This window comes from Planomonospora sp. ID67723 (assembly GCF_015711605.1).
In the GTDB taxonomy this organism is placed as follows: Bacteria; Actinomycetota; Actinomycetes; order Streptosporangiales; family Streptosporangiaceae; genus Planomonospora_A.
The window spans coordinates 456,506-568,840 of record NZ_JABTEZ010000001.1 but is presented as its reverse complement, the minus strand read 5'-3'; the positions used below and the strand labels follow the sequence as shown (position 1 = coordinate 568,840).

Sequence of the window (112,335 nt, the reverse complement as noted above, 5' to 3'; positions counted from 1 at the left end):
ACAACAACGCCGCGGCCCTCATCCTGGCGGCCACGGCACTCGCCTCGGGGCGGGAGGTCGTCATCAGCCGGGGCGAGCTCATCGAAATCGGTGACGGCTTCCGGCTCCCCGAGCTGCTGGTCTCCACCGGGGCGCGGCTGCGGGAGGTCGGCACGACCAACCGCAGCGTCACCCGCGACTACGCGGCGGCGATCGGTCCCGAGACCGGGATGGTGCTGAAGGTCCACCCGTCCAACTACCAGGTCCGGGGATTCACCTCGGCCGTTCCGGTCACCGAGCTGGCGGTGTTGTGCCGGGAGCGCGGCGTCCCTCTCGTGGCCGACGCCGGATCCGGGCTGTTGCGTCCCGAGCCGCTGCTGCCCGAGGAGCCCGACGTGACCACATGGCTGCGACAGGGCGCCGACCTGGTCACCACCAGCGGGGACAAGCTGCTCGGCGGCCCGCAGAGCGGGCTGCTCTTCGGCCGCGCGGATCTCGTCGAGCGGTTGCGCCGCCACCCGCTGGCGCGGGCGCTGCGTGTGGACAAGACCACCCTGGCCGCGCTGGAGGCCACGGTCGGCGGACCCGACACGCCCACCCGGGAGGCGCTGCACGCCGACCCGGCGGCATTGCGCGGGCGGGCCGAGAAGCTGGCGGCACGGCTGTGCGACAGGGGGATCGACGCCACGGCGGTCGACAGCCTGGGCGTGGTCGGCGGCGGGGGAGCGCCGGAGGTCTCCCTGCGGAGCGCCGCCGTCGCCCTCGACGAGGGCTTGGCCGCGCCCCTCCGCCGGGGGGAACCTCCGGTCCTCGGCCGGGTCGAGCGCGGCCGTTGCCTGCTCGACCTGCGGGCCGTCCCGGAAGCCGACGACGAGAGGTTGCTGGAGGCCGTCATCGGAGTGGCGGAGTCCGCGGGGGAACGGCCGCGGAGCGCCCCGACCGGCGGGTGAGTCGCGCCCCGGTCGGCGGACCGTCTCCGCCGCGTCAGCGGCTCACGTCGTCGGGTCCGATGCCGCGGTCTTTGAGCAGGGCGTCGAGTTTCGCCTCGATGCGCTCGTCGCTCTCCTTCGACTGGGACGATCCCCAGTAATACAGCATGGCGAGTCCGGCCGCCTGCCAGATCAGCTGCAGGAACTCCGACTGCCAGTTTTCGAAGCTGGAGGCGAGGAACTGGGGAAGGTATTCCGACCAGGCGAAGGGCCGGCCGTGCTCGGACTGCTCGTTCTGGAACGAGATCAACTGGAAGACGAATTGCCCAATCCAGGAGAACGCGAAGAACGCCCCCGTCACCAGGGCGAACGAATAGGCTCGCGCGAAGCGCGGTTTGTGAAATGGCGGGCCGGGCCGGTTCTTCTCCCGTCGTGCTTCCTGCAGCATGGCTCTCCTTCCCACGGGCACAACGGGCACCAGCTTCCCGGCGGCTCCCATTCGAAACGGCGGGGACGGCCTCCCGGCCTCTCCGGTGGTGAGCGTTCGAGTGCCGGGCGGAGCGGCGAACGGCTGTTCAGCCGCGAGGCGAGGACGCGGGTCCCTGCGTGACGGCGGGCCGTACGGCGGCCATGACGAAGCCGCTCGCCGGGCGGGCCACGGCGGTTCCTTCCTCGCCGGTCGGCGCGGGTTTGCCTGACCGGGGACGGGGCAGCGTCCGCGGTATGGAAGACGTCGGGCGTGAAGAGCCGCCGGGGATCTGGCGGGCGCGGGCGCACGGGGTGTTCAACGTGCTGTCGGGCCTGTGGCCGCTGGTGCACCTGCCCAGCTTCGAGAAGGTCTTCGGTCCCAAGGAGGACGACTGGCTGGTCCGTACGGTGGCCGGGTTGCTGGTCGGGGTGGGCTGGGCCCAGCTGCGCGCCGCGGCCACCCCCGAGGGCGTCGGGCACGCCCGGCGGATCGGGGTCGCCACCGCGGCGACCCTGCTCGCCATCGACATGATCTACGTGCCCCGGGGACGGATCAGGGCCACCTACCTGCTCGACGCGGCGGCGGAGGCCGCGTGGCTCGCGGTGTGGCGCCGGCGCACCGGTCACGACTCGGCCTGCGGCCGGTCCTGACCTCGGCCGGTCGATCGTCGCGGGTGCGGAGCCCCGCGGGGCGACGGCGGCATCGTGCCGGCCCGCCTGTACGGCCTCACCGGTGACTCCCGCTTCCTGGAGGCAGAGCGCCGCGGGGCCGGTTTCATCCGCGCGGTCAGCGCCGTCACCGGCAGGCGCGCCGTCCCCCCGCGCCGCCTCCGTCCCGTTCGTCTCCGAGGACCGCCCCGGCGGCCGGAACCGCCGCCCGTCCCGACCGGCCGGCCGCCCGTCCCGACCGGCCGGCCGCCCGTCCCGACCGGCCGGCCGCCCTCAGTCGTACGCCTCGGCCGCCGCGCGCAGGGCGGTCAGCACCTCCTTCGGGTCGTAGCCGGCGGGCTCACCCGGCAGGTAGGTGACCGAGATCAGGTCGCCGCCGTAGGGGAAGGCGCCGTGGCGCTCGTAGACGGACCAGGAGACGGGGGAACGGCGGTCGATCCCGACGTCGATCCCCTCCATCGGGGCCAGGCCGATCAGCATCTGCACGCTGTCCAGCCGGGCGGTCCGCACGCCGTCCTGCTCGATCGCGAGGTCCCACCGGTAGCCGGGCAGGGCCTGCGCCGTGAGCGAGACGACGCGGGCGCCGGGCCGTACGAACTCGCCCGCCACCTCCCACAGCACGCCGTACTCGTTGTAGGCCAGGCGGACCCGGCCGTCCTCGATGTAGAGGCAGTAACCGCCGCCCTGGTCGCCGTGAGCCACCAGCACGCCCTGGTCGCCGGGGCCGTGCGTGAGCCGGATGTCCACCCGGAAGTCACGGAACGCGACGAGCTGGGCGGCGCGGTAGCGCTCCAGGGTGGGCGTGCCGGGCAGCAGGACGACCGGTTCGGCGAAAGCCGCCTCTGACGGCGGGCGGGCGGTCCACAGGTAGCCGGTGCCGTCGTCGAGGGGGAACACCTGGTTCTCCCCGGCCGCCCGTTCCCAGGCCGCGGCCAGCTCCTCCACCAGGTCGGGCCGTTCGGCGGCGAGGTCGCGGGTCTCGGTCGGGTCTGCGCGCAGGTCGTACAGCTCCCAGGGATCCTCGTCGTGGGGGCGTCCGGGCCGGTGCAGGGTGACCAGCTTCCAGCCGTCGCGGTAGAAGGCGCGGTTGCCGGTCATCTCGGCGTACTGCTCGGGGTGGGTGCTCGGCGCGGCCGGGTCGCCGAGCGCGTCGGCGAACGTGCGGCCGTCGAGTGAGGCGACGGGCTCGCCACGGTGCCGGTCCGGCCGGGAGATCCCGGCCAGGTCCAGGAGGGTGGGCAGGACGTCGGTGACGTACTGGTAGCGGGTACGCGTGCCCCCGCGGCCCTCGATCGGGCCCGCGGGCCAGGACAGCACGAACGGCACGCGCACGCCGCCCGCGTGGGTGGTGCCCTTGTAGAGCCGGAACGGCGTGTTGGAGGCCATGCCCCAGCCGCGGGTAGTGGACCATCGTCCGCGGTCCGCCGATCAGCCCCGGATCGCGGGGCACGTCGGGAGTCCAGTCGGCGGGCAGGGCCGCCCGCTGGACGAACTGCTTGAAGTAGGAGCGGGTGCCGCGCACCCCGCCCTCGCCGGTGCCGCCGTTGTCGGAGGTGAAGATCACTACGGTGTCGTCGAGCTCGCCGTACTGCTCGATCACCGTCAGCAGGCGGCCGAGGTTCTGGTCGACGTTGTCGACCATCGCGGCGTAGACCTCCTGGTAGCGGGCGAACAGTTCGCGCTCCTCCTCCGGCAGGGAGCCCCAGGCGGGTACGTCGTGGAACTGCTCGGAGGCGCGCGGCGGCAGCACCGCGCCCTCGGGGAAGAGACCGCTCGCGAGCTGGCGGGCGAAGCGCTCCTCGCGGAGCATGTCCCATCCCTTGGCATATTTTCCGCGATATTTGACGATGTCGGCGGGCTTCGCCTGGAGCGGGCCGTGCACCGCCGGATGGGCGAGGTAGAGGAAGTACGGCTTGCGCGCGTCGTGCGCCCGCAGCGATTTGATCATCCCGATGGCCTGGTCGGTCAGGTCGTCGGTGAGGTAGTAGCCCTCGGGGTAGGCGTCGACCTCGACGGGGGAGTTGTCGCGGACCAGCCGGTGCGGGTGGTGCAGGGAGGTCAGCCCCTCCAGGATGCCGTAGAAGCGGTCGAAGCCCTTCTGCGTCGGCCACGACGAGCGGGGCGCGCCGTCGTTCATGGTGGCGTCCTTGGTGAGGTGCCACTTGCCGACCGCGAAGGTGGCGTAGCCGGCCCCGCGCAGGATCTCCGGGAGCGTCGGCACGTCGTCGGCGATCTCGAAGGTGTAGCCCGGGAAGCCCGGGTCGGCGTTGGCGACGAACGCGTACCCCGCCCGGTGGTGGTTGAGCCCGGTCAGCAGCGAGGCGCGGGAGGGCGAGCACAGCGGGGTGGTGTGGTAGTTGGTGAATCGCAGACCGCCGGCGGCCAGCCGGTCCAGCGTCGGAGTCTCGATCTCCGCGCCGAACGGCCCGATGTCGGCGAAGCCCATGTCGTCGAGGAGGACCACGACGATGTTCGGCGCGCCCTCGGGGGCGCGGACCGGCTCGGGCCAGTGCGAGGTGGAGTCGGCCACCGTACGGCCGACGCGTTCGGGGAAACTCATGACGGCGTCCCTCTTGCAGGGGAAAGCCCCGGCCGCCTCAGGCGGCCGGGGCGGGGCGGGGTGGAGCGGAGCGGGTCAGGCGGCGACGGGTGAGTAGGCGGCGGCGTCGCCGGTCAGCACGGTGCTGGGCCGGCCGTCCACGCCGACGGGGACGTCCCCGGCGATGGTGACGCGGTGCAGGCGGCGCGGCCGGTCGCCGAAGTCGTGCACGACCCGGTGCTGGGTGGCCCGGTTGTCCCAGACGGCGACGTCGCCCGGGGCCCACCGCCAGCGCACGGTGTTCTCCACCGCCGTGACCTGGTCCTGGATCAGCCGGATGACCGAGGCCGAGGCCGAGGCCGACAGCCCGGACAGCCGCCTGGCGAAGTCGCCCAGCAGGATCGACCGCTCCCCGGTCTCGGGATGCACCCGCACGACCGGATGCTCGGTCTCGAAGACCGTGGAGGCGAAGACCTCCGCGTACGCCCGGGCCCGTTCGGGGTCCTCCGAGGCGGCTATCCGCGCGTAGTCGAACTGGTTGGTGTGCACGGCGCGCAGCCGCTCCACCAGCTCGCGCAGCTCGGCGGGCAGGTACTCGTAGGCGGTGACGGCGTTGGCCCACAGCGTGTCGCCGCCCGCCGCGGGCACGGTCACCGCGCGCAGCACGGAAGCCGCGGGCGGGCGGTCGACGAAGGTGACGTCGGTGTGCCACCGGTCGACCTTCTGGCCGCCGCTGTAGTCGAGGTCGAGGATGTGCGCGTTGCCGCCGAAGGCGGGCACGGTCGGGTGGGCGGTGGTCAGCTCGCCGAGCAGCCGGGCGAAGGCCGTCTGGCCGCGCTCGTCGAGGTGCTCCTGGCCGCGGAAGAAGATCACCTTGTGGGTGAGCAGGGCCAGGCGGATCTCGGCGACCACGTCGGCGGGCAGGTCGCCGGCGAGTCGCACGCCGGTGACCTCGGCGCCGATCCGGCCGGCGACGGGGGTGACGGACAGGGTGGACATGGGTGTGAGGTCCTTCCAGGAAAGGGATGGGCTATGGCTGGAAGGAACGACAGAGCGCGCTGGCCACGCGGCAGAAGTCCACGTGGCCGCGGGTGGTCAGCGGAACGGGGGTCGTCATGCCGCCAACCGTAGATCCGGCACGGAGAGAAGTCAACTGAATTGGTAGGAAATTAGGGTTTTTCTGGGCGGCGGCGCCGGGTGCGGCCGAGCCGGCCGCAGCGCGGACCGGGCCCGTCCCGCCTCCCGCCGGCTCCATGACGGCGCCCCGCCGCCGTCATGGCCGGTTCTTTACCCGCCGAACTCGCCACCCGCCGTCTTCCGGACCCTAGTGTGGAGAGAGTCGACGTTCACTATCGATGCGGATCACAGCGGGAGTGGGGAGCGATGACGCACAGGCCGCTGCCGCGCGACGAAGTTGAACGGCTGTACGAACTCGACGAGCTGGAGGCGTTGGAGCCCACCGCCGAGCCGCGCTTCGACGCCATCGCCGAGCTGGCCGCCCAGCTGTGTCAGACCCCGGTCGCGCTGGTCAACCTCGTGGGCGCCGACGGGCAGTACGTCAAAGGCCGTGCCGACCACGGCGGGATCGGCATCGACGCGCCGATCCCGTTCTGCCCGCACGTCATCATGGGCCGCGAGGTGCTGGAAGTGCCCGACGCGCCGACGGACCCGCGGTTCTGCGACGATCCCGTCGTCACGGGGAAGGCGGGGCTGCGCTTCTACGCCGGCGCACCGGTGATCAGCAGCCGCGGTCACGCTCTGGGCACGCTGTGCGTGCTGGACGTCCGGCCCCGCCGTCTGACGGCCGCACATCACCAGAGCCTGGTCACGCTGGCCGGCTACGTCGCCGATCTGCTGCGGCTGCGTTACTACAGCCGCCGCTTCGGCCAGGTCATCCGGCAACTGCACGAGGCCGAGGAGCTCAAGCATCAGTTCCTGCGCACCGTCAACCACGAGCTGCGCACCCCGCTGACCGCGATCAGCAGCTACCTCGAGCTGATCCACGACAGTGATCTGGACGCCGATGCGGAGCGTGGGTTCCTGGGCGTGATCGAGCGCAACAGCGACCGCCTGCTGGAGCTGATCGACGAACTCCTGCTGCTGGCCAGCCTCACCGCCCGCACCGTCCCCTTCCAGCCCGAGCGCGTCGATCTGGCCGCGGTGGTGCGCGAGACGGTCGTCGAGACCGTCGGCAAGGCCTGGATCAACGACGTGACGCTCACCGCGCACGCCCGGACCGAGGTGCCGGTCTGGGCCGACGCCCGGAAGCTGCGCCAGGCGCTGGGCCAGGTGCTGGACAACGCCGTCAAGTTCACCGCGGCCGGCGGGCAGGTCGAGGTGAGCGTCTCAGGGGATCCGGTGCCGACGGTGGAGGTCCGCGACACCGGCATGGGCATCCCCGAAGAGGACCTGCCGTATGTCGTCGAGGACTTCTACCGCGCCCGCGAGGCCGAGCAGCGGGCGATCGGCGGCAGCGGGGTGGGCCTGGCCATCGTGCGGAAGGTCATGCGGATGCACGACGGCGGCATGCACATCACCAGTGAACCGGGCGCCGGCACGTGTGTGCGCCTGGTGCTGCCCAGCCCGTCGGCGCAGCACTCCTGACCCCTGCACCGGCCTGACGGGCCGCATGGAGACAGAGGGCGATCATCGACGCCTAACCGTCGGCGCACCGGTAAGAAGGACGGCAAGAGGATGAGGGAGCGGGCCGGTGGACGATGAGCACGAGCAGATGCTGGGCGGTCTGATCGCCGCCCACCACCTGGCGGCCATGGAGGACCTGCCGGCTCTGGTCACCGGATACGCCAGCCTGGTCGGTTTCTACCAGCCGGTGCTGTACGTGGCCGATCTGCAGCACCAGTTCCTGGTGCCGCTGCCCGGCCAGCACGACGCCGACGGCAAAGCGCTCAAGCGCCTCCGCATCGACGCCACCATGGCGGGGAGGGCCTTCCGCAATCTGGAGATCGTCCAGGCACGGCTCGCCGACGACTCCTCAGAGGCCGAACCCGCCCCGATCCTCACCGATCAGGGCCCGCGGCGGTTGTGGCTGCCGATGCTGGACGGCACCGAACACATCGGCGTGCTGGGCCTGACCGCGCCCGGCGACGACGGGGCCGTCCGATGGCAGGCCGCCCAGCTGGCCTCTCTGACGGCGTTGCTGGTCTCCAGCAAACGCTCCACCAGCGACACCTACGCCCGCCTGGTGCGCGCGCAGCCGATGCAGCTGTCGGCCGAGGTGCTCTGGACGCTGCTGCCGGTGCGGACCTTCGCCACCGAGCGGGTGGTGGTCAGCGCCGCTCTGGAGCCGGCCTACGTCGTGGGCGGGGACGCCTTCGACTATGCCCTGGCGGGCGACACCCTGCACCTGTCGATCTTCGACGCCATGGGGCACGACACCGCCGCCGGGCTGACGGCCACCATCGCGATGGGCGCCTGCCGCAACAACCGCCGCCAGGGCGCCGATCTCCTGGCCACCAGCGAGGCCATCGACGCGGCCATCGCCGAACAGTTCGGCGCAGTGCGCTTCGCCACCGGGATCCTGGCCAGCCTCGACACCCGCACCGGCCTGCTGAGCTGGATCAACCGGGGCCACCACCCGCCGCTGGTGATCCGCGGCGGGCACGTCGTGGCCACGCTGGAGGCGGAACCCGATCCGCCGATGGGGCTCGGCATGGGCGCCTTCACCTCGCCCTCCCGCTACCAGCTGGAGCCGGGTGACCGGCTGCTGTTCTACACCGACGGGGTCATCGAGGCCAAGAACCCCGACGGCGAGGAGTTCGGCCTGGAGCGCTTCGCCGACTTCGTCATCCGCCGCGAGGCCGACGGCGCGTCGGCCCCCGAAACGCTGCGCCGGCTGATCCAGACCCTGCTGGAGCACCAGCAAGACCACCTCGACGACGACGCCACCGTACTGCTGGTCGAATGGCACAGCCAACGGCAGCATCAGTTCCTGCTGTGAGGCCGGACCGCCGGTGGAGTCGTCCATCGAACGGCGCGAGAGCAAGGAGCCCGACCGCATGCCGCCCCTTGCCCAGGGTGACCCGGCGTCTCCGTGATCCCGCCACGGAGACGGATCGACGCGGGACTGGAAGAGCCGGGCTTCGCGGCGCCGACCGTCAGATGCGCCCCAGGTGCAGGCGGACCTGGGTGCCGTCCTGACCGGTGCGGATCTCCAGCAGGTCGCAGAGCTGGCGCACCACCCACAGGCCGTGGCCGTGCTCGGCGCGCGGGTCCGGCGGCAGGTAGCCGGGGAACGGCGTGTCCATCCGGCCGGGGTCGACGACGTCGCAGCCGACGGCGGCGTGGTCGGCCCAGATCCGGATCCGGCCGGACCCGCCGCCGTGCTGTACGGCGTTGGCGGCGACCTCGTTGACGGCCAGCAGCAGCCGGCCGGTCAGCTCGGCGGACAGGCCGAGCGCGGTCGCCCGGGCGCTCACCTGCTGCCGCATCCGGCCGAGGTCGGCGTCGAAGCGGATCTCCGCGTCGGCCCCGGCGGGCGGGGGCGGCAGCGGCAGACGGTCGGCGGCGTGAGTGAAAGCGGCCGGGTCGGCGTAGACGTGGCTGATCTGCGCGGCGGAGCCGGCCAACAGGTTCGGGTGGGTGCGGCGGGCGTCGGCCACGACGCGCTCGGGCAGGACCCGGGTGTCGTAGGGGCACACGATCCAGGCCGGGCTGTCGGCGAAAGCGGCGTTGATCACCGATTCGTATCGTGTCCACTCGGCTTCTTCCGCCGGGGTGCGGCCGTGCCAGACCGGCTCGCCGATGATGCGGATACGCCGGTGGCGCACCTTGTGCTCATCGACATACCGGTTGTAGGCGGCCAGGGTCCGGCCCGGGGCGTCGTACCAGTCCTCGGCGGTGACGAACTCCACGGCGCCGGAGTCCCGGCCGAGGCTATCTCTGAGCAGGCCGGTGTTGACCGGGGTGGTCACGGCCAGCACCTTGTCGCCTGCGGTCAGCCCGTCCAGGCAGAAACCGGTGGTGGCCGCCAGGAAGGACTCGTCGCTGCCGTAGATCAGCGCGTGGTGGACCAGTTTCGGTGCCGCACCGGCGTCCTGGGCAGTGATGGCGCTCATGCGGGGACGACCTCCGTACCGACGATCAGGCCGGCTGTCCGGTCCCATCCCACGAGGCGAATGACCTTGTCCAGGGCCGGGGCCAGGTTCAGCACGTGCAGGCGGCGCCCGTCCGGCAGGGCGGCGGCCACGCGTACCAGCTCCCGCAAACCCGCCACGTCGATGAACTCCAGCCCCGCCATGTCCACCTGGACGTCTCCGTCTCCGCCGGTCGCGTTCTGCAGTATGGCGCTCCAGGCCGGGGCCGTGGTGGAGTCGATCGCGCCGGTGACGCGCAGCACCTGGTTTCCGGCGGCGTCGAAACCCGGCATGACGCGCAGCGAACCGTTCTGGAGCAGCGCGTTCATCTGGACCCGTTCCGGATGGCAGCCGGTCAGCGCACCCAGCCGCTCGGCGGGGAACAAGCGCGAGTCGTACTGGCAGATCGCCGCCGACATGCCCTCGGCGAACAGCGCGGTGACGCGCCGTTCGTACTCTTCCAGGCGCTCGACGCCGGTCGTCCCCCGAAGGGCCCAGCTCATCTCCCCGCTGATCCGGAACCCGGTGAACCCCGCCGCCAGGCTGTCGCCGACCTCGCCGCGCAACGCGGCGATCATCACGTCGGGGTCGAACCGGCCCGCGGCCAGGTAGCCTTCCTCCGCCGGCCGCACGTCCAGTTGCCCGGACGCCGTCGCCGCCGTGACGTCGACGCCGGCCTGCCGCAGCCAGCGGTGCACCCGGTCACCTGAGGGGTCGTCGGCGAAGTACAGAACCCGCTCGCCGCGAGTCAGCCCGGCAGCGACGAAGGCGGAGGCCACCTCGCGTTGTTCGGCCTCATGCGTGAACGCCAGGCACAGATGATCACCTAGCTGGACGTCCTTGACTTGGCGCACCATTTCACCCAATACCAGCTCGCCGGAAAACGTTCGGGATGTCTCGCCGACCTCACATCCGCCGGCCTCCAGACTACCTCCATCCATTCGACCCGCACGTGATCAAAGGTTGCTCCGCCCGGGACGCCGGAGGGCGCCGCCGTTCCACTCATGGGAGTGAGCTGCGACGACGCCCTGCCCCGCCGGTCGCCGCAGTGACGGGAATCGGCCCGCTCGCGCTGTTGCGTCCTGTCCGCGTGATCTCCAGCCGGGTCGCCGGCCCGGGTCCCGGGCGCGGGGCGGACGGCGTGAGCGCGGCCGGTTTCCGGCCGCACCGGACCCGGGGCCGCCACGGAGCCCTGCGGGCGACCGGGCCGATGCCGCAGAGACGCGGAATCACTCAGATGATGCCAACATCGGGATGTTGGGAGTATTCTTCATCCATGAGGGCGACGGAGGGGCGGGGATGGTGAGGCTGACCCGCGCACAGCAGCAGGAACGCACCCGGGCGGCCGTGCTGGCCGCGGCGAGGGAGGAGTTCGCCGAGCGCGGATACACCGACGCCAAGATCGACCGGATCGCGGAGCGGGCCGAGCTGACCCGCGGGGCGGTGTACTCCAACTTCCCGGGCAAGCGAGCGCTCTACCTGGCGGTCCTGGTCGACTCGATCGAGCACGCAGGTATGGCGGAGGCGTCGCCGCCGGACCTGGCCGAGGCGACGGGCGCGTTCGCCCGCATCTGGCTGGAACGGCTGCCGCTGACCGGTGACACGCCCGCCGGGGGGAGGCTGCAGTTGCGCTCGCCGGCCGGGTTGTTCGACGACGAACCCGGCCGCACCGCGCTGGCGCAGGTCACCAGGCTGGAGGCGCTGTTGCTGGCTCTGGCGCTGGAATCATGTGCACCGCACCGCACGCGGCTGGTGCGGCTGGCGGAGCTGGCCCTCACGCTGCTGAACGGGGCCGTCCACCTGGCTGACACGGCGCCCGGTTTCGGCGATCCCTTCGACGTGGTACGCGCCTGCCGGCATCTGGCCGGTCTCGACCTCGCCGACACGTGGGATCCGCCGCACCTGCCCTACGTCACTCCCGCACGCCGTGTCCGGGACGACTGGGAGCCGCTTGCGGAGCTGACGGACCAGATCACCGGCCGCCGGGTCGGGTTCGACGCCGACGGGGTGATCGCGGTCCTGGGGACCGGCCGGCTGGAGGCGGCCGAGGAAGCCGTCCGTGCCGCCCGCCCGGGCGACCAGGTCACCGTGGCCGTGGTGACGGGCGATCCGGACGAGGTCGGACGTCTTGTGCGGCTGAGGATCGGAGACCTCGCCGGATGCCTGCGAGGCGTGTTCGCACCGGAGGCCTGGCCTGACCTCCGCCTCGTCCTCGACGACCGCGCCGCCGTGGCGTCGGCCGTCGGAATCCCGGACCCGGACGACGCCACCGAGGCCGCGGTGCGCATCCAGGGGGGCAGGATCTTCTCCCGAGCCTGCGGACGGGGCGCCGCCCACGCCGTGGCGGCTTCGGGCGGCTCGACCACCACGCGGTCGGGCGGAGCCGGTTGACGACCCGCGCCGCCCGACGCCCCCGACGGAGAGACGACACCTGAGGAAGGCCTGCGGACATGCCGGAATCGCCTTATCCGACCAGCACCGACGTGCTGGTGCTCCACGCCCTTCGCTGTATCGGGTTCGCCGGCCTCGCCCGCGTGGCCGAGGCGACGGGACTGCCCGAGTCCGACGCCGAGTCCGAGCTGATCGATCTGGCGGTGGCCGGCCTCGTCACCTGCGTCCCGGGTGACTTCGGCGGGTGGGGTCTCACCGAGGCCGGCCGCGCCGCGGACGCCGAGTGGATCCGCGGCGAACTGGAGGCGGCCGGCACCCGAACCGCGGTGGCCGGGGCGTACGACGACTTTCTCGTGCTCAACCCGGAGCTGCTCGATCTCTGCACGGCATGGCAGATGCGATCCGCCGACGGTGCCGCGGTGCCCAACGACCACACCGATCCCGCCTACGACGCCCGGGTCCTGGACCTTTTCACGGATTTCCACCGGCGTGCCGACGCCGTCTGCGCAGACCTGTCCGCGGCGATGCTGCGGTTCCAGCGGTACCGGGTCCGGTTCGCCACCGCGCTCGCCCGTGCCAGGTCCGGTGCGGTGGAGTACGTGACGGACAACCTGGATTCCTACCACATCGTGTGGTTCCAGCTTCACGAAGACCTGCTGGCCACCCTCGGCATCCCGCGAGACTGAGCCGCTGCCGATGACCTGGATTCACCCGCTCTCGGCGGAGACCGAGGAGACCCCGAGCGTTCTGGGCGGCAAGGGGTACGGCCTCGTCGTACTGCGGCGCCTCGGACTGCCCGTTCCCCCGGGGTTCGTCATCAGCACCGGGGCATGCCGCGCCTTCCTGCGCGACGGGCGCTTTCCCGACGGCCTCGACGCCGAGCTGGCGGCTGCCGTCTCCGATCTGGAAACCGCCACACGACGGCGCTTCGGCGGACCCGGGCGGCCGCTGGCGCTGTCCGTCCGCTCGGGCGGCAGCGTGTCGATGCCCGGGATGATGAACACCGTCCTCGATCTCGGTCTGACCGCCGAGGCCACGGCGGAACTGGCGGCCGAGACGGGTGACGTGCGGTTCGCGCTCGACTCGCGCCTGCGGTTCTTGTCCAGCTTCGCCTCCGCGGTCATCGGGCTGGCCCCGGAAAGCCTGGAGGCCGTCGCGGGCGAGACGGCCGAACGCGGCTCCGGCGGCGAGGAGGCACATCTCGCCGGTGCGATCCGGGGCGTCGAGGCCCTCATCCGCGAACGGACCGGCGGACCGGTCCCGGACGACGCGATGCGGCAGCTGGAACTGGCCGTCAGGGCCGTGTTCTCGTCATGGAACACGCCGCGCGCCACGACCTACCGCGCGTTGCACGCCATCCCGCACGACCTCGGCACGGCCGTCACCGTGCAGGCCATGGTGTTCGGGAATCGCGACGAGCACAGCGGCGCCGGGGTCGCGTTCAGCCGCAATCCTGACACCGGTGAGAGGATCCCGTTCGGCGACGTCCTGTTCGGCCGCCAGGGCGAAGACGTCGTCTCCGGCAGGTCGACGACCCGGCCGCTGGCCGAACTGGCCGAACGGGAGCCGGCGGTGTGGGCCGGCCTCCTGGACGCCATGGGCCGGATCGAGGAACACCACCGCGACGCCTGCTACGTGGAGTTCACCTTCGAAGCGGGCCGGCTGTGGCTCCTGCAGACGCGGCCCGGCGGCCTCGTCGGACGCGCCGCCGTCCGCGTCGCGGTCGACCTGGCCGACGAGGGCGTCATCAGCCGTCGCGAGGCACTGCTCCGGGTCTCCCCCCGGCACCTCCGATACGCCGGCACGTCCCGGATAGAGGCCGCCGGCACGCTCGACATCCTCACCCGAGGGCTGGGCGCCTGCCCGGGGGTCGCGACCGGCAGGGTGGCGACCACCGCCGACAGGGCGGTGCGAATGGCAGCCGGCGGCCCGGTCATCCTGGTGCGTCCGCAGACCTCCCCGCTCGACATGCACGGCCTGGCCGCCGCCGCGGGAGTCGTCACCGCCCGCGGCGGGCCGGCCAGCCACGCCGCCGTCGTCGCCAGAGCGATGGGGAAACCCGCCGTCGTGGGAGCCGCGGACCTCACCGTCGACGCCGCCTCCGTGCGAGCCGCCGGACGCGTCTTCCCGGAAGGCACATTCATCACCATCGACGGGACCGGCGGAGAGGTCGTCGTCGGCAGCCCCCGCATCACTACGGCGCCGGCCGACTCCCTCCTGCACCGCCTGCTCGGCTGGGCCGACGAGATCTCGGGCGGCGGCTCGAACCGCGACGACGCGGAACGCCTCGCGGCAGCCCACGCGGTCCTTGTGAAGCAGCCGGGCACCCGGCAGGGCCCCTGACCGCCGCCGGCCGTCGGCGGCGGGGGTGACCCGACCGGCCAAGCACCGGGCCGGACCACGTGCGACGAGTGCTGAAGCGGTGCAGGCGTCCTTCGCCCGCCGGCTGGATGTCAGTACATCTTCGTGGTGGTGCGCTGGATGACGGCGGGAGCCAGGCGGACGCGCCCGGCCGTGACCCGGTGGCCGCGGGTGTCGGTGACCCGCACGGCGAAGGGACCCCGGCCCATGCCGGAATCGGCGATCCAGTAGTTGTAGTCGGCCCGGGCCAGCCTGCGCCACGCGCCGCCGGCGGCCTTCACCTCGATCGAGGCGAGCGGGTTGCCGTGGTCGATGACCAGCAGGGCCAGCCACCACCGCGACGAGCCCTCCTTGACCCGGAAGGAGAGCGGTCTGCCGATTCGCGGGTGGCGGACCGCACGGTAGGAGACCCCCACCATGCCCTTGCCCGGGTCCGCGACACGGGCGAAGGCCGTTCGGCTCAGGTCGATGTGCCCTGCCGGGCACTCCGGGCACTGGTCGACGACCTTGACCCGGACGCTGCCCTTGGGCCCGGTGACGTTCAGGTAGCCGCCGCAGGCGGCCGCGGCGGCGTACTCGGCGGGGGAGAGCGCGACGTAGAGGTTGTCGGCCGGGGGCGACGGATACGAGCAGTTGCCGCCCCCGGACCGCAGTTCGTAGAAAGTCGCCTTCCCCCTGATCGCTTTCTCTCCGGCCGCCTTCACCGGCACGCGGACGACCGCGGCGCCCTCCCCGCTCCGGGCGGACTGCGCCAGGGCATGGGACGGGAGGAGTGAACTCGCGGCGAGCGCGGCTGCGAGAACGGAGGGCAGGCGTCGCATCCAGGGGTTCCTCTCGTGCGGGGTGGATGCGACAGTAGCGAAATCGATCTATCTCGGTACGAAAAAGCACCAAAGTCCCCGTGAGACGAGTCGAAACAGGTGGGGGACCCGTCTCCCGGGGAGCGCGAGGGCCTCGGTCAGGCGCCGACGTAAGCCGCGAGATGCTCGCCGGTGAGGGTGGAGCGGGCGGCGACGAGGTCGGCGGGTGTGCCCTCGAAGACGATCCGGCCGCCGTCGTGGCCGGCGCCGGGGCCGAGGTCGATGATCCAGTCGGCGTGCGCCATGACCGCCTGGTGATGCTCGATGACGATGACCGACTTGCCGGAGTCGACGAGCCGGTCGAGCAGGCCGAGCAACTGCTCGACGTCGGCGAGGTGCAGGCCGGTGGTCGGCTCGTCCAGGACGTAGACGCGATTGAGCCGAGAGGAGCGCGCGCTTACTCGCGTTCCCGAGCCGATCGAGCGTGTCGAAGCCGGCGAATGGGCGCCGCCCTTCTCGGCCATGTGGGTGGCCAGCTTGAGCCGCTGCCGTTCGCCGCCGGACAGCGTGGTGAGCGGCTGGCCGATGCTGAGGTAGCCGAGCCCGACGTCGGCGAGCCGGCCGAGGACGGCGTGCGCCGCCGGCGTGCGAGCCTCGCCGGCGCCGAAGAACTCCTCGGCCTCGGTCACCGACATCGCGAGCACCTCGCTGATGTCGCGGCCGCCGAGACGGTGGTCCAGCACCGACGCCTCGAACCGCTTCCCCTCGCACTCCTCGCAGACGGTGGCGACGCCGGCCATCATCGCCAGGTCGGTGTAGATGACGCCGGCGCCGTTGCAGTTGGGGCAGGCACCCTCGGAGTTGGCGCTGAACAGCGCCGGCTTCACACCGTTGGCCTTCGCGAACGCCTTGCGGATCGGGTCGAGCAGGCCGGTGTAGGTCGCCGGGTTGCTCCGTCGCGAGCCGCGGATGGGCGCCTGGTCGATCGACACCACACCCGCGCCGGCGGGGATCGATCCGTGGATCAGCGAGCTCTTCCCGGAGCCGGCGACGCCGGTGACGACGCAGAGGACGCCGAGCGGGATGTCGACGTCGACGCCCTGGAGGTTGTGGCGGGTGGCGCCGCGGATCTCCAGCGCGCCGGTGGGTTTCCGCACCGTCTCCTTGAGCGACGCCCGGTCGTCGAGGTGGCGGCCGGTGATGGTGCCGCCGGCCCGCAGCTCCTCGACGGTGCCCTCGAAGCAGACGGTGCCGCCCGCCGTACCGGCGCCGGGGCCGAGGTCGACGACGTGGTCGGCGATCGCGATCGTCTCCGGCTTGTGCTCCACGACGAGCACGGTGTTGCCCTTGTCCCGCAGCCGCAGCAGCAGGTTGTTCATCCGCTGGATGTCATGGGAGTGCAGGCCCGCGGTGGGCTCGTCGAAGACGTAGGTGGTGTCGGTGAGCGCGGAACCGAGGTGGCGGATCATCTTGACGCGCTGCGCCTCACCGCCCGACAGCGTGCCCGCCGGCCGTTCGAGCGACAGGTAGCCCAGCCCGATCTCCACGAACGAGTCGAGGGTGTGCAGCAGCTTGCCGAGCAACGGCGCCACCGACGGTTCGTCGAGGCCGCGGACCCAATCGGCCAGGTCGCTGATCTGCATCGCACAGGCGTCGGCGATGTCGACGCCCTTGATCTTCGAGGAGCGGGCCTCCTCGCTCAGCCGGGTGCCGTCGCACCCTGGGCAGGTGGCGAAGGTGACCGCCCGGTCCACGAACTCCCGGATGTGCGGCTGCATCGCCTCCCGGTCCTTGGAGAGGAACGACTTGCGGATCTTCGGGATCAGCCCCTCGTAGGTGAGGTTGACGCCGTCGAGCTTGACCTTGGTCGGCTCCTTGTAGAGGAAGTCCTGGAGCTCCTTCCCGGTGTACTCGCGGATCGGCTTGTCCGGGTCGACGAAGCCCGATCCGGCGTAGACCCGCACCGTCCAGAAGCTGTCCGACTTCCAGCCGGGGATGGTGAACGCGCCCTCGGCGAGCGACTTGGAGTCGTCGTAGAGCTGGGTGAGGTCGATGTCGGAGACCGTGCCCCGGCCTTCGCAGTGCGTGCACATGCCGCCGACGCGGGTGAAGGTCGCTCTCTCGGTCGTGCGGTTGCCGCGTTCGACCGTGATCGCACCGCTCGCCCGGACGGTGGGGACGTTGAAGGAGAAGGCTTGGGGCGAGCCGATGTGCGGCTCCCCGCGCCGGCTGAAGAGGATGCGCAGCATCGCGTTGGCGTCGGTGGCGGTGCCGACGGTGGAGCGGGGATCGGCGCCCATCCGCTGCTGGTCGACGATGATCGCGGTCGTCAGCCCGTCGAGCACGTCGACCTCGGGCCGTGCCAGCGTCGGCATGAAGCCCTGAACGAAGGCGCTGTAGGTCTCGTTGATCAACCGCTGCGACTCCGCGGCGATCGTGCTGAACACCAGCGAGCTCTTGCCCGAGCCGGAGACGCCGGTGAACACCGTCAGCCGGCGCTTCGGGATCGCGACGCTGATGTCCTTGAGGTTGTTCACGCGCGCCCCGTGCACGCGGATCCAGTCGTGGCTGTCGGCGGCGTGCAGCGCAGGCGACGGCGTGTCCGTCCTCGCGGCCTTGCTCATCGTGTCTCCATCTGTCGGGCGGATCTGCCGGGCGGAGCCGCCTTCGCGGTCTCCGCCGGTGTCGCCTGGCTCGATCTGACTGGCTTCGAGTGGTACGTCTGGTCCTTCTCCGCCGGAGTGATCGGGAATCTCGTCACCTCGGCTCCGACACGCCGGCTCAGCGCTCGTCGACGACTTGGCCGTTCAGGGCGGTGCCGTCCTTGGTCAGGGCCATGGTCAGCGGCGCCTCCGGGAAGGTGGGGAGAGCGGCGAGAGCGGCGCCCAGCTGCTCGGCGGTCTCCCAGTGCCAGGTGTCGGTGTAGGTGCCGTCCTCGAGCCGGATCAGCACGGCGTGGGTGAGCCCGGGGTGCCCCTCCCGGACGGTCGCGATCAGCGAGCTCCGGCGGGCCAGGAACTCCTCCAGGTCGGAGTCGGCGACGGAGTAGCGGTGCGAGCGGGCGACGGACATGTCGGTGTCTCCTGTGCGTGGGGGTCGGGGTCTACCAGCTGCCGGCGATCTGCCGGATCGGGGCGTTCAGGCGGTTGAAGAGGTTGGTGACGGCGGTCATCAGCAGGATCGAGGCCAGCTGCTGCTCGTCGAAGTGGTCGGCGGCGTTGTTCCAGACCTCGTCGGAGACGGCGTCGGCGCGGTCGGCCAGCCGGGTCGAGGCCTCCGCCAGTTCCAGCGCGGCCCGCTCGGCGTCGGTGTAGTACGGAGCCTCCCGCCATGCGGTGACCAGGCCGATGCGCTCGTCGCTCTCGCCGAGCTTGCGCAGGTTCTTCAGGCCGGTGTCGACGCAGAAGCTGCAGCCGTTGATCTGGCTGACCCGCAGGTGGATCATCTCCATGAGCTCCTGGGGGAGACCCTGCGACTGGGCGGCCTGCATCAACGCCATGATCGGCTTCATCGCGGCGGGGATGATCGTGGCGGGGTTCTTCATCCGGGCTTCCATGGTGTCTCCTCTGTCTCGGTTCGTGTGAGATCAGATTGGCTGCCCGGGTTGATACATTCGCTATGCGCGCACGATGCGATGGTGATGGAGGGACGATGCTGCGCTTCACCCTTCTCGGCCCCGTCCAGATGATCGTCGACGGCGCGCCCCTGACGGGCATCGCCCCACGTCACCGGGCTGTGCTGGCCTACCTCCTGCTCAATGCCGGCCGGGTGATCAGCATCGAGCGGCTGATCGACGCGATGTGGGGATACGACCGGCCCGACACCGCCCGATCGCAGATCCACGCCTCGATCACCGCGATCCGCAAGGTGCTGCGCGGTGCGGGAGCCGTACGGCTGCTCGAGACGCGTGCCGGCGGTTACGTCGCGCAGCCCGAGCCCGGACAGGTCGACGCGCAGGAGTTCACCGAGCTGGTGGCCGCAGGCGAGCTGCGCGGAGCCCTGGACCTGTGGAGCGGCGAGGCGCTGGAGGACGTGCACGCGCATTACGTCGGCGGCGTCCGGGAGCTCTGGAACGACCGGCGGCTGTCGGCATACGAGCGCCTGGTGGAGGGCGAGCTCGCCGCCGGGCGGCACGGCGATCTGCTCGACGAGCTCGCCGCCCAGGCGACCGCCAACCCGCTCCGCGAGAAGATCAACGGCCACCTCGTCCTGGCCCTGCACCGGGCGGGGCGGCAGGCCGACGCCCTGGCCGCGGCGCGTTCCTACCGTACGGCTCTCGCGGACGAACAGGGCCTGGACCCCGGGCACGCCTTCACCGAGCTGGAGCGGGCGGTCCTGGCGGATGATCCTGCCCTGCGCCTGGCCGACGCGGCACCGGTCGTTGCCGGCCCGCCGCGTCGCTCCACTTACCTGCCCTACGACATTCCCGATTTCTCCGGACGGACCGCCGAGCTGGAGCGACTCGTGGGCGAGTACCACGGGCCGACGGTCGTCACGATCGACGGCATGGCCGGGATCGGCAAGACCGCGCTCGCCGTCCACGTGGCCCACCGGCTGGCCGCGCGCCATCCGGACGGCCGGCTCTTCGTCGACCTGCAGGCCCACACCGCAGGCCGGGAGCCGGTCGACTCCTCCGCCGCGCTGGAGGCCCTCCTCCGCCAGCTCGGGGTGCCCGCCGACCGCATCCCGGTCACCCTGGTCGAGCGCAGCGCCCTCTGGCGGGCCGAGCTGTCCGGCCGCCGCGTGCTCGCCGTGCTGGACAACGCCCTCGACGCCGACCACGTGCGCCCCCTGCTGCCGGGCGCGTCCGACACCCTCGTCCTGATCACCAGCAGGCGGCGGCTGGTCGACCTGGCCGGTGCCCGCGCCCTCTCGGTCGACGTCCTGGCAGAGGAGGACGGCGTCGAGTTGTTCGGCCGGATCGTGGGCGAACGCGCTCACGACGAACCCGACGCCGTGCGCGAGGTGCTGCAGTTGTGCGGGCACCTCCCGCTCGCCATCCGGATCTCGGCCGCCCGCCTCCAGCACCGCCCGCGCTGGACGGTGTCCTACCTGGCCGGTCGGCTGCGGGACCATCGCCGGCTCCTGGACGGGGTGTCGGCCGCGTTCACCGTCTCCTACGAGCAGCTCAGCGCCGAGGAGCAGCGCATGTTCCGCCTGCTCGGGCTGGCGCCCGGCCGCGACATCGACGCCCGCGGCGCGGCCGCGCTGGCCGGGATCCCGGAAGACGAGGCCGAGGACCTCCTGGAAGGCCTCCTGGACGCCCACATGCTCCTGCAGTACGAACCGGGCAGATACACCTTCCACGACCTGCTCCGCGAGCACGCCCGCTCGATCGCCGAGGACGACGGCGCGGTCCTGCGGCTGCTCACCTACTACCTGCACCGCTCCCGCGCGGCGGTGGACCGGCTCTTCCCGGACAGTCTCAGCCAGCGGGAGGGCATCCCCCAGCCATCCGCCCCGATCGCGCCCATCCGCGACGCCGCGGAGGCGATCGCCTGGCTCGACGCCGAGCGCTCCAACATCATCGCGACCGCCGTCCACGGACCCGACATCTGCCTGGGCATGCTGGCCCTGGCGATGCGCCCCTACCTCGACCGGCAGGCGCACCACGACGACGCGATCACCCTCCACACCCTGTCGCTCCAGCGCAGCCGCAAGCTCGACCGCCGCGAGTTCGAGGCGCGAGCGCTCACCGACCTGGCGTGGACCTACTGGCGGCTCGGCGAGTACGAACGAGCAGAGGAACACGCCCACCAGGCCCTCGACGTGTGCGAGGAGGCCTACGAACGGGCTCGGGCGCTGCTCACGCTGGGCAACGTGGCCCTGCGCCGGCGGCGGGACACTCAGGCGGAGCAGTACCTCAAGCAGGCACTCGACCTCACCCGGATCGGCGCCGACGCCTGGGGCGAGGCCCACGTGCTCGGCATCCTCGCCCTGGTCCTCGACCGGGCCGGCCGGCCGGAGGAGGCCAGGCGCCATCTCGATCTGGCGCTGGCGCTCCACCGCAAGACCGGCAACCCCGCTGGAGAGGCGGTGGTCCTCAACCACCTCGGCGTCGTCCTCCGCCGCCAGGGCCTCCTCGCTCAGGCGCGCACCCGCCACGAGCAGGCCGCGGCCCTCTACCGCAAGCTCGGCAACACCGCCGACGAGGCGACCGCACTCAACGGGCTCGCCGAGGCGGCGGACGACCCCGGCCGGGCGGTCGAGGAGCACACCGCCGCGCTCGCGCTCGCCGACGCGTCCCGCAACCGGCCCGAACAGGCCCGCGCCCACGACGGTCTGGCCCGCGCGCATCTCGCCCTCGGGCACTCCGGCCGGGCCCGTGAGCACGGGCGGACGGCCCTGGGCCTCTACGGGGAGCTCGGCGTGCCCGAGGCCGACGAGGTCCGGGCCTTCCTCGAACACGCCGGTTAGGGGCGCACCGCGTCGATGACGAGCGATTCCGCTCATCGCGCGTCTTAAGGTGATCTCATGCCTGCCACGCTGAGCTCCACGAAGACCCGGGCGGCGTTGCGTGCCTCGGCCCGCATCTCCCTGGAACTGCTCCTGGTCCTGCTGATGAGCGCCGTGGCGCTGTGGATGCTGGGCCGGATGTGGTCGGTCACGTGGCCGGTGATCGTCGCGCTGCTGCTGACCACGCTGACATGGCCGCCCACGCGCTTCCTGCGTCGGCGCGGATGGCACCCGGCCCTGGCCGCGTCGGTGGTGACCGCGTTGTTCCTCATAGTGGCGGCGGGCACCATCGTGCTGATCGCCGTGCCGGTCGCCTCCCAATCGGGCGAACTCGCCAACGGCGTGGTCGACGGCATCGAGAAGATGCGGGAATGGGCCGCCGGTCCGCCGTTGAACATCGGCGACGACCAGTTCGCCCAGGCGCTCGACGCAGCGGTGGTCCGTATCAAGGAGAGCGTCGGCAGCATCGTCAACGCCACCGTCACCGGTGTGGGCACGGTGGTCAGCGGCATCGTCACCACCGTCCTGGCCCTCTTCCTGATGTTCTTCTTCCTGAAAGACGGTCCTCGGTTCCTGCCCTGGCTGACTCGCCAGCTGCCCGGCCGGCTCGCGGTCGACCTCCCGGCCATCGCCGCGCGCAGCTGGGACACCTTGGGGGCGTTCGTTCGCTCCCAGGCCTTCGTCGGCCTGCTGGACGCCGTCTTCATCGGGCTGGGCCTGTGGATCATCGGCGTACCGCTGGTGCTTCCCCTGGCCGTGCTGACGTTCGTGTCGGCGTTCGTGCCGATCGTCGGCGCCCTTTTCGCAGGCTTCGTGGCCGTGCTCATCGCCCTGGTGTCCAACGGCCTGACCGACGCGCTCATCGTGCTGGCCCTCATCGTCGTGGTCCAGCAGCTCGAAGGCAACGTCTTCCAGCCCATGCTGCAGAGCCGTGGCCTGGGCCTTCACGCGGCGGTGGTCCTGCTCGCGGTCACGCTCGGCGGCAGCCTGGCGGGCATCGTCGGCAGCCTGCTCGCGGTGCCGGCGGCTGCGCTGGTCGCCGTGCTCTGGAACTATCTGCGCGAGCAGCTCGGTGAACCGAGCCGGGAGCCGGCGACGGGCGAACCCGATGGCGGTTCAACGCCGGCATAGGCGCACCCGGCTTCGTTCTCCACCCGGTGGCGGGCGGTTCCCGGCGAACCAGGGGCCGGGCTCCACCACCGGCCGCGATCCGTGATGAGTTCATCTGCGATTGCTCGTTTCCATTCCTGAGATGCCGCCGAATGCTCGGATCACCGCTGCAATCAGCCAGGCACCGCCGCAACGCCTGCCGGACTTCACGGTCATCGTGTCGACGCGCCCTTGGAGGAATAGGCATGAGCAGCATGGAAAATGCCGATGTTCCACACGCCTTCGCCCTCGAACCGGTCGTAGACCACGATCGCCGGCTGCGCGTCACCTGTTTTCCCAGCCCGCCGGGACTGCAGGTCGAGGGAGATCTCGACCGCCTCTCGCTGCCCGCCCTGGTCCGGTCGCTGGACTCGATCCCGGGCGACAGCGACGCATACGTCAATCTGGCCGGTCTGAGGTTCATCGATGTCGGTGGCCTGCGCGCCCTGGTCGTCACCGCGGCTCAGTTCCGAGACGGCCACGTGCTGGCGTTGCGGTCGGCCCCGCCGCGGGTGCGCCGCCTGCTCGACCTCACCGGCTGGCGCGAGGCACCCGGGCTCCGCCTGGACGCCACGACTCCCCGGGGCTCCACCGACGACATGCCCCGGCCGGTCGCGGATCTCCGGCAGTCGCTGAAGGGCTGCGGTGATACGCATAACTCTGTTGATCTACCAAAAGATATATAATGGTAATTGTCGAGAATGTTCCGTACGCCGGCAATCATGCCGATGCCGTCCGAGGCGTTCCACCAGTACGGCCCAGCTGGGCCGGGGCAGTCGGTCGATCATGACGACAACGCACGCCACCTTCCCTCCGGCGATTCCTGCCGCTCACGTCCCGCCCGCGTCTCCGGTGGAGGCATCCGCCGTACGGCTGAGCCTCGCGCCCGTCCGTGATCGACGAGGGCCGGTGGACGGGGCATGGTGGCCCCGGTCAACCGACGCGGCGGCGGAACTTCCGGGCCTCATCGCGGCCGTCGACCAGCGCCTCGGGGAGATGACCCTCCGGGTGGGACTGCACGTGGAGGCCTGGGACAACATCCCGCACCGGATTCCGGCCCCCGGCCGGGCGGTCAGGGTCGGATGGTTCCGATCCATGGACACCCGGCTGGTCACCCTGAGCCTCAGGGGAAGGCCGGGCATCACCCTTCAGCTGATCCCCCCGCAGGCCACGGAAGCATCGGCGAAAGCCGTGTTCGCGCCGGATGCCGTGGATGCGGACGGGGAAATCTCCGCAGGTCTTCCCGTCGCCGGTCGGAGCACCACCCAGGATCGATCCGGGACGTCTCGCCCCCGCCGGGAAGGCGACGCGGGGCAGGCCGACTGGGAGAACGAGGGCGGGACGGGAGACATCCGCGAGGGCGGACCGGCCGTGACGGCCGGGCCCGGAGCGGATCAGGCCGTCCCGGCCACCGGCTCGGCCTGCTCCGCGGCCGCCATGTCGAGGCTCACGGGGAACTGACCGGCCAGGCCGCCGGCCTTCAGCAGCCGGCGGACTGCGGCAGAGGGGGCGAGCAGGCGGAGTGTCCCCTCCTGCGCTTCGAGCATGCGTTTGACGAAGACGAGAACCCCCAGCCCGCTGGCGTCCATGAATGTGACGGCGGACAGGTCGAGGAGAACTCCCCGCCCCGGTTTGCCCAGGGCAGCCAGCAGATGCGCGCGAAGCGCGGGCGCGGTGAAGACGTCGACCTCCCCGGTGACGCGGCAGACGGTCCACGGAGGGTGGGTGTGGGTCGACAGGTCCATGCGGACTCCCTCTCGATGAACGCGGTCGGCCGTCCGCAGGTGCCTGCCGGCCATGGGATCCGCGAACGGAGGCCTCCCGAAAGACGGTCGCTCCCGCCACGGCACCGATCTCAGTGAAGCCGTGGTTCGGCTCCGGGGAAACGGCCGATGTCAGGCAGGCTCATCACCGTCGCTGATGACCGACGGCACGCTCCGGCCGGGTCTCAGGCCGGCGGACGGGAAAGCGGTCTGCAACCAGCCGAACCGGTGGGCGAGCCGCCTGGCGCTGTCGATGACGGCGGCGACGTGGGCGGACCGGTCGCCGGAACGCCACAGGAGTGACCAGGGGTAGTGCGCCGTGGGTTCGACCAAGGGCCGCCACACGGTGCCCGGCTGGCCGGAAGTACGCGAGGAGGAGGGGACGCAGAGCACGCAGCGGCGCTGGAGCACGAGGTCGGCGGCGGCGCGGGTGCTCTCGACGGTCCCCTCGTAGACGGTGGGCGCGAATCCGGCCGCGCGGCACAGCTCGATGACGAACTGGTTGAACTCCGGCGACCGGGTGTCCTCACCGAAAAGAAGCGGTTCGTCGGACAGGGCGGCGACGGGCACGCCGTCCTGGGCGGCGAAACGGTGATCGTCGGGGATCAGTACGCCGAGCGGGTCGAGCCGGATCAGCTCGGAGGCCACGTCGGAGGGTGTCTGGGAGGCCCGCCCGATCCCGATGTCCAGGCGTCCGTCGGCCAGTTGCCGGTACTGGTCGGGGGTGCTGGCCTCGACCTGGTGGATCGTCAGCCCCGGAAGGCGCTGCTGGACGTCACGCAGGATCTGCGGCATGGAGTCGTAGCTGGCGTCGATGATGCCGACCCGGAGCGTGCGCGGGGCGGCGACGGCATTGCGCGCGGCCTGCGCCGCCCGGCCCACGTGGTCGAGGATCTGACGCGCCTCGACGAGGAAGGCGGTGCCGGCCGGGGTGAGCTCGACATGGTGGGTGCTGCGATTCAGCAGCCGCACTCCGAGGTCGCGCTCAAGTCGCTGTATCTGCTGGCTCAGTGCGGACTGCACGATGTGTTCGCGGGCCGCCGCCCGGCCGAAGTGCAACTCCTCGGCCAGGGTCACGAAGTAGCGGAGTTGGCGCAGTTCCATGTCCGCCGCCCCTTCCCAACCGGGTGGTGTTCACGCGGACCGTCTTGTCTCACCATAGGTCCTCGCGTCGGCCGCAGCGATACGGCGAGCGAACCGGCCTGAAAGGGTCGTCGCCGGACGGTGACGACCCTGGTGAGCGGGCGGCGGCAGCAGGTTCCGCGACACCTCCGGGAGGAGGTCCGCACGGCCTGGGTGATCAGTCTTCCGCCGGCGCGCGGGGGCGTTCGGAGCTGCCGGCACGGCGGCTTTCCAGTCGGCCGGGATCGGGCCAGCGCACGTCCGCGACCCAGCCGAGTCGTTCGAGGAGGCGGATGAACCCGGCGGAGGGGTCGATCTGACGGCGCTCCATGCCGTGGCGGGCGCATGTGGGCTCGCTGTGGTGGCCGTTGTGCCAGCTCTCCCCGAACGACAGCAGGGCCAGCGGCCACAGGTTCGTCGCCCGGTCGTGGCGGCGGGTTCTGAACGGCCGGCTGCCCATGACGTGGCACAGAGAATTGACGCTCCAGGTGACGTGCTGCAGCAGGGCGACGCGGACCAGCCCGGCCCACAGGAACGCGGTCAGCCCGCCGTACAGGCTTCCGCCGATCACCCAGCCGGCCAGGAACGGCAGGGCCAGCGACACGGCGGACAAGGCGGGAAAGGCGCGCGCCACCTTGACCATGGCCGGATCGGCGAGCAGGTCGGGAGCGTAACGGGTGGCCGGAGTCGGATCACCGGTGAACATCCAGCCGAGATGTGCGTGGGCAAGCCCCCGAAGCTGCCCGCGCAGGCTGGTGCCGTACCGGTAAGGGGAATGCGGATCACCTGGGCGATCGGTGAAGGCGTGATGACGGCGGTGGGTCGCCACCCAGTCGATGACGTTGCCCTGGAAGCTCATCGATCCGGCGACCGCCAGCGCCACCCGCAGCCACGGCCGGGCGGTGAAGGAACCATGGGTGAGCAGCCGGTGGAACCCGACGGTCACTCCCAGGCCGGTGACCACGTAGAAGACTCCGGCCAGCAGCAGATCGCGGAGCGCGAGCCCGTTGCCCCAGGCGAGCCAGACGCCTGCCCCCAGTGCGGCCAGCGGTATGACGACGATGGCCGCTGTCAGCCCCATCTGGGACGTGCTCGCCGTGAAATGCTGCGCGGCCCCGGGGAAGGAGGATTCGCCGTCGTAGTCATCGCGACGTCTCACCGCTCCTGTAGAGAGGGTCATGAGTCTCTTTCCGTCTCGGTCATGCGATCGGCCCGTGTACGTAACACCAGCGCCGGGTCATATCCGGTTCCAGTGAGGTGACCACCGGGTGGTCGGTCTCCTCGTAGTGCCTTCTCGCATGGCCACCCGGTGACTCGTCGGAACAGGCCACCCAGCCGCAGGTCAGGCAGGCCCGCAGACTCGTCCAGGCCAAGCCCAGGGCCAGGCACTGCGCGCATTCCGCCGGTCCGTGCGCGGCGGCCGGAACCAGGTCCAGATGGTCGCAGGCCGGGGCCTGACCGTTCGGGCTTCCGCGTGCTGTGATGTTGGCACCTTGAATGTTCAAGGCCATCGGACTCCCTTGATACCGGCGGCGCGGGGTGCGTCGACTGGCTTCCTCTCGAGTCAACGCGGCGGGCGGTCCGGTGGAAACATGCAATCCGAGCAAGCCTCATCATCGATCGTGATCGATCACGAGCCCGGCGTCCGGTCCGTGGCTCGCGCTCCTGCCGCGTCGAGCCGGTCCGGAGGCGGTCGGCGGGCCTACGGCTTCCCAGGGGCCGCCGGCGGAGCCGGCAGCGTGAGGCGCACACAGGTGCCTTCGCCCGGAGTGCTGGCGATGTGCACCTCGCCGCCGTGCAGATGGGCGATCTTCTCCATGATGGGCAGGCCCAGCCCGGTGCCGCCGATCGCCCGGTCCTCGGCCTCGGCCGCGCGGTAGAAGTCGTCGAAGACATGGGGCAGGTCCTCGGCGCTGATGCCGATGCCCGTGTCGCACACCTCCACCACCGGGCCGGGGTCGGCGGTGACGGTGACGCTGCCGCCGGACGGGGTGAACTTGATGGCGTTGTCCAGTGCTTGGTCCAGCGCATGGCACAGCCGGCCGGTGTCGCCCCAGGCCGTCACCTGGGCGTCGGGGCGGAAGGCAAGGGTCAGGCTGTTGGCCCAGGCTTTGGCGGCGGCCTGGGTGCAGGCGCGGCGGGCCAGGTCGGTCAGGTCGATGAGGGCTGGGCTGTAGCTGGCGGTGCGGGCGCTGAGGCTGGCCAGCAGCAGCAGTTCGTCGATCAGGCCCCGGATGCGGTCGCTGTTGCGTTCGATCACGTCCAGGAACTGGTGCTCGGTGTCGGCGTCCAGGCCGCCTTCCTGGATGAGCTGCAGGTAACTGCCGATCGAGGTCAGGGGGGTGCGCAGCTCGTGGCTGACGGTGCGCAGGAAGCCGTGCTTGAGCTCTTCGATCTCGGCCAGGCGGGTGATGACCTGTTGCGACTGGCGGGCGTAGTGGTGCAGCTGCAGCAGATCGGCCGCGCACGTGGCCAGGGAGTCCAGCGCCTGGTGCTGCTCGGTGTTCAGGCGGCGTGGCGTGCGGTCCATCACGCACACCGTGCCCAGCACGTACCCGCGGGTGCTGGTGACCGGGGCGCCGGCGTAGAAGCGCACGTACGGTTCCCCTGTCACCGCCGGGTCGTCGCGAAAGCGCGGATCGGCCAGCGTGTCGGGCACCTCCAGCAGTCGGCGGCCGATGATGACGTGGGAGCAGAACCCCAGCCACCGGTCCATGCCGGTCTCGGTGACGCCGACGCGGCCTTTGAAGTGCTGCCGCTCGGCGCCGATGATGCTGACCAGCGCCATCGGCGCCTGGCAGATCAACGCGGCCAGCTCGGCGATCGCCGAGAACCGGGGCTCGTCCACCCGTTCCAGCGCGCCCAGCGTCTCGATCTCCCGCATCCGCCCGGCCTCATCGGGCGGCACTGGTCGCTGCGTCATCACACCCCTGCTCCACCCGATCCGCCACGCGGCCGCCCGGTGGCAGGGATGTACCCGGTATGGGCGGCCGCCTGCGGGGCGACAGGTAAAAAAGCACGCCCCAACAAAACTCTCAATACGGGCAAAATCCTTGAGTTTTCATTATTCGCCTCACGGGGAAGCGGTCGCGGGAAGGGCCGGGCGCCCGGCATGCCGGCGGGTCTCCCGGCATCCGCGGCGGGCCCGTTGTCCGAGATTCGGCAACCGCCGGGAACCCTCCGGGCGACGTATCGCCGCCTGCGCACGGCATGACCCGCTGCTGTCGAGGTCAGGCACGCGGAACCCGGCGGCCGGACCGACACCGCCATGGCCGCCGGGTGCGAACGGGACCCCGGAACCGGCTCGATCACAGCGGTCTGCTGCGTCCGCGAGGCCGGGTGGCGCGTCGAACGGTGAAGGGCCCCATCGCGGCGGCGGCCGATTCGCGCCGCGCGATCTAGGATCGGGCCATGCCCCTGACCGCGGACGACGTCGACCGGTTCGAGGCCTCCAGGCCGCGCCTGGAGGCCATCGCCTACCGCCTCCTCGGCTCCGCCGGGGATGCCGAGGACGCCGTACAGGAGACGTTCCTGCGCTGGCAGGCCGCCGGCGTCGACCGCATCGAGGTCCCCGAGGCCTGGCTGACGAAGGTTCTCACCAACCTGTGCCTCAACCAGCTCACCTCCGCGCGGGCGCGCCGCGAGACCTATGTGGGCCAGTGGCTCCCCGAGCCGCTGCTCGCCGGGGACCCGATGCTCGGCCCGGCCGACACCGCCGAGCAGCGCGAATCGGTCTCCTACGCGGTCCTCACCCTCATGGAGCGCCTTTCCCCCAACGAGCGGGCGGTTTACGTGCTGCGGGAGGCCTTCGCCTACCCGCACCGGGAGATCGCCGAGATCCTCGACATCACCGAGGCCGCCAGCCAGCAGATCTTCCACCGGGCCAAGAAGCACGTCGCGGACGGCAAGGCCCGCACCGAGATCGACGAGGCCGCCGCCCGGCGGATCGTCGAGGAGTTCTTGGCGGCCGCCACCAGCGGCCAGATCGAACCGCTCGTGCGCCTGCTCACCAAGGACGCCGTCTCGATCGGCGACGGCGGCGGGAAGCTCCCGGCCCGGGCCAAGGCGTTCGAGGGCGCCGTCGCGGTCGCGACGTTCCTGCGGGGACTGTTCAAACCCGGCGAGGCCAAGCGCGCCATGGTCGGCGGCGCGCCCGGGGTCTACGCCTGGACCGCCAACGGCGACCCCGCCGTCGTGGCCGTCGTGGACGGCCGGGTCGTCGGTGTCATGTGCCTGGAGGTCACCGCCGGGGGCATCGCCGCGTTCCGCAGCCAGGTCAACCCCGACAAGCTCGAACGCGCGACCGCGCACTGGGCGGCCGCCGACCACGGGGAGCCCTTGTTCAACGCCTTCTGACCGCGGATGTGAGGTGCTTCACATCGCGTTCCTGTCAGGAAACGGCGGGCCTCCCGGTTCAAGGGGCAAACCCGCGAAGACAGGAGCAAGGAAATGCAGCACCGCATCCTCGTCCTCGGAGCCGGATACACCGGAGCCGTCGCCGCCGGTCGCCTCGCCAGGCGGCTCCACCGCGAGGACGTCGCCATCACCCTCGTCAACGCCGAGCCCGACTTCGTCGAACGCGTCCGCATGCACCAGCTGGCGGCCGGTCAGGACCTCAAGACCCGGCCGTTCAGTGAGATGTTCGCGGGCACCGGCGTCGAACTGAGGCTCGCGAAGGTCACCGGCGTCGACGTCGACCGCAACACCGTCGCCGTCGTCGACGCGAACGGCGCCGACGAGCTCGTCTACGACACGCTCGTCTACGCCCTCGGCAGCGGCTGGGACGCCCAAGGCGTCCCCGGGACCGCCGAGCACGCCTATGAGATCGCCGGCCGCCCCGGAGCACTCCGGCTGCGCGAGCGCCTGGCCCGCCTCGACGCCGGGCAGGCCGTGGTCGTCGTCGGCGGCGGCCTCACCGGCCTGGAGGCCGCGACCGAGATCGCCGAGGCCCGCCCGGACCTCGACGTCGCCCTCGCCGCCCGCGGCGGCCTCGGCGACTGGCTCTCGCCCAGGGGCCGCGGGCACCTGCGGAAGGTCTTCGGAAAGCTCGGGATCACCGTGCACGAGCACGCCGTCGTCACCGGCGTCGAAGCCGACCGCGTCACCACCGCCGACGGCGAGGCCATCCCGGCCGCGGTCACGGTGTGGACGACCGGCTTCGCGGTCCACCCGATCGCGAAGGCGACCGCCCTGGAGGTCACCGACGCCGGCCAGATCGTGGTCGACGGGACCATGCGCTCGGTCTCGCACCCGGACGTGTACGCCGTCGGCGACGCGGCCATGGTGATGGGCCCCGGGAACAAGCCGCTGCGGATGTCGTGCGCCTCGGGAACTCCTGCCGCGTGGCAGGCCGCCGACGCGATCGCGGCACGTCTGACCGGCGCGAAGCTCCCGAACGCGTCGATCCGCTACTTCAACCAGTGCATCTCACTGGGCCGCACGGAGGGCTTGATCCAGTACGTCACCGCCGACGACCGCGCCGTGCGGGCGGTCTTGACCGGACGGCTCGCCGCCGTCTACAAGGAACTGATCTGCAAGGGCGCGGCCTGGGGCGTCGCCAACCCGACACTCGGGCTGCCGACCCGGCGCCGCCGCGTCACGCGGGAGCGGGCCGCGGTGGGATCGGCCGTCAAGGGATCGGCCGTCAAGGGATCGGCATAGAGCGCGAAGCGAGCGCCGTCGCCCGGCCCATCTCGCTGTCACGAAGACCTTCGCCGCGCTGCGGTCGCCGCCGGGTGCGATCAGGGCGTGTTCCGCCGCAGGAGGACGGCGACCGCTCAGCCGGTGACGTCTGCGGGCATTCCTTGCCCAAGAAGGAGGAGGCTTTCGGCGGAACCTGCTCGGTGAACCATGATCCACATGTGTGATCTATGACACATCCGAACATCCGACGATTTGGACATAATGTCATTCGGCGGGCCTTCGATGGATATTTCACAACCCCGAATCTCGTTCAGTTAACGCAGTGTTTCCCTTCTCTCCGTTGGCCTTTTGCGCGGTACTGATAAGTTTGTTTACAGTTGGAAGCGAATCGTTCAGCGCATCTGGAAATCGGGGTCCTCCACATGCTCGCCTTGATCGACGCGCCCTCCCATGAGGCCGGGAAGTATCTCCCGCAGCCTCCGGGCGACGACGAACTGAAGCTTTATTTCGGTCCACAAAGACGCTGGGTATTACTCAGCGTGCCGCTTTCCCTGTCATTCACGGCGGGGACTCTCTTCCTTTTCTCGCTGCGCCATCCGGCGCTGTGGCCGTTTTTCGCCGCGCTGACGCTGAACCTCGCCGGGTGGGCGATGTCCTTCGTCGACGGGCAGCGGCAGCGCCTGACCACCTGGGAGTCGCACGAACTGCTGGTCCGCTCCTGGCGGCCGGTACGGGTGCCCTCGGTCGACGTGTTCGTCCCCACCCGCGGCGAGCCGCTGGACATCCTGGGCAACACCTTCCGGCACGTCGCCGCCCTGGAATGGAACGCTCCGGTGAGCGTGTGGGTGCTCGACGACGCCGCCCGCGCCGAGGTCGCCACCCTGGCCGGGCGGTACGGCTTCCGCTACAGCTCCCGCCCCGACCTCGGACACCTGAAGAAGGCCGGGAACCTCAACCACGGCCTGTCGATCAGCGACGGCGAGGTCGTCGCCGTGTTCGACGCCGACTTCTGCCCGCGCCCGGACTTCCTGGCCCACCTGGTGCCCTATCTGGAGGACCCGGGGATCGCCGTCGCGCAGTCCCCGCAGTACTTCGACACCTTCCCGGACATGCCCTGGCTGCAGCGCGCCGCCGGGGCCGCCCAGGAGCTGTTCTACCGGTGGCTCCAGCCGTCCAGGGACGCCGACGGAGGCGCGATCTGCGTCGGCACCAACGTCGTCTACCGCCGGTCCACGCTGGAGGAGATCGGCGGCTTCCCGAAGATCGACCACAGTGAGGACATCTACACCAGCGTCGAGCTGATGAAGCACGGTTACCGCACCAAGTACGTCCCGGTGCTGCTGGCCAAGGGCACCTCCCCGGACAACGTGGCCTCCTACGTCGCCCAGCAGTACCGGTGGGCGATGGGCTGCATGAGCCTGCTGTTCGACGGCGCGTTCCACCGCACGCCGATGCCGTGGCGGGTCCGGCTGTCCTACTACAGCGGGTTCCTCAGCTACTTCGTCTCAGCGATCAACATCGCGGCCGTGCCGCTGCCCGGGCTCGTCATGATCGCCTTCTACCCGGAGGACGTCCGGGCCTGGCACATGATCCCGTTCATCGGGCCACTGTGGGTGGCGCTGGTGCTGCTCCCGGCCGTCTCGGTGAGCCGCTACCGCTTCGAGGTGGTCCGGGCGCAGACGCTCTACGCGTACTGCCACCTGGTCGCCATCGTGCACGCCGTACGAAACCAGGCGGCGGCCTGGGTGCCCAGCGGTGCCGCGGCGGGCAAGACGACGCTGGTCTCGTCGATCGGCCGGATGGCGCTGGTGTGGCTGACCGTCACCACGGCCGCCACCTGGGCCGGCATCGCGTTGCGCGCCCCGGAGTACGGCTGGGACCGCTACTGGGCGCTGACCCTGTTCGCCGCCGCCAGCACCTACGTCTCGCTCCCCCTGATCCGCGACCTGTGGCGGACCCTGCGATGACCGCCCCTCCACCACCTTCGAGGAGACCCGATGAACCACCGCCTGAGCTGGCCGGAGGCCCTGGCCATCACCGCCCTGCTGCTGCTGGGGGCCCTGCTCGCCTCCGGTCTGACCGCCTTCCCGCCGCTGTTGCCCTGAAGCGGCCTTCCACCCCATCGCCTAAGGAGTCCCCGCCGTGACCGCCAGGTACCGCCTCGGCTTCCGGCCCGACATCGAAGGTCTGCGCGCGGTCGCCGTGCTGGCCGTGCTCGCCTTCCACGCGGGCGTTCCCGGCCTGGCCGGAGGGTTCATCGGAGTGGACGTGTTCTTCGTCGTCTCCGGCTTCCTGATCACCGGTCTGCTGCTCCGCGACATCTCCGCCTCCGGAAGCTTCTCCCTGCCGGAGTTCTACGCCCGGCGGGCCCGGCGCATCCTGCCCGCCGCCGGGCTCGTGCTGCTGGCCACCGCCGCCGGGGCGTGGCTGCTGCTGCCCCCGCTGCGCGGCACCGACGTCGCCGGTGACGTGGTCGCCGCCGCGCTGTCCATCGCCAACTGGCGTTTCGCCGCCGGGCAGACCGACTACCTGGCCGCCGAACGGGATCCCAGCCCGCTGCTGCACTACTGGTCGCTTGCCGTCGAGGAGCAGTTCTACCTGCTGTGGGCGCCGCTGCTGCTGGTGCTCGCCCTGGCCGCGCGCCGCCTGCGCCGCGACCCGGTGCCCGCGGTCACGGCGGCCGTGGTCGTCCTGACCGGCGGCTCGCTCGCCCTGTCCCTGTGGTGGACCGAGATCAGTGAACCCCTGGCCTACCTGGCCTCCCCGTCGCGTGCCTGGCAGTTCGGCGCCGGGGCGCTGGCCGCGGTGCTGCTGCCGTACGGGCAGCGGCCGCGGTCGGCGTCCTCGGCGGTACTCGGCCTGGCGGGCGCGGTGGCCGTGCTCTGGCCGGTCCTGGTGTACGACGCGGCCACGCCGTACCCGGGGACGGCGGCGCTGGTGCCGACGCTCGGCGCGGTCGCGGTCATCGCGTTCCGCTCCCCGTTCTCGGCGCTGCTGTCCCTGGCCCCGGTGCGTGCGGTCGGGCGGCTGTCGTTCTCCTGGTACCTGTGGCACTGGCCGGTCCTGGTACTGACCGAGGCCGCCGCCGGGCCGCAGCCGTGGTCGGTGAAACTGGCGCTGGTCCTCGGCTCCGCGATCCCCGCGGGGCTGACCATGAAGCTGGTGGAGAACCCGCTGCGGACCTCACGGGTGGTCGCCGCCCTGCCCCGGCGCGGCCTGGCCCTGGGCACCAGCGCCGTCGTCGTCCCGGTCGCCGCCGCTCTCCTGCTGAACGGCGGCGCCGTGCACGGCGCGACCGTCACCCCCCGGGTCACCGTCGCCGAAACCCCACCGGGTGGCGCGCTCCAGCCGCCGCCCGCGCAGGCCCGCGTCGACTACCCGGCGTCGGCGGGCTGCGAGATCGGGTTGACCGCCGTCACCAGCCCGCCGTGCCTGTTCGGGAACACCGCGAGCAAGAACCGGGTGGTGCTGATCGGTGACTCCCACGCGGGCCAGTGGTTCGCCGCGGCCGAGCGCATCGCGCTGCGGCGCGGCTGGGCACTGGAGGTGCTGGTCAAACCGGGCTGCCCGCTTCCCCGGCTCACGGTCGTCGATCCGCGCCTGGACCGGGAGTACCGGGAGTGCGACGCCTGGCGCGAGTACGCGCTCGACCGGCTCGACGCGAGTTCCCCGCCCCGGCTGGTGCTGCTGGCCTCGCTCAACGCCTACACCCGCGACCGGGCGGTGCTGACCCGTGCCTGGGACACCACCCTCGCCCGGCTGGAGCGGCTCGGCGCGTCGCTGGTCTACCTGCGCGACACCCCGCTGCCCGGCACGGACGTACCCGCGTGCCTGTCCGGCTCCCCCGTCCCGGAGTGCGCCTTCCCCCGGGCGGCGGGCCTGCGCCCCGACCCGCTCGCGGAGCAGGTCGCCGCCGGTGAACGGCCCGGCATGAGGGTGCTGGACATGTCGCCCTTGCTGTGCCCCGGCACCGGGAGGACCTGCCCGGCGGCGCTGGACGGGATCGTGCTGTACCGCGACGACTCGCACATCACCGACACGCTGGCCCGGCGGCTCGCCCCCCGGATCGAACGCGACCTGGAGGATCTCGACGTGATCCCCACGGTCCTGTGAACGGCGCCGTGAGACGCGTGCTCGCGGTGGCGCTGGCGTCGCTCCTCCTCCTGGCCGGGTGCTCGGGGCCGGGCCGGGAGGGGGAGACGGCCGGAGCGGGCCGGGACGGGTGGAGCGAGGTGTTCCGCGACGACTTCACCGGCCCGGCCGGGACGCCGCTGCCCGGAACCTGGCTGCACGACGTCGGCACCTGCTATCCCGGCTGCCCCGCCCCCCAGTGGGGCACCGGCGAGATCGAGACGATGACCGCCTCCACCGACAACGTCGCCCTCGACGGCCGGGGCAGCCTGGCCATCACCCCGCTGCTGCGCGACGGCTCCTGGACGTCCGGCCGGGTCGAGACCCGCCGCGCCGACTTCCGGCCGCCGCCCGGCGGCACGCTCCGGGTCGAGGCACGGATCATGCTGCCCGACGTGGGCCCGGACGACGGCGCCGGTTACTGGCCGGCGTTCTGGATGCTGGGCGCCCCGCTGCGCGACGGCTACACCGGCTGGCCCGGCGTGGGCGAGATCGACATCATGGAGGCCGTCAACGGGCGCCCCTCGGTGCTGGCCGCCATGCACTGCGGCGTCATGCCGGGCGGGCCCTGCGCCGAACCGTCCGGCCTGTCGTCCGGCGAGCGCCCCTGCCCGGACTGCCACGGCTCCTTCCACCGCTACACCGTCGAGATCACCGAGACCGCCGTCCGCTGGTACCTCGACGACACGCCGGTGTTCACCGTCGAGGCCACCCGCATGGACCCCGTCACCTGGAAGAAGGCCACCGGCCACGGGTTCTTCCTGATCCTCAACGTCGCCGTGGGCGGCGGCCTGCCCGGGGCCTTCGGCGGGGGCCCCACCCCGGCCACCGTCTCCGGGCGCCCGATGCTGGTCGACTACGTCTCCGTCGCCACGCGGCCCGCCGCCTGACCACCGTGCCGGAGGAAGAGCGCTGCAAGGTGCTCCCCCGGGTGCGGGACAACCCACGCCGGACGGCGCCTCAGCTCACCGCCTGCTTCACCAGCGCGGTGATCCGCTCCTCCGCCTCGGCCGTCACCTCGGTCAGGGCGAAAGCGGTCGGCCACATCGTGCCCTCGTCCAGCTTCGCCAGGTCGTTGAACCCGAGTGTCGCGTAGCGCGCCTTGAACTTCTCCGCGCTCTGGAAGAAGCAGACGACCTTGCCGTCCAGCGCGTAGGCGGGCATCCCGTACCAGAGCTTCGGTGCGAGGACCGGGGCGTTGGCCGTGACGATGGCGTGGACGCGCTCGGCCAGGATCCGGTCGGGGCCCTGCATCTCGGCGATCTTCGCGAGCACGTCCCGCTCCGCCTCCGCCGCCTTGTCCGCCCGCGAGCCGCGGCGCGCCGCCTTCTTCTGCTCCTGGGCGTGCTCCTTCATCGCGGCCCGCTCCTCGGCCGTGAACCCCTCGTACGTGTTGCTTTCGGTGCCGCTCATCGTGCTCTCCTCCGTCGTTTTCGGTGTGAGACAAGAGTGGCAGTTCGGATTGATACGTTCGCTATGCGATGACGATGCGATGGTGTTGAGGGAGGCCGCTGCTTCCTCGCGCCGTCTCCTCGGGCGGACGCACGCCGTACCACTTCTTCGACCCGATCGCGGGGCGGTGCTCGGCCTGTGCAGGGCCGGTAGGGCCTGGATCGCTGGTCGGGAGTGGTAGGGCGCCTGGACCCGGACCCAGGGCCTACGGGCTCATTCACCCGCTACCGGTGTCATGGAGATTCCCCAGAAGTCGGAGTAGCGGCCGCCGCGGCGCAGCAGCTCGTCGTGGCGGCCCTCCTCCACGATCCGGCCGCCGTCCAGGAAGACGACGCGGTCGGCGCGTCGGACGGTCCGCATCCGATGCGCCACCATCACCACCGTCCGGCCCGCCATCAGGCGCTCGATGCCCTCGTGGACGGCCGCCTCGTTCACCGGGTCCAGGGCGGAGGTCACCTCGTCCAGCAGCACGACGGGCGCATTCTTCAGCAGCGCTCGCGCGATCGAGACACGCTGGCGCTCACCACCCGACAGCAGGGCACCGCCCTCGCCGACGTTCGCCGCCCATCCGCCGGGCAGCCGCTCGATCACCTCGTCCAACCGCGCCGCGGCCGCGGCCGCCCGCACCTCGGCTTCGCCGGCGTCGGAACGGCCGAGGCGCACGTTCTCCTCGATCGTGCCGTCGAAGAGATAGACATCCTGGAAGACGATGGCGATCTGCGCCATCAACGTCTCCGTGGTGATGGCGCGCACGTCCACGCCCCCCACACGCACCCCACCCGAGTCCACGTCGTAGAACCGCGCGAGCAACTGCAGCAATGTGCTCTTGCCCGCGCCCGACGGTCCGACGACGGCGAGCCGCTGTCCCTGCGGCACGGACAACGAGAGGTCGTCGATCACCGTGCGGTCGCCATGCCGGAAGGTGACGGAGGCGAACTCCAGGTCATGGCGTTCCGGCTGGATCGGTTCGCGAGGCTCCGGCAACGGTCCGGTGCGCAATACCTCGTCGAGCCTGGCCAGCTCGGAGCGTGCACCGCGGAGTTTGCCGCCGATGTCCGACAGCGACAGCAGCGGATCGGCGCAGCGGGCGGCGAGGACCAGGATTGTCAGAACTTCTGCCGCGCCGATGTTCCCGCCGAGCGCGAGGTAGGCGCCCAACACCAGCACCGCGGTGAAGATCGCCTGCACCGTGAGCGTCAGGCCCACGGCGCCGGGCAGCGCCGACAGCACGGTACGGCGGGAGGCGCGCTGGAGCTCCTGCAGCGAGTCGTCGAGCAGCGTGAAGCGTTCGCCGGTCCGGCCGCCGGCTCGCAGCACCGGCTGGGCCTGGAGAAATTCGATGACTCGCCCGGTCGCCTCCTTGTCGCGTTCGTGGCGCTCCGCATCGGTGGCGGCCATCGAGCGTGCCGTCCAGCGCTGGATCACCGCCACGACGGGCGCGGCGGCCAACGCGGCCAGCCCCAGCCGCCAGTTGAAGGCGAGTATCACGGCGACGATCGTCAGGGGAGTCACAAGGGCGGAGACGAACGGCGCCAGCAGATGCGCCGCCACCCCCATCGTCTGCAGGAGGCCGCGGCTGGCCATGACGGACACCTCGCCGACCCGGTCGGCGCTGTACCAGCCGATGGGCAATCGGGCCAGATGCTCGCCGAGCCGGTGATACATGCCACGTAACAGCGTGGTCCCGACGCGCATACCGGACAGATCGCTGGTGTAGCGCAGCGCGGCGTAGACCGCGACCGCGGCCCCGAACGCGATCAGCCACGGCCCGGCGTCTGCGGGCGCGCCCCCGAGCAGTGCCCGCAGCACCGGAACCAGCAGGGCGTAGGACAGACCCTCGGCTATCGCGGTTACCGTCATGAGGATCACGGTGCGACGCATCGCCTGGGCGTACTGGTGGCCCAGCACGCGCAGCAGCATTCGGATCATCGGGGTTCGTCTCCTTGCAGGACGCCTGCGCGGGTCTCGGTCTCGTCGGCGGCCGCCGATCGGTGGGATCGCCAGAACGCGGCGAACTCTCCGTTCTGTGCCAGCAGCTCGGCGGGTCTGCCACGCTCGACGATCTTCCCGTTCTCCAGCACCACGACGGTGTCGGCGTCGGCGACCGTCTCCAGCCGATGGGCGATGACCAGAATGCTCCGATCGCCACCCGGCGTCGCCAGGGCCCGGCGCACCGCCTGCTCGGTCTGCGGGTCGGCGAAGGCGGTCGCCTCGTCGAGCACCAGAACGGGCGCGTCGGCGAGCAGCGCGCGTGCGATCGAGATCCGCTGCGCCTCGCCGCCCGACAGGCGGACGTCTTCACCGATCACCGTTTCGTATCCGCGCGGCAGCTCAACGATCCGATCGTGAATGTTCGCCAGACGGGCGGCGCGAATCACCTCATCGCGGTCGGCATCCGGTATCGCCAGCGCGATGTTGTCCGCGACCGACGCGCGCAGCAGGCGAACGTCCTGGAAGACGAAGGAGACCATCCGGTAGAGCTCCCGGCTGTCGATCTCGCGCAGGTCGGCACCACCCAGGACGACCGAACCGTGGGTCGGGTCGAAGAACCGCGGCAACAGCTGAACCAGCGTGGACTTTCCGCTTCCCGACGGTCCCACGATCGCGGTGACCGTCCCCGGCTCGAGCACCAGGTCGATCCCGCGCAGCACCTCGTGGTCGTCGTCGTAACCGAATCGAACGTCGCGCAGTTCCACCCGGTGTCCCCGTGGCGCGACCGGCTGCTCGGGTTCCGGTAGCGACCGCACCTCGAGCACTTCCTTGATCCGGCCGACCGCGCGCCGGGCGGCCTGCATGTCGTCGAAGCCGTGGCCGAGGGCCGCCACCGGAGCGGTCAGGCCCAGCCCGAGCAGCAGGAAAGGCAGCAGGTCGGCCGGGGCCATGCCACCGGACGTGATCAGAGCCGCACCGCCGATCAGCACGACCAGCAGCACGAACGGCGGCGACAGCGCCAGCTGCATCCCGGCGGCGACCACGGACATACCGCGCACCCACCGGGAGAAGACGCTGACGAAATCGTCCGCGGCTGTGAGGAAGGTGCGGTGGGCGCGCTCGGATCCGCCGAACGCCTTGACCACCGCGATGCCCTGCACGAACTCGACGACGGAACTCGCGATCCGTCCCATGGCCGCATCGAACTCCTCCTGCTCGCGCAACCGGGCGGGGAGCATCAGCAGGGGGACCAGCGACACCGCCAGCACCACCGGTATCAGCGTGATCAGCGTGAGCCGCCAGTCGATGGTGAACAAGTAGATCAGCGACACCAGCGGCACCGCGAATGCGGAGACGAGTTCGCCGGGGGTGTGGGCGACGAACGGGTGCACGGCGCTGACGTCCTCTCCCACCACCTTCGCCAGCTCGCCGGTTCGGCGCCGGGAGAACCAGCCGACCGGGACGCGCCCCAGCCGCGCGGCCAGCTGCCGGCGGAACGTCAGTTGCACCTGGCCGTCGAGAACATGGCCGAGCCCGGACGACGCGGCCGTGAACAGCAGCCGGACGAACAAGCCGACCGCACCCGCGATCACGACGGTCCAGACATGACCGTGATCGATCGGGCCGGGCGCCAACAGGGCGCGACCCAGTTCGACGACCGCCAGCAGCGGCGCCAGACCCGCGACGGCGCCGATGACCTGCAGGAGAACAACGGCGGCGAAACTCCATCCGTAGGGGCGCAGCAATCCTGCCAGGCTCTGCCCCGCCGCGGAGCCGGCATCCGGTGGTGTGGACTTCTCCCTCGCCTCGGCAAGGTCGGTGGCGTTCATCGCTCTCCCGTCTTCGTCAGCTTCGTCGCGACCAGGCACGTGACCGAGCCCCATGGCGGTCGAGGACAGGGGCCGAGGGCTCCGGCCTAGGCTTCGGCCCGTTTCTCCAGCCGGCTGCCGCGCGGCAGGGTGACGGCCATGATGGTGCTGGGTATGTCCAGCTCGATGCGGTGCCATCGCCCGCGCGGGACGATGGCAGCGGTTCCGGCCGTCAGCCGGATCTCTTCCTCCTCTTGCCCCGGCCGCTCCGGACGGAGGTAGAGGCGCATCTTCCCGATGAGGCAGGACACGACCTCCTCGGCTTCGGGATGGACCTCCCAGTGGTCGGCGTGCACGTCGGCGTCGGTCTTCGCATGGAAGGCCCTCAGCTGCCAGCCGTCCCGGTCGGCGTCCACCGGTCTTCTCCCCGCGTGGATCCTGCCGCCTCGGTGAAGGTGGATAGAGGACGCGAAGAGATCGAGCGGGGTGACCGTCATGCCGAGACGTCCTTCCTGCGGTGGTTGTTCATCTGACGGGTCGTGGCATCGGGCCGGCCTGGCCTGCCGCGACGACCTCACCCGGCCAGGGCACGGCGCAGGGTGGCGCCGAGCTCGGCGATCTGCCGCTGCGACACCTCGGCGGACAGGATCGCCTGCGAGCCGTGGAAGGTGCCGGGCCACTGGTGCAGCTCGACCGACACGCCCGCCTGCAGCAGGCGCAGCGCGTAGCCGATGCCTTCGTCGCGGTTCGGACAGAACTCCGCGGTGGCGATGTAGGCGGGTGGCAGGTTGGACAGATCGGCCGCCCGAGCCGGGGCGGCGTACGGCGTTGCAGGCGCGGAACCCAGGTAGTGCCTCCACAGTTGGGCTGCCTTGTCGCGATTCATCCAGGGCGTATCGGTGAAGTGCCGCGCCGACCACGTCTCCTGCCGGTCGTCGAGGCCGGGCTGGTTGAGAAGCTGGAAACGGATCGGCGGCCCCTGCTGGTCGCGCGCCCGCAACGCCACCGCGGCCGCGAGGTTCGCGCCGGCACTGTGGCCTCCGATCGCGATCCGCCCCGGGTCGATGTCGAGCTCGGCCGCGTGCTGAGCCGTCCAGGCCAGCACGGCGTAGACGTCGTCCAGGGCGGCCGGGAACGGATGCTCGGGGGCCAGGCGGTAGCCCACCGAGATCACCACCGCACCGGAGCCGTCCGCCAGCCGTGCGGCCCACGGATGCTCGGTGTCCAGGTCGCCCATGACGAATCCGCCGCCGTGCAGCCAGATGACGGTGCCTTGTGCGAGGTGCGGGCGGTAGATCCGCACCGCCACATCCGGATCGGCGGGCACCGTGCGGTCCTCGATCTCCATTCCCGAGGTGTCCGGTGCCGACACCGCGGCGGCCAACTCGGCGAGGTTCTTGCGCGCGGTGACCGGGTCGGTCAGATCGGCCCGGGGGAACAACGGGATGAATGCTTCCAGTTCGGGATCCATGCCGACCATCCTCAAGGTCGTCACCCCTGAGATCATCCGCCATCCGTCGGGCATCCGGCCCCGATCACGCATCGATCGGCGCTCATCCTCCTGCCGGAGAGGACCTATCCTCCTGCCATGGAGGCACTGGCCGAACGGCTGTCGCACCTGGACTCACAAGCCGGGGGCGTGATCCGGGTCGTCATGTTCTACGACACGCTGATGCGCCGGCGGGTGGATCTTCCGGCGCTCGCCCGAGCCTCGGCGGGCCTGGCCGAGTGCGTGGCAGGGATCCGGCTCCACGGCACGGGGCGGTCGATCCGCTTCTCACCCGACGGCAGGCAGACGTCCGCCCCGCCGTCCCCCGCGTCCAGCACGGCGCCGATCACGCTCGACGAGGAGGAGATCGGCACGGTGTGGCTGGAACGCCCCGGCCCGCCGAGCCCGCTCGACGAAGTGCTGCTGGACCGGCTCGCCATCGCCGCCGGGGCGGTCGTCGAACGGTACGGCCCGGCCCGCACCACCATGGCCGATCCCGCCCTGATCGAACTGGTGATCAGCTCCGACAGCGACGAGGCGGCCAGAGCCCGGGCGCTACAGCTTCTGGGCTTCGCCGCCGACCTGCCGGTCCGCGTCGTCGCCGTGCGGTCGCGGCTTCCACTCGACCAGATCGGCGGCCTGGTCTGCCCGGCTCGCCTGGTGAAGGCGGCACCGATCGCCGACGCGGGCGTCATCCTGGCCACCACCGTGGACCCGGCCCGGTTTCCGGCAGGCGTACGCGCGGGCATCGGCGCCGCCGACAGCCCCGACCGGTCGTGGCGGGAAGCCCGCACCGCCCTCCGCTTCACCACCCCACGCCAGCCGGTCGTCCACTACGACAGCCTGGGCGCGATAGCGCTGCTCGCACAGATCCCCCAGGACGCCGCACGCGACAACACCGACGTGGCCGCGATCACCCGGATGGCCGGCAACCCGGAAGACCTGGAGACCCTGGACGCCTACTGCGTCACCGGCTCCCTACGCCGCGCCGCCGACCTCCTCCACCTGCACCACAGCAGCGTCGCCCGCCGCATCGAACAGCTCGGAAGGACCCTGGGCATCGATCTCACCGAGCCCACCGGACTGACACGGGCCAGGCTCGCCCTCACCGCATGGCGGCTGCTCGACGGCTGAGGAGGATCCGCCGCGCGGGGTCACCTCACCTCGGCGGGGACCCGTTCATCGCCCAGAGACTCCTCCGACCTCTTGTTCCGGGTCAGGTGGACGTAGGCCACCGCGCCCAGGAACAGAACGATCGACGTCCACTGGTTCAGCCGCATCCCGAGGATCTCGTTGGCCGGGTCGACGCGCAGGCCCTCGATCCAGAACCGGCCCGCGGTGTAGCCCGCCACATACAGGGCGAAGAGCCGGCCGTGCCGCAGCGCGAAACGACTGCCGATCCAGATCAGTGCCAGCGCCAGGCCCAGGTTCCACAGCGACTCGTAGAGGAACGTGGGGTGATAGGTGGTGACGCCCGGCACGGTCCCCGGGCGGCCCGCATCGATGACCAGGCCCCAGGGCAGGTCGGTCGGACCGCCGAACAGCTCCTGGTTGAAATAGTTGCACCACCGGCCGATGGCCTGACCGATGGCGACGGCCGGGGCCACGGTGTCGGCGACCGCGCTCAAGGAGATGCCCCGGCGGCGGCAGGCGATCCACACGCCCACCCCGCCCAGGGCGATGGCACCCCAGACGCCCAGACCGCGCCAGCCCGGTCCGGAGTCGCTCCAGATCAGGACCGCGTCGATCGGCCGGTGGGGGGCGTCAGGCCCGAAGTACAGCTGCCAGTCGGTGATGACGTGGTACAGCCGCGCACCCACGATGCCGAACGGGAGCCCCCACGTCACCAGGTCCAGCATGGTTCCCGGCGCCCCGCCGCGATTCCGCCAGCGGCGCTCGGCGATGACGACGGCCACCACGACACCGAGCATGATGCAGACCGTGTAGCCGCGGATGGGCAACGGCCCCAAATACCAGACCCCTTCGGAGGGACTGGGAATGCTGGCAAGTGACATGGCAGGAAATCTAGTGCAGCCCGTCACGGTCACACATCCCACCGAAGTTCATACTTCACACGCCTCCGCCGCCCCGTACATACGCTGAGGAGAGTCCTCCGCGAGCACTCCCATGCCGCTTGGGCCGCATGGACGTGATTTCCGGCAGGCGCACAGGAGGGTCCCGCCGAGGGCGGGTGCGGACGGGCCGTGGTCAGCCCCTGAGGTAGGTCAGGACAGCGAGCACCCGACGGTGCCGGGCGTCGTCGGGCGGCAGGCCGAGCTTGGCGAAGACATTGCCGATGTGCTTTTCCACCGTGCTGGCGGAGACCACCAGGCGCTCGGCGATGGCCGTGTTGGAATGACCCTCGGCCATCAGCGCCAGGAGCTGCCGTTCACGCGTGGTCAGCGCATCCAGGGCGTTGTCCCGGCGCTGGCCGGCCAGCAACTGCGCAACGACCTGCGGGTCGAGCACCGTCGCGCCCCGGGCGACCCGATCCAGGGCATCCAGGAACTCCTCGACCCTGGCGACCCGGTTCTTCAGCAGGTAGCCGACCGCACCGGCGCCGTCCATGAGCAGATCACCGGCGTAGGACGCCTCCACATACTGACTGAGCACCAGCATGGGGGCCCCAGGCAGTTGCGAGCGGGCCGTGATCGCCGCGCGCAAGCCCTCGTCCGTGTAGGTCGGCGGCATCCGCACATCGACGATCGACACGTCCGGGCGGTGTCTGAGCACCGCCTCGACCAGGGCCGGGCCGTCACCGACCGCGGCCACCACGTGGTGACCGTCCTCGGAGAGCAGACGGACCAGACCCTCGCGCAGCAGTACCGCATCGTCGGCCAGGACGATGCGCAGCGGACCGCGCACCGCGCGCTCCGGTGGCGGTTCGGGCACTGCTTCGTGCGGGTTCAGCAGCACGGCAGTTCCGCGGTGATCGTCGTCGGGCCGCCGTAGGGACTGGTGAGCCGCAGCCGGCCGCCGGCCGCGTGCAGCCGGTCTTCCAGCCCACGCAACCCGTGTCCCTTGTCCAGCGCGGCGCCGCCCACTCCGTCGTCCGCCACCCAGACTCGCAAGCTTCCCCCACCGTGGCGCAGTCCGATCGCACACCGGTCGGCGCGACTGTGCTTGGCCACGTTGGTCAGCGCCTCGGCGATCACGAAGTACGCGGCCGTCTCGACGGCAGCGTCCAGCCGGCGACTCAGGGGGTCGGCGTCGATCTCAACGGGCACGGTCGAGCGCGCGGCCAGGGCGGTGAACGCCGCGCGCAGGCCGCGGTCGACGAGGATCGGCGGGGCGATGCCACGCGACAGGGCCCGTAGCTCGTCCAGCGCCTCCTCGGTTTGGACGAGCGCGTCGGCGAGCGCCGCGCGGACGACCTCCGGCCTGCTGTCGAAGTGGTGCTGGGCGCGGCCCAGTTCCATCGCCAGGCGGACCAGCCGCTGCTGGGGCCCGTCGTGGATGTCGCGCTCGAGCCGGCGCAGCGCGGTCGCCTCGGCCGTCACCGCGGCGACGGTCTGCGCGCGGGCGGTGTCCCGCTCCTGCTCCAGTCCGCTGATCCTGCGGTGCAACGCGGACGCGTCAGACAGCAGCGTCTGCCCCAGTCCGGCCTGGGCGGCGACGCACGCCCGGGTCATCAGCGGCAAGGTGAGCAACAGCAGCAGGCCGACCGCGGTCCCGAAGGCGAGCCGCTCGGTCGGCGACATCAGCCCCAGGCTCAAGGCGATGTGGGACTCGGCGCTGCCCACGGTCAGGGTCATGGGCCGCATCTGCTCAGCGGACGAGTAAAGGTTGCGCAGGGCGGACGTGCTGCCGCCGAGGCCGACGAACCACCACAGCACCGTCACCACCGAAGTGACCAGAGCGACGGGGAGCACCACCACCGCGTGCGCCACGCCGAGCCACAACCCCGGGTCGGACGCGGCGGCCGTCTCCTTCGGTCTCCGCCACCGGCCCACGCCCCCCGCCCCGGCGGCCGACGCACGCACCTTGGCGATCCGCCACCGTTCCACATCGGCGAACCACCGCACCGGCGTCAAACCGCCGGCCACGACCGGCGACCCGCCCGGCACCAGCGAGCCGACCGCTGCGATGCACAGACCGGCGAATACCAGCAGCAGGCCGGCGGCGGCGGTCAACGGCGCGGTGAGCAGGTACAGCGACTCCACGATCGTGCGGCATCCCGTGCGGAAGGCGAGCCTGACGCCCGGCCGCCACCGGTGCCAGACCGCGGAGGGGAACGATCCGGTCATGGCCCCAGCCTAATTCGGAGCCCCGGGGCGAGCCCGGACAGCCGAACCGTGGACATCGACCGCCACGGGACCGGGCCGGCGACGGCCTGGGACCAGATCCACCCTCGGCTCACCACCGCTCGGCTGGATCGACCACGACGGAGAATCCCCATCGAGGCCCGCCCGCTCCGCCCCGAGAGGTGGGGCAGGCCCCACCCCCGAGTGTCGGGCGTACCCCGGTGACCGGGCGCCCGCCGGTGCGGAATGGTGATCGGGATGCCAACGGCGTCACAACCCGTCGGCGCGCGCGGACAATCCCCGGCACGGCCTGCCGCACCGGTCCCTCGACCGGCGAACCCGCAGGTCGGCGCGCCGTCTCCGCATTCGATCGAACCGAAGGAACCTCCTTGCACAGTCCCACAGCCCCATCGCGATCCGCAGGTGTCTCCGGTCGTGTGCCCGCCGTGCTCGTCGGCCTCGCCGCCGCCCTCGCCGCCGCCTTCGTCGTCGCCCCGCGCACGCTGGCGGCGAGCGGGCCGGGCGGCGGCTTCGCCGATCAGCGCGACCTCATCGAGGCCCTCCGCGAGGCGTTCGTCGAGTATTGGAATTCCGGCGGTCGGGATCTCTCTCCGAGCTTGAAGAAGGTCGTCGACTACTGGGTCCGTTACCACGTGGCCAAGGCCGTGATCGCCGCGATCCTGCTGACCGTGCTCGTCGCACTCGGCGTCCTTGTCTGGAAGGCATTCCTGAGGGTCGGCGGTCTCGGCGCGGGACGGAGGGCCGCCCTCGCGTCGGCCGGCGTTCTCGTCACGGTGCTCGCGTTGTGCTCGTTGCTGCTGGTGATGGCCAACGTTCAGGGCACGGTAGCGCCCTTCGCCTCGCTGCTGTCGCTGCTGACGGTCGGCGCGGCCGACGGAGAGCTCGCCGATACGCTCGACCAGATCAGGCAGCGACTGGCTGCGTCTCTGAGCGCGGGAGACCAGACCCCGCCCGCCCTCGAGATGATGATCGGCGACTTCGCCCGGTATCACGTGGTGCTGGCCGGGGCCGCTGCGGTCGTGTCGGTCGTCCTCATCGGCGTGAGCGCCGTGTCGTGGAAGAAGTTCGCGAGAACGGGGTCGTCCGACAGGCGGACGAGGCGCGTGCTGGGATCGTTCGGTGTTCTCTCGGCGTTGTCGTCGCTGTTCATGATCGTTATCGGTGTGGCGAACACGAGCAGCGCGGCAGACTCGGCGCCGGCGCTCCTGGCCTTCTTCGAAGGCGGATGGTGACGCACCTCGTGGGCGATCGGCTTCACGCTCTCCAGCGAGAACGCCTGCACCGATCCGGAAGCCATCGTAGGGCGCTTGACCCGGTCGATTCCACGACTGCGACGGCGACGCTTTCAGGGAACGGCCCCGCAGGCCGACTGTCGGGGCTGAAGGCATTCAGGACGGTCGGCTCGGGTGACGGACGGGCCCAGCGCGATGCCGACGGGCTGGCCGGCAGACGCAATCCGCTCCTGACGCCGGGCGTCGCTCTCGGCGGAACCGGGGGACGGCTTCGTCAAGCCGTCAGGCCGCCCGGCCGGCCAGGTCCAGAACCGCGTCCACCAGTTCGGGGCCGTCCAGGAAGACGCGGTCGTTGTGGCCCGCGCCCGCGATCTCGACGCTGCTGACCGGCCCCTGTGCCGCCTCGGCCACCGCCCGGCTCAGGCGGGCGGGCACGATCGTGTCGCGGGAGCCGAAGACGACCGTCGTGGGCACGCGCACGTTCGCCAGATGCCCGGTCACCGGGAAGCGGTCCCACAGCAGGGGGCGCACCGGCAGGAAGGGATAGTTCACCTGACCGGCGTCGGCCAGGTCGGTGAAAGGAGAGCGCAGCAGCAGCGCCGCGGGAGGGTGCTCGGTGGCCAGTTCCGTGACCACGGCCGCGCCCAGGCTCTCCCCGAAGTAGATCAGGGCGTCGCCGGAGCGGGCCAGGTGCTCTCGCGCGGCCCGGACGTCCAGGGCCAGCCCGGCCTCGCTGGGCCGGCCGGGGTTGCCGCCGTATCCCCGGTAGTCCATGAGCAGCACCGGCAACCCTCGGGCGGCCAGGGCGCGGGCGAGCGGCGCCCGGTGCGCGCGGTTGCCCGCGTTGCCGCCCGCGACGAGCACCGACACGCCTCGCGCGGGCCCGGTGGCGGGGACGTACCAGGCGCCCAGGCGCAGGCCGTCGGCGGTGGTGAGGGTGACGTCGCGCGCCCCGGGCAGGACCGTGGCGGCGGGCGGAACCGGGGAGCGGTCGGGCAGGTAGATCAGACTGCGCTGGAACAGCCAGGCCAGGCCGACCACCAGGAGCGCGAGCACGAGCAGGGCCAGCGCGCCCCGCGTGATCCAGACGAGCATCATCGACCTCCCCGCCGCCCACGGTACGGGGCGTCCCCCGCCGCATCCACAGCCTGCCCGTCATGCCGCAGACATCGACGGGGGATCGCAACCGGATCGCCGGGATGGGCCTCGCGGGTGTCGACGAGCACGGAGCGGAGGCGGTCGCCGGAGCGGCCTCCGTCGAGGGTGGGCAGGGGCGGCGGGTGGGGAAACCGTCGTTCCTCTCCTCCTGGCGCACGGCGGTTGACTCAACGGTCAGATCGTCGGGCATGCGAAGCGCCCCGCTTGGCGAGGAGCGGCTCAGCGGGCCGGGCTCAGCAGCACGGGCAGATCGTCTTTGAGGCTCAGCACGAGGTCCGGGTCGTCATGGGCCTTGGCCAGCAGCGCGAGTCCTTGCAGATGGGCGAGCACGCGCGTGGCCGCCGCGTTCGGGTCGACCGTTGGTTCGATCTCGCCACGACCTCTGGCCTCACTGATCGCATCGGCGAAATAGCGCGTCCACGCCTGCAGGATGCGCACGAGACGGGCACGGATGTCACCTTGGCGGGCAGCCAGTTCGGCGGTGAGGTTTCCCAGCGGGCAGCCGGGAGTGATGTCCATCTGCCGGCGCGTCAGCGTCAGCATCCGCACGAAGCCGTCGACGAACCGGTCGATGCGCGTCAGCGGGGCCACGTCGTCGGCGAACGCCTCGTCCAGCACCGTGCTCATCATCGCCCAGTTGAGTTCCAGCACGGCGGCGCCGAGGGCGTCCTTGGAGGGGAAGAAGTGGTACAGGCTGCCCTTGTGGACGCCGGCGGCCCGGCAGACGTCGTCGATGCTGACCGCCGACAGCGACGCGCCGTGGACGAGGTCGCGGGCCACCGCGACGATGCGTTCTCGGGTGTCGCCCGGCATGACCGCTCTCCTCACTTGACCGAACGGTCAAAAGTTAGCCCTGCTTGACCGTTCAGTCAAGTGAGGGATAGCGTGCGCGACCATGATGCGCAGGTGGACGGTGCCGATGGTGCTCGCCGTTTCCGGTCTGGTCGTGGCGGCCCGGCAGATCGCCGGCGGGTCACCGGGCGCGGCCGCCGTCTGGTCGCTGGCTTTCCTGCTGCTGGCCGGGGCGCTCTCGCCGTGGGCGTTCCCGGCATCGGTCACCGACGCGGAGGCGCGGCGCCGCAGCGCGGCCGACGGCCGCCCGATCGTCTACTGGCGGCCGGGCTGCCGGTACTGCCTGCGGCTGCGGATCCGGCTGGGCCGGGACGCCCGCCGGGTGCACTGGGTCGACATCTGGCGCGACCCGGACGGCGCCGCGGCGGTGCGGGCCGCCACCGGAGGTGATGAGACGGTGCCGACCGTGCTGCTCGCCGGTGTGCCGCACGTCAACCCCGACCCCGCGTGGCTGCGTCGGCAGCTGCCGTGACGCGTGGCCGCGTGACTCAAGCCCTGTGTGATGGGTTTCGAAGCGGCACAGGACCCTGTGCGGATCAGAGGACGGTCTGCGTCCGCTGCACCAGGGCCTGGCGCAGACCTCGGAGCGGGTGCGGCTGGCCGCACGCGGTAAGACCGGCACGCTCCGGGTGAGGCTGTTCCCGGCCAACATCCAGGAGCTGCGCCGCTACTGGGAGACCTTCCGCGCCCGGCTGCTGGTTCGACCGCTGCGTCCCGGAGCTCACCCCCGAAGGCCGGTTGATCGATCGCACCGCCACCGTGAACAACATCGAGGAAATCTTCATGCACACGGTCCCGGGCGAGGCCGTCACCCTCTTCCCGGTCCACGTGAGCTGGTACTTTCCCCGTCCTGACATCGTCTATCCGCCCGTCAAGGACATGGACGCGTTGCCGTACGGGCTGGTGCGGGAGCCGTACGGCTCGGCTGGTGCGCCCGAAGAGGGAGCGCCGGCGTTGCGTTCCCGCTGCTTGGTCGTCTGGCCGGCGCGCGCCACGGGTGGCGATCCCGCCCTCCGGGACGGCCGGCGAGATCATCGGGGCCCTCTGCCTGGCCGGCCGTCGAGCCGACCATGCGGTGCCGCGTCAGCGGCCACGTCAGGACGGCAACGGCCCGGTATCAGAGCGGTCGGCGATGGTGGAGGCCATGAACGGTTCAGCCATCGCGGCCTCAAGGCCGGGTGAGATCTCCTCGGGCGACCCGGCCCGAGCAATCTCGATAACTCGGGCACCAACGGGACCGCGGTCCGCCATCCGTCCGTTCACCTGGATTTCGTAACAGATTCGAAGGAGCACGCCACCATGTCCACCCTTGCCGACCAGGACACGACCACCCCGCAGACCGGGCAGGCTCGCCCGGAGCTGCAGAAGGCCATCCAGGAGATCGTCGATTCCGGTTTCGCCGGGGTGCAGCTCCGCGTGCACGATGAGCGGGGCGAGTGGGCCGGCAGCGCCGGGGTGCGCAAGCTGGGCGAGACCGCCGAGCCGGCGACGAACGGCCACTTCCGGATCGGCAGCAACACCAAGACCTTCGTCGCGACCCTGGTGCTGCAACTGGTGGCCGACGGCGAGGTCGGGCTGGACGCCCCGGCGGACGACTACCTGCCCGAGTTCGGCCTGGACCGGCGGATCACGGTGCGGATGCTGCTGCAGCACACGAGCGGGTTGTTCAACTTCACCGGCGAGTACTACCCCGACGGGACGTCCGCGCCGGGGATCCCCTGGCAGGGCCAGGAATACGTGGACAGTCTGTCCCACACCTACCAGCCGGAGGAGCTGGTACGGCTGGCGTTGTCCAAGCCGGTGCGGTTCGAGCCGGGGACCGACTGGAGCTACTCCAACACCAACTACGTGCTGGCCAAGTTGCTGATCGAGAAGGTCACCGGCCGCCCGCTCGCCGAGGAGATGCAGCGGCGGATCTTGGGCCCGCTCGGGCTGTCGGGCACCGTGGTGCCGGGCGCCTCGCCGGAGATCCCCGAGCCCCACGCCCACGGCTACTACCGGTACGAGGACGCCGGCCAGTGGAAGGTGGTCGACGTCACCCGCATGAGCCCCTCCTGGATCTCCGCCGCCGGTGACATGATCTCGACCACCGAGGATCTCCACACGTTCATCGCCGCGCTGGTGGGTGGCGAGCTCATTCCGGCCCCGCTGCTGGCGGAGATGTGCACGCCGTACCCCAGGATCGGCTACGGCCTGGGGGTGTTCGTGCAGGAGACGGACTGCGGCGGCACCGTCATCACCCACAACGGCGGCTTCTTCGGCTGGGGGGCGCTGATGTACAGCACGCCCGACGGCAGTAGGACCCTGACCGCCTCGCTGACCACCGGGGACGCCGCGCTCGACTTCGCCGCCACGGCCGAGGCGTTCCAGAAGGCCCAGCAGAGGCTCGTCGACATGGTGTTCTGCGGCGGGCGGGCCGGATCGGCTGACGAGGCGGCCGAACCGACCCGGCCGACGGGCTGAGCACCCCGGACCCGTACGCCTTGAAGACGGACCCCTTGCGGTCGTGCCTCAGGCGGAGCGCGAACCGGGCCGGGCAGACGCAACCGTTCGACGAACCCGGCATCGGGCCCGCGAAGGAGCGTCCAACCGCGAACGCCTCCGCCGCGCTCCTGACGCCGATGTCACGTGAGGTTCTGCGCCGGTTACGGCTGCTCGTCGGGCCGGATGCCGTCCCCCGGCCGAACCGCCCGGGGCCTTCAGCGGAAGGAGCGGCGGTAGGCGGCCGGGGTGGTGCGCAGGGCGGTGTGGAAGCGGCGGCGGAGGTTGACCGCCGAGGAGAGACCGACGCGGGTGGCGATGGTCTCGATGGGCAGATCGGTCTCCTCCAGCAGGGCGCGGCTGGCGGCCAGGCGGCGTTCCAGCAGCCAGCGGGCGGGCGGGACGCCGAGCTGGTCGGTGAACTGGCGGGTGAGGGTGCGGGGGGAGACGCCCGCGTAGGCGGCCATGTCCTCGACGGTGGTCTGGTCGGGCAGGCGCGAGAGGAGCCATTCGAGCAGGGGGGCCAGGGAGTCTGGCATGGGGCCGGCGGTGGGGAGGGGAGGGTACTGGCGCTGGCAGCCCTCGCGGTGCGGACCGGCGGCGAGCTGGCGGCCGATGCGCATGGCGTGGGCCGCGCCGTACTCCTGGAGGACCTGGTGAAGGCAGAGGTCGAGGGTGGCGGCCGAGGCTCCGGCGGTGGCGACGTCGCCGTGATCGACGTAGATGACGGTGTTGTCGGGGATGACGCGGGGGTGGCGGGCGGCGAGTTCGCCGGAGAGTTCCCAGTGGACGGAGGTGCGGCGGCCGTCCAGGAGGCCCAGGGCGGCGGGGATGAAGATTCCGGCGCAGACGGCGACGATGCGGGCGCCTCGGGCATGGGCCTGGGACACCGCGTGGAGTACGGCGGGCGAGGGGGTGAGGGTCCAGCCCGCGATGACCACGGTGTCGGCGTCGTCGAGGGCTTCGAGGCCGCTGTCCGCCTGGATGGGGACGCCGAGGGTGGTGGGGAGGGAGCCGGGGTGCTCGGCGCACAGGCTGAAGCTGTAGTGCTGGGGGATGTCGGGGCCGTGGTAGCCGAAGACGGCTGAGGCGGAGGTGACCGGGTAGAGCTCCTGGTTCGGGGCGACCAAGGCGACCACGCGGTGCGGGTGGGATGGCGCCGGAGGCGTTTCTGGACAATCCAGGGGCATGGCGCAAATGTACCTAATGATGTCATTTGGGACACCGGTGCTCTGATCTGGAAAAATCCAGAATTGGGGCTCATGTGGACGAGGAACTTCACCCTCTATTTCGGGGCCCGCACGATCTCGCTGCTCGGTGACGCGATGATGCCCGTCGCCTCGGCGCTGGCGATCGGGAAAGTCTACGGGGTCGCGGGCGTCGGCTACGTGCTCGCGCTCTGGACCGCGTCGGCTGTGCTGGTCATGTTGTTCGGCGGAGTCGTCGCCGACCGGGTCGGCGCCCGGCGCCTGATGATCGGCGCGGACGTGGTCAGAGTCGTCACCCAGGCGGTCGTGGCCGTCGCCTTCCTGGACGGTGCTCCGCCGTACGCCCTGTTGCTGGCGACGGCGTTCTTGTCGGGCATGGCCGCCGGGATGTTCGAACCGGGCGTCAACGGCATGGTCTCCCTGGTCGCCGAAGATCCGCAGCGGGCCAACGCGACGCTGAAGATCGCCGAGGCGGTCACCCATCTGGCGGGACCCGCACTGGCCGGAGTCCTCATCGTCGTCGCCGGGCCGGTCTTCGTCTACACGGTGGACGCCGCGACGTTCCTGGTCAGCGGAGTGTGCCTGCTGCTGGTCCGGGTCGCCGTACCCAGGCCGGAGCCCTCCGACGTGCTGAGCGACCTGCGCAGGGGCTGGGAGGAGTTCAAGGCCAGGAGCTGGATGTGGTCGGTCATCCTGGTCTGGGTGTTCTGGGGCGTTCTGGTGGTCGGGCCGTACGTGCCTCTGTCGTCGCAGGTCATCGGGGCCGACTACGGCTGGGTGATGACGGCGCTCGGCCTCGGCACTGTGCTGGGCGGGCTGGTGGCGATCAGGCTCAGGCCGCGCAGGCCCCTGGCGGCCGGGGCGGTGGCATTGAGCGGGTACGTGGCGGTGCCGCTGACGGTCGCGCTCGGGCTGCCGCTGCCGCTGCTGATGACCGGGCACCTGCTCGGAGGGTGCGCGTTGGCGTTCTGGTCGGTGATGTGGTCGACCAGCGTGCAGACGCAGGTCGCGCCGGACGTGGTGAACCGGGTCAACGCCTACCAGGTGGCCGGGTCGGTCGCGGGCATGGCGGCCGGGCAGGCGCTGGCCGGTCCGGTCACCGCGCTGGTCGAACCGCGCGCCTTCATGCTGGGGTCGGCCCTGGTGACGGTCGGCGTGGTGGCGGCGCTGCTGTTGATCCAGCCGGTCAGGCGGCTGGGCCGGGAACCCCAGGAGACCGGAGGCCGGTCGATCCCGGTCCCGGTCAGCTTGTCGACGTAGTCGGTCATCGTCTGCGGCTGGACGCAGGCGGCGGACGATCACCGGTCTCCGGCTCGCGCGGAGCCCGTCTGGTCCGAGAAACCGAAGGGCGGACGGGGGGTGAGTGAGAGGGCGCCTGGGACTCGAACCCGGAACCTGCGGATGAGAAGTCGATTCGATCGATGACGCCTACGGTCACGCCCTGCCACCTGACGACACCCTGCCCTCGGCTCATACTGTAGGTTCGTATGAAAAGTATGAAAAATACGAACGAGTGCACATGGAGTCGAGTTGGCGCCACCACCACCAGGGAAGCTCGCAGGGACGGCGAAAGTCGGGGATCGCGGCCAGATCGTCATCCCGAAGGACATGCGGGACATGTTCGGGATCGTTCCTGGAGACACGCTGCTGCTGCTGGCGGACGTAACACGCGGCATCGCGGTGCTGCGCAACGACGACTTCGTCCACCTCGCCGAGACCGTGCTCGACGCGCAGAAGGACCGGAGCGACGATGCGTGAAGATGTCGTACCGACCACAGCGGAGAATCACCGGCGAGGCCGTGCGCCATGGCATCTGTGGGTCGTCGGGCTGTTCATGCTCGCGCTCTACATCGGCGGCGCGCGGGACTACGTGCTCACGCTCACGCTGAACCCGGACTATCTGGCCGCTCAGGGCTACGCGGAGCCTCAGATCGGCTACTTCACCGACTATCCGTTCGGGCTCGGCGTCCTGTGGACCCTCAACGTGGCCGGAGGTCTCGCCTCGGCGACGGCTTCGATCCTGCGCTCCCGCTGGGCGGTGCCGCTGGCTCTGATAACCGCGCTGGCCCAGTTGGTGCTGCTGATCCTCACGTTCGCCTTCCGGGACCGGTGGGACATCCTCGGACCGTCGATGAGCCTGTTCGACATCGGCGTCGGTGTCTTGTCCCTCGCGTTCTGGTGGTACTGCCGTGTGATGCTGAGTCGAACCGTTCTGCGGTGACGGGGCGGGAGGACGAACCGCTCCGGCTTCGCCGGAGGCGCCGGCGGGCGTTGCAGGCGGACGGCCTGGGGCGCATCCATCGCGTCCCCCCGCAGAATCCGGCGGGTGATCTCGCAGGTCTCGAAGTCCTCCTCGCCGTCCCGCCCGTCGCCGATCCGCCACCCCGCCAGCCATGACTTCGCGCCGCTCTCGGCTGCGCGCTCGATGATCCACGCCGCCTTCCATCCCCTTGTCCCGGTGGTTGCAGGGTGGCGCAGACCGTTCGTACGGCTCACAGAGATGATCGGCGATCGATCGTCGGCATGATCGGCGTCGAGGATGTCCCCAGGAGTGTCGAGATACGGCTTGACCTGGACGGATGAATGTCCGGCACTTGTAACGTCGGCCATTGATACGCCTGAAGTCAGGTCATTGATGCCTGGTGGCCTCTGTGAAACTTTCACAGGCGCGGACGGTGTGGCGCGGTCTCGCCTCGGACGAAATCGCAGGTCGGGCCGCTTTCCGACAGTAGCGCCGAGTTGGCAGGGATTGTCTCTCGTTGACACCGGGCCGAGCCATCGGATGTACTCCGCGACAACGCATTCCGGAGTCGGTCATGCGGCTCCGCACGATCTTATGTTAGCGCTAACAATTCGCGAGGCCGCACCTTCGACCAGTCAAGGAGCCCTGGATGCCCCCCTCATCCCCGGCGACCGCGCACAACAGACCGCTTGCCCGCCGGTTGGTAAGCCGAGGCGCCAATGCTTCCGCCCCGGCCCGCGGTTCAATGGACGCTCGTGCGAAGGCGCGGGTCGGGCCGCGTGACCCCGCGCGGAAGGCACGGCGGAAAGCAGCCCTGCACGGCGGCCCATGCCCGGCCGCCGCCCCCGCCTCGGTGCGCTCGTCCTTCACGGCGGCCCCACCGGCTCATGCGGCGCCGAGCACGACCGCCAAACAGTCGCGGCCTTACCAGAACGTCGACGGATGCGGCGGTTTCAGCGCGCCGACCGTCCACAACGTCAAGCCGCTCACCGGTCGTCCACCGGATCGCCGGGGGGATCGCGACCGACGGCCCGGCGTCGGTCTCCACCTTCCCCGGCGGGCGAGCCGTCATTTCCTGCCGGAACGCCGCCCGCTCACCGAGGAGAGGCCGGGTCACCACGGGCGAGGCCGACCGCGACGCGATGTCACTGGCAGATGGTCCACGGAGAACGCTGCCCGCCGCCAGAACACGATCTCCGGGGTGACTTCATGAGCGGAAGAATGTTATCGCTAACATTCCTCCTGAGCGGCGGCCTCTCCGCGCCGAGCAGCCATGCGTTGCAGAACGCGCAGGTCGTGCACGCCGACGACAACGGTGCGACCGGCAACCTCCGGAGGTTCCGGTGAGGTCCGTGCTCGCGGTTTTCTCGTCTCTGCTTCTCGTGGGCGTGTTCCTCACGGCCCAGGCGTCGGCCGCCACGGTCGACACCAGCGCCTGGTACGTGCTGGTCAACCGCAACAGCGGCAAGGCCCTGGACGTCTACAACCTGTCCACCGCCGACGGAGCCCGCATCACCCAGTGGAGCCGTAACAACGGCAACCAGCAGCAGTGGCAGTTCGTCGACTCCGGCGGCGGCCACTACCGGCTCAAGTCCCGCCACTCCGGAAAGGTCCTGGACGTCTACAACTTCTCGACCGCCAACGGCGGCTCCATCGTCCAGTGGGCCGACCACAACGGCGCCAACCAGCAGTGGCGCCTGGCCGACTCCGCCGACGGCTACCTCCGCCTGATCAACCGCAACAGCGGCAAGGCCCTGGAGGTCCAGAACGCTTCCACCGCCGACGGCGCCAACATCGTCCAGTACGACGACTGGGGCGGCGCCAACCAGCAGTGGCAACTCGTGAAGGTCGGCGGCGACCCCGATCCGGGTGACACCTACGCCAACCCGGTCGTCTGGCAGGACTTCGCCGACGGCGACATCATCCGGGTCGGGGACGCCTACTACTACTCGGCCTCGACGATGCACTACTCGCCGGGCGCGCCGATCCTGCGCTCCTACAACCTGGTCGACTGGGAGTACGCCGGGCATTCGGTCCCGAGGCTCGACTTCGACTCGGGCGCCTACGACCTCAACGGCGGCCGGGCGTACGTGAAGGGCATCTGGGCCTCGGCCCTGAACCACCGGCCCAGCAACAGCACCTACTACTGGATCGGCTGCGTCGAGTTCAACCGGACGTACGTCTACACCGCCTCCGCCGTCGACGGCACGTGGACCAAGCGCTCGCAGATCAACAACTGCTACTACGACGCCGGCCTGCTGATCGACACCGACGACACCATGTACGTCGCCTACGGCAACGGCACCATCAGCGTGGCGCAGCTCTCGGCCGACGGCCTCAGCCAGGTGCGCGCCCAGCAGGTGTTCCAGACCCCTTCGAGCGTCGGCACGTTGGAGGGCGCCCGCTTCTACAAGCGGGGCGGCTACTACTACGTCTGGCTCACTCGCCCGGCCAACGGCCAGTACGTGCTCCGCTCCACCTCCCCGTGGGGCCCGTACGAGATGCGCCGGGTCCTGCTCGACATGCCCGGCCCGATCTCCGGCGGCGGCGTCCCCCATCAGGGCGGGCTCGTGCAGACCCAGGCCGGAGACTGGTACTACATGTCGTTCGTCGACGCCTACCCCGGAGGCCGGGTCCCGGCACTCGCCCCGATCACCTGGACCGACGACTGGCCGACCGTCCAGACCGTGAACGGAGGCTGGGGCGTGAAGTACCCGCGGCCGAACATCCGGACCAACCGCACGGTGGTCTCGATGACCGGTCCGGACACCTTCACCTCGGGCAGCCTCGGTCACCGGTGGGAGTGGAACCACAACCCCGACACCGGCCGCTTCTCCACCGGCGACGGCCTGCGCCTGCAGACCGCCACGGTCACCGGTGACCTCTACAACGCCCGCAACACCCTGACCCACCGCATCCAGGGCCCGTCGTCGACCGCGACGATCGAGCTCGACTACTCCCAGATGGCCGACGGCGACCGCGCCGGGCTGGCGATGCTGCGCGACCAGTCGGCCTGGATCGGCGTCAGACGCGACAACGGCGTCAACCGGGTCGTGATGACCAGCGGCCTGACCATGAACAGCTCGTGGCAGACCACAGGCACCGGCACCGAACAGGCGGGCGCGAACATCTCCGGAGGCCGGATCTGGCTCAGGGCCAACGCCGACATCCGCCCGGGATCGGGCAGGCAGGCCCGCTTCTCCTACAGCACCGACGGGACGAACTTCGTCAGCCTCGGCCCGGCCTTCACGTTGAACAACGCCTGGCAGTTCTTCATGGGATACCGCTTCGGAATCTTCAACTACGCCACCCGGGCTCTCGGCGGCTCGGTGACCGTGCGCCGCTTCGACCTGACCACCCCTTGACCGCATCCGTCGCCCGGTCAGGGCGCGAAACACACCCCTCAACACAGAAAGGCATCCCGGCCGGCCCGCTGCGGGCGGCACAGCGACAAAGCCTTGATGGAATCGGAGTACGAAGTGAGAATCAGACCCCTGGCCATCCTCACGACCGCGGCCACGCTGCTCGTGAGCCTGCTCGTGGCCGCCCAGCCGGCGAACGCGGCCACCGTCGACACCAGCGCCTGGTACGTCCTGGTCAACCGCAACAGCGGCAAGGCCCTGGACGTCTACAACCTGGCGACCAACGACGGAGCCCGCATCACCCAGTGGAGCCGTAACAACGGCAACCAGCAGCAGTGGCAGTTCGTCGACTCCGGCGGCGGCCACTACCGGCTCAAGTCCCGCCATTCGGGCAAGGTGCTGGACGTCTACAACTTCTCGACCGCCAACGGCGGCTCGATCGTCCAGTGGGCCGACCTGAACGGCGCCAACCAGCAGTGGCGCCTGGCCGACTCCGCCGACGGCCACGTACGGCTGATCAACCGCAACAGCGGCAAGGCCCTGGAGGTGCAGGGAGGCTCCACCGCCGACGGCGCCAACATCGTCCAGTACGACGACTGGGGCGGCGCCAACCAGCAGTGGCAACTCGTGAAGGTCGGCGGCGACCCCGATCCGGGCGGCACGTGCGCTCTCCCGTCGACGTACCGCTGGACGTCGACGGGCCCGCTGGCGCAGCCGAGGTCGGGATGGGTCTCGCTCAAGGACTTCACCGTCGCCCCCTACAACGGCAGGCAGCTCGTCTACGCGACGACGCACGACACGGGGACGAGGTGGGGTTCGATGAACTTCGGCCTGTTCACCAACTGGTCGGAGATGGCCTCGGCCAGCCAGAACACGATGCCTTTCTCCGCCGTCGCGCCCACGCTCTTCTACTTCGCCCCGAAGAACGTCTGGGTGCTCGCCTACCAGTGGGGGAGGACCGCCTTCTCCTACCGGACGTCGAGCGACCCCGCCAACCCGAACGGCTGGTCATCGGAGCAGGTGCTCTTCTCCGGAAGCATCACCGGCTCCGGAACAGGCCCCATCGACCAGGCTCTCATCGGTGACGGCACGAACATGTACCTGTTCTTCGCCGGGGACAACGGCAAGATCTACCGGGCGAGCATGCCGATCGGGAACTTCCCGGGCAGTTTCGGTACGGCGTCGACGGTGGTCATGAGCGACACGACGAACAACCTGTTCGAAGCCGTCCAGGTCTACAAGCTCCAGGGCCAGAACCGCTATCTCATGATCGTCGAGGCGATCGGCTCGCAGGGCCGCTACTTCCGCTCGTTCACGGCCACCAGCCTGAACGGTTCGTGGACACCGCAGGCCGCGACCGAGGGCAATCCCTTCGCCGGCAAGGCCAACAGCGGCGCCACCTGGACCAACGACATCAGCCACGGCGAACTGATCCGCACCAGCCCCGATCAGACCATGACCGTCGATCCCTGCAATCTGCAGTTGCTCTACCAGGGACGCAGCCCCAACTCCGGCGGCGACTACGGCCTCCTGCCCTACCGGCCGGGTCTGCTGACACTGCAGCGCTGACGGCGTGACACGGAGCCGGCCCCGGACGGGGCCGGCGCGGCGGGCTCGGTGGAAGGCCGAGCCCGCCCGGGTCACGCGGAGATGCGCGACGCCCTGGCGGCCACCGGCCGCCCGATCCTCTACAGCATCAACCCCAACAGCATCCGCGAGAAGACCGGCCCGCAGCGGAACGGGGGCGACGTCGCCGACATCCTCGGCGATCGGCCTGTCCGGCGACTCCTTCAGCCTGCGTGAGGCATGGACGAACGCCGTCCTCAAGGGACCGCCCAGACCGGGGTGCGTCAGGTGGCGCCCAGGGTCCATCGTTGGTTGGCGCCGCCCCAGCACGAGTAGAGCTGGAGGCGGGTGCCGTTGCCCGTCCCGGCGGCGTCCAAGCACAACCCGGACTGCACGCCGACGATCATCCCGTCCGGGGTGACGCGCCACTTCTGGTTGGCGCCGCCCCAGCACGAGTAGAGCTGGATCCCGGCCCCGTTGCCCGTCCCTGCCGCGTCGAGGCATTTGCCGCCGAGGACCCGCAGCTCCTGGGATGAGGTGAGGGCCCACCGCTGGTTGGCGCCGCCGTGGCAGTCCCACAGCTGGAGCTGCGTGCCGTCAGCGGTGCTCGAGTTCGGCACGTCCAGGCAGCGCCCGGAGGCGACGCCCCTGATCCGGCCGTCACCGCCCGGGGTGGAGCTCGGGGTGGGCGTCGGGGTCGGCGTCGGTGTGGGCGTGGGACCGGCGCCGTCGAGGCCGAAGAACCGGATCGCGTGGACGGCCATCCCGGGGTGCGGCAGGTTGTGCCCGGCTCCGCTGACGGTGTAGGCCTCGACCTGGCCGGACCCGTAGAGCCTCCGCGTCCAGCCCGGTTGCGGGCTGGTGGTCGAGGTGGGCGTCCGGCTCACCCCGTGCACGTCGGTCCACTGGTCGACCTCCTTCTGCAGCATGCTGAAGTTCAGCACGTCGTCCGCGGTGCCGTGCCAGGCCATCAACCGGGGCCGGGGACCGGTGTAGCCCGGATAGGCGTTGCGGACCAGGTCGCCCCACTGCTGCGGTGTCCGGTCGTTGCAACCGGGCGGGCCGAGACAGCCGAAGGGCACACCGGCGAAGGGAGCGCCGGCCTTGAACACGTCGGGATAGGTGGCGAGCAGGTTGACGGTCTCCATCGCCCCGGAGGAGAAACCGGTGGCGAACACCCTCGCGGGGTCACCGTTGTGGCGCCGCACGACGTAGTTCACCATCGACACGATCGAGACGGGGTCGCTGCCGCCCCCGTGCCGGAGTGCTTCGTTCGACCACACGTCGAAGCAGTTCGACAGGCCGTTGGCGCTCTTGTTGGCCTGCGGATAGATGACGAGGAAGCCGTACCGGTCCGCCAGGGACGCGAACTCCGTCTGCTGGTGGAAGTGGGTCGCCTGGCCGTTGCAGCCGTGCATCGCCACCAGGACGCCGGGACGCGCGGCCACGTTGTCGGGAACATAGAGGTGCATCTGGATGTTGCCGGGGTTCGCCCCGAAGTCGCCGATCCGGGTCAACGTCGCCGCCCTTGCCTTGGGCGCCACGGCGACGAGACCGGCCAGGACGGTGATCAGCGCAGCGACCACTGCGGCGATCACCGTCCCGGCCCCGATCGGCACCGGTTGGTGCCGTCTCATGATCCGTCCTCCTAGCTCCGGTTCCAGGTCCACTTCTGGTTGTTGCCGCCCCAGCAGGAGTAGGTCTGGAGCTGGGCGCCGTTGCCGGTGCCGGCGGCGTCGAGGCACAGACCCGACTGGACGTTCACGATCGAGCCGTCCGAGTTGGCGCGCCACTTCTGGTTGTTGCCGCCCCAGCAGGAGTAGATCTGCACCTTGGCGCCGTTGCCGGTGCCGGCGGCGTCCAGGCACTTGCTGCCGTAGACGCGGATCTCCTGTGCGGACGTGTAGGCCCACTGCTGGTTGGCGTTGGCGTGGCAGTCCCACAGCTGGAGCTGCGTGCCGTCGGTCGTCGTGGCGTTCGGCACGTCCACACACCGTCCGGATGCCACACCCCGGATCTGTCCCGCGCCACCGGGGTTCTGCGTGGGAGTGACGGTCGGCGAGGACGTGGGGTTCGGACCCGCGTTGTTGAGCGCGTTCAGGACGGAGTTGTACGCGGCCTTCTTGTTGCCGTTGCCGTCGAAGAGCAGCGCGCTGGCGTTGGCGCCGAGCCAGGAGTCGCTGTCGCGAACCCCCCAGACCGTGATGCCGGTACAGCGCGGCACCGCCAGGCAGTCGTTGACGACGTTGGCGTACGTGGTGGCCGAGCCGCCCTGGATGTCCAGCTCGGTGATCTGCACGTCGACACCCAGGGCTGCGAAGCTCTGGATGGTCGTGCGGTAGTTGCTGTTGTAGGGGCTGTTGCTGTTGAAGTGCGACTGCAGGCCGACGCAGTCGATCGGCACGCCGCGCTGCTTGAAGTCGCGGACCATGTTGTAGACGCCCTGCGTCTTGGCCCAGCTCCAGTTGTCGATGTTGTAGTCGTTGTAGCACAGCTTGGCGGACGGGTCGGCGGCCCGCGCGGTGCGGAAGGCCACCTCGATCCAGTCGTTGCCGGTCCGCTGGAGATTGGAGTCGCGCCGACCACCGGAGTTTCCGTCGGCGTAGGCCTCGTTGACGACATCCCAGGCGTAGATCTTGCCTCGGTAGTGCCCCATCACGCCGTTGATGTGGTCGACCATCGCCTGGCGGAGGTTGCTGCCGGAGAGCGACCGCATCCAGTCCGGCTGCTGAGAGTGCCAGGCGAGCGTGTGGCCGCGCACCCGTTTGCCGTTCTGCACCGCCCAGTTGTAGACCCGGTCGCCGGCGCTGAAGTTGAACTGCCCTCGGTTGGGTTCCGTGGCGTCGATCTTCATCTCGTTCTCGGCGGTGATCATGTCGAACTCGCGGTTCGCGATCGTCGTGTACGTCTGGTCACCCAGTCTGCCGGCGGCGATGGCCGTGCCGAAGTACCGGCCGCTCTGCTGGGCGGCGGCGGCCAGCGTGCTCGCCGCCGCATCTGCGGGAACCGACACCATCAGCGCCGCGCCTACGACCCCCAGGACGCTCACGGCGCTCACGATGCCGCGGAGGGCGCCGAAGCGTTCGTACGCGGACGAGGGTAAAGCCTTCATGCCCATACCTGACTCCATGCTGAAATCACGGGAAGAGGGATATGCGGAAATCCGGCGAACGACGCCGCACCCCGGACCGGAGGCGCACACCACGGTGGCGTCATGGCCGGCGGCCCTCGCCGATCACCACATCAGGCAGGGCCGGCCGCCTCGGAGATCAGTGTGGAAACGCAACAGAAACATGTCAATACTTAAGCGAAATTTTCGGAACTATCGATCTTGAAACGATGCTCCTCGATCGACGTCTTGAGTCGCAAGGGGTCTCATGGAGAGCAAAGAAGCAGGAGGTCGCCTGTGAAAATTTCATAAGACATCCGCAAGTTGCGGACGCGAGGATGGGCTGCGCAGACGAGCGGCACCTGCCTGGCATGGTCGTGTACGGGACCGCCGCCCCTTGACGGCCTCTGGTCTGCCGTATTTACTCGCCGCCATCACCACCGAAGACGTCGGGGTACCGAAGGAGGGCTGCACTGCGGAATGTTATCGCTAACATGGCCCCCGCCCATGGGATGCGCAAGGCCGTCAAGCCCGGGTGACACCACACGCCCAGGTCACTCCGCGTCCGCCGGTCCGCCTTCGCACGGGAGGCAGACCGGCCGGGCAAACCGAAAGGGGTGATGCCGCAGGAAATGTGCGCCTGCCGACAATGTCATCGACACAGATCGCAGTCTTGCCGGAGGGCCGCTCCCGGCAGGTCTTCCCGTCAGTGTCTCCCCGCTCGTGCGAGAGCCTGCTCGGCCTGTACGGCCAGAGCGTCGGCAAGATCGGCTGCGGGTCAGGTCGGTGATGAGGTCGATGGCCTCGCTGGCCCACACCGGCAGCGGAGGCACCTCGCCCCGTGCCACGTCGGCCTGATAGGTCTGTTGAGCGTGAGGATCCGCGGCAAGTTCCGCTTCCCGGTCCCGCCATCGGTCGAGGAACGGATGGCCGTGGGTGCGGGCGGTGTAGTTCGACGACCACCGGGAGCCTCGGGCGATATCCAGGGCGCTGCTGCGCTCGGTGTCCTGCCCGGCGGATGCGTTCGGCGAACGGGCTCGGGTCTCCGAAGGACAACATGACCGCCCGGGGGTTGTGCTCCAACGCCCGCTCGACCGCACCGACATCGATCGCCCAGGTCAGAAATCCGATGCCCCACGGCTTCCCGGCACGGGCGATGATCGGCAGCTCGCGGGCCAGCCAATCCCGATCCCCCTTCCCGGAGCCCAGCAATCCGAGCCCGCCTCCGCGGGAGACGGCAGCCGCCAGCGCACCACCGGCCGACCCTCTCATCGGCGCCAGCGCGATCGGGTGCCGTACACCGAACAACTTCGTGAACGCCGTCGACAACGCCATAACCGCAGTCATCCTCCCTCTGGTGACACAAAAGCACCGGACTTCGGCAGGAAGGCGGTCCTTCCGGCACGGCGCCATGCGATGTCGGCCGTCGCCCCCCGGAAGCGCGGAGCGGGCATTGCCGCCGCCGTTGCGCTCCCGTACGTCGAGCACCGCCGGAGCAGGTGATTCATGCCGGAGCCCTCGCTCCGGTGGCCGCACAGATCGGCCGGGTGCGGCGCAGGTAAGACCAGGCGGCCACAGCCAGCGCGATGCCGTACACGGCGAAGGCGCCGAGCCCGATCCAGGTCACCAGCAGGGCATCCTCTGGGGTGGGAAAGTCCCCACGGGAGACGGTCACCGCACCTGAGGTGCCGAGCGCGGCGTAGACGAGTCCGACCGCTCCGTAGGGGACAAGCGTGGCGGCGCCGATCAGCGCGGGGGCCAGCGGCAGCCAGCGAGGCACGCGCCTGCCGCGCAGAGCGGGCGTCCACCGGGGAAAGGTCTGCCCCCACGGCCGTACCAGGCCGAAGATGAGGAACACCCCAAGCGCGGCCAGCAGCGCCGTGGCGTCGACGCCCCACCGTTCGAGGGTGAGCAGCACTCCGGAGGCGCCGTTGTGCTCCATCGTCGCCAGCATCTGTGCCCCGCTGACGCCGGCGAAGGTCCCGCCCAGCGCCCACGTCGTCTTCATGGCCGCGTACGGCAGGAACGCCGCGGCGCCCGCATAGGCCAGCACGCGGACGCGCGGGGGAGCGGGGGCGGGCTCCGGGCTGATCCGTGCGGTGGGGGAGGTGTGGACGGCGCCGCATCGCACGCAGGCGCCGGAGGCGGAGCGGTAGGACCGGGCCGTGGCGACGAGCAGCACCACGCCGACGGCGGCCAGGACCCGGTTGGCGGTAGCCGTCCAGCTGTCCACACCCTGGGTGAAGGCGAACGTGACCGCGTCCATCAGCAGGCCGAATGCGGCCGCGCCGGTCAGCACGCACAGCCCGATCAGCGTGACGGGGATGACCGGCCGGGGAACGCGCCGGTCCCAGAGCCGTACGGCGGCCAAGAGCGTCACCGACGCCGCGGCGGCCACGACCACGATGATCCAGTTCAGGCCGACCGGCAGCGGTTCGGCGGCACGGTAGAACACCGCGGTTCCGGTCAGCGCCGCGATCAGGCCGAACCCGCCGTACACCAGCGCCCAGCCGAAGGTCGCGTACACCGCCCAGGACGGCCGCCCACGCCACCGGCCAAGCCCTGGCACGCTCACCGTGCGCGCGTTTTCAGTCATGATCCGGCCGCCGGGGCACTGCTGTGATACGTGGCGTGTTGGTCATGTTCCCGCAATTTACGAGGGAGATCCTGTGGCGAAGCTGAGCCGGACTGAGAGGACTCACAGGAGCCTTCAGCAGCGGCGCGGCGGCCTCGCCGCGCGAGGTCACGCGTCCAAACCTGCAGAGGCGAGTGCCGGAGACGGCCACCCGGCTCCATGGGAATCACGCGCTGTCGACGCAGGCGCGCACGCCTCTGCCTCCTGATCACCCCGGAGCCGGAGTGTCCCCGCCGGAGGCGTCGGCCATGGTCATTCGGCGTATCTGTTCTGCCAGCTCGGTGACGTCCACGGCCAGAGCGGCGTTCACGCGGTGCACGGGGCCGAGAGCGAGTGGTTCTGCTTGGCGTGCCCATTCGGCCCACTGCTGATCGTCGACACGGGAGTCATGGTGGACGGGGTGCCGGTCGGCTGATCGTTCCTCGTATCGCCGACGCGCGAGGGGGACGGGGACGTCGCACCACACCTCATGGATTCCGGTGACGCCGGCTTTCTGCAGACCGGCGACGACGATCGGCCGCAGATTCGCGAGCCATGGGCTTTCGAGCACCGCACCGTGCTTGGTGTCGGCGAGGAGCGCCCAGGGGGTTTCGCCTGCTGCGGCGCCGAGTTTCCGGCTCCATCGCCGGTCGGTCATGCCCGGTGGTGCGGTGGTGCCGAGTGTGTCGGCGAGGGTTTCCTTGATGCGGTCCTTGCTCAGGAGGGGGAGGCCGAAAGCGTGGGCGAGGGCCTTGGCGAGGGTCGTCTTACCTGAGCCGGGCAGACCGTTCACGAGCACGACGAGCATTCGGCGATGGTAGGTCATGGTCCGTAGGTGGTGGGGGCCCGAGCCGCCGGCGGCCGGGACCGGCCCCAGGGCGCATGCCCGGCCGCCGAGCGGACGACGGGCCGAAAGGCGGCGCACAGCGCCGCCTTCGTCGGGCTCACCGGCGTACCACCGGTCCGGGTCGTCATCCTCGCGGGCCGAAGCCCGTCATGAGGACATGGATGGCGATGAGGACGGCGATCCAGATCATGGCGCGCCTGGTCGGCGGGGGGCCGCTGCGCAGCAGCGAGATGCCCAGGGGGATGAAGGCGAGGCACAGGCCGCCCACGGCGATGAAGGACTGCGGTTCGGTGCCCTTGAGCGTCCCGAGTGCGAGTGCCGACATCAGGCCCAGGGCGATGGAGCGGCCCAGTCCCAGGGCGCCGGAGCGGTAGGCGCCGATGGCCAGCACGACCCAGCCGAAGAAGGCCGGCCCGGACATGGACCGGAACGGGTGCCAGACCGTCTCGCGCCAGGCGTCGTAGTAGCCGTCGATGCCGGTGAGCATGGTCTGCAGGCCCAGGGTGTCGGTCAGGTGGAAGGCCAGGTGATCGGTGCCGAATTGGAAGGTCCGGGTGAACAGGCCGACGATCACCAGGCAGCCGCCCCACAGTCCCCACAGCGGGCTGGTGGCGGTGATTCGCTGGGCCAGTGCCACGACCCCCGGCAGCAGCAGCACGAACCCGAAGGCGAAGCAGGCGTAGGCGGCGGTGATGAGGGTGGGATGCTGGGTGTAGGCGACGAGCTGGTAAGGGACGAAGTAGTAGAACGAGGAGCGCAGGAGCGTCCCGATCATGATCAGGGTGGGGCCGGCGATCAGTGAGGCGGCGCTCACCCAGCGGCCGGGGAACGCCGGCTGGCGGTCCAGGTTGGCGGCGGTGTTGGCAGCCCGCCGGTCCGCGCCGGTCTGCCGCCACCGTGTGATGCGCCCGTGGAGGTCGATGCTCATGGAGTGCTGCCCGTCCTGTCCGTAGTGGTGTGCCTGGGCCGGTCTGCCGGGGCACACCAGAATGGTGCTGGGTGGGGCGGGGGGTGCGCGTCTGGCCCGGGTCGCATCTTGGCGGGCAGGCACGGGCCGGTGATGCGACCTTGGACGGATGCGGATGTCCGACCGTGGGCAGACGCCGGATGATCTGTTGAGGCGATAACCTCGCGTCATGGAGTGGCGGCGGATCGGTGGAAAGGGCGTCGCCGACGCGGTGATGGCCGTTGCCGCGGCGCTGACCGTCGGATACGCCACCGTCGACCAGCCGAGGCCGTCGTCGCCGCGACCCGCTTGGCCGGTAGCGGCGGTCGTGGGCTTTCCGGTCGCCGTCCGGTGACGCCGGCCATGGGCCGGCCGCCCAGAACGGGGCCGCGGGCTGGGTGCCCGTTCCTGAACCTCTGACTTTGGGTGGTTCGCAACCGGCCGATTGGTCTGAGCGCCCTCGTCGGGAGGAGGAGTGCGGCTGGGGTCGGGATCTATGACGCCTCTGCGGGCCGGACCTTCGCTGAGCATGTGGGCGCGACCGTGAAAGCCCTTCTGGAGCAGATCAGCGGAGCAGGAGTCACTCTCGCCGGTGACTGATCAATATGCTGAAATAGCGATCAAGTGACATCCCGCCCAGCGGCACGCTGCCCAGGCCGCAGGCACGGCCCGGGGACGACGACGGTGAAGACCGGATCGGGCGACGGCCTCATGGGCGAGAACCTCCTTGCGCCTGCGGGGGAACAGAACAGACACGGCCTGTTTTACCGGCGGCCGTCCGGGGTGGTGGCGAGCCCGCCTTCGTAGGCGGCGATGACGAGCTGGGCCCGGTCCCGGGCCTGCAGCTTGGCCAGGAGACGGCCGATGTGGGTCTTGACCGTGCCGACGGTGAGATGAAGGTGCTCGGCGATCTCGGCGTTGGACATCCCCTTGCCGATGAGGGCGAGCACCTCGCGCTCGCGCTGGGTGATGTCGGCGAGGTCGCGCGCGGCCGGGGCGGGGCGGGGGCCGTGCAGGAACTCGGTGATGAGCCGACGGGTGACGGTGGGCGCCAGCAGCGCCTCACCGGAGGCGACGATGCGGATGGCGGCCAGCAGCTCGGCCGCGCCGGCGCTCTTGAGCAGGAATCCGCTCGCACCGGCCCGCAGCGAGGCGTACACGTATTCGTCCAGATCGAACGTGGTGAGGATCAGCACGCGGGCGCCGGCGCTGGCCGGGTCGGCGCAGATGCGCCTGGTCGCCTCGATGCCGTCCATGTCGGGCATGCGCACGTCCATGAGGACGACGTCGGGTCGCTGCCGGCGGGCCAGGAGCACGGCCTCGGTGCCGGTGCCCGCCTCGCCCACGACGGACATCCCCGGTGTGGCGTCGATGAGGACCTTGAAGCTGTCGCGGATCAGGACCTGGTCCTCGGCCAGCAGGACCCGGACGGGCGGGGACGGGTCGTGCGGGGCGGCGTCGATGATCATGTCGTCGGTGATCATGTCGTCGAGGCTCATCTCACACTGCCGTTCGGGTCGTAGGGCAGTCGAGCTGACACGTGAAAGCCTCCTTCGGGCCGGGGTCCGGCGCTGAACGTGCCTCCGTACATCTTGACCCGTTCGCGCATGCCGACGAGGCCGTGTCCGCCGTGGTTCGCCCGTGGCGGCCGGCCGTGGTGGGGGCCGTCGTCGACGACCTCGATCGCGGCTTGGCGCCCGTCGACGTCCACGGTGACCGCGCAGCGGGTGGGGCCCACGTGGGTGATGACGTTGGTCAGGGCCTGTTGCACGATCCGGTACACCGACATCGCGACCGCGGGGGGCAGCGCGGCCTCTTCGCGGACGGTCAGGTCCACCTCGATTCCGGCCGAGCGGGCGTGGACGGCCAACTCGGGCAGGTCCGCCATGCCGGGCGCGGGCACGGGGTCCTGCCGGGGGTCGCCGTCGGAGCGCAGCAGGTCGAGCACCCGGTGGATCTCGGCCAGAGTGCTGCGACTGGTCTGCTCGATGACGGCCAGCGCGGCGCGCACCTCCTGCGGGCGGGCCTCGGCGAGGTGGTTGGCGACGGTGGCCTTGACGGCGATCAGGCTCATGCTGTGGCCGATCACATCATGCAGTTCCCGGGCGATGCGCCGGCGTTCGTCGGACACCGCGGACTCGGCGAGGTGGCGGACGAGGCGGGCGGTGGTGTCCCGCTTCCAGCGCACGACCGCCCCCACGGCCCACGCGACAGTCAGGAGCACACCGACCACGCCGATCTCGATCGGCCAGGCCGGCGATATCTCGCTGGGTGTGGCCGCGGGCGCGAGGCCGGGGAACACCTGCGCGTAGAAGATCAGGATCGCGCTCACCGCGGCGGACAGGCAGGCCGCCAGGGCCGTCGCCGACCATGCGACCGAGGCGGTGGAGGCCACCAGGTACAGCACGAGCACGGTCGGCATGAAAGTCAGCCAGATCGCGCCCGCCGCGACGGCGCCGGCCGTGGTCGCCACCGCGGCCGCGGCACACGCGAACCCGAGCACGGCCCGCGGCCGGTGCCGCCGGACCGCGATCGGAAAGCTCACGACCGCCGCCACCGGCCAGGCCGACCAGGCGGGCCAGGGCACCGACGGCCCCGGCGGATCAACGATGGCGTATCTGATGAGCAGCGCCACGACGACCGCCACCGCCGCGTCGGCGGCGTGCCTGCCGCCGAGCCGCCATCCAGCCCATTTCATGACACGAAGTTATCGCCTTATAGATCATCTGGCATCTGCCGCGGTCGGGCATCCGCATCCGCCCGGGGCCGCATCACCGGCTCGCACGGGTCGGGCCGAGGTGCGGACCTGTATCGCTTCGAAAATCGTCGCGGGGTGCCTGACCTGCGGATCGACCTGAGGCGGCGGTTCCGGCAAGATCGGTCCTTGTGCAGCCACCCGATTACGGCGAGCAGACCGTCGTCCCTCTGGAAGGGCGGATCGAACGCCGGAAGGTGCTCGACGGGCTGATCAACGATGACCACCGAGCCGCATAGCCGCTTCGGAGAAATCCCAGCTCAAGCTCTGCACGATGGATTTTGAAGCGGTACACGCTCTATTTCGTTGCCGATTCCGCCGGTGCGGTGCGGCAATGTACGCAGTCGCCCGTGCGCCGGTAGTAGTACGCAAGGGCCGCAAGACCAAGCGAGACGCCCCAGAGGAGAAACGACGGGATGGGCAGGCCGAAGATCGGTCCCATTCGATGGCCTTCGATGTCAAGAGTCAGGCCGTTGGCGACGAACTCGGGCAGGTCGCGCGCCCAGGACAGGCCGACGGCGGTGACGCCGGCCGCCGCAAGGCCCGCGAACGCCACAGGAAAGGCCACCGGGACAGGACGGCCGGCGAGCCCGAGAACCCAGCCCGGCCAAACCTCTCCCCAACGTCGCACCAGTCCTATGGTCAGGACCGAGCCGGCGGCGCACATTCCGGCAAGGACGAGTTCCATGCCCTTGGCACCTGCTCCGCCGTTGGCGGATTCCATCTGCCGCAGGAACTCCGGGGGAACGCCGAGGGGAAGGTCCAGCACCCAGGCCAGCCGTACCAGCGCATAACCCCAGGGTGCGGCGGCGGCGATGTATGTGAGCATCCGGCCCCGGCGCAGCACCCATGCTTCCACCCGTCCCCTGCCGCCCTCGGCCCCGCGACCGCAGTGGGCGCACGCCGATCTGCTCGCTCGCTGGTAGGCCAGCGTGGCGCCGGCCCAGAGGAACCCTCCGACCGTGAGGATGAGGAAGTTCACCATCGGCCAGTCCATCTTGTCGAGCATCAGGAAGATAAGCGGGAACAGAACGATGGTGAGCGCGCGGATCTCGGGCAGCACCAGCACCAGGAGCGCGGCCAGGCTCCAACCGAAGAGGAGCAGGATCGCCCGCGGTCGTTTCGCCTGCTTGGACATCGCCCAGGCGGCGACCGTGCCTGCCGCCCCGAGTGCGGCCATGATCGCACCAGTGACCGGCGCCGTCGCCTCGGCCAGCAGTGTTCCCCGGCCTTCGGCGTTGACGTCACCGGCGCCGAAAGGGAAACCCGTACCGCCCAGCGCCCAGAACACGCCGAGAACGGCGTAGACCGCTGACCAGAGCCATGCGGCGCGGATGGTCCATATCGGCCACCGGCTCCATACCGACACCGGTGTTCGCTGTGTGATGGCCATGGTCGGGGCTCCTCTGCCGCCGGTGACATTGCACGGCCAGGATGCTTCCGGCTGAGGGCCTGGCACATCCTCCGTCACGGGGAGACGCATCCCCTCCCGGGGGGAGGGCTCCGCGGCTTCAGCGCCGGTCTACTCGACGTGCCCCGTCTCCCATGCCCAAGCCGCCAGCTCGACACGGTTCCGCGCGCCCAGTTTGCGCTGGACGCTCTGTACGTGGGTCTTCACCGTGCTGGGTGCGATGACCATGGACTGGGCTATCTCATCATTGGACTGTCCGCGCGCCAGCAGGCTGAGCACCTGCTTTTCCCGCTCGGTCAGAGGTTCGCCGGTGAAGGTCCCGGCGGTGCTGGTTCTCCGGGCCAGGTTCCGCAGGAGCCGCACGGTGATCGAAGGGCTGACGAGGGCGTCACCGGCCATCGCTGCGTGCAGGGCCTCGATCAGAAGAGCCGGTCCGCTGTGTTTGAGCACATAGCCGCAGGCGCCGTTCCGAAGAGCCGCGTAGACGTAGTCGTCGCTGTCGAACGAGGTGAGGATCACCACCCGCAGGGACTGCTGGGAGAGCAGCTTCGTGACCTCGATGCCGTCCAGGCGGGGCATCTCAATGTCGAGGAGGACGATGTCGGGACGGAGCCGCCGGGCCGACTCCACCGCCTCCGCCCCGTCGGCGGCCTCGCCCGCAACGATGACATTGTGACTCTCCAGGATCATCCGCAGACCTGTACGAACGATTTTGTGATCGTCGGCGATGAGGACGCGTATCTCCGGCTCAGTCATCGGGCAGCAGTGTATCGACCGGGATTTCGGCCACCACCCGCCATCCGCCGCAGGCGAGTGGAGCGGCGGCGAATCGCCCGCCGAGCGACCTGACGCGTTCCTCCAGGGCCGAAAGGCCCAGCCGGGTGGTGGAGGTGTGAGCGGGGGTGCCGCTTCCCGGCCCGTTGACGACGCTGGTCGTCACGTTCGTACCGGTACCGACGACCTTCACCTCGACGGACCCGGCATCAGGAGCGTGTCGGCGGACGTTGGACAGCGACTCGATCACGATCCTGGCGAGGGTCGTACTCAGTCGCCTGGGCAACCTCTCCGCCAGCCCCGGTTCCAGCTGGAGCGTGGCGGGCACGGTGCCCAGTGCGGCGAAGTCCTCGACGATCCGGGGGAGATCTCCAAGGCCGGGTATCCCCTCGTCTGTTGCGGCACTGTCGTCCAGCTCGTGCAGCGCGCCGACCGTGGCGCTCAGCGCGGCCAGGGCTCGCTGGCCGGTCAGCTCGATGTGGCGCAGCGCTTTCCTCTCCCGGCCGGATGCGACCTGGCCCACTTGCGCGTGGATGACCATCTCTCCGAGGTCATGTGCGATGAAGTCGTGCAGGTCTCTGGCGAGGTTCAGCCGCTGGGCACGCCGAGCGCCGACCACCGATCGCACGCGCTCGGAGTCCAGCCAGCGCAGGTGCATCCCGATCACCACCGCCCCGGCCGCGCCGAGCCCCCAGAACGCGCACAGTCCCGCAGCTTCCAGCAGCGACGAGGCCGGGACCACACGCAGGATGAGTAACGACTCGGCCAGGCCGCTCACGAGCCCGGCGGCCACAGCCCGCCGTACCGGCGTGTTCCTGACCACGAGGATCACCATCAGCAGCAGGGCGAGCGTCTCCATGTACGCCCAGGCGCCCGCCCCGTCGCCGTACCGGTGAGCGTGGAGGACGCTCACGCTCGCTGAGGCGGGTGCGATCACCGACAGGACGAGGGCGGCCCGGTGCCGAACCGGGCGCAGCGCGATGACCACTGCGGCCGCCGAGCACGTCACCACGGCCGACGCGATGGCCACCGGCGATGCGTCCGGTGTGATGAGCCGACCCGCGAGCGCACATACGATCAGCGCCGCGGCGATCGTGGTTACCCGCGTCCGTGTGGTCCAGTGCATTTTACGAGCCTACGGGCGGACTCTTCCCGCGAGCAGCGGTGTGCCGATTCAAAAGCCGTTGCAGGGACGCCTGACCTGTACGTCACCTTCTTGATCGGTTCGGTGGTGTACTCAGGGAGTACCGGCATGCGGCTTGACCTGGACGGATGAGGTTCCGGCACCGCAGGTCAGCCCCATGCGGTACCCGACGTGGCTGAGAGGGTTCTCAGCGCCCCTCAGTGAAATCAAAGGTTCGGTGGAGCAGACTTCCACGGTCTTCTCCAGCCCGCGGAGGTCCGCATGAGGAGCCGTTTCGACGACCACGCGGTCGCGTCATCGATCAGATGGTGGCAGCGGTGGGCGTCGTGGTCGGGGAGCGCCGCGAGCGGGGCGGCCGCCGTGTACGGCTGCGTGCTGCTGGTGGCCGCGCTCACGGGGTACCGCTCGTTCCTCGGCATCACGGACCTCGGCCTGCCCGACGTCACGTGGCCGGGCGCGGCGGTGCTGCTCATCGGGTCCGGGGTCGCAGCCGCCACCGTGCGCCCGTGGGGCGTACGAGTGCCGCCTGGTGTGGTGTCGGCCGGCGCGTGGGGTGTGGCGGCGCTGGCCCTGACGGGGAGCTGCTGGGTGCTGCTCAACCTGATCCAGCTGGTCCTGACCGGTGCCGTCACCGACCGCCACGGCAACAGCGACTGGGTGACCTTCGCTGAGCGGTTGTGCCTGGCCGTCGTGGGAGCCCTGTTCGTGGCCACCGCGCTGGCGCACGCCCGCCGCAGCGCCGGGGTCTGTCCCCGGTGCGGCCGGGCCCATTCACCGCAGGTATCGGGCCGGCGGCATCCCGTGCCGCACGCGGCGCCCTCCGCGGTGCGGCGGATCGCCTACGCCGGCTGCTGCGCGTTCCTTCCCTACCTCACCCTGCACGCCCTCGGCGCGGCCGGTGTCCCCGGAATCGAGCCCGGCGGATTCCGGCCGACCTGGTCCATGGTGCTGGCGGGGGTCTGCGGTGTCGGGCTCGCCGTGTTCCTGCTGCTGGGACTCGTCCGGCCGTGGGGCATGGTCTTCCCCCGCTGGACGTTGTGGTTGGCGGGCCGGCGGGTGCCCCGGTTCCTGCCGCTGGCACCGGTCTGGGTGCTCGCGCCGACCCTCGCCCTGTACGGCACCGGAAGCGGGGTCCTCGCCGGTGCGGGCATCCTGGGCGACGGCCTGCTCGGCATCGGCGGAGCGGCGTCGCTGGCGTTCGGCGGATACGGCTGGGCGCTGGCCATCGCCGCCGTCTCCTACCAGCTCCGGACCCGGCCCCTGTGCGTTCCGGCGAAACCGATCGCTTCCTGAACGAACGGGAGGATCACGAAGAAATTAACGGTATGGCCCTGTGCGTGGCGATCCCGGAGGCAGCCCCGACAGTAACGATCAATGAGAGGGAACGGCGGTGGGCGGCGGTGCGGTCCCCCGTCATTCGCCGGCACCGACATTCCGGTTCCGGATGACCGGCGGCTTCGGGAATGCGGCTACGGCGACAACGATCGCTGGTCCCATGGCTACGGGGTATTCCGAGGAGGGGCGGGCGTCGGCTGCTTGAAGCCGACATTCGCCCCTCCGGGCGGGGATCAGCCGCTCTCCGGGGTGACGAGGGGGACCAGGGTGCGGTCGCCGAGGTCGGTCATGAAGGCCAGCGGTCTCACCGAGGCGCCGACGAACGCGGCCAGTGCCGGTCTGCCCGCGGCCCTGGCCAGGCCGGGCCCCAGTGCGGCCATCAGCGCGGTGAGCGCGGGCAGCGGCCGGATCCACATGGTGACCTCCTCGATCAGGCCGTCGTCGCCGAGGCGGACCAGGGCGGCCTCCTCCAGCTCGTGGTGGCCGAGACGGGCGGTGGCGGCGAGCATGCGGGTGCGGTCGTCGCCGACGTCGGCGTGGTAGCGAAGGTCCCGCAGGGCGCCGAGGGCGACGCTGAACAGCCGGCGGACCTGGGCGTGCCCGGCGAAGCCGGCTCTGGCGCTGAGCGGAGAGCGGAAGATCACCGTGGGGGCGAGCGTGGACATCAGCGCGTCGATGTCTTTGGCCTCGCCGGCCTCGCGGTAGCGCTGAGTGGTGGCGTTCATCGGGCCTCCAGTGAGTCCTGAAAGTGAACTATCAAGGGTTCACTTTATCAACTGACTATGCTGGGGTCATGAACAGGTTCGGGGAGATGCACTGCTCGATCGCGCAGGCCGTCGGCGTGGTGGCCGAACCGTGGACGCCGCTGATCCTGCGGGACCTGTTCCTCGGGCTGCGCCGCTTCGACCAGCTGAGCGAGGACCTGGGGATCTCGCGGAACCTGCTCACCCAGCGCCTGGACCGCCTGCAGGCGGCGGGAGTGGTGGAGAAGGTGGCCTACCAGCGGCGGCCGGTCCGCTACGAGTACCACCTGACCGAGGCCGGGCGCGACATCGTACCCGCGCTGATCACACTGATGGCCTGGGGCGATCGGTGGTCCACGCCGCCCGGCGGGCCGCCCGCCCTGCTGATCCACTCCTGCGGCGAGCAGTTCACGCCCACGGTGACGTGTCCGCACTGCGGTGGCCCCGCCGGTGCGGACACGATCACGATGGTCGCCGGCCCCGGCGCCGCGCAGGGGCCGGGGACGATGGTGCTGGCCAAGCCCGGCCAGTGACCATGCCGTGCCGCCTCCACTCCCGCGCTTACGCGTCGGTGCGCGATGGTGGCGAGGTGCGCGGGCGGTTATCCGGTTGGCTCTGGGCTGGAGATCGAGATCGTGGCGTGACGGCGCTCGGGGGCTGCGATGCGAGGATGGAAGGATGATCAGTTTTACGTCGTATGACGGGACCGTGCTCGTCTGTCATGAGCGGGGAGAAGGGCCGGCGCTGGTCTGCTTGCCGGGCGGGCCGGGGCGGTCCTCGCGATACCTGGGAGATCTCGGCGGTCTGGCGGCTCAGCGTCGGCTCTTCTTGCTGGACAACCGAGGAACCGGCGAATCTGCGGCGCCACTTGATCCGGACACGTATGCGATGGACCGCATGGTCGCGGATGTCGAGGCGCTGCGTGTGCGTCTGGGGTTCGAGCGGATGGACCTGCTCGGGCATTCGGCGGCCGGAGGGCTGGCGCTGCTGTATGCGGCCCGGTATCCCGAACGGATAGGGCACCTGGTGTTGGTCACACCGAGCGTGCACCCGGTGGGGATCGAGATAACCGATGAGCAGTGGTACGCCCAGATCGAGCGCCGAGCTGACGAGAGCTGGTACGAGAGCAGACTGCCCGACCTCAAGGCGTGGGACGCGGGCGATGAGAGCCGGCGCCTGAGGGCGCAGCCGTTCTTCTACAGTCCTTGGAACGAGACCGCCGAAGCGCACGCCACGCGGTTCGCCGAACGCTCGGTCGAGGCGGCGAAGCGCTTCCACGCCGACATGCCCGCTGCCGAGAAGACCCGGGCGAGCCTGGCGAAGGTCACCGCGCCGGTCTTGGTGATCGCGGGAGAGCAGGATCCAGGACCATTGCCCGCGCACGCGGCCGAGCTGGCCGGGATCTTCCCGCGCGGGACCAGCATCGTGCTGCCCGGGGCTCACTACCCCTGGGTCACCGCTCCGAAAACCTTCGCCGAGGCGATCGAGGGATTCCTCGGCAGCTAGCGGACCGGCAGCACATCTGGAAGGAGGGTGCCGGGTCCGACCGCCGGCTGCCGTTCGCGGACCGGGTCATCGCGACGTCGGTCGTCATGCGGTTCCAGCTTCCGCGCGTCGCCCCGGCCGTCCTGTGCGGTGTGGACCGCTCGGCCGTCATCCGGGCTGTCCATGAGATCCGGCCGTAGACGCTCCGGAGGACCTCCAGCTCAAGCCCTGCGCGATGAATTTCTGGGAGTCCGGCTCCGAAGCGTACGGGCGGCAGGCTGGTCACAGGCTTTAGCGGCGCCAGTGGCCCGGCTGGACGAGGCCGGACTCGTAGGCGCAGATGACCGCCTGGATCCGGTCGCGGAGGCCGAGCTTGGACAGCACGTTGCTGACGTGGCTCTTCACCGTGTGCTCGCTGACCACCAGGGCTTCGGCGATCTCGGGGTTGGACAGACCGCGACCGAGCAGGGCCAGGGTCTCCCTCTCGCGACCGGTCAGGGCGTCCATGCCCGGCACCGCGACCGGCGGGCGGGTGTTGCGCCGGATGACGTCGTCGATGAGCTTGCGGGCCACGGCGGGGGCGAGCAGCGACTCTCCGGCCGTGACGACGCGGACGGCGTGGACGAGGTCGTCCCGTCGCACGTCCTTCAGCAGGAAGCCGCTGGCCCCCGCGTGCAGGGCCTCGTAGACGTACTCGTCGTTGTTGAACGTGGTCAGGATGATGATCCTGGCGGCGGTCTCGGCGCAGATCCTCCCGGCGGCCTCGATGCCGTTCATGACCGGCATGTGGATGTCGAGCAGGACCACGTCGGGCGCGTGGAGGCGCGCCGCCTCCACGGCCTGGGCGCCGTCGCCGACCTCCGCGACGACCGTGATGTCCGGTTGCGTGTCGAGGATCAGGGCGAAGCCGCTGCGCACGAGCTCCTGGTCGTCGGCGACCACGACGCGGATGGTCACGCGGCGGCCCCCGGCAGGCGCACCGAGACAGTGAAGCCGCGCCGGCCCGGCCCGTGGTCGAAGGACACCGAGCCGCCGCAGGCCGCCGCACGCTCACGGATGCCGACGAGTCCGTGCCCCGCTCCACCGGTGTGGCCGCGGCCGTCGTCCACCACATCGATCACGAGCGCGTCTTCCCTCCAGTCGAGCCCGACCGAGACCTTGCTCGCACGGGCGTGCTTGACCACGTTGGTGAGCGCCTCCTGGACCACCCGGTAGGCGGCGGCCTCCACATCCGGCGGCAGCGGGCGCGGTGTTCCGCTGATGGTCAAGGCGGCGGGCTGCCCGGCGCGGTCCACGTTCTCGACCAGTGTCCCGATGCGGGCCACCGTCGGAGTGGCCTCGGACGAGTCCTCCCCCAGCAGTCCGAGCAGGCGGCGCAACTGGTCCATCGCATCGCGCCCGGCTGCGGCGATGGCGTCGAAGGCCGCTTCGGCGCGGCCCGGATCAGGCCGTACGGCCAGCGGCCCGGCCTCCGCCTGCACCACCATCAGACTGATCGCATGACCGAGGATGTCATGCATGTCCCGGGCGATCGCCGCCCGCTCCCGCTCGACGGCCCGGCGCGCCTCCATCTCCTTCTCGCGTTCGAGCTGGCGGGCGTGGGCCTGCCGGTTGGCCGTCGCCCGTCCCATCGCCCAGGCCGCGACGTACATCACCAGCCCGCGCACCGTCGTGTCCGCACTCGGCGTGCGCAGGATCAGCCCGGCGAGCTGGACGGCGGCGCCGACGGCGAGGAGGGCCAGCCCCCATGTCCGCTCGCGCCGCGAGCCGTGCACGGCCACCGTGTAGACCGCGATCAGCAGCGCGTACGGGACGGGCTGCGGCGCGGTGTCGGGATCGTTCAGCAGGTACGCGCCGGTCGCGGCCGTCACCGCGACCAGGACCGTCAGGGGCGCCCGCCGCCGCCAGATCAGCGGCAGCACCTGGCCGAGCACGGGAAGGTACTGCTGGATCGTGTAGCCCGTCACCGGGTCGGCCGCCCGGGTCGTCAGCAGGAAGGGAGCCGAGTGGGCGGCGAGGACGGCCAGGGCGACGGCGATGTCCGCGGCGAGCGGCGGGATCCGGCGGACGACACGGACAGAAGATCGCATAAGTGAGTGGATCATAGCTCAGGTGTACGAGAGACCGGCGAGGTTGTACGTGACCGCCACAATGGCGAACGCGGTCACGCCGAGGGCGACCAGTGTGTAGGCGATCCTGCCCGACGGCCGCCACCAGCGCCTCCACCAGGCCGTCGCCGTACAGGCCAGCAGGGCGGCGGCCAGCGGCACCGACAGCGACGCCAGAACCAGCAGCGCGATCAGTGAGGGAGCCCCTTCCAGGACCAGCGGCAGCGCCCGGCCCTCGTCGGCGAGCAAGCTGCCGAACCCGGCGGTGAAGACGACCACGAGAGCACCGGCCAACCAGGCGAGCAGGCGCGGGGCGCGGGGCCCGGCGGGAGGCGGGAACGGTCGTCTGCGGGCCCGGATCGCCGCCACGGGGAATCCCAGCAGAGCGGCCAGCGAGACGGGGAGCGCGAAGGCCAGCAGGGCGAGGTGCAGCGACGGGTGGTCCAGCGGGCCGATCCGGTCGAAGACGACCGTGCTGCGGCTGATCGCCAGCTGTCCCGGCTCGGGGAAGGCGATGCGGTCCCAGCCGCCCTCCTCCTGGAAGACGCCGGGCTGGAACTGGATCCAGTGCCGCTGACCGCCCTTGACGCCGGTGGTGAGGATGCCGCCGTCGGCGGTCGCGGTGACGTGCACCGGCGAGTCCGTGAGCGCCTGCACCTTCAGGAGGCTGCCGTGGCTGGTCCTGCTGCTCTGGTACCAGCCCTCGTACTGCTTCGCGGAGGCGCCGGGCAGAGCTTCGACGGACGGCGGGCGCGCGTCCGGGAGATAGCGATCAATGATCTTGTAGGCCAGCTCGAACCCGTCCAGCCCGTGCCGTCCGGTGCCATCGCCGTTGGACATGACGTGGATGCCGATGCCCTGCTCCGGCAGCAGGAACATGTAGGTGTGCATGCCGGGCATGTCACCGGCCTTGAAGAGCATGCGGTGCCCCTTGTACGGCGCCTCCTCCCACATGAAGCCCATACCGGGCAGCCGGGGATCCTCGGTGTGCTGCCGCCGCTGCATCTCGGCCGCCACCCCGGCCCCGAGACGGGGGTCCAGCTCCAGCTGGGCCCGCAGGTACGCGGCCATGTCCGAGGCGGTCGACGCGGGCCCCGCGCCGGAGGCGGCGAAGTCCGCGCAATCGGCCGTGGTCGTCGAGCCGTCCGCCAGGTAGGCCCTGGTGTCTCCCAGCCCGCCGCAGGCGATCACCGAGTCCTTCATGCCGAGGGGGGCGAATACGTGCTTCTCGACATACTTCTCGAAGGGCATCCCCGAGACCGTCTCCACCAGATATCCGGCCAGAGCGACGCCGTAGTTGTTGTAGGAGACACCGGTGCCGGGCGGGCGCAGCCGGGCGGGTTGGGTCGCGGCCAGTGCCTCGCCCAGCGGCCGGACGTTCGAGCCGCTGCCCAGGACGTGGTCCTCGTCGAATCCGGCCGTGTGCGTGAGCAGGTGCCGCAGGGTGACCGGGCGGCCCGGGTAGGTGTCACTGATCTTGAAGGTGGTCAGGTAGGCGTTGACGTCGGCGTCCAGGTCCAGCTTGCCCCCATGAACCAGCTGCAGGGCCGCCTGAGCCGTGAACAGCTTCGTCTCCGACCCGATGAGGAAGCGTGTGCGCTCGGGATCCACCGGGAGACGGCGCTCCACGTCGGCCCAGCCGTACCCCTTGTCGACCACCTCCCGGCCGCCGGCCACCACCGTGACGGTCACGCCGGGGATCTTCTCCTCGGCCATGACCGAGGTGACGTGCTCGTCGACGAGTTCGCCGACCCCGGGAAGATCGGATGGCTGGGCGGCTTGCGCCGGGGTGGCAGTGAGGACCAGTGCGGTGAGGAGCTTCAGCAACATGTCGTCAAGGCTCTTGCAGACCCCCCTTCCGGCACATCGCCGACGCCGCCCATTCCCCCCTCCCCCGCGTGGGGGAGGGGGGGAGGGTGTACCGCTTCAAAAGTCGTCGCAGGGCGCTTGACCTGCAGATCGACCTGAGGTGGCGGCTCGGGCGAGATCGGTTCTTGTGTCTCTGCGTCTCCTCTACCTGATCGCGCTCCAGGTGTTCGGCCGGCTGGTGCTTCTGGGCCGTGGTCGAGCGTCCAAGAACGCGGAGATCATGGTGCTCCGGCATGAGGTGGCGGTACTGCGGCGTCAAGTCGCCCGGCCGAAGCCGGACTGGGCCGATCGAGCGCTCCTGTCCGCGCTGGCGCCGCTCTTGCCGCCGGGACTGCGGGCCCACCGGCCGGTGGCGCCGGGCACGCTGCTGGCCGTACCGGTCCCGTGCGCAGCGACCACCCGATCGAGACGCGCGGGCCGTTGTACCGCTGGAAGGCCGGATCGAGCGCCGGAGGGTGTTCGGCGGGTTGATCAACGAGTACCACCGAGCCGCGTAGCCGCTCCGGAGAACGCCCGGTTCAAGCCCTACGCGATGGATTTTGAAAAGGGCATCGAGAACATACGCGCCAAGCTCAAGCGCCTGGCCGGCCGCGGGATCCTCCTTGGACCCGAGCCGGGATCGTTCACTCAGTCCCGCTCCGGCCTGACGGCGAATCGCCTGACCGGCCCGCATCGCTCAACGCCGACGACGAAAGGGACGTCAACTCGCGCAACGCCCTCTCATCGCTTGCACGGTCGCTGACCGCCTGGCCGCCCGGCTACGTGGCCGATCCCGGCACGGGGTGCTCTCGGTGCCGGGCACGGTGGATCCCGGTCAGCAGCAGGACGTTGGCGAGCAGGAGGATCGGCCAGGGCGTGAGGATCATGATCACGGCGTCGACCACGGTCAGGATTCCCAGCGTCCAGGCGATGAACGGCGGCGGCGCGATGCCCCGGCGGTTCAACCACAGGACCATCGAGCCGATCAGGATGAGCGGCGGGCCGAAGCTGGCCAGGCTCAGCCAGTACGCGCTGCCGGCCGGGCTCATCGCGGCGAGGTCCTCTCCCCACAGCTTCCCGCTGAACCACGCCCCGGCGTGGCGCGCGGCGCCTTCCACCGTCAGGGCGCCGAGCGTGTGCGCGGCGCCGTACAACACCATGATCCAACCGGCCCATCTGATCATCTGACTTCTCCGCTCTCGAGGTGGAGCCGCCCGAAGCGCCGCCGGAGGCAACCCGGTCTTCGGCCCTCAGGGAGTCCGGCCACCGGCCGGGCGGCAATAGTGAGATGGCTAGTTTCGGAACTATGAGTTTCATTACTGCTGGTTCCGTATCATGCATGTATGTCTGCTCGAAGGCAAGACCGGAAACAGGGCGGGCGCCCCCGAGACGGCCGTGTCGATGACGCGATCGCCTCCGCCGTGCGAGAACTGCTGGCCGAGGTGGGGTATGCCCGGATCACGATGGACGAGGTGGCCGCGCGTGCCGGTGTGGGCAAGGCGGCGATCTATCGACGTCACGCCACCAAACAAGAGATGATTTTTGATGTTCTCGTGCCAGGCCAGTTCCTGGCCGTGGCGCCCGACCGCGGGTCGCTCCGCGCCGACCTGGCCGCCGTGCTCGCCGAGATCGCAGACAGCATGGCCGCCGCGCCGCCGGGGGCGGTTCCCGGCCTGCTGGCCGATATCCACGCCGACCCCGCGCTACTTCACCGGTTCGACGCGAAATACCTCCTCGCCCAGCGCCGGACCCTCAACGAGATCCTGAACCGCGCGGCCTCCCGCGGCGAGCTCACCGCATGCCCCGGCCCCATCATCCTCAACGCGCTGCTGGTCGGCCCCATCTTCGCCTGGCTGTTTCTGCTGTCCGAATCCCCCGGCCGACTCCCCGAGTTGACCTCCGCACTCCTGGACGCGGTACTCGCCCTCACCGGCCCCGCGTCTCCTGGACTTCGACCGTGACGACCCGCTGTCCCCCTTGCGGTGGTTGGCCGCGCTGCGCGGCGTCGCCGGCGCCGGCCGCGCATGACCCACCTGTGACCCAGGCCTGTCCCAGGTCGTGATCGCGGGTCCTCCCGGGCGGGAGAACCCGCAGGTGAAAGTGGTAGGGCGTCTGGGGCTCGAACCCAGAACCTGCGGATTGAAAGCCTTGGCCGTTACCCGTCGGCGGTCAACAGGCCCCTTCGGGACGGAGATCATCCCATCGGCGAGGGTAGGGCCAGCCCTACCCCGGAAAGCCTGCCGACAGGATCGATCTCCCCCGGCCGGGGCTCATAGCGTTGCCCCCATGAACCCCCTCATGCGCCGCATCGGCACCGACACCCGCTACCTGCTCCTCGGTCTCCCCCTGGCGATCGTCGCCTTCTGCCTGATGGTCACCGGCTTCTCTCTCGGCATGGGGACGGTGGTCATCTGGGTCGGGGTGCCGATCCTGGGAGCGTCCCTGATGCTCGCCCGTGGCTTCGCGGATCTGGAGCGCCGGATGCTGCCGGAGGTGCTCGGCCACCCGGTGGCCCGGCCGCGCTACCGGCCCACCCCGCAGGGTGCCGGGATGTTCCGCCGGCTGGTGAACCCGCTGACCAACGGCCAATCCTGGATGGATCTGCTGTATGGCATCGTGAACCTCCCGGTCGCCGTCGTGACGTTCTGCCTCACGGTGACCTGGTGGGCCGGGGCGATCACCGGGCTGACCTACCCGATCTACGGGTGGATCCTCGAAGGGATTCCGGACAACAACGGCCTGGCCGAGCTGCTCGGCTTCGGTGACAGCGCCGTGATCGGCGTGGTCATGACCACTGCGATCGGCCTGCTGTTCGCCATCACGCTGCCGGCGGTGATCCGCGGCGCGGCGCTGGTGCAGGCCGGGCTCAGCCGGGCCATGCTGACCGGGGCCGCCGAGCTGCACGAGCACATCGACGACCGGGTGCTCACCGGCGAGTCCTCGCGCACCTTCGCCGGCCGGGCCCGCGAGCACCGCGCCGCTTTCACCGCTTGAGAGAGGTTGCCCACGTATCCGCCGTTCTCGGCACCGGCACCGGCACGCTGTGCGCCTTCGCCCTGGCCGAGGCGGGGCACATCGGACGGTGAAATGAGCACCGCCCGCACCGATCCCCGGCCAGGCCGCTCCCCTTCGAGTCCTGCCCGAGCCGGCTCGTCTAGGCTGTTCCCCCGGATGCTCGGGGGTACGAATTTGCCACAGATGCAGGCGCCCTACCTGGCCCGGGGGATCACCCTCGCCGTTCTGGGCGCGTTCGCGAGCGTGTACCTGCTGGCCGGGGTGCCGATCGCGATCGTCGTGTTCGCGCTGCAGCTCGTTCATGTCCTGCCGGTGCTCAGGCGGTTCCGGGGGCCGATGCTGTTCGCCGTACAGGCAGGAGCCGGGTTCTGGGGCGTTCTCGCCTCCGGCGCATCCGTCGGCATGCTCGGCTTCCTGGCCGGGTCACTGCTGTTGTCGCCGCTGTGGCCGCTCGCGCCGGCGGTCGCCGTGGCGGCGGCGGTGATCGGCTCCGTCCGGTACGGCGAAGCGTCCGCCACGGCCGACGCCACGATCACGATGGTCCTGATCGCGCTGGTGGTCTACGGCCTGACCCGGCTCACCGAGCGGGTCGACCAGCTGCACTCGGCCAGGCTCGCCCTCGCCGTGGCCGCCGTCGCCGAGGAGCGGCTGCGCATCGCCGCCGAACTGAGCGACGGTCTCGGGCGAGGCCTCACCATGGTCGCCGCAGGTGGCAGGCGAGCCCTGGCCGAGCCGGAACGCACGGCCGAGATCCTCGGACAGGTCGCGGACACGGCACGGCGCGCCCTGGCCGAGGCGCGGGCCGCCGCCTCCGGGTACCGCGCCATGTCTCTGGCGCCCGAGATCACCACCGCCCGCGCGATGCTGGCGGCCGCGGGCGTGACCGCGCACGTGCGCGTCGGCCACGCCGAACCGCTGGGGCCCGCGGGCGCGCTGCTCGCGGCCGTGCTCCGGGAGGCGGTGACCGAGGTCGTACGGCGCGGCACAGCGACGACGTGCGAGATCGAGACCGACACGTCCGAGGGCGGAGTCCGGCTCCGCGTCTCCAACGACGGAGCCAGGACGGCGGAGGACGAGAGCCTGGGCGACCTTCCCGGTCGGGTCGCCGAGGCGGGCGGATCGCTCATGACGGGCCTGTCCTCCACCGGCCGTTTCACCGTCTCCGTCGTGCTTCCCGCCACCGGATCCGCTCCGTCGCTCCCGCCGGACGACCGGCACGCCTCCGTTCTCTCCTTCACCTTGCTGGCCGTCGTCCTGGCCGGGTTCAGCGCCAAGGCGCTGCTCCGGCTCCCGGCGGGCTCGCTGCTCCCGGCGGCCGCCTGTCTCGGGTTGATCCTCCTCCTGCAGCTCCGCTCGGTGTCCGGCCGCCACATGCGGTCACTGGCGGTCATGGCCCTGCTCGCCTATCTCCCGATCCCCGCCTTCGGCGAGGTCTGGCTGGGCGTCGCCGGTGTCCTCTCCGGTCCGCTCCTGCTGGCCTTCCCCGCGGTGCTCGCTTGGCCGCTCGTCGCCTCCGTGACGGCGAGTACCGCGGTCATCGGCGTCGGCCTCGGGCTGGAGCCCGCCGTGACGGTGAACTACACCGTGAGCACGCTGGTGACCGGCCTGGTCGTCCACGGGCTCCTCCGCCTGGCCCTGCTGGCGAAAGAGGTTCAGGCGGTCAAGGAGGAGCTGGCCCGCTCGGCGGTGGTCGAGGAGCGCCTGCGCGCCGCCCGGGACCTGCACGACCTGCTCGGCCACAGCATGGCGGCGATCCTCCTCAAGTGCGAGCTGGCCAGGAGGCTCGACCCCGTCCGGGCCCGCGCCGAGATCGAGGACGTTCTCGAGATGGTGGAGAAGGCCGAGGCCGACATGCGCTCCGTCTCCGGGGAGCGGCACGAGATGTCGCTGGCCGCCGAGGCGGAGTCGGCGCGGTCGCTCCTGGGCGCCGCGGGCATCGATGTCACGGTCGAGCTGGGCCACGGCCGGGTCACCGCGGAGGTCGAGACCGTGCTGAGCACGGTGCTGCGGGAGGCGGTGACCAATGTGCTCCGGCACAGTGCCGCACGTCGCTGCACGATCGCGACGGACTGCGAGCAGGGCGGGGTACGGCTCCGCGTGCGCAACGACGGCGTGCGCCCGGCTGCGGTTCCCGCCGAGGGCCCCGCCCCGGACCGGACCGCGGGGCGCCGCGGCTCGGCGGGAGTCGGCAACCTGACGACGCGGCTGGCCGCCCTCGGCGGCAGTCTCGCCACCACCCGCGACGGCGAGCGGTTCGAGATCGAGGCCCGTGTCCCCACCGCATCCCTCGCGATGTCCGTACCCGCCGGCTGAGGCTCCCCGCGCCTCGGACGGCACGGCGCCGCGGTCCCTCCCCGGGCGGCCCGGTCCCCGTCTTCCGTCCGGCTGCGTGGGTGCGGCGCGATCAGATCCAGCCCGCCTCTCTCGCGATGCGCACGGCGTCGACCCGGTTGCGGGCGTTGAGCTTGGCGACGATCGCGGTGATGTAATTGCGCACGGTCCCCGCGCTCAGGAAGAGGCGCCCGGCGATCTCGGCGGCGTCGACCCCCTCGGCCACCAGCCGGAGCACGTCGACCTCGCGGGGGGTGAGCGGGTTGTCGGCCAGGTCCCAGGCCGTCACCGCCAGCGAGGGGTCGAGCACCCGCTCGCCGTCGGCCACCGCGCGGATGGCGGCTACCAGTTCCTCCGGCGGTGCGGTCTTCAGCAGGAACCCGTCCACCTGCGCACCGAGCGCCCGGCGGAGATGGCCCGGCTTGCCGTACGCGGTGAGCATGAGCGTCCGGCAGGCGGGCAGCCGCAAGCGGAGCTCTCCCGCGGCGGCGAGACCGTCAAGCGCGCCGGGCATGTCGATGTCGAGCACCGCGACGTCGGGCCGGTGCAGGAGCGCGGCGGGCACCACGGCGTCGCCCGACTCGACGGCGGCGACGACCTTCAGGTCCTCCTCCAGGCCCAGCAGCGCCGTCAGGGCGCCCCGGACGACGTGCTGGTCCTCGGCCAACAGCACACGGATCACGGGATATGTCTACCAGTGCCCGGATCATGACGATGTCACGGTCCGTCGGTGATCACGTCTCTGGCCTGGCGGACCGCAGGCCAGCAGGCTGGCAGGCATGACGGACGTGGTGCGTTTGGACGCGGTGAGCAAGGTGTACGGCATGGGCCAGGGCGCGGTGGCGGCCCTGCGCGAGGTGACGGTGGGCATCCCGCAGGGGAGCTTCACCGCGGTGATGGGACCGTCGGGGTCGGGGAAGAGCACGTTTCTGCACTGCGCGGCCGGGCTGGACGCACCGTCCTCGGGCTCGGTACGGCTGGGCGGCACCGAGCTGACCGGGATGGACGAGACGCGGCTGACGAAGCTGCGCAGGCAGCGGATCGGATTCGTGTTCCAGGCGTTCAACCTGGTGCCCTCGCTGACCGTGACCGAGAACATCACGTTGCCGCTCCGGCTCTCGGGCAAGCGGGTGGATCGGGCCTGGCTCCGCGAGATCGTCTCGCGGGTCGGCCTGGACGGGCGGACCGGGCACCGGCCCGCCCAGCTCTCCGGCGGGCAGCAGCAGCGGGTGGCCATCGCCCGGGCGCTGGTGGTCCGGCCTGAGGTGGTCTTCGGCGACGAGCCCACCGGCGCGCTCGACACGATGACCGCCCGTGACGTGCTGAGGCTGCTCCGCGAGGTGGTGGACGGCATGGGCCAGACCGTGGTGATGGTCACCCACGACCCGGTGGCGGCCTCCTACGCCGACACCGTCCTGTTCCTGGCCGACGGCCGGATCGTGGACGCGATGACCGCGCCGACCTCCGACCGGGTGGCCGAGCGTATGACCAGACTGGGAGCGTGGGTGTAATGATCTTCTTCGCGTTGCGGACGATCCGGCACCGCAAGGCCGGTTTCGCGGGCGCCTTCATCGCCCTGATGTGCGCGGCGGCCCTGGTCTGCGCCTGCGGGATGCTGCTGGAGACCGGGCTGCGCGGCGGCGTCGCCCCCGAGCGCTACGCGGGTGCCCCGGTGCTCGTCGCGGGCGACCGGTACGTCCACGAGACGGTCCGGAAGTCGAAGGGGAAGATCAAGGAGAAGGCCAAGGCCCTGTCGGAGCGCCAGTGGATCCCCGCCTCTCTCGCCGGGGAGCTGGGCCGGCTCCCGGGGGTCGGGCGGGTGGTCACCGAGGTGACGTTCCCCGTCCTGGTCGCGGGCCGGTCCTTCTGGGGGCACGGCTGGGAGTCGGCCCCGCTCACTCCGTTCACCCTGCGCGCCGGACGCGCACCCAGGGACGGGAACGAACTGGTGGCGGACGCGCGGGCGGGGCTGGACGTGGGCGCCGAGGTGACCGTGGAGTCACCGGCGGGATCACGGGTCTACCGGGTGACGGGCATCACCGCCGAGGCCCTGCCCAGCCAGGACACGCTGTTCTTCGCCGCCTCCGAGGCCCGCCGCCTGGCCGGCCGCCCCGGTCTGGTCAGCGCGATCGGCGTCTTCCCCCGGTCCGGCGCACCTCGGATCGACCTGACCCCGGCGCTCGGCGGTGCGGTCGCCCACACCGGCGACGAGCGCGGCGCGGCCGAGTTCCTCGACGCGGAGCAGGCACGGCTGAAGCTGATCAGCATGGGCGGCGCCCTCGGCGGTACCGCGCTGCTGGTCGCGATCCTCGTCGTGGTCGGCACGTTCGCGCTCTCCGTCCAGCAGCGCCACCGGGAGATCGCCCTGCTGAGAGCGGTCGCGGCGACACCCCGGCAGGTGCGTCGGCTGCTCGGCGGCGAGGCGCTCGTGCTCGGCGCCATCGCCGGAACCCTGGGATCCGCTCTGGGAGTCGGCCTGGCTCTTTGGCTGCGCTCCCGGTTCGTCGCGTTGGGTGTGATGCCGGAGAACCTGCGGCTCGTGGTGAGCCCGTTCCCGGTACTCGCCGCGCTCGCGGCGACCGTCCTGGCCGCCTGGACCGCCGCGCGCGTCTCCGCCCGCCGGACCGCCCGCATCCGCCCGGTCGAGGCCCTCGGCGAGGCGGCGCTGCCGACTGCGCACCTGCCCCGGGGACGGATGATCGCCGGGCTGTTGTGCGCCGCGGGCGGTGCCGTGCTGACGTTGGTGCTGTCGGGGTTGTCCACCGAGGCGGCATCCGGCCCGGTGACGATGTTGACTGCACTGGTGTGGACGGTCGCGGTCGCCCTGCTCGGCCCGGTGATCGCCCGGGTGGTCGTCGCGCTGCTCGGAGTGGTACTGCGCGCCTCCCGCGTGAGCGGGTACCTCGCCGCCGCGAACCTGCGGGCCGGGTCGCACCGGCTGGCCTTGGTGATCACTCCACTCAGCCTCATGGTCGCGATGACGTGCACGATCCTGTTCGTGCAGACCACGATGGGGCACGCCGCCCAGGAGGAGGCGGCTGCGGGCGACCGCGCCGACTACGTGCTCGGAACGCGGGTTTCCTCCGCCGCGGCCGAAGCCGTACGCGGGGTGCCGGGCGTGGAGGCGGTCACCGAGGTGCTGCATACCTCGGTCCGGGTCGGCCTGGAGAAGTACGGCGCGCAGGCCGTCACGCCCGCGGGGCTCTCACTGACGCTCGACCCCGGGGTGGTCGCCGGGTCGCTGCACGGGCTCGGCCCGGCGACGGTCGCCGTCAGCCGCACCGCCGCATCCCGCCTCGGAGTGTCGGTCGGCTCGTCGCTCCGGCTCACCCTCGGCGACGGCACTCCCGTGACGCTTCGCGTCGTCGCCCTCTACGAGCGGAGTCTCGGGTACGGTGAGCTCCTCCTGGCGCACGAGCTGGTGCGTCCGCACGTGGACGACCCGTTCTCCACCGCCCTGGTCTCGGCGCCGTCGCTCTCCCGCGCGGCCCTGGAACGGGCCGCGCCCGGCGTCGCGGTGCTCGACGGGGCCCGGGCCGCCGCGGTGGGAACGCCGACCGCCGAGGTCAACTACGTGACGATGGGTCTGATCATCGCGTTCACCGCGATCGCCGCGGTCAACACGCTGGCGATGTCCGCCTCGGACCGCTCCCGCGAGTTCGCCCTGCTCCGTCTCGTCGGCACCACGCGCCGGCAGGTGCTGCGGATGGTCCGTCTGGAGACGCTGACCGCGGTGCTGGTCTCGGTGGCCGTCGGCACAGTGATCTCGCTGGTCACGCTCACGGCCTTCAGCCTGGGCATGACCGGTTCGGCACGGCCGCACGTGCCGCCGCCGGCCTACCTGGCCCTGGTCGCCTCGGTGGCGGCCCTGACCCTGGCCGCCACCGCCCTTCCCGTGCGGTTCGTCCTCCGTGCCCGCCCCGCCGAGGCGATCTCCTGATCGGCGGATCCGGTCGTCCTGCGGGTGACCGTCCCGTCTCGCGCGGAGTCGCTCGGCTGGCACACGGCGCCGGTCGCATCGCCCGAGGGTCGTCCTGAACCGGAACCCGTCCCGCCCGGCCTACCGGCTCGCCACTGCGGCGAGTCGGATGACGGCCGGGCTGGGACATATGTCAGCGGGACGTCGCGGTGAAGACGCGGGTGGGCTGGCGGTCGATCGAGGCCACGGCTTCTTCGGCAGTCCGCTGTCCGAGCAGGACGGCTGCCCGGATTCCTGCGGCGCCTGCCACCAGGAAGGCGTGTACCGCTTCAAAAGTCATCGCAGGGTGCTTGACCTGCAGGCCGACCCAAGAGGACGGCTCATGCAAGATCGGTTCTTGTGTCTCTCCGTCTCCTGTATCTGATCGTGCTTCAGGTGTCGGCTGGCGCTGCTGGGCCGGAGTGAGGCGGCCAAGGACGTCGAGATCATGGTGCTACGGCGTGAAGTGGCGATACTGCGGAGGCACGTCACCCGGCCGAAGCCGGACTGGGCCGATCGCGCGGTCCTGACCGCGCTGGCACGACTCCGGCCGCCCGGGTTGCGGGCTCATCGGCTGGTGACGCCGGCCACCCTGCTGGCCTGGCACTTGCGCTTGGTCCGAGATCGGTGGACGTATCCGAGCCGGTCCGGCCGCCCGAGAACGGGCAGGGAGATCCGAGACCTGGCGCGGGAGAACCCGGCCTGGGGATATCGCCGGGTGGCCGGTGAACTCGTCCGGCTCGGCTATCGCGTGGGTGAAGCGACCGGGCGGCGGATCTTGCGGGGCCGGCGGGTCGGCCCGGCGCCCCGAGACGCCTCCACCTTGTGGAGGGCCTTCCTGCGTGCCCAGGCGAAAGGACTGCTGGCCGTCGACTTCTTCCACGTCGACACGATCTCCTTGAAGCGCTTGTACGTGCTGTTCGTGAGGGAAGTGGCGACCCGGCGCGTGCACCTCCTCGGCGTGACCGCCAACCCGACCGGCGCCTGGACGGCCCAGCGGGCCCGCAACCCGCTCATGGACCTCGGCAACCGGGTCAGGTCCTTCCATTTCCTCATCCGTGACCGAGATGCCAAGTTCACTGGGGAACGCCCAGCTCAAGCCCGATGCGATGAATCTTGAAGCGGTACAGGATTCGTCGATCGTCAGGGCTGTGCGGGAGTGATGTCGGTGTGCGGGAAATCCTCGCCTTTGAAGAGCAAGGGCTGGTCGAGGTCTTTGGCGAGAGCGTAGGCGAAGCAGTCGCCCATGTTGAGTTTGGCCTTGGAATTATTGCCCTTGCCGTAAGTCTGGTACGCCCGGCGCGCGATCCTGGCCTGATTGGGCGTCACAGGCTCGATGATGAGGCCCATCTCATTGACGAGCGTGTCGAAGGCGTTGCGCATGGCCTCACCGCGGTTGTCCGCCACGATGGCCGCTTCGGCGTAGTTGACAGCCGAGATGCGGCACACGGTCGCGGCGATGGCATGGGCGAATTGGGCGGCCTCGGGCTCACCGTTGATGACGGCGATGACGGCGCTGGAATCGATGATCACGCGGGAAGGCCGGTGTCCGGGTCGTACAGGTCGTCAACGGAGAGCCGGTCCTGACCCAGGTGGGCTCGCATGCTGGCGGCGATGCTCAGGATGCGTTCGGCTCTGCCGGTGGTTCCACTGCGGCGTTCCAGCGCTTCCAGACGGCGTTCGAGCACTTGAGCGGCGTGCTGGGTTTCCTCGGCCAACCGGATGACCCGGCGGGCGAGGTCATGAATGGGCTCGTGTTCGAGGTCCACGCTCACCGTCGCTCGACTCCTTCCGGCGCGTCGCCTGAGTTGTACCTTCAGCGTAACCGGTGGCCATACCTTACTCGCGTCGATGAACAGCATCCGTTCACGTCATGAGATTGAGCTTGAACCGAATCACGTGTACCGCTTCAAAAGTCATCGCAGGGTGCTTGACCTGCGGATCGGCCTGATGCGGTGGTACGGGCAAGATCGGTTCTTGTGTCTCTCCGTCTCCTGTATCTGATCGTGCTTCAGGTGTCGGCTGGCGCTGCTGGGCCGGAGTGAGGCGGCCAAGGACGTCGAGATCATGGTGCTGCGACATGAGCTGGTGGTGCTGCGGCGTCAGGTCGTCCGGCCGAAGCCGGACTGGGCCGATCGCGCGGTCCTGACCGCGCTGGCACGACTCCGGCCGCCCGGGTTGCGGGCTCATCGGCTGGTGACGCCGGCCACCCTGCGGGCCTGGCACTTGCGCTTGGTCCGAGATCGGTGGACGTATCCGAGCCGGTCCGGCCGCCCGAGAACGGGCAGGGAGATCCGGGACCTGGCGCTGCTCCTGGCGCGGGAGAACCCGTCCTGGGGATATCGCCGGGTGGCCGGTGAACTCGTCCGGCTCGGCTATCGCGTGGGTGAAGCGACCGGGCGGCGGATCTTGCAGGGCCGGCGGGTCGGCCCGGCGCCCCGAGACGCCTCCACCTTGTGGAGGGCCTTCCTGCGTGCCCAGGCGAAAGGACTGCTGGCCGTCGACTTCTTCCACGTCGACACGATCTCCTTGAAGCGCTTGTACGTGCTGTTCGTGAGGGAAGTGGCGACCCGGCGCGTGCACCTCCTCGGCGTGACCGCCAACCCGACCGGCGCCTGGACGGCCCAGCGGGCCCGCAACCCGCTCATGGACCTCGGCAACCGGGTCAGGTCCTTCCATTTCCTCATCCGTGACGGGGACACCAAGTTCACCGCTGTCTTCGACGCGGTCTTCGTCGGCGCGGGCGTGATGGTAGTGAGGACTCCGCCGCGGACGCCGCGGGCGAACTGCTATGCCGAGCGGTGGGTCCGCACTGTGCGGACCGAATGCACCGACCGCATACTGATCTCCAACGAACGGCACCTGCGCTCGACGCTGACCGAGTACGCCGCTCACTACAACGGCCACCGGCCGCACCAATCCCGCGCGCAGCGGCCACCCGACCACGACGAGCAGACCGTCGTACCGCTGGAAGGCCGGATCGAACGCCGGAGAGTGCTCGGCGGGCTGATCAACGAGTACCACCGAGCCGCGTAGCCACCCGGGGAACGCCCAGCTCAAGCCCGGTGCGATGAATTTTGAAGCGGTACAGGCCCCGCTACGTGCTGTCCCGGACCCGATCACGGATCTAACGCGAATCGTCGATCTGAACATACGTCGGCGAGATCAGCTCGGCGAAGTTCTCCTGAGTACTCACATGCCGCTTGAACTGCATGGATGTAATTTTCGGCAGGCGCACGGCTGTCGAGTCGGCTGTCGGCGCGTCATCCTGCTTTTCGGGTGTTGCTGAACCGGCCCGCTTCGGGCTCGGGGAGCCAGGCGTTGTCCGGTATCGACAGCCAATTCCCGATGGCGGCCAGATCGTCCACCGCTCCGCTGAGGGCCCGGAGACCGTCCTGGTCGATATGGGTGCGCCACATCATCGCCCAAGGGAAAAGCGCAACCGGCTCCACAAGCGGTCTCAGCACGGTGCCGGGTACGGCGGGTTGGGTGGTCATGGTGATGATCGGGGCGTTGCGGTCATTGATATGTTGGGCGAGTTCATCAGTGCCCTGTACATGTGGGTGTGCCCCGGCCGCGTCGAGCTCGAACGGCGTGAGCAGCTGGCGGATCGCGTGATCCCAGCCCGGTGTCGCGTGGTTGCCGGCGCGGAAGCACAACCCGGTGCCGCGCAGCGACGCGAGTGGCACCGCATCCAGCCGAGCGAGCGCGTGCCGTTCAGGTAGGAGTACCGCGATCGGCTCATATCGTACGGGGCGTTGCCGGATGTCGTCGGCCGGTCCCAGGTTGCGGCCGAATGTGACGTCGAGCCGCTCGGCCAGTAGCAGCGGTGCGGCCGCCTCGGTGCCGGTGTGGAAGCGGGCGAAGAACTCCACCGTTGGGACGTGCCGTCGGGCCGCGGCCAGTACCAGGGTGGGAGTCAGCCCGGTACCGACGACGTCGACGGTCAACGAGCCGGGCTGAACGCGCAGCTCCCGCACGGTGGTGTCGTGCAGGGCGAGCAGTTCTCGGGCCCGGCGCAGGAGAGTGCGACCGGCTGGCGTGAGAGCGACCCGGCGGGTCGTGCGGTCCAGCAGCCGTACGCCGGCCTGGCGCTCCAGCCGTCGGATGTCGCGGCTGAGTGCCTGCTGTGCCACGAAGAGCCGTTGCGCGGCACGACTGAAGTGCAGCTCCTCCGCCACTGCCACGAAGTGGCGCAGCAGGTGGATGTCCAGGTCATCAGGCACGCTCCATTCCTAACCGATTCACTCTCTCGGCGCGTAGATCATGGTGGAACTGGTGTTGGATCTTGGATCGTATTCCCCGCCATGCTCGCATCACGGTCTGCCGAGTGGATGTGGGGTGAGCAACGTGGGGCCACGACGCGCGGTCATGTTGAGCTACGGGCTGGCTGGGGTAATCAACGCCCTGTGGGGCAGCACTCTGCCCGCCACGGACGCACGGTTGGACCTCGGCGCGGGGCGGCTCGGTGCTCTGCTGATGGCCCTGGCCGTCGGTGCCCTGGCGGCCATGCCGGTTGCTGGATGGCTGGCCGAACGGTACACCGGACCGCGCCTGCTGCGGCTGGCCTTGCCGGTCGCGGCCCTGGCGTTGACCGGCCCGGCCACGGCGCAGTCGTTTGCACTGCTGACCGTCTCCGCCGTCGTGCTGGGCGTACTGTTCGGCACGCTCAATGTGGCGTTGAGCCTGCAGGCGGTGGCCGTGGAGCGTGCTGTCGGTCGGCCCGTGATGGCCACGGTCCACGGCGTCTGGACGCTCGGCGCGGTGGCCGGGGGCGGCCTTGTCTCGACGGGCCTGCGCACCGACGTCGACGTCCGGGTGCTGTTGGCCGTCGGTGCGCTCGGCGTGGCATTGGCCGGCCTCGCGGTCGGCAGGCGGCTGGACGGGCCGGAACCCGCGGTGTCGACACCGGCCGGCCCAGAGCCCCGACCGGCGGCTCGGCAGCCGGCCGCCGTGCACCGACCGGTGATGGTGATCGCGCTCGGGGTGATCGGTGCCGCAGCCTTCTTGACCGAGGGCGCCGCCACCGACTGGGCCGGGGTGTACGCGACCCGGGTGCTCGGTACCGACCCGGCCACTGCCTCCCTGCTCTACACCGCCTTCTTCGTCGCCATGACCGCGATGCGCTTCGCCGGCGACGCGACACGGTCCCGCCTCGGCGCCCCGACGACAATCCGGCTTGCCGGCGGCGCCGCCACCCTCGGGTACGTCCTGGTGCTGCTGGCCCCGCTGCTCCCCACCACGGCTGGCTTGGCGAGGATCGGGTGCGCCATCGCCGGCTGGGTGCTCGCCGGCGCCGGCACTGCTCTGGTGTGGCCGATCGTGACCAGCACGCTGGGTGCCGCCGACGCAGCTGCCCGCCGGCTGTCGGCGGCCACCACCATCAGCTACGGGGGCGGCCTGGTCGGACCAGCCCTCATCGGATCCGTCGCCGCACACGCCACCCTGCCCATCGCACTGCTGATCCCGGCAGCACTGACGCTGGTGGTGGCCGTAGTGGCCCCGCCCGTTCTCGCCGCGGCACTCCGTGAAACGACCCCGTCCCCCCGACAGGACAACCACGAGGGAGTTCTTCGAGCCCGGATTCGACGTTGGTCGCCTCGCAGGTGACCCTGAACGGCGGGTGGATCTGCGACAGGCCGTCCCCGGTGGAGTGCACGACGTGAACGGGCATGCGGTGCCGGTCGCGTTCCGCGGCCTGGGTGCTGAAGGACACCGCATAAGTGGTGACTGCCGGACACAGGGCCGGACGCCAGCGCACCTGCGCATCCCGGCCCAATCGCTGGGCCTGGATGCGCAAGGCGGGGTCGTGGCGCTGCAGTGCTTGGGTGAGCGCGGCCAGGCTCGCCCCGGCGCAGGCCTCTATCTCCAGATCATCGACGCCGGCCGCGGACGGTGCGAACACACACAGCCAGAGGGGCGTATCCGCCCAGTGGGGATCGTCGGGGTCGGCGTCGTCGGTCGTGGCGTCGATATCGTCGACCTTGCGGGCGGCCTCCAGCGCCACCGAGCCGCTGTAGGCGCGATGACGGCCGCCTTCGGCCGCCTTCCAACTCCGGCGAAGCGGCCGGGGACAAGTGGCAGGACTGGGACCTCGTATGGTGCATGCCGGACGGCAGTCCCATCGACGCCGGGGACGACTGGGACGAGTGGAAAGAGATCCTCGAACTCGCCGAGATCGACAAGGACGCCCGGGTGCACGACGCGCGCCACACGGCCGCAACGCTCCTGCTGGAACAGCGCGTGGATATCCGGGTGGTTCAAGCCGTTCTCGGGCACTCTCAGCTGACCACGACCAAGCGCTATACCCACATCACGGAGACCCTGGCCAGTGAGGCGGCGGCGCGGATGGGCCGGGCGTTGCGGGACTCCTGACAGCCCCGGAACTGCAACGACTGCAACTGAAAACGCAACTGGGCAGGCCCTCCGATCATGAAGATTGGGGGGCCTGCCCAGTTCAGCGAGGTAGGGCGCCTGGGACTCGAACCCAGAACCTACGGATTAAAAGTCGATTTGATCAATGACGCCTACTGTCACGGCGTGCCGCCTGATGACGTCCTGTCCAGGGCCGTCCTTTTTGTCCTGTCGGGCTGTGTCATTGCGTGCCGTGCCGTACCGCGACAGGCGAGCAACCACCGAGCAAACATGGGCCCTTGACCATGCCCGGGTTCAGGCTGGCTCAGGCGACCTTCACGGTGTGGTCGCCGAAGTCGGCCACCACGTCCAGCGTTCCGCCCAAGGCGACGACGTAGGAACGCAAGGTGTCCAGGCCGCCGATCTGACCGTGCTCGATCTGGGACACGCGTGCCTGGGAGACGCCCATGCGTTCGGCCAGGAGCTTCTGGGAGATGCCCAGGCGCTTGCGCATCTCGGCGAGCTGGGCGCCGCGCAGTTCCGCCCGGAGCTGCTCGCGGCTGGCCTCCCGTGCGGTGACGCGCTCGGGGAAGTCCCACTCGGGGTCGATCTCACGGACCTTGGCCTTGGTGTCGGACCACGTCACGAACTCGCTCATCAGCGTTCCTCCAGGAGTTCGGCGGCGGCCTTGGGATCCATGATGTTGGACCAGGCTTGTTCGGCGGGTAGGAGATGGCGCTCTGGCAAAGCGTATTCGGGGAACCAGCCGTCCGGTTCGCAGCCGGGCACCCGGTTCAGGATCGTCGTGGTCAGGTTGGCCGGGACCGAGCCGGTGATGCGGATCGCCGCGTAGGTCTCGTTGCCGTCGTCGGCGCGGATCTGGATGCCGAGGCGGAAGCCGGGGAAGTCGACGGCGTGCTCGTGGCCGTCGCGCAGAGAACCACATGCCAGGTCGCGGATCGTGGCGTTGAGCCGGAGGACGAATCGGGTGGCCGCTTCGAGTCGGTAGCGGTCGCGGTCGTCATCGTCGGGCAGGAGATGTCCGCTGTAGGTGCTGGTGGTCAAGGGCTGGTCGTGTGCGCTGTTGTAGCGGGCGCGGGCCGCCTTCCCGCTGCTTTCCAGCGCGGTGTAGAAGTCGTCGCCCGAGCCGTCTTCGCGAACTCCTGCGGCGACCAACCAGGTGGGGACCTCTGCGTCGGGGCCGTCGGTCCAGACGGCACCGCGCCAGCGTTGCGCCTTCACCTTGAACAGGACCATGTCGTCGATGGCACGGATGCGCTCGTGCGCGGTGTCGGAATCGGCGAACTGCTCGGCGGCCTTGTCCAGCAGGGGATGGCTGATCGCATCCAGGGGAGTGCGGGCGGAAGGCAGCGGCAATTTCAGGTCATCGCGCAGGACACGGAGAGTGGGGCGCACGCGAGACATGGCGCTGTCTACTCCTCCCAGTCGCCGGTGCCGCCGAGTTCGTCGATGCGCTCGGGGGACAGGCCGGTGAGCAGGGACACGCTGGAGGACAGAGAACCGTCCAGGACCTTCATCGACTCGATCATGCCGCGCCGGACCTGTTCACGCTGCTGTTCCAGGTAGACGCGCACGGCGGCGGCGACCAGATCCTTCTTGGTCACCCCGAGGAAGTGCGCGCCCTGGGAGATCAGTTCATCGGTTGCCGGGTCGACTTTCAGCGGTGATTGCCGCTTGGTGCTGTGAGGCATGGTCATCGGTTCCTCCTGAGCTCATAGTACCTAGGTACCTCACTGAGTAGCGAGGCTTCGACTTATGGCATTTCGAGTTGCGCGTGCCGATTCCTGCGGGGGCCGAAAATCCATCCTGTACCGCTTCAAAAGTCGTCGCAGGGTGCTTGGCCTGCAGGTCGACCTGATGCGGCGGTACGGGCAAGATCGGTTCTTGTGTCTCTCCGTCTCCTGTATCTGATCATGATTCGGTTGTTCGGCTGGCTGGCGCTACTGGGCCGAAGCGATGCGGTCAAGAACGCCGAGATCATGGTGCTCCGGCACGAGGTGGCGGTGCTGCGCCGTCAGGTCGCCCGGCCGAAGCCGGACTGGGTCGATCAAGCGGTCCTGGCCGCGCTGGCGCGGTTCTTGCCCTCTGCCCTGCGCGCGCATCGGCTGGTGACGCCGGGCACCCTGCGGGCCTGGCACTTGCGCTTGGTCCGAGATCGGTGGAGGTATCCGCACCGCTCCGGCCGCCCGAGGACGAGCAAGGAGATCCGGGAGTTGGTGCTGCGCCTGGCGCAGGAGAACCCGTCCTGGGGATATCGCCGGGTGCACGGTGAACTGACCCGGCTCGGCTACCGCGTGAGCGAAGCAACCGTACGCCGGATCCTGCGGCGCCGGCGCTTCGGCCCGGCGCCCCGAGACGCCGACACCTCCTGGCGAACGTTCCTGCGCACCCAAGCACAAGGCCTGCTGGCCGTCGACTTCTTCCACGTCGACACGATCTCCTTGAAGCGTCTGTACGTGCTGTTCGTCATAGAAGTCACCACCCGGCGTATGCACATCCTCGGCGTGACCGCCCACCCGACCGGCGCCTGGACGGCTCAGCAGGTCCGCAACCTGCTCATGGACCTCGGCGGCCGGATCGGCTCCTTCCGCTTTCTCATCCGCGACCGGGACACCAAGTTCACCGCTGTCTTCGACGCGATCTTCGCCGACGCGGGCGTGACGGTGGTCAAGACACCGCCGCGTACGCCGCGGGCCAACTGCTATGCCGAGCGGTGGGTGCGCACCGTACGGGCCGAGTGCACCGATCGCATGCTGATCTCCAACGAACGGCACCTACGGTCGGTGCTCGGTGAGTATGCCGATCACTACAACGGCCACCGGCCGCACCAATCCCGCGCGCAGCGGCCACCCGACCACGACGAGCAGGCCGTCGTACCGCTGGAAGGCCGGATCGAACGCCGGAGGGTGCTCGGCGGGCTGATCAACGAGTACCACCGAGCCGCGTAGCCGCTCCGGAGAACTCCCAGCTCAAGCCCTACGCGATGAATTTTGAAGCGGTACAGGCCAACAAGCAGATCATGGAAGCGCTCACGACATGACAGCCGTGACGGCGGAACGCAGCGAAGGACCCGGGAAGCTCTCGGGGTCCTTCGTCGCGTCGGCTCTCACACTCCCGGAACCGTTTCGGCGGCTCCCGGAACCCGGGTGCTGACCTGGACGGACGGGCGCGGTTCCATTCCGCGTATGTTCCGCGACCAGTGGCAGGCAGTGGCATCCGGCTGCATCCGACTGCACGTGCCGGAGAAGGTGGCCAGGAACGAAGGCCCAGGTCAGGGCCTACGTTCCTGCTCACGAGTGGTAGGGCGCCTGGGACTCGAACCCAGAACCTACGGATTAAAAGCTTACGGGTTCACTGCCATCCGGTGCCGCGACATGCCATCTCGTGCCGTTCTGTCCGCCAGCGTCCCCGCCGGTCTGCCGGATGATGCCACCGCGTGCCGGGCCGTACCGGGTACACGCGAGCAACCACCGAGCAAACATGGGTCCTTGACCATGCCCGGGTCTCAGCTGGTTCAGGCGACCTTCACGGTGTGGTCGCCGAAGTCGGCCACCACGTCGAGCGTCCCGCCCAGGGCGACGACATAAGAACGCAGGATGTCGAGGCCGCCGATCTGGCCGTGCTCGATCTGGGACACGCGCGCCTGGGAGATGCCCAGGCGTTACGCATCTCGGCGAGCTGGGCGCCGCGCAGCTCCGCCCTAAGCTGCTCTCGGCTGGTCTCCCGCGCGGCGACGCGCTCGGGGGAGTCCCACTCGGGATCGATTTCGCGGATCTTGGATTTGGTGTCGGACCACTTCACGAACTCGCTCATCAGCGTTCCTCCTTCTCCTTCTCGACGCGGTATGCGGCGTAGCGTTCCTCCCCGCGCGCAGCGACCACCCGACCACGACGAGCGGACCGCCATACCGCTGGAAGGCCGGATCGAACGCCGGAGGGTGCTCGGCGGACTGATCAACGAGTACCACCGAGCCGCATAGCTGCCCCAGAGAACGCCCAGCTCAGGCACTACGTGATGGATTTTGAAGCGGTACAGGATCCTCCACGAGTACTCACATGCCGCTTGAACTGCACGGACGTAATTTTCGGCAGGCGCAGTGTCCAAGCCTCCGGGATCCTGGCGTGTGACTTCTTCCACTGCGACACCGTGCTGCTCAAACGCCTGTACGGCCTGGTCGTCATGGAGCTCTCCACCCGGAGAGTGCACCTGCTCGGCGTCACCGAACATCCCACCGGGGAGTGGGTCGCTCAGCAGGCCCGGAACCTGATGATCGAGCTGGGAGATCGGGCCGGAGACTTCCGGTTCCTCATCCGGGATCGGGATGCGAAGTTCACCACCGGGTTCGATGAGGTGTTCACCGACGCGGGCATCCGGATTTTGAAGACGCCGCCTCGGGCTCCGCAGGCGAACGCCTACATCGAGCGGTGGATCAGTGGGCTGCGCCGGGAACTCCTTGACCGGATGCTGATCGTCAACGCCCGTCACCTGCGACGGGTGCTGGTCACGTACGAGGCTCACTTCAACGAGCACCGCCCGCACCGATCCCTGGGCCAAGCCGCTCCCCTTCGAGCCCTGCCCGACCCGGTCGAGGCCGATATCGAGGCCATCCGTCGTGATCGTCTCGGCGGACTGATCCACGAGTATGCGCAGGTCGCATAGGGCGGCCGAGTTTCTGGCACCCACAGGTGCCGCGTGCCGCATCGTACCGCGGCACGCGAGCAACCACCGAGCAAACATGGGCCCCTTGACCATGGTTCGTATCCAGGGTGGTTCGGGTGGACTTCACGGTGCGGTCGCCGGCGCCGGTCACCGTGTCCAACGGTTTGTCCGATGCGGTGTTAGGTTGCATCATCGAAGGGTGCGGCTCTGGCGGAAATGTCACACTGGAGACATGGACAGGGCACTGAACTACGCAAACATCCGCCCGTACGCGGTTCCCCATGCTCTGGAGGAGCTGACCGGGCCCGCGAGCGGGATCGTCACGCTGCCCGGCTGGCTGGACTGGAGTCCGCGGCGCTCCTACGACCTGTCCGACCCGGCGGCGCTGCGGGTGATGTACGAGCAGGTCATCCAGGAAGGCCGAGAGCAGGATCTCAAGGCGTACCTGAACGCCGATCTGTTGGCGCGTGTCTGGCCTCATTTGATCTTGCCGGTGCGGGTCCGCCGACTGTGGGAGTCGCAGTTCACCTGGCTGCGTGACCGGGCCGCGTGATGGACCCCTTCCATCGGAGGCTGATCGAGATCGGCCTCAGTGTCGCCGATCAGTACGGCTTCGCGCTGGCCGGTGGGTACGCGGTGCAGGCGTACGGGATCGTGGAGCGGCCGAGCGAGGACGTCGACCTGTTCGGCGCGCTGGACATGGACTGCCCGGCGGCAGCGGATCACGTGGCCGAGGTGTACCGTGCGGCCGGATACCAGGCTGAGACCTTGCAGAGTACCGATCGCTATGTCCGAATGTGGATCTCTGAGCGTGGTACGGATCAGGGATGCAAGGTCGAGGTCGTCGCGGACGTGCGTTTTCAGCCGCCGGTGCGGATGGAGATGGGTCCGGTCCTCCATCCTGACGACGTCGCGGCGGGGAAGACCGAGGCCCTGTTCAACCGCGCACTCGCTCGTGACTTCATCGATGTGGACGCGCTTGTGGAGTCCGGCCGGTACACGCGCGATCAGCTTCTGGAGTTGGCCGCTCGCCGGGACGCCGGGTTCGATCAGGAGGTGTTCGCGGAGATGTTGGCGTACGTGCGCCGCCGTACCGATGTGGAATTTCTCGTGTACGGCGTCGATGCGGCGGGGGCTGAGGCACTCAGGGAGCGTTTCGGCGTGTGGGAGAAGGAACTTCGGAAGGGCGAGTGACTGCGCCTGCCGATAATGTCATCCGGCCAGGTCATGGGCTTGCTGGGGATCTCCTGACGCGAGTGACTCCCTGTTGCTCGGGGTGCGGCATGATGATCGTCCGTGCTCTTTCGCCTGGCCTATCTCGCCGTCACGAACGCCTTCGCCGCGCTGCGGCTGCTGCCGATGAGCGATCGGGACAAGGACGTCGAGATCCTCGCTCTCCGCCACCAGATCACCGTTCTCGAACGGCAGCTCGGTGCCGACACCAGGGTGCGATTCGCCCCCGAGGACCGTGCCTTCCTGGCCGCCCTGCTGGCGTCGCTGCCCCGCGAGGTCTTGCGCCGGGTGCGGCTCCTCGTCCGCCCGGACACCGTCTTGCACTGGCACCGCGATCTGATGAGACGGCGGCACGCCCGCATCAGTAAGCCCAGGCGGTCGGGGCGCCCGCCCACGGTTCGCTCCATCCGAGTTCTCATCCTGCGTCTGGTCCGGGAAAACCCCTCCTGGGGGTATCGGCGCATCCACGGCGAGCTGGCCGTGCTCGGCATCACGGTCGCACCCTCCACCGTGTGGGAGATCCTCAACCAGGAAGGCATAGATCCGTCCCCTGAACGAGCGTCGGTCACCTGGGCCGACTTCCTGCGCTCCCAAGCCGAGGCGCTGCTGGCCTGCGACTTCATTGAGACCGTCACCCTCACGGGGCAGCGCCAGTACATCCTGGCCGTCATCGAGCACGCCAGCCGGCGCGTCCGCGTGCTGGGCACCACCGCCCATCCGACCGCGGCCTGAGTCGTCCAGGCGATGAAGAACCTCGTGATGGACCTGGAAGAGGCCGGCTGCCGGGCGCGCTATCTGATCCGGGACCGGGACGGGAAGTTCCTCGCCCTCATGGACGAGATCTTGGCCGAGGCCGGGATCCGGACCGTGCTCACCGGTGTCCGAGTCCCGCGGATGAACGCAGTCATGGAGCGGTGGGTGCAGTCATGCCGCCGCGAGCTGCTCGACCGCTGCCTGGTATGGAATGAGCGCCACTTGCGCCACGCTCTACGAGAGTACGAGCGCTTCTACAACCGGCACCGTGCCCATCAGGCACTGGATCAAGCGGCTCCGCTACGCGCCGTCCCGGACCCGATCACGGATCCGACGCGCATCGCCGAGCTGAGCGTACGCAGACGGGACCGGCTCGGCGGAGTCCTCCACGAATACTCACATGCCGCTTGACCTGCACGGATGGAATTTTCGGCAGGCGCAGGCTCGCGCAGAGCCCGTCTGAGCCGAGAAATCGCAGGTCAGACGGGGTATGAGTGGTAGGGCGCCTGGGACTCGAACCCAGAACCTACGGATTAAAAGTCCGCAGCTCTAACCATTGAGCTAACGCCCCGCTGAAGACAGCGTACCGAGGATAGTGTCCACCGACGTCCGTTGCCAGGTTCGGGAGGGGCCCTGTTGCCCCAAGTGGCCGCTGGGAGGCCGGGAGACTTCTTAGAGTGGCATGTGTGACGAGATCTGGGCCAGAGCTGGACGATTCCCTCCGTACGTCCGTGCGGGGCGGTTACGTCGTGGTGGACGTGGAGACGACGGGTTTCTCGCCCGCCAAGGGCGATCGGATATGCGAGATCGCGCTGGTCTCTCTGGACGGCGAGGGCAGGACCGTCGACGAGTGGCACTCGCTCATCGACCCCCGCCGGGACACGGGGGCCGTACACGTCCACGGCATCACTCCCGCGATGGTCGCGGGAGCACCGGTGATCGACGAGGTGCTGGACGAGATCTGGGGGCGTATCGCCGGGCGTGTCCTGGTGGCGCACAACGCCTCCTTCGATCTGCGCTTCCTCAAAGCCCTCCCGGGCAGCCACTGGGTGACGGAGACCCTGTGCACCCAGAGGCTCGCACCGGAGTTCCTTCCCCACGGCAAGTGGACGCTCGCCGCCTGCTGCGAGCGTGCGGGGGTCCCCCTGGTGAACGCCCACGCGGCGCTGGTCGACGCGCGGGCCACCGCGGAGCTGTTCCGTTCCTTCCTGAGCCGGGGGGCCTCCTGGGAGGACCGGCTGGACAGGGCGGCGCGCGCTCCCGAGTGGCGGGCGTGCGGCCTGCCGCAGCGGCAGGCCCGCCAGCGGCGGATCAACCCGTAGCACGGCGTACGGCAGGCGGCCGATCCGCCCGTGTTCCGCGGGCGGATCCGTGCGGTGCGCCGTCCTCTCAGCGGTAGGCGGGGATGCCGGTGAGGGCCTCGCCGAGCACCAGCGTGTGGATCTCCTGTGTGCCCTCGTAGGTGAGCACGGACTCCAGGTTGTTCATGTGCCGGATCACCGGATACTCCAGCGTGATGCCGTTGCCGCCGAGGATCGTGCGGGCCTGGCGGGCGATGTCCAAGGCGGCGCGGACGTTGGCCAGCTTGCCGAAGCTGATCTGGCGCGGGGTGATGGCTCCGGCGTCCTTCAGACGGCCCAGGTGGAGCGCGGTGAGCTGGGACTGGCCGAGACCGACGTACATCCAGGCGAGCTTCTCCTGGGTGAGCTGGAAACCGCCGATGGGCCTGTCGAACTGCACGCGGCTCCTGGAGTAGTCGACGGCGGACTCCAGGCAGGCGCGGGCCGCGCCCACGACCCCCCACAGAATGCCGAAGCGGGCCTCCGACAGGCACGACAGCGGGCCCTTCAGGCCTTGAACCCCGGGCAGTACGGCCGACGCCGGCAGGCGGACGTCGTCGAAGTAGAGGGACGAGGTGACCGAGGCGCGCAGGGACATCTTCTTGTGGATCTCGGGGGCGGAGAAGCCGGGCGTGCCGGTGGGGACGACGAAGCCGCGGATGCCCTCCTCGGTCTGGGCCCAGACCACGGCGACGTCGGCGATCGAGCCGTTGGTGATCCACATCTTGGCGCCGTTGAGGATCCAGTCTCCGGAGGGGTCCTGCTTGGCGTGGGTGCGCATGCCCGCGGGGTCGGAGCCGTGGTCGGGCTCGGTCAGGCCGAAGCAGCCGATCGCCTCACCCGCGGCCATCCGGGGCAGCCACTCCTGCTTCTGCTCTTCGGAGCCGTACTTCCAGATGGGGAACATGGCCAGCGAGCCCTGGACCGAGACGAACGAGCGCAGGCCGGAGTCGCCGGCCTCCAGCTCCCGGCAGGCCACGCCGTAGGAGACGGCGTCCAGCCCCGCGCAGCCGTACCCCTCCAGGTGCATGCCGAGCACGCCCAGCTCGCCGAGGGCCGGGGCGAGCTCGCGGGCGGGGAAGGAGGCGTCCTCGAACCAGTCGCCGATGTGGGGGAGGACCCGGTCGGAGACGAACTCCTTGACGGTGTCGCGGATGAGGCGCTGCTCCTCGGAGAGCGCGTCGTCGATGCGAAGGAGGTCGTCCATGGGGTTCCTCTCGTCCGTGGTGACCCTGCCAGGGTATTGCGGGGAGGTCAGGGTACGGCCAGGGGGAATCCCGATGTGATGGGGAGACTCCGGAGGGCAGTCTGAAGACATGAACGAAAACGACTTCTCGGGCGTGAAGCAGCTCCGCCGGACCAGGAACGGGCGAATCATCGCGGGTGTGGCCTCGGGCCTCGGCCGCTACATCGGGGTCGACCCCAACATCATCCGCGCGGCCCTCGCGATCGCCAGCTTCTTCGGCGGGCTCGGGGTGGCCGTCTACGCGATCGGCTGGCTGCTCCTGCCCGACGAGGACAAGGACCGGTCGATCCTCCAGGACCTGCTGGAGAAGAACAAGGACAACCCGGTCTGGCTGGACGCCAGGGCCAAGGCCGAGCGTGGCTGGCGCGAGGGGATGTCCAAGGCCGAGCAGGGCTGGACCAGGGCCACCGGTCACCACGACGCCCCGGCCTACCCCGCGCCCCACGAGCCGGCGCACCCGCCGTACCAGAACCCGGCTCCGCAGTACACCCCGCCGGTGCCTCCGCAGTACGCGGCTCCGGTGCCCCCGCAGGGCGGCGACGAGCCCAAGCCGCAGGCGTGAGTCAGACGGTCGCTCCCGCGCGAACCCTCTCGATGATCTCCTTGCGGGACTCGGTCCACACCAAGGCCAGCGTGGCGGCGACGAAGAGGCCCGCCGCGCCGGCCAGGGCCACCACGGGCTCGGGACCGAGCTCGTCGGCGGCGGCGCCGCCGATGAGGATGCCGATCCCCTGAGCGGCCAGCAGGCCCGACTGGACGAGGCCGAACGCCAGGCCGCGCCGTTCGGCGGGCACGCACTGCACGAACGCGGCGTTGGCGGCGAGCTGGTAGGCACCGCCGACGCCCGAGACGAACCAGAGCAGCAGCACCACGGCGAGCGGCGGTCGCATCGCGCAGAGGACCAGCGGCGCGCAGGACAGCATCGCCATCCACCCCATGGCGCGCAGGCGCTTGGAGGGGCCGACGTAGCGGCTGAAGAGGAAGGCGCCCACCACCGTCCCGGTGGGCATGGCGCCCATCAGCAGACCGGCGACGAACGAGATCTGCTGGGGGTCGTCGGTCAGCGTGGCGGCGTAGGGGGTCGCGATGCCCTCGGGGAGCACGTAGAAGCCGCAGAGCCAGGCGAAGAGCACCAGGGTCCGCAGCCGGGGGTCGCCGAAGACCAGCCTGGCCCCGGCCCGGGTCATCGTCCACATCGACGGGCGGTTGGCCTCGCCGCGCATGGGCGCGGGGCGGCGCCGTACCCCCGAGACCAGGATCAGCGCGGAGGCCATGAAGGTGGCCGCGTCCAGGGCCAGCGCGCGGTACGGTCCCATCCCCATGATCAGGGCGCCGCCGACGGCGAAGCCGAGCATCTGCGCCGCCTGGTTGGTCATGTTCTGCAGGGCCGATCCCGCGACGTAGCGGTCGCCCTCGAGCAGCTCGGGCAGGAGCGCGGCCCGGGCGGCCGAGAACGGCGCGCTGAGCAGCACCACGCAGAAGACCAGCACGCACAGCATGGCGAACGAGGTGCCGGGGACCGCCATGAGCGCGACCATGACGGCGCGGAGCACATCACAGACGATCATGACGCGGCGCCGGGCGTAACGGTCGGCGAGGCCGGCCAGGAGCGGCCCGCCGATGATCGGCGGCAGGTAGGTCAGCGCGTAGACCGAGGCGGTGGCCAGCGGGGACTCGGTCCGCTCGAAGACCAGGACGGACAGGGCCACGCGCGAGAGCTGGTCGCCGAGCAGGGAGAGCGCCTGGCCGGCCCAGAGCGCGCGGAACTCGTCGATGGCGAGGACCTCGCCGTAGGTGGCTTGGTGCTCGGCCGGACGGCGGTGCCGTCCAGTCGGCCGTCCGGGCTGTGTGGCCGCCATGGGACTCCGGTGAGCGTGTCGGCGAACCTGACTGTGTGTATTCGGTATGTGACCTACCGTGCCTGGTCGGACGCCGTTTCGCAACCTGAGCGAGCAAGCTCATGCAGGCTGTAATTACAGATCAGGAAATATCGGTCATGGGAGAGGACTGTGTGTAATGCGGCCTTGGTTACCAGCCGAGATCGTGCAGTCTGTCATCGTCGATGCCGAAATGATGGGCGATCTCATGAACGACGGTGATCTGCACTTCTTCCACCACGTCGTCTTCGGTCTCGCAGATCGCGCAGATCGGGTTCCGGTAGATCTCGATCCGGTCGGGTAGCACCCCGGCGTACCAGTCACCGCGCTCGGTGAGCGGGATGCCGGTGTACAGGCCCAGGAGATCCGGCTCCGGCGGGTCGTCCACGACCACGACGACCACGTTGCTCATGGCGTCGGTCAGCTCGGGAGGGATCGTGTCCAGCGCCTCGGCCACGAGCTCCTCGAACTTCTCCCTCGAGACCTCGATCACATCCGCCATTCTGCCCTGCTTTTCCGGGTAACCGACTTATCGGAAACCGGGTAGGGATGGGAGCGCATGGATTTCAGACGCTGGACCCAGGGTGCCCGCCGCCTCGCGACGGGACGGATCGCGCGCGCGGCGGTGATCGTGATCGTCGCCGTCGCCTCTGCGTGGCTCGGCATCGCCGCCGGCGGCCCGGTGCGGGCCACCGTGGGGCCGGTCGAGACCGGGATGTCCGCCGAGTTCTCCTGGACGGGGGAGACCGTCGTCGACGCCCGCCCACTGGGCGCGCTCCTGTTCGACACCCACGACGCGCCCATCCGCCTGCGGATGACCCTGGAGAACATCGACACCGAGCGGGCCAGGACGATGCTGGAGGACCCCCGGCTCGCCGACCGGCTCCCCGCGCTGCTGGAGAAGGAGCTGAGTGAGGGGGTCGGCGAGCTGATCCTGCGGGTCATCGTCTGCGGCCTGGCCGGCGCCCTGATCGGCTGCCTGATCGTCTTCCGCCGCCCCCGGGCGGCCCTGGCGGGCCTGCTGAGCGGGGTCGTCATGATGGCCGGCATCGGCACGGCGGCCATCATGACGTACCGGCCGGACTCCGTGGTGGAGCCGGAGTACAGCGGCCTGCTCGCCGGAGCGCCGTCCCTGGTCGGCGACGCCGAGTCGATCGTGACGAGGTTCGAGTCCTACCGGGGGCAGCTCGCCAAGCTGGTCAACAACGTCTCCCAGTTGTACGACACGGTCTCGGCCCTGCCCGTCTACGACGCCGACCCGACCGCGATCCGCGTCCTGCACGTCTCCGACATCCACCTCAACCTGATCTCCTGGAACCTCATCCGCTCGATCACCACCCAGTTCAAGATCGACGTGATCGTCGACACCGGTGACATCACCGACCACGGCACCGGCCCCGAGGACAACTTCGTGGAGGAGATCGGCGACCTCGGGGTCCCCTACGTCTTCGTCCGGGGAAACCACGACTCCAGGGCCACACAGCGCGCCGTGGCCAGGCAGAAGGGGGCGGTCGTCCTCGACGACTCCGTCGAGACCGTCGCCGGGCTGCGCATCTACGGGCTCGGAGACCCGCGCTTCACCCCCGACAAGTCCGTGGTGGTCGACTCCGACCCCGACTCCCTCGCCGCTCTCGGGCGGGCGCACGCCGTACGGCTCGCGCAGGCCTTCGAGCCGGTCGACCTGGTGGCGGTGCACGACCCGACGATCGCCAGATCGTTCTCGGGATCGGCCCCCATGATCCTCGCGGGACACGCCCATGCGCGCTCCACCGAGCTGATGCCCTCCGGCAGCCGCATGCTCGTCCAGGGCTCCACGGGCGGCGCCGGTCTGCGCGCGCTCGAACACGACGAGCCCACCCCCGTGATGGCGTCCGTTCTGTACTTCGACAGGGAGACGCACCGCCTCCGGGCCTGGGACGACATCACCCTCGGAGGACTCGGCGAGCAGTCGGTGCAGATCCAACGTCACCTGGAGAACGACCCGGGGCGTACAATTTCTCCGGAGCCGACGATCGGCCCGTCTCCGACGGGATCGACCGCCGGCCCCGAAACGCCGTGAGCCGGGAAACCGCTTTGGCATCGGAGGCGAAAGTCCCCTATGCTTCAGAGGTCTCCAGCGGAAGACGGCAGGCAGCGGGACACCCGTCCTGTAAGCCCCCATCGTCTAGTGGCCTAGGACACCGCCCTTTCAAGGCGGCGACACGGGTTCGAATCCCGTTGGGGGCACGGCCGAGCGAAAGCTCACCAGGGAAACGGCAGGTCGAAGACCTCCGAAGAGCTGGTAAGCTAAGCAAGGCAAGACGGACGGAAGCGCAAACTTCCGGACGAAGCAAGGTCCTGTAGAGCAGTTTGGAGTGCTCGCCACCCTGTCAAGGTGGAGGTCGCGGGTTCAAGTCCCGTCAGGACCGCTCTGGTAGGTGTTCGATCCACCACCGAGGTCAGGTAGCTCAGTCGGTACGAGCGTCCGCCTGAAAAGCGGAAGGTCGGCGGTTCGACCCCGCCCCTGACCACAACAAACTGAGCAGCGAAGATGCCCCGAGCCGATCACGGCCGGGGCTTTTTTGATCTCCAGTGACAGCAACGTGCCGAACGCGGGGCGGGAAGCCTTGCAGGCCGCTGATGTCCCAGACCGGGGTGCGCCGACCGGATGGGCAGGCGGCCGTCCCGGCGCATGGCTGAGGTGATGGTCTCAGCGATTCGCTGAACGGCCGTCCCGCAGCACAGGGGGAGGCCGGTGATCGCCGACTGTCCCAGCCGTACCAGCTCCACCGAGGTGCCGGTAGCTGTCGTCGCTGGTTTCCGCGGGCCGGCGTCCGGGAAATCCGGTGAAATCCTTCTGCGGGGACAAGATTAGAACTAGAGTTCACATGTGAATCAGGTGCTGCTGCTCATCGACGTCCAGCGGAACATGCTCCGGCCTCCGCAGCCGGTGCCCGGCGCGGAGGCCGTCTCCGCCGCGATCACCGCCCTGCTGGAACGCGCCCGCATGGCCGGGATTCCGGTGATCTTCGTGCGGAACAACGGGGGAGAGGGTGATCCCGACGCTCCCGGGACGCCGGGCTGGGAGCTGGTCCACGAGGTGCTCCCCGGTGAGCTCGTGGTCGACAAGCACGCCCCGGACGCCTTCGCCGGCACCGGTCTCGCCTGGATGCTCCCGCCGACGGTGTCCGTCGTGGTCGCCGGGATGCAGAGCGAGTGGTGCGTCCGGGAGACCTCGCTGGCGGCGCTGGGGCACGGCCACGCCGTCACTCTGGTGCGCGGCGCCCACGCCACCTACGACGACGGAGGGCCCGCCGCGGACATCTCCCGGAAGGTTGAGGAGGAGCTGGCCGCGGCGGGGGTCAGGGTGACTGAGGCGTCCGATCTCTCCTTCTGAGCTGCTCCATCGCCGCGGGGCGCAGGAGCAGCGCGTTGGCGGCCACCGCGACGCAGACCAGGCCGAGCAGGAATCCCCAGGCCACGTCGCTCAGATGGTGCATGCCGCGATACATCCGGGAGTAGGCGATCCCCAGCGGGATCGCCAGGCCGACCAGCCACCACAGCGCGTTCAGGATTGTGTGGCGCTGGGTGTGGACGGTCAGCACCAGGGCGACGCCGCAGTAGAAGGCGACCGCGGCGCTGGTGTGCCCGGACGGGAAGCTGGAGGTGGGCGGCGCGGGGTCCAGGTGCTCGACCGCGGGCCGCTTGCGCTCGGCCAGGACGGTCGAGAGCAGGAAGATGATCGACTGGGACCAGACGGCGACCACGAGGAAGATCGACTCGTTCCAGCGCTTGAACGCCAGCCGGAAGACGACGACGAGCACGGCGGTGGAGACGACGATCACCGGCGTGTCGGACAGGCCTGACATCACGTCGGTGACATCGCTCCAGAACGTCGTACGGCCGTCGG

106 protein-coding genes, 5 tRNA genes and 1 pseudogene (2 of these 112 only partly in view) are annotated in these 112,335 nt (G+C 70.3%); 54 read left to right on the top strand and 58 right to left on the bottom strand.

The features are described 5' to 3' along the window. Positions 1-929, top strand: partial view of an L-seryl-tRNA(Sec) selenium transferase gene (selA, locus tag HS041_RS02560; protein WP_196438908.1) — the 3' portion only. 415 nt of this gene lie to the left of the window's left edge; 929 of the gene's 1,344 nt are visible here — the last part of the coding sequence; the start codon falls outside the window, past its left edge; its stop codon occupies positions 927-929. A 34-nt stretch (positions 930-963) separates the two neighbouring features. On the opposite strand, the gene HS041_RS02555 is transcribed toward selA, so the two are convergent. Then, a complete protein-coding gene (locus HS041_RS02555) occupies positions 964-1,356 on the bottom strand; it encodes a DUF6766 family protein (protein WP_196438907.1) in 393 nt (130 codons plus the stop codon). Positions 1,357-1,631: 275 nt separating this feature from the next. Between HS041_RS02555 and HS041_RS02550 the strand changes: the two genes are divergently transcribed. Further along, positions 1,632-2,027 (top strand): hypothetical protein, encoded by a 396-nt coding sequence (locus HS041_RS02550; protein ID WP_196438906.1) that lies wholly within the window; start codon positions 1,632-1,634, stop codon positions 2,025-2,027. 291 nt (positions 2,028-2,318) lie between these two features. Here HS041_RS02550 and HS041_RS39125 read toward each other — a convergent pair whose 3' ends face one another. The 3 genes and pseudogenes from HS041_RS39125 to HS041_RS02540 form a co-directional block, all read right to left on the bottom strand. Further along, positions 2,319-3,431, bottom strand: a complete 1,113-nt coding sequence (locus HS041_RS39125; RefSeq protein ID WP_255529537.1) for a sulfatase/phosphatase domain-containing protein — start codon at positions 3,429-3,431, stop codon at positions 2,319-2,321. A gap of 193 nt (positions 3,432-3,624) precedes the next feature. Continuing rightward, positions 3,625-4,491, bottom strand: a pseudogene (locus HS041_RS39120) (sulfatase-like hydrolase/transferase); the annotation flags it as partial. Positions 4,492-4,680: 189 nt separating this feature from the next. Next, complete coding sequence (locus tag HS041_RS02540; protein ID WP_196438905.1) at positions 4,681-5,583, bottom strand: TauD/TfdA dioxygenase family protein; 903 nt, start codon at positions 5,581-5,583, stop codon at positions 4,681-4,683. Between the two features lie 384 nt (positions 5,584-5,967). On the opposite strand from HS041_RS02540, the gene HS041_RS02535 reads away from it, so the two are divergent. After that, positions 5,968-7,188, top strand: a complete 1,221-nt coding sequence (locus tag HS041_RS02535; protein ID WP_196438904.1) for a GAF domain-containing sensor histidine kinase — start codon at positions 5,968-5,970, stop codon at positions 7,186-7,188. Positions 7,189-7,294: 106 nt separating this feature from the next. Further along, complete coding sequence (locus HS041_RS02530) at positions 7,295-8,542, top strand: PP2C family protein-serine/threonine phosphatase (protein WP_307845139.1); 1,248 nt, start codon at positions 7,295-7,297, stop codon at positions 8,540-8,542. Between the two features lie 157 nt (positions 8,543-8,699). On the opposite strand, the gene HS041_RS02525 is transcribed toward HS041_RS02530, so the two are convergent. Together HS041_RS02525 and HS041_RS02520 are read right to left on the bottom strand one after the other, a co-directional pair. After that, positions 8,700-9,659 (bottom strand): sensor histidine kinase, encoded by a 960-nt coding sequence (locus tag HS041_RS02525; protein WP_196438903.1) that lies wholly within the window; start codon positions 9,657-9,659, stop codon positions 8,700-8,702. Further along, positions 9,656-10,534, bottom strand: a complete 879-nt coding sequence (locus HS041_RS02520; RefSeq protein WP_196438902.1) for an MEDS domain-containing protein — start codon at positions 10,532-10,534, stop codon at positions 9,656-9,658. Before HS041_RS02520 ends, HS041_RS02525 begins: the two co-directional genes overlap by 4 nt. Positions 10,535-10,976: 442 nt before the next feature. On the opposite strand from HS041_RS02520, the gene HS041_RS02515 reads away from it, so the two are divergent. Genes HS041_RS02515 through HS041_RS02505 form a run of 3 tightly spaced genes read left to right on the top strand, consistent with a single transcriptional unit; the run spans position 10,977 to position 14,411 of the window. Continuing rightward, positions 10,977-12,068, top strand: a complete 1,092-nt coding sequence (locus HS041_RS02515) for a TetR/AcrR family transcriptional regulator (protein ID WP_196438901.1) — start codon at positions 10,977-10,979, stop codon at positions 12,066-12,068. A gap of 59 nt (positions 12,069-12,127) precedes the next feature. Then, complete coding sequence (locus tag HS041_RS02510) at positions 12,128-12,754, top strand: transcriptional regulator (protein WP_196438900.1); 627 nt, start codon at positions 12,128-12,130, stop codon at positions 12,752-12,754. Between the two features lie 10 nt (positions 12,755-12,764). After that, positions 12,765-14,411 (top strand): pyruvate, phosphate dikinase, encoded by a 1,647-nt coding sequence (locus HS041_RS02505; RefSeq protein ID WP_196438899.1) that lies wholly within the window; start codon positions 12,765-12,767, stop codon positions 14,409-14,411. 110 nt (positions 14,412-14,521) lie between these two features. Here the strand turns inward: HS041_RS02505 and HS041_RS02500 are convergent, their stop codons facing one another. From HS041_RS02500 to HS041_RS02485, 4 genes are all read right to left on the bottom strand, one after another. Next, on the bottom strand, positions 14,522-15,250 hold the full coding sequence (locus HS041_RS02500; RefSeq protein ID WP_196438898.1) for an expansin EXLX1 family cellulose-binding protein: 729 nt from the start codon (positions 15,248-15,250) through the stop codon (positions 14,522-14,524). Between the two features lie 137 nt (positions 15,251-15,387). Continuing rightward, positions 15,388-17,853 carry an excinuclease ABC subunit UvrA gene (locus HS041_RS02495; protein WP_196438897.1) on the bottom strand — a complete coding sequence of 822 codons (2,466 nt, stop codon included), beginning with the start codon at positions 17,851-17,853 and terminating at the stop codon, positions 15,388-15,390. A 157-nt stretch (positions 17,854-18,010) separates the two neighbouring features. Next, positions 18,011-18,301 (bottom strand): hypothetical protein, encoded by a 291-nt coding sequence (locus HS041_RS02490; protein ID WP_196438896.1) that lies wholly within the window; start codon positions 18,299-18,301, stop codon positions 18,011-18,013. 31 nt (positions 18,302-18,332) lie between these two features. After that, positions 18,333-18,785: a carboxymuconolactone decarboxylase family protein gene (locus tag HS041_RS02485; RefSeq protein ID WP_196438895.1), complete on the bottom strand. Its 453-nt coding sequence runs from the start codon at positions 18,783-18,785 to the stop codon at positions 18,333-18,335. 95 nt (positions 18,786-18,880) lie between these two features. Between HS041_RS02485 and HS041_RS02480 the strand changes: the two genes are divergently transcribed. The 4 genes from HS041_RS02480 (at position 18,881) to HS041_RS40360 (ending at position 24,295) form a co-directional block, all read left to right on the top strand. After that, a complete protein-coding gene (locus HS041_RS02480) occupies positions 18,881-21,646 on the top strand; it encodes an AfsR/SARP family transcriptional regulator (protein ID WP_196438894.1) in 2,766 nt (921 codons plus the stop codon). Between the two features lie 57 nt (positions 21,647-21,703). Then, positions 21,704-22,816, top strand: coding sequence for an AI-2E family transporter (locus HS041_RS02475; protein WP_196438893.1), 1,113 nt, complete (start codon positions 21,704-21,706; stop codon positions 22,814-22,816). 224 nt (positions 22,817-23,040) lie between these two features. After that, positions 23,041-23,520 carry an STAS domain-containing protein gene (locus HS041_RS02470; RefSeq protein ID WP_196438892.1) on the top strand — a complete coding sequence of 160 codons (480 nt, stop codon included), beginning with the start codon at positions 23,041-23,043 and terminating at the stop codon, positions 23,518-23,520. Between the two features lie 100 nt (positions 23,521-23,620). Next, positions 23,621-24,295 (top strand): DUF5994 family protein, encoded by a 675-nt coding sequence (locus HS041_RS40360; protein ID WP_374058818.1) that lies wholly within the window; start codon positions 23,621-23,623, stop codon positions 24,293-24,295. Here HS041_RS40360 and HS041_RS02465 read toward each other — a convergent pair. From HS041_RS02465 to HS041_RS02445, 5 genes are all read right to left on the bottom strand, one after another. Continuing rightward, positions 24,229-24,579 carry an STAS domain-containing protein gene (locus HS041_RS02465; protein ID WP_196438891.1) on the bottom strand — a complete coding sequence of 117 codons (351 nt, stop codon included), beginning with the start codon at positions 24,577-24,579 and terminating at the stop codon, positions 24,229-24,231. The genes HS041_RS40360 and HS041_RS02465 overlap by 67 nt on opposite strands. Positions 24,580-24,729: 150 nt before the next feature. Then, entirely contained in the window at positions 24,730-25,701 is a 972-nt protein-coding gene (locus HS041_RS02460) for a LysR family transcriptional regulator (RefSeq protein WP_196438890.1), read from the bottom strand. A gap of 196 nt (positions 25,702-25,897) precedes the next feature. Next, positions 25,898-26,878, bottom strand: a complete 981-nt coding sequence (locus HS041_RS02455) for an acyl-CoA desaturase (RefSeq protein WP_307845138.1) — start codon at positions 26,876-26,878, stop codon at positions 25,898-25,900. Between the two features lie 40 nt (positions 26,879-26,918). Beyond that, the gene (locus tag HS041_RS02450) at positions 26,919-27,230 is read right to left on the bottom strand and encodes a UBP-type zinc finger domain-containing protein (RefSeq protein WP_196438888.1); all 312 of its coding nucleotides are present in this window, start codon (positions 27,228-27,230) and stop codon (positions 26,919-26,921) included. 191 nt (positions 27,231-27,421) lie between these two features. Continuing rightward, positions 27,422-28,642, bottom strand: coding sequence for a GAF domain-containing sensor histidine kinase (locus tag HS041_RS02445; RefSeq protein WP_196438887.1), 1,221 nt, complete (start codon positions 28,640-28,642; stop codon positions 27,422-27,424). Between the two features lie 488 nt (positions 28,643-29,130). Between HS041_RS02445 and sigJ the strand changes: the two genes are divergently transcribed. The 5 genes from sigJ to HS041_RS02420 all read left to right on the top strand — a co-directional run bounded on the left by sigJ (position 29,131) and on the right by HS041_RS02420 (position 36,383). Continuing rightward, positions 29,131-30,075: an RNA polymerase sigma factor SigJ gene (sigJ, locus tag HS041_RS02440; protein ID WP_196438886.1), complete on the top strand. Its 945-nt coding sequence runs from the start codon at positions 29,131-29,133 to the stop codon at positions 30,073-30,075. Between the two features lie 93 nt (positions 30,076-30,168). Further along, the gene (locus HS041_RS02435; RefSeq protein WP_196438885.1) at positions 30,169-31,380 is read left to right on the top strand and encodes an NAD(P)/FAD-dependent oxidoreductase; all 1,212 of its coding nucleotides are present in this window, start codon (positions 30,169-30,171) and stop codon (positions 31,378-31,380) included. A 521-nt stretch (positions 31,381-31,901) separates the two neighbouring features. Beyond that, positions 31,902-33,329, top strand: a complete 1,428-nt coding sequence (locus tag HS041_RS02430) for a glycosyltransferase family 2 protein (protein WP_307845137.1) — start codon at positions 31,902-31,904, stop codon at positions 33,327-33,329. A 175-nt stretch (positions 33,330-33,504) separates the two neighbouring features. After that, positions 33,505-35,475, top strand: coding sequence for an acyltransferase family protein (locus tag HS041_RS39895; RefSeq protein WP_196438883.1), 1,971 nt, complete (start codon positions 33,505-33,507; stop codon positions 35,473-35,475). Between the two features lie 8 nt (positions 35,476-35,483). Beyond that, positions 35,484-36,383 (top strand): family 16 glycosylhydrolase, encoded by a 900-nt coding sequence (locus tag HS041_RS02420; RefSeq protein WP_196438882.1) that lies wholly within the window; start codon positions 35,484-35,486, stop codon positions 36,381-36,383. Between the two features lie 70 nt (positions 36,384-36,453). On the opposite strand, the gene HS041_RS02415 is transcribed toward HS041_RS02420, so the two are convergent. The 5 genes from HS041_RS02415 to HS041_RS02395 all read right to left on the bottom strand — a co-directional run bounded on the left by HS041_RS02415 (position 36,454) and on the right by HS041_RS02395 (position 42,180). Continuing rightward, positions 36,454-36,906: an iron chaperone gene (locus tag HS041_RS02415; RefSeq protein WP_196438881.1), complete on the bottom strand. Its 453-nt coding sequence runs from the start codon at positions 36,904-36,906 to the stop codon at positions 36,454-36,456. A 252-nt stretch (positions 36,907-37,158) separates the two neighbouring features. After that, positions 37,159-38,874 (bottom strand): ABC transporter ATP-binding protein, encoded by a 1,716-nt coding sequence (locus HS041_RS02410; protein WP_196438880.1) that lies wholly within the window; start codon positions 38,872-38,874, stop codon positions 37,159-37,161. Continuing rightward, the gene (locus HS041_RS02405) at positions 38,871-40,706 is read right to left on the bottom strand and encodes an ABC transporter ATP-binding protein (RefSeq protein WP_196438879.1); all 1,836 of its coding nucleotides are present in this window, start codon (positions 40,704-40,706) and stop codon (positions 38,871-38,873) included. The genes HS041_RS02410 and HS041_RS02405 overlap by 4 nt, the downstream gene beginning before the upstream one ends. A gap of 86 nt (positions 40,707-40,792) precedes the next feature. Continuing rightward, positions 40,793-41,101, bottom strand: a complete 309-nt coding sequence (locus HS041_RS02400; RefSeq protein WP_307845136.1) for a cupin domain-containing protein — start codon at positions 41,099-41,101, stop codon at positions 40,793-40,795. A 158-nt stretch (positions 41,102-41,259) separates the two neighbouring features. Next, entirely contained in the window at positions 41,260-42,180 is a 921-nt protein-coding gene (locus tag HS041_RS02395; protein WP_307845135.1) for an alpha/beta hydrolase, read from the bottom strand. A gap of 93 nt (positions 42,181-42,273) precedes the next feature. Between HS041_RS02395 and HS041_RS02390 the strand changes: the two genes are divergently transcribed. Next, positions 42,274-43,308 carry a PucR family transcriptional regulator gene (locus HS041_RS02390; protein WP_196438877.1) on the top strand — a complete coding sequence of 345 codons (1,035 nt, stop codon included), beginning with the start codon at positions 42,274-42,276 and terminating at the stop codon, positions 43,306-43,308. 20 nt (positions 43,309-43,328) lie between these two features. Here HS041_RS02390 and lgt read toward each other — a convergent pair whose 3' ends face one another. From lgt to HS041_RS02375, 3 genes are all read right to left on the bottom strand, one after another. Continuing rightward, positions 43,329-44,189, bottom strand: a complete 861-nt coding sequence (lgt, locus tag HS041_RS02385; RefSeq protein WP_196438876.1) for a prolipoprotein diacylglyceryl transferase — start codon at positions 44,187-44,189, stop codon at positions 43,329-43,331. 193 nt (positions 44,190-44,382) lie between these two features. After that, positions 44,383-45,027 (bottom strand): LuxR C-terminal-related transcriptional regulator, encoded by a 645-nt coding sequence (locus HS041_RS02380; protein ID WP_196440729.1) that lies wholly within the window; start codon positions 45,025-45,027, stop codon positions 44,383-44,385. 53 nt (positions 45,028-45,080) lie between these two features. Further along, the gene (locus HS041_RS02375) at positions 45,081-46,421 is read right to left on the bottom strand and encodes a sensor histidine kinase (RefSeq protein ID WP_196438875.1); all 1,341 of its coding nucleotides are present in this window, start codon (positions 46,419-46,421) and stop codon (positions 45,081-45,083) included. A gap of 434 nt (positions 46,422-46,855) precedes the next feature. Between HS041_RS02375 and HS041_RS02370 the strand changes: the two genes are divergently transcribed. Then, complete coding sequence (locus HS041_RS02370) at positions 46,856-47,671, top strand: hypothetical protein (protein WP_196438874.1); 816 nt, start codon at positions 46,856-46,858, stop codon at positions 47,669-47,671. A gap of 282 nt (positions 47,672-47,953) precedes the next feature. Here the strand turns inward: HS041_RS02370 and HS041_RS02365 are convergent, their stop codons facing one another. After that, positions 47,954-48,769: an alpha/beta hydrolase gene (locus tag HS041_RS02365; RefSeq protein WP_196438873.1), complete on the bottom strand. Its 816-nt coding sequence runs from the start codon at positions 48,767-48,769 to the stop codon at positions 47,954-47,956. Between the two features lie 279 nt (positions 48,770-49,048). Then, positions 49,049-49,642 carry a TetR/AcrR family transcriptional regulator gene (locus HS041_RS02360; RefSeq protein WP_196438872.1) on the bottom strand — a complete coding sequence of 198 codons (594 nt, stop codon included), beginning with the start codon at positions 49,640-49,642 and terminating at the stop codon, positions 49,049-49,051. 82 nt (positions 49,643-49,724) lie between these two features. On the opposite strand from HS041_RS02360, the gene HS041_RS02355 reads away from it, so the two are divergent. The 3 genes from HS041_RS02355 to HS041_RS02345 all read left to right on the top strand — a co-directional run bounded on the left by HS041_RS02355 (position 49,725) and on the right by HS041_RS02345 (position 52,144). Next, positions 49,725-50,153 carry a glutaredoxin domain-containing protein gene (locus tag HS041_RS02355; RefSeq protein WP_196438871.1) on the top strand — a complete coding sequence of 143 codons (429 nt, stop codon included), beginning with the start codon at positions 49,725-49,727 and terminating at the stop codon, positions 50,151-50,153. 266 nt (positions 50,154-50,419) lie between these two features. Next, positions 50,420-50,863, top strand: coding sequence for a hypothetical protein (locus HS041_RS02350; protein ID WP_230878389.1), 444 nt, complete (start codon positions 50,420-50,422; stop codon positions 50,861-50,863). A gap of 117 nt (positions 50,864-50,980) precedes the next feature. After that, the gene (locus HS041_RS02345) at positions 50,981-52,144 is read left to right on the top strand and encodes a serine hydrolase domain-containing protein (RefSeq protein WP_196438869.1); all 1,164 of its coding nucleotides are present in this window, start codon (positions 50,981-50,983) and stop codon (positions 52,142-52,144) included. A gap of 236 nt (positions 52,145-52,380) precedes the next feature. Here HS041_RS02345 and HS041_RS02340 read toward each other — a convergent pair whose 3' ends face one another. Then, positions 52,381-53,301 (bottom strand): GlxA family transcriptional regulator, encoded by a 921-nt coding sequence (locus HS041_RS02340; protein ID WP_307845134.1) that lies wholly within the window; start codon positions 53,299-53,301, stop codon positions 52,381-52,383. Positions 53,302-53,424: 123 nt separating this feature from the next. On the opposite strand from HS041_RS02340, the gene HS041_RS02335 reads away from it, so the two are divergent. The 7 genes from HS041_RS02335 (at position 53,425) to HS041_RS02310 (ending at position 60,777) form a co-directional block, all read left to right on the top strand. Further along, complete coding sequence (locus tag HS041_RS02335; RefSeq protein WP_196438867.1) at positions 53,425-54,630, top strand: MFS transporter; 1,206 nt, start codon at positions 53,425-53,427, stop codon at positions 54,628-54,630. 270 nt (positions 54,631-54,900) lie between these two features. Further along, on the top strand, positions 54,901-55,128 hold the full coding sequence (locus HS041_RS39105) for an AbrB/MazE/SpoVT family DNA-binding domain-containing protein (protein ID WP_196438866.1): 228 nt from the start codon (positions 54,901-54,903) through the stop codon (positions 55,126-55,128). Further along, positions 55,121-55,591: a hypothetical protein gene (locus tag HS041_RS02325; RefSeq protein WP_196438865.1), complete on the top strand. Its 471-nt coding sequence runs from the start codon at positions 55,121-55,123 to the stop codon at positions 55,589-55,591. Before HS041_RS39105 ends, HS041_RS02325 begins: the two co-directional genes overlap by 8 nt. 1,242 nt (positions 55,592-56,833) lie before the next feature. Then, complete coding sequence (locus HS041_RS39100) at positions 56,834-56,959, top strand: hypothetical protein (RefSeq protein ID WP_255529536.1); 126 nt, start codon at positions 56,834-56,836, stop codon at positions 56,957-56,959. 5 nt (positions 56,960-56,964) lie between these two features. Continuing rightward, positions 56,965-58,977: an RICIN domain-containing protein gene (locus tag HS041_RS02320; protein ID WP_196438864.1), complete on the top strand. Its 2,013-nt coding sequence runs from the start codon at positions 56,965-56,967 to the stop codon at positions 58,975-58,977. Positions 58,978-59,139: 162 nt separating this feature from the next. Beyond that, a complete protein-coding gene (locus HS041_RS02315; RefSeq protein ID WP_501224826.1) occupies positions 59,140-60,543 on the top strand; it encodes a non-reducing end alpha-L-arabinofuranosidase family hydrolase in 1,404 nt (467 codons plus the stop codon). 81 nt (positions 60,544-60,624) lie between these two features. Next, positions 60,625-60,777, top strand: coding sequence for a hypothetical protein (locus tag HS041_RS02310; RefSeq protein WP_196438862.1), 153 nt, complete (start codon positions 60,625-60,627; stop codon positions 60,775-60,777). 47 nt (positions 60,778-60,824) lie between these two features. Here HS041_RS02310 and HS041_RS02305 read toward each other — a convergent pair whose 3' ends face one another. The 6 genes from HS041_RS02305 to HS041_RS02280 all read right to left on the bottom strand — a co-directional run bounded on the left by HS041_RS02305 (position 60,825) and on the right by HS041_RS02280 (position 68,038). After that, on the bottom strand, positions 60,825-62,177 hold the full coding sequence (locus HS041_RS02305) for an extracellular catalytic domain type 1 short-chain-length polyhydroxyalkanoate depolymerase (protein WP_196438861.1): 1,353 nt from the start codon (positions 62,175-62,177) through the stop codon (positions 60,825-60,827). An 11-nt stretch (positions 62,178-62,188) separates the two neighbouring features. Then, positions 62,189-63,589, bottom strand: a complete 1,401-nt coding sequence (locus HS041_RS02300; protein WP_307845133.1) for an endo-1,4-beta-xylanase — start codon at positions 63,587-63,589, stop codon at positions 62,189-62,191. Positions 63,590-64,174: 585 nt separating this feature from the next. After that, positions 64,175-64,984: a nitronate monooxygenase gene (locus HS041_RS40355; RefSeq protein WP_196438859.1), complete on the bottom strand. Its 810-nt coding sequence runs from the start codon at positions 64,982-64,984 to the stop codon at positions 64,175-64,177. A 169-nt stretch (positions 64,985-65,153) separates the two neighbouring features. Next, positions 65,154-66,245 (bottom strand): hypothetical protein, encoded by a 1,092-nt coding sequence (locus HS041_RS02290; protein ID WP_196438858.1) that lies wholly within the window; start codon positions 66,243-66,245, stop codon positions 65,154-65,156. Between the two features lie 247 nt (positions 66,246-66,492). Further along, positions 66,493-67,071, bottom strand: coding sequence for a P-loop nucleotide/nucleoside kinase family protein (locus HS041_RS02285; protein ID WP_196438857.1), 579 nt, complete (start codon positions 67,069-67,071; stop codon positions 66,493-66,495). A 163-nt stretch (positions 67,072-67,234) separates the two neighbouring features. Beyond that, positions 67,235-68,038, bottom strand: coding sequence for a hypothetical protein (locus tag HS041_RS02280; protein WP_196438856.1), 804 nt, complete (start codon positions 68,036-68,038; stop codon positions 67,235-67,237). A gap of 208 nt (positions 68,039-68,246) precedes the next feature. On the opposite strand from HS041_RS02280, the gene HS041_RS02275 reads away from it, so the two are divergent. Continuing rightward, positions 68,247-68,411 (top strand): hypothetical protein, encoded by a 165-nt coding sequence (locus tag HS041_RS02275; RefSeq protein ID WP_196438855.1) that lies wholly within the window; start codon positions 68,247-68,249, stop codon positions 68,409-68,411. Between the two features lie 409 nt (positions 68,412-68,820). Here HS041_RS02275 and HS041_RS02270 read toward each other — a convergent pair whose 3' ends face one another. The 5 genes from HS041_RS02270 to HS041_RS02250 form a co-directional block, all read right to left on the bottom strand. Next, positions 68,821-69,525, bottom strand: coding sequence for a response regulator (locus HS041_RS02270; RefSeq protein WP_196440728.1), 705 nt, complete (start codon positions 69,523-69,525; stop codon positions 68,821-68,823). Positions 69,526-69,551: 26 nt separating this feature from the next. Next, complete coding sequence (locus tag HS041_RS02265) at positions 69,552-70,754, bottom strand: sensor histidine kinase (protein WP_196438854.1); 1,203 nt, start codon at positions 70,752-70,754, stop codon at positions 69,552-69,554. A 355-nt stretch (positions 70,755-71,109) separates the two neighbouring features. Further along, positions 71,110-72,204: a hypothetical protein gene (locus tag HS041_RS02260; protein ID WP_196438853.1), complete on the bottom strand. Its 1,095-nt coding sequence runs from the start codon at positions 72,202-72,204 to the stop codon at positions 71,110-71,112. A gap of 129 nt (positions 72,205-72,333) precedes the next feature. Beyond that, positions 72,334-72,978 (bottom strand): response regulator, encoded by a 645-nt coding sequence (locus HS041_RS02255; protein WP_196438852.1) that lies wholly within the window; start codon positions 72,976-72,978, stop codon positions 72,334-72,336. Continuing rightward, complete coding sequence (locus HS041_RS02250; protein WP_196438851.1) at positions 72,971-74,026, bottom strand: sensor histidine kinase; 1,056 nt, start codon at positions 74,024-74,026, stop codon at positions 72,971-72,973. The genes HS041_RS02255 and HS041_RS02250 overlap by 8 nt, the downstream gene beginning before the upstream one ends. Positions 74,027-74,401: 375 nt before the next feature. On the opposite strand from HS041_RS02250, the gene HS041_RS02245 reads away from it, so the two are divergent. Then, the gene (locus HS041_RS02245; protein ID WP_196438850.1) at positions 74,402-75,433 is read left to right on the top strand and encodes a hypothetical protein; all 1,032 of its coding nucleotides are present in this window, start codon (positions 74,402-74,404) and stop codon (positions 75,431-75,433) included. Between the two features lie 275 nt (positions 75,434-75,708). On the opposite strand, the gene HS041_RS02240 is transcribed toward HS041_RS02245, so the two are convergent. Next, positions 75,709-76,200: a nuclear transport factor 2 family protein gene (locus tag HS041_RS02240; RefSeq protein WP_196438849.1), complete on the bottom strand. Its 492-nt coding sequence runs from the start codon at positions 76,198-76,200 to the stop codon at positions 75,709-75,711. Positions 76,201-76,268: 68 nt separating this feature from the next. On the opposite strand from HS041_RS02240, the gene HS041_RS02235 reads away from it, so the two are divergent. Together HS041_RS02235 and HS041_RS02230 are read left to right on the top strand one after the other, a co-directional pair. After that, entirely contained in the window at positions 76,269-76,751 is a 483-nt protein-coding gene (locus tag HS041_RS02235; protein WP_196438848.1) for a winged helix-turn-helix transcriptional regulator, read from the top strand. A 145-nt stretch (positions 76,752-76,896) separates the two neighbouring features. Further along, positions 76,897-77,724: an alpha/beta fold hydrolase gene (locus tag HS041_RS02230; RefSeq protein ID WP_196438847.1), complete on the top strand. Its 828-nt coding sequence runs from the start codon at positions 76,897-76,899 to the stop codon at positions 77,722-77,724. A gap of 270 nt (positions 77,725-77,994) precedes the next feature. Here the strand turns inward: HS041_RS02230 and HS041_RS02225 are convergent, their stop codons facing one another. From HS041_RS02225 to HS041_RS02210, 4 genes are all read right to left on the bottom strand, one after another. Beyond that, the gene (locus tag HS041_RS02225) at positions 77,995-78,660 is read right to left on the bottom strand and encodes a response regulator (protein WP_196438846.1); all 666 of its coding nucleotides are present in this window, start codon (positions 78,658-78,660) and stop codon (positions 77,995-77,997) included. Continuing rightward, positions 78,657-79,793 carry a sensor histidine kinase gene (locus HS041_RS39890; RefSeq protein WP_196438845.1) on the bottom strand — a complete coding sequence of 379 codons (1,137 nt, stop codon included), beginning with the start codon at positions 79,791-79,793 and terminating at the stop codon, positions 78,657-78,659. Before HS041_RS39890 ends, HS041_RS02225 begins: the two co-directional genes overlap by 4 nt. Before the next feature lie 18 nt (positions 79,794-79,811). Then, on the bottom strand, positions 79,812-81,641 hold the full coding sequence (locus HS041_RS02215) for a serine hydrolase domain-containing protein (RefSeq protein WP_196438844.1): 1,830 nt from the start codon (positions 81,639-81,641) through the stop codon (positions 79,812-79,814). A 797-nt stretch (positions 81,642-82,438) separates the two neighbouring features. Beyond that, positions 82,439-82,843, bottom strand: a complete 405-nt coding sequence (locus tag HS041_RS02210) for a DUF6463 family protein (protein WP_196438843.1) — start codon at positions 82,841-82,843, stop codon at positions 82,439-82,441. Positions 82,844-83,080: 237 nt separating this feature from the next. Here HS041_RS02210 and HS041_RS02205 point away from each other — a divergent pair, with 237 nt between their 5' ends. The 3 genes from HS041_RS02205 (at position 83,081) to HS041_RS02195 (ending at position 86,987) form a co-directional block, all read left to right on the top strand. Beyond that, complete coding sequence (locus HS041_RS02205) at positions 83,081-83,620, top strand: TetR/AcrR family transcriptional regulator (RefSeq protein WP_196438842.1); 540 nt, start codon at positions 83,081-83,083, stop codon at positions 83,618-83,620. 325 nt (positions 83,621-83,945) lie between these two features. Beyond that, entirely contained in the window at positions 83,946-84,653 is a 708-nt protein-coding gene (locus HS041_RS02200) for a sensor domain-containing protein (protein ID WP_196438841.1), read from the top strand. A 204-nt stretch (positions 84,654-84,857) separates the two neighbouring features. Continuing rightward, positions 84,858-86,987 (top strand): sensor histidine kinase, encoded by a 2,130-nt coding sequence (locus HS041_RS02195; RefSeq protein WP_196438840.1) that lies wholly within the window; start codon positions 84,858-84,860, stop codon positions 86,985-86,987. A 91-nt stretch (positions 86,988-87,078) separates the two neighbouring features. On the opposite strand, the gene HS041_RS02190 is transcribed toward HS041_RS02195, so the two are convergent. Continuing rightward, a complete protein-coding gene (locus HS041_RS02190; RefSeq protein ID WP_196438839.1) occupies positions 87,079-87,687 on the bottom strand; it encodes a response regulator transcription factor in 609 nt (202 codons plus the stop codon). Between the two features lie 97 nt (positions 87,688-87,784). Between HS041_RS02190 and HS041_RS02185 the strand changes: the two genes are divergently transcribed. Both HS041_RS02185 and HS041_RS02180 read left to right on the top strand, forming a co-directional pair. Continuing rightward, positions 87,785-88,516 carry an ABC transporter ATP-binding protein gene (locus tag HS041_RS02185; protein WP_196438838.1) on the top strand — a complete coding sequence of 244 codons (732 nt, stop codon included), beginning with the start codon at positions 87,785-87,787 and terminating at the stop codon, positions 88,514-88,516. Further along, the gene (locus HS041_RS02180) at positions 88,516-90,945 is read left to right on the top strand and encodes an FtsX-like permease family protein (protein ID WP_196440727.1); all 2,430 of its coding nucleotides are present in this window, start codon (positions 88,516-88,518) and stop codon (positions 90,943-90,945) included. Before HS041_RS02185 ends, HS041_RS02180 begins: the two co-directional genes overlap by 1 nt. Positions 90,946-91,117: 172 nt before the next feature. On the opposite strand, the gene HS041_RS02175 is transcribed toward HS041_RS02180, so the two are convergent. Next, complete coding sequence (locus HS041_RS02175) at positions 91,118-91,264, bottom strand: hypothetical protein (RefSeq protein WP_196438837.1); 147 nt, start codon at positions 91,262-91,264, stop codon at positions 91,118-91,120. A gap of 417 nt (positions 91,265-91,681) precedes the next feature. Here HS041_RS02175 and HS041_RS02170 point away from each other — a divergent pair, with 417 nt between their 5' ends. After that, positions 91,682-92,083, top strand: coding sequence for a hypothetical protein (locus HS041_RS02170; RefSeq protein ID WP_196438836.1), 402 nt, complete (start codon positions 91,682-91,684; stop codon positions 92,081-92,083). A 23-nt stretch (positions 92,084-92,106) separates the two neighbouring features. Here HS041_RS02170 and HS041_RS02165 read toward each other — a convergent pair whose 3' ends face one another. The 3 genes from HS041_RS02165 to HS041_RS02155 all read right to left on the bottom strand — a co-directional run bounded on the left by HS041_RS02165 (position 92,107) and on the right by HS041_RS02155 (position 93,045). Continuing rightward, entirely contained in the window at positions 92,107-92,496 is a 390-nt protein-coding gene (locus tag HS041_RS02165) for a type II toxin-antitoxin system VapC family toxin (protein WP_196438835.1), read from the bottom strand. After that, entirely contained in the window at positions 92,493-92,738 is a 246-nt protein-coding gene (locus HS041_RS02160; RefSeq protein ID WP_196438834.1) for a hypothetical protein, read from the bottom strand. The genes HS041_RS02165 and HS041_RS02160 overlap by 4 nt, the downstream gene beginning before the upstream one ends. 91 nt (positions 92,739-92,829) lie before the next feature. Further along, complete coding sequence (locus HS041_RS02155) at positions 92,830-93,045, bottom strand: hypothetical protein (RefSeq protein WP_196438833.1); 216 nt, start codon at positions 93,043-93,045, stop codon at positions 92,830-92,832. Here HS041_RS02155 and HS041_RS02150 point away from each other — a divergent pair. Next, on the top strand, positions 93,031-93,999 hold the full coding sequence (locus tag HS041_RS02150; RefSeq protein WP_196438832.1) for an integrase core domain-containing protein: 969 nt from the start codon (positions 93,031-93,033) through the stop codon (positions 93,997-93,999). The two genes, HS041_RS02155 and HS041_RS02150, sit on opposite strands and share 15 nt — an antisense overlap. A gap of 227 nt (positions 94,000-94,226) precedes the next feature. Here the strand turns inward: HS041_RS02150 and HS041_RS02145 are convergent, their stop codons facing one another. Further along, positions 94,227-95,189: a LysR family transcriptional regulator gene (locus HS041_RS02145; protein WP_196438831.1), complete on the bottom strand. Its 963-nt coding sequence runs from the start codon at positions 95,187-95,189 to the stop codon at positions 94,227-94,229. Positions 95,190-95,304: 115 nt separating this feature from the next. Here HS041_RS02145 and HS041_RS02140 point away from each other — a divergent pair, with 115 nt between their 5' ends. Further along, positions 95,305-96,573, top strand: coding sequence for an MFS transporter (locus tag HS041_RS02140; protein ID WP_196438830.1), 1,269 nt, complete (start codon positions 95,305-95,307; stop codon positions 96,571-96,573). 285 nt (positions 96,574-96,858) lie between these two features. Further along, complete coding sequence (locus HS041_RS40350; protein ID WP_374058816.1) at positions 96,859-97,338, top strand: tyrosine-type recombinase/integrase; 480 nt, start codon at positions 96,859-96,861, stop codon at positions 97,336-97,338. Between the two features lie 304 nt (positions 97,339-97,642). Here HS041_RS40350 and HS041_RS02130 read toward each other — a convergent pair whose 3' ends face one another. Genes HS041_RS02130 through HS041_RS02120 form a run of 3 tightly spaced genes read right to left on the bottom strand, consistent with a single transcriptional unit; the run spans position 97,643 to position 99,035 of the window. Next, complete coding sequence (locus HS041_RS02130; RefSeq protein ID WP_196438828.1) at positions 97,643-97,975, bottom strand: helix-turn-helix domain-containing protein; 333 nt, start codon at positions 97,973-97,975, stop codon at positions 97,643-97,645. After that, a complete protein-coding gene (locus tag HS041_RS02125) occupies positions 97,975-98,742 on the bottom strand; it encodes a hypothetical protein (protein WP_196438827.1) in 768 nt (255 codons plus the stop codon). Before HS041_RS02125 ends, HS041_RS02130 begins: the two co-directional genes overlap by 1 nt. A gap of 8 nt (positions 98,743-98,750) precedes the next feature. Beyond that, positions 98,751-99,035: a hypothetical protein gene (locus HS041_RS02120; protein ID WP_196438826.1), complete on the bottom strand. Its 285-nt coding sequence runs from the start codon at positions 99,033-99,035 to the stop codon at positions 98,751-98,753. A gap of 216 nt (positions 99,036-99,251) precedes the next feature. Here HS041_RS02120 and HS041_RS02115 point away from each other — a divergent pair, with 216 nt between their 5' ends. Beyond that, positions 99,252-100,286: an integrase core domain-containing protein gene (locus HS041_RS02115; protein ID WP_196438825.1), complete on the top strand. Its 1,035-nt coding sequence runs from the start codon at positions 99,252-99,254 to the stop codon at positions 100,284-100,286. Positions 100,287-100,635: 349 nt separating this feature from the next. On the opposite strand, the gene HS041_RS02110 is transcribed toward HS041_RS02115, so the two are convergent. Next, positions 100,636-100,747: transfer RNA gene (locus HS041_RS02110), tRNA-OTHER, on the bottom strand. Positions 100,748-100,852: 105 nt separating this feature from the next. Beyond that, positions 100,853-100,975 carry a hypothetical protein gene (locus HS041_RS39090; RefSeq protein ID WP_255529534.1) on the bottom strand — a complete coding sequence of 41 codons (123 nt, stop codon included), beginning with the start codon at positions 100,973-100,975 and terminating at the stop codon, positions 100,853-100,855. A gap of 425 nt (positions 100,976-101,400) precedes the next feature. Here HS041_RS39090 and HS041_RS02100 point away from each other — a divergent pair, with 425 nt between their 5' ends. The 5 genes from HS041_RS02100 to HS041_RS02080 all read left to right on the top strand — a co-directional run bounded on the left by HS041_RS02100 (position 101,401) and on the right by HS041_RS02080 (position 104,394). Continuing rightward, positions 101,401-101,997, top strand: a complete 597-nt coding sequence (locus tag HS041_RS02100; RefSeq protein WP_196438824.1) for an integrase core domain-containing protein — start codon at positions 101,401-101,403, stop codon at positions 101,995-101,997. Positions 101,998-102,229: 232 nt separating this feature from the next. After that, positions 102,230-102,550, top strand: a complete 321-nt coding sequence (locus tag HS041_RS02095; RefSeq protein ID WP_196438823.1) for a hypothetical protein — start codon at positions 102,230-102,232, stop codon at positions 102,548-102,550. Then, positions 102,550-103,191: a nucleotidyl transferase AbiEii/AbiGii toxin family protein gene (locus HS041_RS02090; protein WP_230878622.1), complete on the top strand. Its 642-nt coding sequence runs from the start codon at positions 102,550-102,552 to the stop codon at positions 103,189-103,191. Before HS041_RS02095 ends, HS041_RS02090 begins: the two co-directional genes overlap by 1 nt. Positions 103,192-103,293: 102 nt before the next feature. After that, positions 103,294-103,962 carry a helix-turn-helix domain-containing protein gene (locus tag HS041_RS02085; protein ID WP_196438821.1) on the top strand — a complete coding sequence of 223 codons (669 nt, stop codon included), beginning with the start codon at positions 103,294-103,296 and terminating at the stop codon, positions 103,960-103,962. Positions 103,963-103,974: 12 nt separating this feature from the next. Then, positions 103,975-104,394 carry an integrase core domain-containing protein gene (locus tag HS041_RS02080; protein WP_196438820.1) on the top strand — a complete coding sequence of 140 codons (420 nt, stop codon included), beginning with the start codon at positions 103,975-103,977 and terminating at the stop codon, positions 104,392-104,394. 84 nt (positions 104,395-104,478) lie between these two features. On the opposite strand, the gene HS041_RS02075 is transcribed toward HS041_RS02080, so the two are convergent. Continuing rightward, a tRNA-Lys gene (locus HS041_RS02075) sits at positions 104,479-104,554 on the bottom strand. Positions 104,555-104,669: 115 nt separating this feature from the next. Here HS041_RS02075 and HS041_RS02070 point away from each other — a divergent pair. Next, entirely contained in the window at positions 104,670-105,305 is a 636-nt protein-coding gene (locus tag HS041_RS02070) for a 3'-5' exonuclease (RefSeq protein ID WP_196438819.1), read from the top strand. Positions 105,306-105,372: 67 nt separating this feature from the next. Here HS041_RS02070 and HS041_RS02065 read toward each other — a convergent pair whose 3' ends face one another. Continuing rightward, the gene (locus tag HS041_RS02065; RefSeq protein WP_196438818.1) at positions 105,373-106,530 is read right to left on the bottom strand and encodes an acyl-CoA dehydrogenase family protein; all 1,158 of its coding nucleotides are present in this window, start codon (positions 106,528-106,530) and stop codon (positions 105,373-105,375) included. Between the two features lie 109 nt (positions 106,531-106,639). Between HS041_RS02065 and HS041_RS02060 the strand changes: the two genes are divergently transcribed. Next, positions 106,640-107,131: a PspC domain-containing protein gene (locus HS041_RS02060; RefSeq protein ID WP_196438817.1), complete on the top strand. Its 492-nt coding sequence runs from the start codon at positions 106,640-106,642 to the stop codon at positions 107,129-107,131. A 1-nt stretch (position 107,132) separates the two neighbouring features. Here HS041_RS02060 and HS041_RS02055 read toward each other — a convergent pair whose 3' ends face one another. Next, positions 107,133-108,428: an MFS transporter gene (locus tag HS041_RS02055; protein WP_196438816.1), complete on the bottom strand. Its 1,296-nt coding sequence runs from the start codon at positions 108,426-108,428 to the stop codon at positions 107,133-107,135. A gap of 169 nt (positions 108,429-108,597) precedes the next feature. Continuing rightward, a complete protein-coding gene (locus tag HS041_RS02050; RefSeq protein ID WP_196438815.1) occupies positions 108,598-108,948 on the bottom strand; it encodes a metallopeptidase family protein in 351 nt (116 codons plus the stop codon). Between the two features lie 57 nt (positions 108,949-109,005). Between HS041_RS02050 and HS041_RS02045 the strand changes: the two genes are divergently transcribed. From HS041_RS02045 to HS041_RS02025, 5 genes are all read left to right on the top strand, one after another. After that, complete coding sequence (locus HS041_RS02045; RefSeq protein ID WP_196438814.1) at positions 109,006-110,505, top strand: metallophosphoesterase family protein; 1,500 nt, start codon at positions 109,006-109,008, stop codon at positions 110,503-110,505. Positions 110,506-110,599: 94 nt separating this feature from the next. Beyond that, positions 110,600-110,672 (top strand) — tRNA-Glu (locus HS041_RS02040). A 107-nt stretch (positions 110,673-110,779) separates the two neighbouring features. Next, a tRNA-Asp gene (locus HS041_RS02035) sits at positions 110,780-110,854 on the top strand. 28 nt (positions 110,855-110,882) lie between these two features. Beyond that, a tRNA-Phe gene (locus HS041_RS02030) sits at positions 110,883-110,956 on the top strand. A 359-nt stretch (positions 110,957-111,315) separates the two neighbouring features. Then, the gene (locus HS041_RS02025; RefSeq protein ID WP_196438813.1) at positions 111,316-111,822 is read left to right on the top strand and encodes an isochorismatase family protein; all 507 of its coding nucleotides are present in this window, start codon (positions 111,316-111,318) and stop codon (positions 111,820-111,822) included. Here the strand turns inward: HS041_RS02025 and HS041_RS02020 are convergent. Then, positions 111,788-112,335, bottom strand: the 3' portion of a protein-coding gene (locus tag HS041_RS02020; protein WP_196438812.1) for a phosphatase PAP2 family protein. Its footprint extends 151 nt past the window's final position; the window shows 548 of its 699 coding nt (coding positions 152-699); the start codon falls outside the window, past its right edge; the stop codon is at positions 111,788-111,790. The genes HS041_RS02025 and HS041_RS02020 overlap by 35 nt on opposite strands.

Bases quoted from the DNA above. Each gene is read 5' to 3' on its own strand.
- HS041_RS02045 (WP_196438814.1), top strand. From the start codon at position 109,006: ATGGATTTCAGACGCTGGACCCAGGGTGCCCGCCGCCTCGCGACGGGA.
- HS041_RS39100 (WP_255529536.1), top strand. From the start codon at position 56,834: ATGTTATCGCTAACATTCCTCCTGAGCGGCGGCCTCTCCGCGCCGAGC.
- HS041_RS02480 (WP_196438894.1), top strand. From the start codon at position 18,881: ATGCTGCGCTTCACCCTTCTCGGCCCCGTCCAGATGATCGTCGACGGC.
- HS041_RS02130 (WP_196438828.1), bottom strand. From the start codon at position 97,975: ATGAGCGAGTTCGTGACGTGGTCCGACACCAAGGCCAAGGTCCGTGAG.
- HS041_RS39125 (WP_255529537.1), bottom strand. From the start codon at position 3,431: ATGGCCTCCAACACGCCGTTCCGGCTCTACAAGGGCACCACCCACGCG.
- HS041_RS02280 (WP_196438856.1), bottom strand. From the start codon at position 68,038: ATGAGCATCGACCTCCACGGGCGCATCACACGGTGGCGGCAGACCGGC.
- HS041_RS02275 (WP_196438855.1), top strand. From the start codon at position 68,247: ATGGAGTGGCGGCGGATCGGTGGAAAGGGCGTCGCCGACGCGGTGATG.
- HS041_RS02310 (WP_196438862.1), top strand. From the start codon at position 60,625: ATGCGCGACGCCCTGGCGGCCACCGGCCGCCCGATCCTCTACAGCATC.
- HS041_RS02175 (WP_196438837.1), bottom strand. From the start codon at position 91,264: ATGACTTTTGAAGCGGTACACGCCTTCCTGGTGGCAGGCGCCGCAGGA.
- HS041_RS02485 (WP_196438895.1), bottom strand. From the start codon at position 18,785: ATGGAAGCCCGGATGAAGAACCCCGCCACGATCATCCCCGCCGCGATG.
- HS041_RS02325 (WP_196438865.1), top strand. From the start codon at position 55,121: ATGCGTGAAGATGTCGTACCGACCACAGCGGAGAATCACCGGCGAGGC.
- HS041_RS02410 (WP_196438880.1), bottom strand. From the start codon at position 38,874: ATGATCCGAATGCTGCTGCGCGTGCTGGGCCACCAGTACGCCCAGGCG.
- HS041_RS02050 (WP_196438815.1), bottom strand. From the start codon at position 108,948: ATGGCGGATGTGATCGAGGTCTCGAGGGAGAAGTTCGAGGAGCTCGTG.
- HS041_RS02095 (WP_196438823.1), top strand. From the start codon at position 102,230: ATGGACAGGGCACTGAACTACGCAAACATCCGCCCGTACGCGGTTCCC.
- HS041_RS02345 (WP_196438869.1), top strand. From the start codon at position 50,981: ATGTCCACCCTTGCCGACCAGGACACGACCACCCCGCAGACCGGGCAG.
- HS041_RS02505 (WP_196438899.1), top strand. From the start codon at position 12,765: ATGACCTGGATTCACCCGCTCTCGGCGGAGACCGAGGAGACCCCGAGC.
- HS041_RS02520 (WP_196438902.1), bottom strand. From the start codon at position 10,534: ATGGTGCGCCAAGTCAAGGACGTCCAGCTAGGTGATCATCTGTGCCTG.
- HS041_RS02360 (WP_196438872.1), bottom strand. From the start codon at position 49,642: ATGCCGGGCGACACCCGAGAACGCATCGTCGCGGTGGCCCGCGACCTC.
- HS041_RS02260 (WP_196438853.1), bottom strand. From the start codon at position 72,204: ATGGCCATCACACAGCGAACACCGGTGTCGGTATGGAGCCGGTGGCCG.
- HS041_RS02200 (WP_196438841.1), top strand. From the start codon at position 83,946: ATGAACCCCCTCATGCGCCGCATCGGCACCGACACCCGCTACCTGCTC.
- HS041_RS02550 (WP_196438906.1), top strand. From the start codon at position 1,632: ATGGAAGACGTCGGGCGTGAAGAGCCGCCGGGGATCTGGCGGGCGCGG.
- HS041_RS02540 (WP_196438905.1), bottom strand. From the start codon at position 5,583: ATGTCCACCCTGTCCGTCACCCCCGTCGCCGGCCGGATCGGCGCCGAG.
- sigJ (WP_196438886.1), top strand. From the start codon at position 29,131: ATGCCCCTGACCGCGGACGACGTCGACCGGTTCGAGGCCTCCAGGCCG.
- HS041_RS02155 (WP_196438833.1), bottom strand. From the start codon at position 93,045: ATGTCGCAGCACCATGATCTCGACGTCCTTGGCCGCCTCACTCCGGCC.
- HS041_RS02080 (WP_196438820.1), top strand. From the start codon at position 103,975: ATGAAGAACCTCGTGATGGACCTGGAAGAGGCCGGCTGCCGGGCGCGC.
- HS041_RS02445 (WP_196438887.1), bottom strand. From the start codon at position 28,642: ATGACGCAGCGACCAGTGCCGCCCGATGAGGCCGGGCGGATGCGGGAG.
- HS041_RS02510 (WP_196438900.1), top strand. From the start codon at position 12,128: ATGCCGGAATCGCCTTATCCGACCAGCACCGACGTGCTGGTGCTCCAC.
- HS041_RS40360 (WP_374058818.1), top strand. From the start codon at position 23,621: ATGACGACAACGCACGCCACCTTCCCTCCGGCGATTCCTGCCGCTCAC.
- HS041_RS02500 (WP_196438898.1), bottom strand. From the start codon at position 15,250: ATGCGACGCCTGCCCTCCGTTCTCGCAGCCGCGCTCGCCGCGAGTTCA.
- HS041_RS39890 (WP_196438845.1), bottom strand. From the start codon at position 79,793: ATGCGATCTTCTGTCCGTGTCGTCCGCCGGATCCCGCCGCTCGCCGCG.
- HS041_RS02290 (WP_196438858.1), bottom strand. From the start codon at position 66,245: ATGACTGAAAACGCGCGCACGGTGAGCGTGCCAGGGCTTGGCCGGTGG.
- HS041_RS02470 (WP_196438892.1), top strand. From the start codon at position 23,041: ATGAGCAGCATGGAAAATGCCGATGTTCCACACGCCTTCGCCCTCGAA.
- HS041_RS02355 (WP_196438871.1), top strand. From the start codon at position 49,725: ATGATGCGCAGGTGGACGGTGCCGATGGTGCTCGCCGTTTCCGGTCTG.
- HS041_RS02490 (WP_196438896.1), bottom strand. From the start codon at position 18,301: ATGTCCGTCGCCCGCTCGCACCGCTACTCCGTCGCCGACTCCGACCTG.
- HS041_RS02065 (WP_196438818.1), bottom strand. From the start codon at position 106,530: ATGGACGACCTCCTTCGCATCGACGACGCGCTCTCCGAGGAGCAGCGC.
- HS041_RS02240 (WP_196438849.1), bottom strand. From the start codon at position 76,200: ATGAACGCCACCACTCAGCGCTACCGCGAGGCCGGCGAGGCCAAAGAC.
- HS041_RS02185 (WP_196438838.1), top strand. From the start codon at position 87,785: ATGACGGACGTGGTGCGTTTGGACGCGGTGAGCAAGGTGTACGGCATG.
- HS041_RS02230 (WP_196438847.1), top strand. From the start codon at position 76,897: ATGATCAGTTTTACGTCGTATGACGGGACCGTGCTCGTCTGTCATGAG.
- HS041_RS02210 (WP_196438843.1), bottom strand. From the start codon at position 82,843: ATGATCAGATGGGCCGGTTGGATCATGGTGTTGTACGGCGCCGCGCAC.
- HS041_RS02390 (WP_196438877.1), top strand. From the start codon at position 42,274: ATGGAGGCACTGGCCGAACGGCTGTCGCACCTGGACTCACAAGCCGGG.
- HS041_RS02465 (WP_196438891.1), bottom strand. From the start codon at position 24,579: ATGGACCTGTCGACCCACACCCACCCTCCGTGGACCGTCTGCCGCGTC.
- HS041_RS02405 (WP_196438879.1), bottom strand. From the start codon at position 40,706: ATGAACGCCACCGACCTTGCCGAGGCGAGGGAGAAGTCCACACCACCG.
- HS041_RS02460 (WP_196438890.1), bottom strand. From the start codon at position 25,701: ATGGAACTGCGCCAACTCCGCTACTTCGTGACCCTGGCCGAGGAGTTG.
- HS041_RS02525 (WP_196438903.1), bottom strand. From the start codon at position 9,659: ATGAGCGCCATCACTGCCCAGGACGCCGGTGCGGCACCGAAACTGGTC.
- HS041_RS02555 (WP_196438907.1), bottom strand. From the start codon at position 1,356: ATGCTGCAGGAAGCACGACGGGAGAAGAACCGGCCCGGCCCGCCATTT.
- HS041_RS02305 (WP_196438861.1), bottom strand. From the start codon at position 62,177: ATGAGACGGCACCAACCGGTGCCGATCGGGGCCGGGACGGTGATCGCC.
- HS041_RS02495 (WP_196438897.1), bottom strand. From the start codon at position 17,853: ATGAGCAAGGCCGCGAGGACGGACACGCCGTCGCCTGCGCTGCACGCC.
- HS041_RS02375 (WP_196438875.1), bottom strand. From the start codon at position 46,421: ATGACCGGATCGTTCCCCTCCGCGGTCTGGCACCGGTGGCGGCCGGGC.
- HS041_RS02055 (WP_196438816.1), bottom strand. From the start codon at position 108,428: ATGGCGGCCACACAGCCCGGACGGCCGACTGGACGGCACCGCCGTCCG.
- HS041_RS02120 (WP_196438826.1), bottom strand. From the start codon at position 99,035: ATGACCATGCCTCACAGCACCAAGCGGCAATCACCGCTGAAAGTCGAC.
- HS041_RS40355 (WP_196438859.1), bottom strand. From the start codon at position 64,984: ATGGCGTTGTCGACGGCGTTCACGAAGTTGTTCGGTGTACGGCACCCG.
- HS041_RS02335 (WP_196438867.1), top strand. From the start codon at position 53,425: ATGTGGACGAGGAACTTCACCCTCTATTTCGGGGCCCGCACGATCTCG.
- HS041_RS02265 (WP_196438854.1), bottom strand. From the start codon at position 70,754: ATGAAATGGGCTGGATGGCGGCTCGGCGGCAGGCACGCCGCCGACGCG.
- HS041_RS02515 (WP_196438901.1), top strand. From the start codon at position 10,977: ATGGTGAGGCTGACCCGCGCACAGCAGCAGGAACGCACCCGGGCGGCC.
- HS041_RS02060 (WP_196438817.1), top strand. From the start codon at position 106,640: ATGAACGAAAACGACTTCTCGGGCGTGAAGCAGCTCCGCCGGACCAGG.
- HS041_RS02090 (WP_230878622.1), top strand. From the start codon at position 102,550: ATGGACCCCTTCCATCGGAGGCTGATCGAGATCGGCCTCAGTGTCGCC.
- HS041_RS02435 (WP_196438885.1), top strand. From the start codon at position 30,169: ATGCAGCACCGCATCCTCGTCCTCGGAGCCGGATACACCGGAGCCGTC.
- HS041_RS02270 (WP_196440728.1), bottom strand. From the start codon at position 69,525: ATGATCATCGACGCCGCCCCGCACGACCCGTCCCCGCCCGTCCGGGTC.
- HS041_RS02415 (WP_196438881.1), bottom strand. From the start codon at position 36,906: ATGAGCGGCACCGAAAGCAACACGTACGAGGGGTTCACGGCCGAGGAG.
- HS041_RS02180 (WP_196440727.1), top strand. From the start codon at position 88,516: ATGATCTTCTTCGCGTTGCGGACGATCCGGCACCGCAAGGCCGGTTTC.
- HS041_RS02150 (WP_196438832.1), top strand. From the start codon at position 93,031: ATGGTGCTGCGACATGAGCTGGTGGTGCTGCGGCGTCAGGTCGTCCGG.
- lgt (WP_196438876.1), bottom strand. From the start codon at position 44,189: ATGTCACTTGCCAGCATTCCCAGTCCCTCCGAAGGGGTCTGGTATTTG.
- HS041_RS02125 (WP_196438827.1), bottom strand. From the start codon at position 98,742: ATGTCTCGCGTGCGCCCCACTCTCCGTGTCCTGCGCGATGACCTGAAA.
- HS041_RS02195 (WP_196438840.1), top strand. From the start codon at position 84,858: ATGCAGGCGCCCTACCTGGCCCGGGGGATCACCCTCGCCGTTCTGGGC.
- HS041_RS02475 (WP_196438893.1), top strand. From the start codon at position 21,704: ATGCCTGCCACGCTGAGCTCCACGAAGACCCGGGCGGCGTTGCGTGCC.
- HS041_RS02365 (WP_196438873.1), bottom strand. From the start codon at position 48,769: ATGATGCTCGTCTGGATCACGCGGGGCGCGCTGGCCCTGCTCGTGCTC.
- HS041_RS02215 (WP_196438844.1), bottom strand. From the start codon at position 81,641: ATGTTGCTGAAGCTCCTCACCGCACTGGTCCTCACTGCCACCCCGGCG.
- HS041_RS02115 (WP_196438825.1), top strand. From the start codon at position 99,252: ATGATTCGGTTGTTCGGCTGGCTGGCGCTACTGGGCCGAAGCGATGCG.
- HS041_RS02450 (WP_196438888.1), bottom strand. From the start codon at position 27,230: ATGGCCTTGAACATTCAAGGTGCCAACATCACAGCACGCGGAAGCCCG.
- HS041_RS02255 (WP_196438852.1), bottom strand. From the start codon at position 72,978: ATGACTGAGCCGGAGATACGCGTCCTCATCGCCGACGATCACAAAATC.
- HS041_RS02245 (WP_196438850.1), top strand. From the start codon at position 74,402: ATGAGGAGCCGTTTCGACGACCACGCGGTCGCGTCATCGATCAGATGG.
- HS041_RS02535 (WP_196438904.1), top strand. From the start codon at position 5,968: ATGACGCACAGGCCGCTGCCGCGCGACGAAGTTGAACGGCTGTACGAA.
- HS041_RS02285 (WP_196438857.1), bottom strand. From the start codon at position 67,071: ATGCTCGTCGTGCTCGTGAACGGTCTGCCCGGCTCAGGTAAGACGACC.
- HS041_RS02235 (WP_196438848.1), top strand. From the start codon at position 76,269: ATGAACAGGTTCGGGGAGATGCACTGCTCGATCGCGCAGGCCGTCGGC.